General features: G+C 59.3%; 107 protein-coding genes (2 of these 107 only partly in view). 22 read left to right on the forward strand and 85 right to left on the reverse strand.

Annotated features, from left to right (window positions below; translation table 11 throughout):
* The 8 genes from rpsA to mtnA all read right to left on the reverse strand — a co-directional run.
* A protein-coding gene (rpsA, locus tag RMV17_RS21160; protein ID WP_122609279.1) for a 30S ribosomal protein S1 crosses the window boundary here: on the reverse strand, nt 1-1,082 show its 5' portion. It extends 607 nt beyond the left edge of the window; only the first 1,082 of its 1,689 coding nucleotides appear in the window; it begins with the start codon at nt 1,080-1,082; its stop codon lies off the left edge, out of view.
* Nucleotides 1,083-1,201: 119 nt separating this feature from the next.
* Complete coding sequence (gene cmk, locus RMV17_RS21165; protein ID WP_034155291.1) at nt 1,202-1,891, reverse strand: (d)CMP kinase; 690 nt, start codon at nt 1,889-1,891, stop codon at nt 1,202-1,204.
* Nucleotides 1,888-4,095: a bifunctional prephenate dehydrogenase/3-phosphoshikimate 1-carboxyvinyltransferase gene (locus tag RMV17_RS21170; protein WP_034155396.1), complete on the reverse strand. Its 2,208-nt coding sequence runs from the start codon at nt 4,093-4,095 to the stop codon at nt 1,888-1,890. The genes cmk and RMV17_RS21170 overlap by 4 nt, the downstream gene beginning before the upstream one ends.
* Before the next feature lie 28 nt (nt 4,096-4,123).
* Nucleotides 4,124-5,236 (reverse strand): histidinol-phosphate transaminase, encoded by a 1,113-nt coding sequence (gene hisC / locus RMV17_RS21175; RefSeq protein WP_311882321.1) that lies wholly within the window; start codon nt 5,234-5,236, stop codon nt 4,124-4,126.
* A gap of 13 nt (nt 5,237-5,249) precedes the next feature.
* Entirely contained in the window at nt 5,250-6,344 is a 1,095-nt protein-coding gene (pheA, locus tag RMV17_RS21180; protein ID WP_007908404.1) for a prephenate dehydratase, read from the reverse strand.
* Complete coding sequence (gene serC, locus RMV17_RS21185) at nt 6,344-7,429, reverse strand: 3-phosphoserine/phosphohydroxythreonine transaminase (RefSeq protein WP_311882323.1); 1,086 nt, start codon at nt 7,427-7,429, stop codon at nt 6,344-6,346. The genes pheA and serC overlap by 1 nt, the downstream gene beginning before the upstream one ends.
* 231 nt (nt 7,430-7,660) lie before the next feature.
* A complete protein-coding gene (gene gyrA, locus RMV17_RS21190) occupies nt 7,661-10,435 on the reverse strand; it encodes a DNA gyrase subunit A (RefSeq protein ID WP_311882325.1) in 2,775 nt (924 codons plus the stop codon).
* 423 nt (nt 10,436-10,858) lie between these two features.
* Nucleotides 10,859-11,935 carry an S-methyl-5-thioribose-1-phosphate isomerase gene (gene mtnA, locus RMV17_RS21195; protein ID WP_108225828.1) on the reverse strand — a complete coding sequence of 359 codons (1,077 nt, stop codon included), beginning with the start codon at nt 11,933-11,935 and terminating at the stop codon, nt 10,859-10,861.
* Between the two features lie 108 nt (nt 11,936-12,043).
* Here mtnA and RMV17_RS21200 point away from each other — a divergent pair, with 108 nt between their 5' ends.
* From RMV17_RS21200 to RMV17_RS21220, 5 genes are all read left to right on the forward strand, one after another.
* The gene (locus tag RMV17_RS21200; RefSeq protein ID WP_311882328.1) at nt 12,044-13,378 is read left to right on the forward strand and encodes a TRZ/ATZ family hydrolase; all 1,335 of its coding nucleotides are present in this window, start codon (nt 12,044-12,046) and stop codon (nt 13,376-13,378) included.
* Nucleotides 13,379-13,434: 56 nt separating this feature from the next.
* Nucleotides 13,435-14,133 (forward strand): bifunctional 2-polyprenyl-6-hydroxyphenol methylase/3-demethylubiquinol 3-O-methyltransferase UbiG, encoded by a 699-nt coding sequence (ubiG, locus tag RMV17_RS21205; protein WP_007908399.1) that lies wholly within the window; start codon nt 13,435-13,437, stop codon nt 14,131-14,133.
* A gap of 4 nt (nt 14,134-14,137) precedes the next feature.
* Nucleotides 14,138-14,809 carry an N-acetylmuramic acid 6-phosphate phosphatase MupP gene (mupP, locus tag RMV17_RS21210; protein ID WP_016986964.1) on the forward strand — a complete coding sequence of 224 codons (672 nt, stop codon included), beginning with the start codon at nt 14,138-14,140 and terminating at the stop codon, nt 14,807-14,809.
* 72 nt (nt 14,810-14,881) lie between these two features.
* Nucleotides 14,882-15,622 (forward strand): YciK family oxidoreductase, encoded by a 741-nt coding sequence (locus RMV17_RS21215; RefSeq protein ID WP_123534772.1) that lies wholly within the window; start codon nt 14,882-14,884, stop codon nt 15,620-15,622.
* Nucleotides 15,623-15,983: 361 nt separating this feature from the next.
* The gene (locus tag RMV17_RS21220) at nt 15,984-16,910 is read left to right on the forward strand and encodes a GGDEF domain-containing protein (RefSeq protein WP_034155298.1); all 927 of its coding nucleotides are present in this window, start codon (nt 15,984-15,986) and stop codon (nt 16,908-16,910) included.
* A 135-nt stretch (nt 16,911-17,045) separates the two neighbouring features.
* Here RMV17_RS21220 and RMV17_RS21225 read toward each other — a convergent pair whose 3' ends face one another.
* The 7 genes from RMV17_RS21225 to RMV17_RS21255 all read right to left on the reverse strand — a co-directional run bounded on the left by RMV17_RS21225 (nt 17,046) and on the right by RMV17_RS21255 (nt 24,881).
* Nucleotides 17,046-17,807 carry a TenA family transcriptional regulator gene (locus RMV17_RS21225; RefSeq protein WP_409373097.1) on the reverse strand — a complete coding sequence of 254 codons (762 nt, stop codon included), beginning with the start codon at nt 17,805-17,807 and terminating at the stop codon, nt 17,046-17,048.
* 79 nt (nt 17,808-17,886) lie between these two features.
* Complete coding sequence (locus RMV17_RS21230; RefSeq protein ID WP_311882337.1) at nt 17,887-20,346, reverse strand: EAL domain-containing protein; 2,460 nt, start codon at nt 20,344-20,346, stop codon at nt 17,887-17,889.
* 201 nt (nt 20,347-20,547) lie between these two features.
* Nucleotides 20,548-22,374, reverse strand: coding sequence for an ABC transporter ATP-binding protein (locus RMV17_RS21235; RefSeq protein ID WP_311882339.1), 1,827 nt, complete (start codon nt 22,372-22,374; stop codon nt 20,548-20,550).
* The gene (locus RMV17_RS21240; RefSeq protein WP_176091762.1) at nt 22,367-22,969 is read right to left on the reverse strand and encodes a DsbA family protein; all 603 of its coding nucleotides are present in this window, start codon (nt 22,967-22,969) and stop codon (nt 22,367-22,369) included. The genes RMV17_RS21235 and RMV17_RS21240 overlap by 8 nt, the downstream gene beginning before the upstream one ends.
* Before the next feature lie 35 nt (nt 22,970-23,004).
* Entirely contained in the window at nt 23,005-23,946 is a 942-nt protein-coding gene (locus RMV17_RS21245) for a rhodanese-related sulfurtransferase (RefSeq protein ID WP_116030484.1), read from the reverse strand.
* Between the two features lie 101 nt (nt 23,947-24,047).
* Entirely contained in the window at nt 24,048-24,347 is a 300-nt protein-coding gene (locus RMV17_RS21250; protein ID WP_007908388.1) for a BolA family protein, read from the reverse strand.
* A gap of 12 nt (nt 24,348-24,359) precedes the next feature.
* Nucleotides 24,360-24,881 carry a DUF2059 domain-containing protein gene (locus tag RMV17_RS21255; protein WP_034155305.1) on the reverse strand — a complete coding sequence of 174 codons (522 nt, stop codon included), beginning with the start codon at nt 24,879-24,881 and terminating at the stop codon, nt 24,360-24,362.
* A gap of 193 nt (nt 24,882-25,074) precedes the next feature.
* Here RMV17_RS21255 and RMV17_RS21260 point away from each other — a divergent pair, with 193 nt between their 5' ends.
* The gene (locus RMV17_RS21260) at nt 25,075-26,469 is read left to right on the forward strand and encodes a class II fumarate hydratase (protein ID WP_007908383.1); all 1,395 of its coding nucleotides are present in this window, start codon (nt 25,075-25,077) and stop codon (nt 26,467-26,469) included.
* Between the two features lie 153 nt (nt 26,470-26,622).
* Here the strand turns inward: RMV17_RS21260 and RMV17_RS21265 are convergent, their stop codons facing one another.
* Nucleotides 26,623-27,582 (reverse strand): DMT family transporter, encoded by a 960-nt coding sequence (locus tag RMV17_RS21265; RefSeq protein ID WP_311882346.1) that lies wholly within the window; start codon nt 27,580-27,582, stop codon nt 26,623-26,625.
* A 211-nt stretch (nt 27,583-27,793) separates the two neighbouring features.
* Here RMV17_RS21265 and RMV17_RS21270 point away from each other — a divergent pair, with 211 nt between their 5' ends.
* Nucleotides 27,794-27,988 (forward strand): DUF6316 family protein, encoded by a 195-nt coding sequence (locus tag RMV17_RS21270; RefSeq protein ID WP_034155308.1) that lies wholly within the window; start codon nt 27,794-27,796, stop codon nt 27,986-27,988.
* 135 nt (nt 27,989-28,123) lie between these two features.
* On the opposite strand, the gene RMV17_RS21275 is transcribed toward RMV17_RS21270, so the two are convergent.
* A complete protein-coding gene (locus tag RMV17_RS21275; RefSeq protein ID WP_311882350.1) occupies nt 28,124-29,308 on the reverse strand; it encodes a thiolase family protein in 1,185 nt (394 codons plus the stop codon).
* 102 nt (nt 29,309-29,410) lie between these two features.
* Entirely contained in the window at nt 29,411-30,925 is a 1,515-nt protein-coding gene (pap, locus tag RMV17_RS21280; protein ID WP_311882352.1) for a polyphosphate:AMP phosphotransferase, read from the reverse strand.
* A 172-nt stretch (nt 30,926-31,097) separates the two neighbouring features.
* On the opposite strand from pap, the gene mnmC reads away from it, so the two are divergent.
* Nucleotides 31,098-33,077 carry a bifunctional tRNA (5-methylaminomethyl-2-thiouridine)(34)-methyltransferase MnmD/FAD-dependent 5-carboxymethylaminomethyl-2-thiouridine(34) oxidoreductase MnmC gene (gene mnmC, locus RMV17_RS21285; protein ID WP_311882355.1) on the forward strand — a complete coding sequence of 660 codons (1,980 nt, stop codon included), beginning with the start codon at nt 31,098-31,100 and terminating at the stop codon, nt 33,075-33,077.
* Between the two features lie 3 nt (nt 33,078-33,080).
* Here the strand turns inward: mnmC and RMV17_RS21290 are convergent, their stop codons facing one another.
* Nucleotides 33,081-37,904: an NEL-type E3 ubiquitin ligase domain-containing protein gene (locus RMV17_RS21290; RefSeq protein WP_311882356.1), complete on the reverse strand. Its 4,824-nt coding sequence runs from the start codon at nt 37,902-37,904 to the stop codon at nt 33,081-33,083.
* Nucleotides 37,905-38,246: 342 nt separating this feature from the next.
* On the opposite strand from RMV17_RS21290, the gene RMV17_RS21295 reads away from it, so the two are divergent.
* From RMV17_RS21295 to RMV17_RS21315, 5 genes are all read left to right on the forward strand, one after another.
* On the forward strand, nt 38,247-40,040 hold the full coding sequence (locus RMV17_RS21295) for a dermonecrotic toxin domain-containing protein (RefSeq protein WP_311882358.1): 1,794 nt from the start codon (nt 38,247-38,249) through the stop codon (nt 40,038-40,040).
* Between the two features lie 142 nt (nt 40,041-40,182).
* Entirely contained in the window at nt 40,183-41,955 is a 1,773-nt protein-coding gene (locus RMV17_RS21300; RefSeq protein WP_311882360.1) for an N-acetylglutaminylglutamine amidotransferase, read from the forward strand.
* Between the two features lie 3 nt (nt 41,956-41,958).
* Nucleotides 41,959-43,707: an N-acetylglutaminylglutamine synthetase gene (gene ngg / locus RMV17_RS21305; protein ID WP_034155314.1), complete on the forward strand. Its 1,749-nt coding sequence runs from the start codon at nt 41,959-41,961 to the stop codon at nt 43,705-43,707.
* Nucleotides 43,708-43,873: 166 nt separating this feature from the next.
* Entirely contained in the window at nt 43,874-45,064 is a 1,191-nt protein-coding gene (locus tag RMV17_RS21310) for an osmoprotectant NAGGN system M42 family peptidase (protein WP_077574040.1), read from the forward strand.
* Nucleotides 45,065-45,263: 199 nt separating this feature from the next.
* On the forward strand, nt 45,264-45,491 hold the full coding sequence (locus RMV17_RS21315; protein WP_003192759.1) for a YheU family protein: 228 nt from the start codon (nt 45,264-45,266) through the stop codon (nt 45,489-45,491).
* A 5-nt stretch (nt 45,492-45,496) separates the two neighbouring features.
* On the opposite strand, the gene csrA is transcribed toward RMV17_RS21315, so the two are convergent.
* From csrA to RMV17_RS21330, 3 genes are all read right to left on the reverse strand, one after another.
* The gene (csrA, locus tag RMV17_RS21320) at nt 45,497-45,682 is read right to left on the reverse strand and encodes a carbon storage regulator CsrA (protein WP_034155316.1); all 186 of its coding nucleotides are present in this window, start codon (nt 45,680-45,682) and stop codon (nt 45,497-45,499) included.
* 135 nt (nt 45,683-45,817) lie between these two features.
* The gene (locus RMV17_RS21325) at nt 45,818-46,150 is read right to left on the reverse strand and encodes a YnfA family protein (protein WP_008088571.1); all 333 of its coding nucleotides are present in this window, start codon (nt 46,148-46,150) and stop codon (nt 45,818-45,820) included.
* Nucleotides 46,151-46,213: 63 nt separating this feature from the next.
* Nucleotides 46,214-47,029, reverse strand: a complete 816-nt coding sequence (locus RMV17_RS21330) for an SDR family oxidoreductase (protein ID WP_034155317.1) — start codon at nt 47,027-47,029, stop codon at nt 46,214-46,216.
* Nucleotides 47,030-47,352: 323 nt separating this feature from the next.
* On the opposite strand from RMV17_RS21330, the gene RMV17_RS21335 reads away from it, so the two are divergent.
* Nucleotides 47,353-47,511, forward strand: coding sequence for a DUF3309 family protein (locus tag RMV17_RS21335; RefSeq protein ID WP_169432680.1), 159 nt, complete (start codon nt 47,353-47,355; stop codon nt 47,509-47,511).
* A 76-nt stretch (nt 47,512-47,587) separates the two neighbouring features.
* Here RMV17_RS21335 and RMV17_RS21340 read toward each other — a convergent pair whose 3' ends face one another.
* The 10 genes from RMV17_RS21340 to RMV17_RS21385 form a co-directional block, all read right to left on the reverse strand.
* The gene (locus RMV17_RS21340) at nt 47,588-49,681 is read right to left on the reverse strand and encodes an LTA synthase family protein (protein ID WP_311882366.1); all 2,094 of its coding nucleotides are present in this window, start codon (nt 49,679-49,681) and stop codon (nt 47,588-47,590) included.
* Between the two features lie 316 nt (nt 49,682-49,997).
* On the reverse strand, nt 49,998-50,603 hold the full coding sequence (locus RMV17_RS21345) for an START domain-containing protein (RefSeq protein ID WP_034155319.1): 606 nt from the start codon (nt 50,601-50,603) through the stop codon (nt 49,998-50,000).
* Nucleotides 50,604-50,644: 41 nt separating this feature from the next.
* Nucleotides 50,645-50,899, reverse strand: a complete 255-nt coding sequence (locus RMV17_RS21350; RefSeq protein WP_007908349.1) for a YkgJ family cysteine cluster protein — start codon at nt 50,897-50,899, stop codon at nt 50,645-50,647.
* Nucleotides 50,900-51,064: 165 nt separating this feature from the next.
* Entirely contained in the window at nt 51,065-51,535 is a 471-nt protein-coding gene (locus tag RMV17_RS21355) for a translation initiation factor 2 (protein ID WP_311882370.1), read from the reverse strand.
* A gap of 78 nt (nt 51,536-51,613) precedes the next feature.
* Complete coding sequence (locus RMV17_RS21360) at nt 51,614-53,053, reverse strand: PLP-dependent aminotransferase family protein (RefSeq protein ID WP_016985994.1); 1,440 nt, start codon at nt 53,051-53,053, stop codon at nt 51,614-51,616.
* 202 nt (nt 53,054-53,255) lie between these two features.
* The gene (locus tag RMV17_RS21365) at nt 53,256-54,068 is read right to left on the reverse strand and encodes an OmpA family protein (protein ID WP_093435353.1); all 813 of its coding nucleotides are present in this window, start codon (nt 54,066-54,068) and stop codon (nt 53,256-53,258) included.
* Entirely contained in the window at nt 54,065-54,421 is a 357-nt protein-coding gene (locus RMV17_RS21370; RefSeq protein ID WP_034155322.1) for a DUF4398 domain-containing protein, read from the reverse strand. Before RMV17_RS21370 ends, RMV17_RS21365 begins: the two co-directional genes overlap by 4 nt.
* A gap of 9 nt (nt 54,422-54,430) precedes the next feature.
* On the reverse strand, nt 54,431-55,264 hold the full coding sequence (locus RMV17_RS21375) for an ABC transporter substrate-binding protein (RefSeq protein WP_034155323.1): 834 nt from the start codon (nt 55,262-55,264) through the stop codon (nt 54,431-54,433).
* A gap of 80 nt (nt 55,265-55,344) precedes the next feature.
* A complete protein-coding gene (locus RMV17_RS21380; RefSeq protein WP_007908340.1) occupies nt 55,345-56,274 on the reverse strand; it encodes an electron transfer flavoprotein subunit alpha/FixB family protein in 930 nt (309 codons plus the stop codon).
* Between the two features lie 2 nt (nt 56,275-56,276).
* Nucleotides 56,277-57,026, reverse strand: coding sequence for an electron transfer flavoprotein subunit beta/FixA family protein (locus tag RMV17_RS21385; protein WP_007908338.1), 750 nt, complete (start codon nt 57,024-57,026; stop codon nt 56,277-56,279).
* Between the two features lie 550 nt (nt 57,027-57,576).
* Between RMV17_RS21385 and RMV17_RS21390 the strand changes: the two genes are divergently transcribed.
* Nucleotides 57,577-59,241 (forward strand): electron transfer flavoprotein-ubiquinone oxidoreductase, encoded by a 1,665-nt coding sequence (locus tag RMV17_RS21390; RefSeq protein ID WP_095120550.1) that lies wholly within the window; start codon nt 57,577-57,579, stop codon nt 59,239-59,241.
* Between the two features lie 183 nt (nt 59,242-59,424).
* Here the strand turns inward: RMV17_RS21390 and RMV17_RS21395 are convergent, their stop codons facing one another.
* A complete protein-coding gene (locus RMV17_RS21395) occupies nt 59,425-60,315 on the reverse strand; it encodes an AraC family transcriptional regulator (RefSeq protein ID WP_099756894.1) in 891 nt (296 codons plus the stop codon).
* A gap of 192 nt (nt 60,316-60,507) precedes the next feature.
* Between RMV17_RS21395 and RMV17_RS21400 the strand changes: the two genes are divergently transcribed.
* Nucleotides 60,508-61,560: an NAD(P)-dependent alcohol dehydrogenase gene (locus tag RMV17_RS21400; RefSeq protein ID WP_311882382.1), complete on the forward strand. Its 1,053-nt coding sequence runs from the start codon at nt 60,508-60,510 to the stop codon at nt 61,558-61,560.
* Here the strand turns inward: RMV17_RS21400 and RMV17_RS21405 are convergent.
* From RMV17_RS21405 to RMV17_RS21455, 11 genes are all read right to left on the reverse strand, one after another.
* Nucleotides 61,557-62,360 (reverse strand): IclR family transcriptional regulator, encoded by an 804-nt coding sequence (locus RMV17_RS21405; protein ID WP_311882384.1) that lies wholly within the window; start codon nt 62,358-62,360, stop codon nt 61,557-61,559. The genes RMV17_RS21400 and RMV17_RS21405 overlap by 4 nt on opposite strands.
* 62 nt (nt 62,361-62,422) lie before the next feature.
* Nucleotides 62,423-63,733: an MFS transporter gene (locus RMV17_RS21410; RefSeq protein ID WP_034155327.1), complete on the reverse strand. Its 1,311-nt coding sequence runs from the start codon at nt 63,731-63,733 to the stop codon at nt 62,423-62,425.
* 171 nt (nt 63,734-63,904) lie between these two features.
* Nucleotides 63,905-65,053 carry a galactonate dehydratase gene (gene dgoD, locus RMV17_RS21415; protein ID WP_311882387.1) on the reverse strand — a complete coding sequence of 383 codons (1,149 nt, stop codon included), beginning with the start codon at nt 65,051-65,053 and terminating at the stop codon, nt 63,905-63,907.
* 61 nt (nt 65,054-65,114) lie between these two features.
* Nucleotides 65,115-65,735: a 2-dehydro-3-deoxy-6-phosphogalactonate aldolase gene (locus RMV17_RS21420; protein WP_034155328.1), complete on the reverse strand. Its 621-nt coding sequence runs from the start codon at nt 65,733-65,735 to the stop codon at nt 65,115-65,117.
* Between the two features lie 19 nt (nt 65,736-65,754).
* Nucleotides 65,755-66,744 carry a 2-dehydro-3-deoxygalactonokinase gene (locus tag RMV17_RS21425; RefSeq protein WP_311882389.1) on the reverse strand — a complete coding sequence of 330 codons (990 nt, stop codon included), beginning with the start codon at nt 66,742-66,744 and terminating at the stop codon, nt 65,755-65,757.
* A gap of 103 nt (nt 66,745-66,847) precedes the next feature.
* Nucleotides 66,848-67,729 (reverse strand): hypothetical protein, encoded by an 882-nt coding sequence (locus RMV17_RS21430; RefSeq protein WP_311882391.1) that lies wholly within the window; start codon nt 67,727-67,729, stop codon nt 66,848-66,850.
* A gap of 150 nt (nt 67,730-67,879) precedes the next feature.
* Entirely contained in the window at nt 67,880-68,383 is a 504-nt protein-coding gene (locus tag RMV17_RS21435) for a hypothetical protein (RefSeq protein WP_311882393.1), read from the reverse strand.
* Nucleotides 68,380-69,105: an alpha/beta hydrolase gene (locus RMV17_RS21440; RefSeq protein ID WP_311882395.1), complete on the reverse strand. Its 726-nt coding sequence runs from the start codon at nt 69,103-69,105 to the stop codon at nt 68,380-68,382. The genes RMV17_RS21435 and RMV17_RS21440 overlap by 4 nt, the downstream gene beginning before the upstream one ends.
* 5 nt (nt 69,106-69,110) lie before the next feature.
* The gene (locus RMV17_RS21445; RefSeq protein WP_311882397.1) at nt 69,111-69,605 is read right to left on the reverse strand and encodes a PAAR domain-containing protein; all 495 of its coding nucleotides are present in this window, start codon (nt 69,603-69,605) and stop codon (nt 69,111-69,113) included.
* Nucleotides 69,602-70,264: a hypothetical protein gene (locus RMV17_RS21450; protein ID WP_311882399.1), complete on the reverse strand. Its 663-nt coding sequence runs from the start codon at nt 70,262-70,264 to the stop codon at nt 69,602-69,604. Before RMV17_RS21450 ends, RMV17_RS21445 begins: the two co-directional genes overlap by 4 nt.
* A gap of 159 nt (nt 70,265-70,423) precedes the next feature.
* Complete coding sequence (locus tag RMV17_RS21455; RefSeq protein WP_034155335.1) at nt 70,424-70,903, reverse strand: GNAT family N-acetyltransferase; 480 nt, start codon at nt 70,901-70,903, stop codon at nt 70,424-70,426.
* A gap of 230 nt (nt 70,904-71,133) precedes the next feature.
* Between RMV17_RS21455 and RMV17_RS21460 the strand changes: the two genes are divergently transcribed.
* The 4 genes from RMV17_RS21460 (at nt 71,134) to RMV17_RS21475 (ending at nt 73,819) form a co-directional block, all read left to right on the forward strand.
* Nucleotides 71,134-71,787: an HD domain-containing protein gene (locus RMV17_RS21460; RefSeq protein WP_311882401.1), complete on the forward strand. Its 654-nt coding sequence runs from the start codon at nt 71,134-71,136 to the stop codon at nt 71,785-71,787.
* A gap of 109 nt (nt 71,788-71,896) precedes the next feature.
* Nucleotides 71,897-73,093: an MFS transporter gene (locus tag RMV17_RS21465; protein ID WP_311882403.1), complete on the forward strand. Its 1,197-nt coding sequence runs from the start codon at nt 71,897-71,899 to the stop codon at nt 73,091-73,093.
* An 82-nt stretch (nt 73,094-73,175) separates the two neighbouring features.
* A complete protein-coding gene (locus tag RMV17_RS21470) occupies nt 73,176-73,517 on the forward strand; it encodes a hypothetical protein (protein WP_008085503.1) in 342 nt (113 codons plus the stop codon).
* Nucleotides 73,518-73,561: 44 nt separating this feature from the next.
* Nucleotides 73,562-73,819 carry a hypothetical protein gene (locus tag RMV17_RS21475; RefSeq protein ID WP_016986009.1) on the forward strand — a complete coding sequence of 86 codons (258 nt, stop codon included), beginning with the start codon at nt 73,562-73,564 and terminating at the stop codon, nt 73,817-73,819.
* 166 nt (nt 73,820-73,985) lie between these two features.
* Here the strand turns inward: RMV17_RS21475 and RMV17_RS21480 are convergent, their stop codons facing one another.
* From RMV17_RS21480 to RMV17_RS21610, 27 genes are all read right to left on the reverse strand, one after another.
* Entirely contained in the window at nt 73,986-74,915 is a 930-nt protein-coding gene (locus tag RMV17_RS21480) for a PfkB family carbohydrate kinase (protein ID WP_311882406.1), read from the reverse strand.
* Complete coding sequence (locus tag RMV17_RS21485; RefSeq protein WP_311882408.1) at nt 74,908-76,374, reverse strand: cytosine permease; 1,467 nt, start codon at nt 76,372-76,374, stop codon at nt 74,908-74,910. The genes RMV17_RS21480 and RMV17_RS21485 overlap by 8 nt, the downstream gene beginning before the upstream one ends.
* Before the next feature lie 219 nt (nt 76,375-76,593).
* Entirely contained in the window at nt 76,594-77,592 is a 999-nt protein-coding gene (locus RMV17_RS21490) for an ADP-ribosylglycohydrolase family protein (protein WP_311882410.1), read from the reverse strand.
* A complete protein-coding gene (locus RMV17_RS21495) occupies nt 77,589-78,302 on the reverse strand; it encodes a GntR family transcriptional regulator (RefSeq protein ID WP_034155341.1) in 714 nt (237 codons plus the stop codon). Before RMV17_RS21495 ends, RMV17_RS21490 begins: the two co-directional genes overlap by 4 nt.
* 246 nt (nt 78,303-78,548) lie before the next feature.
* Nucleotides 78,549-79,517 carry an L-arabinose ABC transporter permease AraH gene (gene araH, locus RMV17_RS21500; RefSeq protein ID WP_034155398.1) on the reverse strand — a complete coding sequence of 323 codons (969 nt, stop codon included), beginning with the start codon at nt 79,515-79,517 and terminating at the stop codon, nt 78,549-78,551.
* A 12-nt stretch (nt 79,518-79,529) separates the two neighbouring features.
* On the reverse strand, nt 79,530-81,074 hold the full coding sequence (gene araG / locus RMV17_RS21505) for an L-arabinose ABC transporter ATP-binding protein AraG (protein WP_311882414.1): 1,545 nt from the start codon (nt 81,072-81,074) through the stop codon (nt 79,530-79,532).
* A gap of 53 nt (nt 81,075-81,127) precedes the next feature.
* Complete coding sequence (locus RMV17_RS21510) at nt 81,128-82,132, reverse strand: substrate-binding domain-containing protein (RefSeq protein WP_110720349.1); 1,005 nt, start codon at nt 82,130-82,132, stop codon at nt 81,128-81,130.
* Between the two features lie 136 nt (nt 82,133-82,268).
* Entirely contained in the window at nt 82,269-83,087 is an 819-nt protein-coding gene (locus RMV17_RS21515) for an SDR family oxidoreductase (protein WP_034155344.1), read from the reverse strand.
* Between the two features lie 271 nt (nt 83,088-83,358).
* Nucleotides 83,359-84,234, reverse strand: a complete 876-nt coding sequence (locus RMV17_RS21520; RefSeq protein ID WP_311882419.1) for an SMP-30/gluconolactonase/LRE family protein — start codon at nt 84,232-84,234, stop codon at nt 83,359-83,361.
* A gap of 131 nt (nt 84,235-84,365) precedes the next feature.
* Nucleotides 84,366-85,082, reverse strand: a complete 717-nt coding sequence (locus RMV17_RS21525; RefSeq protein ID WP_034155346.1) for a FadR/GntR family transcriptional regulator — start codon at nt 85,080-85,082, stop codon at nt 84,366-84,368.
* Nucleotides 85,083-85,218: 136 nt separating this feature from the next.
* Nucleotides 85,219-85,779 (reverse strand): DUF1285 domain-containing protein, encoded by a 561-nt coding sequence (locus RMV17_RS21530; RefSeq protein ID WP_008087248.1) that lies wholly within the window; start codon nt 85,777-85,779, stop codon nt 85,219-85,221.
* Between the two features lie 15 nt (nt 85,780-85,794).
* On the reverse strand, nt 85,795-86,400 hold the full coding sequence (locus RMV17_RS21535) for a DUF4823 domain-containing protein (RefSeq protein WP_007908280.1): 606 nt from the start codon (nt 86,398-86,400) through the stop codon (nt 85,795-85,797).
* Between the two features lie 168 nt (nt 86,401-86,568).
* Nucleotides 86,569-87,537 (reverse strand): GTP 3',8-cyclase MoaA, encoded by a 969-nt coding sequence (locus tag RMV17_RS21540; protein ID WP_034155348.1) that lies wholly within the window; start codon nt 87,535-87,537, stop codon nt 86,569-86,571.
* A gap of 137 nt (nt 87,538-87,674) precedes the next feature.
* Nucleotides 87,675-88,313 carry a TetR/AcrR family transcriptional regulator gene (locus tag RMV17_RS21545; RefSeq protein WP_007908276.1) on the reverse strand — a complete coding sequence of 213 codons (639 nt, stop codon included), beginning with the start codon at nt 88,311-88,313 and terminating at the stop codon, nt 87,675-87,677.
* 455 nt (nt 88,314-88,768) lie between these two features.
* Complete coding sequence (locus RMV17_RS21550; protein ID WP_034155349.1) at nt 88,769-89,560, reverse strand: TatD family hydrolase; 792 nt, start codon at nt 89,558-89,560, stop codon at nt 88,769-88,771.
* A 14-nt stretch (nt 89,561-89,574) separates the two neighbouring features.
* On the reverse strand, nt 89,575-89,931 hold the full coding sequence (locus RMV17_RS21555; protein ID WP_007908272.1) for a PilZ domain-containing protein: 357 nt from the start codon (nt 89,929-89,931) through the stop codon (nt 89,575-89,577).
* A 42-nt stretch (nt 89,932-89,973) separates the two neighbouring features.
* Complete coding sequence (locus tag RMV17_RS21560; RefSeq protein WP_108226318.1) at nt 89,974-90,957, reverse strand: DNA polymerase III subunit delta'; 984 nt, start codon at nt 90,955-90,957, stop codon at nt 89,974-89,976.
* On the reverse strand, nt 90,950-91,582 hold the full coding sequence (gene tmk, locus RMV17_RS21565; protein WP_007908268.1) for a dTMP kinase: 633 nt from the start codon (nt 91,580-91,582) through the stop codon (nt 90,950-90,952). Before tmk ends, RMV17_RS21560 begins: the two co-directional genes overlap by 8 nt.
* A 19-nt stretch (nt 91,583-91,601) precedes the next feature.
* The gene (gene mltG, locus RMV17_RS21570) at nt 91,602-92,777 is read right to left on the reverse strand and encodes an endolytic transglycosylase MltG (protein ID WP_311882431.1); all 1,176 of its coding nucleotides are present in this window, start codon (nt 92,775-92,777) and stop codon (nt 91,602-91,604) included.
* A gap of 3 nt (nt 92,778-92,780) precedes the next feature.
* Nucleotides 92,781-93,596 (reverse strand): aminodeoxychorismate lyase, encoded by an 816-nt coding sequence (pabC, locus tag RMV17_RS21575; RefSeq protein WP_311882433.1) that lies wholly within the window; start codon nt 93,594-93,596, stop codon nt 92,781-92,783.
* Nucleotides 93,596-94,840, reverse strand: a complete 1,245-nt coding sequence (fabF, locus tag RMV17_RS21580) for a beta-ketoacyl-ACP synthase II (protein WP_034155353.1) — start codon at nt 94,838-94,840, stop codon at nt 93,596-93,598. Before fabF ends, pabC begins: the two co-directional genes overlap by 1 nt.
* A 108-nt stretch (nt 94,841-94,948) precedes the next feature.
* Entirely contained in the window at nt 94,949-95,185 is a 237-nt protein-coding gene (acpP, locus tag RMV17_RS21585; RefSeq protein ID WP_003175607.1) for an acyl carrier protein, read from the reverse strand.
* Between the two features lie 196 nt (nt 95,186-95,381).
* Nucleotides 95,382-96,125: a 3-oxoacyl-ACP reductase FabG gene (gene fabG / locus RMV17_RS21590; RefSeq protein ID WP_034155354.1), complete on the reverse strand. Its 744-nt coding sequence runs from the start codon at nt 96,123-96,125 to the stop codon at nt 95,382-95,384.
* Between the two features lie 16 nt (nt 96,126-96,141).
* Nucleotides 96,142-97,080 (reverse strand): ACP S-malonyltransferase, encoded by a 939-nt coding sequence (gene fabD / locus RMV17_RS21595; protein ID WP_034155355.1) that lies wholly within the window; start codon nt 97,078-97,080, stop codon nt 96,142-96,144.
* 123 nt (nt 97,081-97,203) lie between these two features.
* Nucleotides 97,204-98,214 carry a phosphate acyltransferase PlsX gene (plsX, locus tag RMV17_RS21600; protein ID WP_108226320.1) on the reverse strand — a complete coding sequence of 337 codons (1,011 nt, stop codon included), beginning with the start codon at nt 98,212-98,214 and terminating at the stop codon, nt 97,204-97,206.
* A gap of 4 nt (nt 98,215-98,218) precedes the next feature.
* A complete protein-coding gene (rpmF, locus tag RMV17_RS21605) occupies nt 98,219-98,401 on the reverse strand; it encodes a 50S ribosomal protein L32 (RefSeq protein ID WP_003179396.1) in 183 nt (60 codons plus the stop codon).
* Nucleotides 98,402-98,414: 13 nt separating this feature from the next.
* Nucleotides 98,415-98,942: a YceD family protein gene (locus RMV17_RS21610; protein ID WP_008086273.1), complete on the reverse strand. Its 528-nt coding sequence runs from the start codon at nt 98,940-98,942 to the stop codon at nt 98,415-98,417.
* A gap of 105 nt (nt 98,943-99,047) precedes the next feature.
* Between RMV17_RS21610 and RMV17_RS21615 the strand changes: the two genes are divergently transcribed.
* Entirely contained in the window at nt 99,048-99,626 is a 579-nt protein-coding gene (locus tag RMV17_RS21615) for a Maf family protein (RefSeq protein WP_034155356.1), read from the forward strand.
* Between the two features lie 95 nt (nt 99,627-99,721).
* On the opposite strand, the gene sppA is transcribed toward RMV17_RS21615, so the two are convergent.
* From sppA to rluC, 3 genes are read right to left on the reverse strand one after another with little or no spacing between them, the layout of a single operon-like run.
* Nucleotides 99,722-100,711 (reverse strand): signal peptide peptidase SppA, encoded by a 990-nt coding sequence (sppA, locus tag RMV17_RS21620; RefSeq protein ID WP_102900052.1) that lies wholly within the window; start codon nt 100,709-100,711, stop codon nt 99,722-99,724.
* A 24-nt stretch (nt 100,712-100,735) separates the two neighbouring features.
* Nucleotides 100,736-101,398 (reverse strand): HAD-IA family hydrolase, encoded by a 663-nt coding sequence (locus RMV17_RS21625; RefSeq protein WP_311882443.1) that lies wholly within the window; start codon nt 101,396-101,398, stop codon nt 100,736-100,738.
* Nucleotides 101,385-102,344: a 23S rRNA pseudouridine(955/2504/2580) synthase RluC gene (gene rluC / locus RMV17_RS21630; RefSeq protein WP_034155359.1), complete on the reverse strand. Its 960-nt coding sequence runs from the start codon at nt 102,342-102,344 to the stop codon at nt 101,385-101,387. The genes RMV17_RS21625 and rluC overlap by 14 nt, the downstream gene beginning before the upstream one ends.
* 699 nt (nt 102,345-103,043) lie before the next feature.
* Between rluC and rne the strand changes: the two genes are divergently transcribed.
* Nucleotides 103,044-106,280 carry a ribonuclease E gene (gene rne / locus RMV17_RS21635; protein ID WP_311882446.1) on the forward strand — a complete coding sequence of 1,079 codons (3,237 nt, stop codon included), beginning with the start codon at nt 103,044-103,046 and terminating at the stop codon, nt 106,278-106,280.
* Nucleotides 106,281-106,547: 267 nt separating this feature from the next.
* Here the strand turns inward: rne and RMV17_RS21640 are convergent, their stop codons facing one another.
* The 11 genes from RMV17_RS21640 to RMV17_RS21690 all read right to left on the reverse strand — a co-directional run.
* Complete coding sequence (locus RMV17_RS21640; protein ID WP_311882448.1) at nt 106,548-107,144, reverse strand: nucleotidyltransferase family protein; 597 nt, start codon at nt 107,142-107,144, stop codon at nt 106,548-106,550.
* Entirely contained in the window at nt 107,141-108,121 is a 981-nt protein-coding gene (locus RMV17_RS21645; RefSeq protein WP_311882450.1) for an XdhC family protein, read from the reverse strand. Before RMV17_RS21645 ends, RMV17_RS21640 begins: the two co-directional genes overlap by 4 nt.
* Nucleotides 108,121-110,442 carry a xanthine dehydrogenase family protein molybdopterin-binding subunit gene (locus RMV17_RS21650; protein WP_311882452.1) on the reverse strand — a complete coding sequence of 774 codons (2,322 nt, stop codon included), beginning with the start codon at nt 110,440-110,442 and terminating at the stop codon, nt 108,121-108,123. The genes RMV17_RS21645 and RMV17_RS21650 overlap by 1 nt, the downstream gene beginning before the upstream one ends.
* Nucleotides 110,439-110,909, reverse strand: coding sequence for a 2Fe-2S iron-sulfur cluster-binding protein (locus tag RMV17_RS21655; protein WP_311882454.1), 471 nt, complete (start codon nt 110,907-110,909; stop codon nt 110,439-110,441). The genes RMV17_RS21650 and RMV17_RS21655 overlap by 4 nt, the downstream gene beginning before the upstream one ends.
* 312 nt (nt 110,910-111,221) lie before the next feature.
* Nucleotides 111,222-112,241 (reverse strand): UDP-N-acetylmuramate dehydrogenase, encoded by a 1,020-nt coding sequence (gene murB / locus RMV17_RS21660; RefSeq protein ID WP_311882456.1) that lies wholly within the window; start codon nt 112,239-112,241, stop codon nt 111,222-111,224.
* On the reverse strand, nt 112,238-112,702 hold the full coding sequence (locus tag RMV17_RS21665) for a low molecular weight protein-tyrosine-phosphatase (protein WP_311882458.1): 465 nt from the start codon (nt 112,700-112,702) through the stop codon (nt 112,238-112,240). Before RMV17_RS21665 ends, murB begins: the two co-directional genes overlap by 4 nt.
* Complete coding sequence (kdsB, locus tag RMV17_RS21670; protein WP_034155367.1) at nt 112,702-113,466, reverse strand: 3-deoxy-manno-octulosonate cytidylyltransferase; 765 nt, start codon at nt 113,464-113,466, stop codon at nt 112,702-112,704. The genes RMV17_RS21665 and kdsB overlap by 1 nt, the downstream gene beginning before the upstream one ends.
* Nucleotides 113,463-113,648 carry a Trm112 family protein gene (locus tag RMV17_RS21675; protein WP_003174668.1) on the reverse strand — a complete coding sequence of 62 codons (186 nt, stop codon included), beginning with the start codon at nt 113,646-113,648 and terminating at the stop codon, nt 113,463-113,465. Before RMV17_RS21675 ends, kdsB begins: the two co-directional genes overlap by 4 nt.
* Before the next feature lie 21 nt (nt 113,649-113,669).
* On the reverse strand, nt 113,670-114,680 hold the full coding sequence (lpxK, locus tag RMV17_RS21680) for a tetraacyldisaccharide 4'-kinase (protein ID WP_311882461.1): 1,011 nt from the start codon (nt 114,678-114,680) through the stop codon (nt 113,670-113,672).
* Nucleotides 114,680-115,108, reverse strand: coding sequence for an ExbD/TolR family protein (locus RMV17_RS21685; RefSeq protein WP_007908223.1), 429 nt, complete (start codon nt 115,106-115,108; stop codon nt 114,680-114,682). Before RMV17_RS21685 ends, lpxK begins: the two co-directional genes overlap by 1 nt.
* Nucleotides 115,105-115,343: the 3' portion of a MotA/TolQ/ExbB proton channel family protein gene (locus RMV17_RS21690; protein WP_007908216.1), read on the reverse strand. The gene runs 397 nt beyond the window's last position; the window shows 239 of its 636 coding nt (coding positions 398-636); the start codon falls outside the window, past its right edge — the gene reads right to left on this strand; the stop codon is at nt 115,105-115,107. Before RMV17_RS21690 ends, RMV17_RS21685 begins: the two co-directional genes overlap by 4 nt.

The raw sequence follows: 115,343 nt of genomic DNA on the forward strand, positions 1-115,343 counted from the left end.
CCAGAGAAATCTTCCCATGGGTTAGATTTGCACTGCTTGATGCCCAGGGAGATACGACGACGCTCTTCGTCGATGTCCAGAACCATAACTTCCACTTCGTCGCCGACTTGTACGACTTTCGAAGGGTGGATGTTCTTGTTGGTCCAGTCCATTTCCGAAACGTGTACCAGACCTTCAACGCCTTCTTCCAGCTCAGCGAAGCAGCCGTAGTCGGTCAGGTTGGTTACACGAGCGGTAACGCGAGTGCTTTCTGGGTAACGGGCTTTGATAGCAACCCATGGATCTTCGCCCAGTTGCTTCAGGCCCAGGGAAACACGGTTGCGTTCGCGATCGTATTTCAGAACCTTGACGTCGATTTCGTCACCAACGTTGACGATCTCGGAAGGATGCTTGATGCGCTTCCAGGCCATGTCGGTGATGTGCAGCAGGCCGTCCACGCCACCCAGATCGACGAATGCGCCGTAATCGGTGAGGTTTTTGACGATACCTTTGACTTGCTGGCCTTCCTGCAGGGATTCCAGCAGAGCTTCACGCTCGGCGGAGTTCTCGGCTTCCAGGACGCTGCGACGGGAAACGACAACGTTGTTGCGCTTCTGGTCCAGCTTGATGACCTTGAATTCCAGCTCTTTGCCTTCCAGGTGCGTGGTGTCGCGCACTGGACGGACGTCAACCAGGGAACCTGGCAGGAACGCACGGATGCCGTTAACGTCGACAGTGAAGCCGCCTTTAACCTTACCGTTGATAACGCCCTTGACCACTTCCTCAGCTGCGAAGGCTGCTTCCAGAACGATCCAGCATTCAGCGCGCTTGGCTTTTTCACGGGACAGCTTGGTTTCACCGAAACCGTCTTCAACCGAGTCCAGCGCAACGTGAACTTCGTCACCGACATTGATAGTCAGATCGCCAGCGTCGTTGTAGAACTGCTCAAGCGGGATGAGTGCTTCAGACTTCAGGCCAGCGTGAACGGTTACCCAGCGAGCCTGGTAATCGATATCAACGATAACACCGGTGATGATGGAGCCTGCCTGAAGGTTCAGGGTTTTTAGGCTTTCTTCAAAGAGTTCCGCAAAGCTTTCGCTCATTTTAATTCCTGTAAATGAGGGCGAAGGATACGCCCATCTCCACACCCCAGACGGTGTGGGTTAGTTTCATATAGAAGAAGCGCCGCAGGACTATGACTGGTCCCCTGTGGCCTTCTTGGTCACCCGGCGATATCGCGAATGGCGATCTCGCTCATGATGCGTTCAAGCACCTGATCGATGGACAACTCCGTGGAATCCAGCTGTATGGCGTCAGCCGCCGGCTTAAGCGGGGCTACCGCTCGCTGGGTGTCACGCTCGTCGCGTGCACGGATCTCATCTAGCAGACTCGACAGACTAACACCCTCGACTTTGCCCTTCAACTGCAAATATCGACGGCGCGCTCTCTCCTCGGCACTGGCGGTCAGGAAAATCTTCAGCGGTGCATCAGGAAAAACCACCGTGCCCATATCGCGACCGTCGGCCACCAGGCCCGGCGCTTCCTGAAAAGCACGCTGGCGCTGCAGCAGCGCCTCGCGTACGGCCGGCAATGCCGCCACTTGCGAAGCGCCGGAACCGATGCTTTCAGTGCGGATGACATCGCTGACTTCATCACCTTCCAGAATGATGCGCTGCAACTGACCTTCGGTCGCCGCGATGAACTGAACATCCAGATGAGCGGCGAGTTTTTTCAGCAACTCTTCATTGGTCAGGTCAACGCCATGATTGTGCGCGGCAAACGCCAGCAAACGGTACAGCGCACCGGAATCCAGCAGGTTCCAGCCCAGACGCTTGGCCAGAATCCCGGCTACGGTACCTTTGCCCGAGCCGCTTGGCCCATCAATGGTGATGACCGGTGCAATGTTCTTCACGACTGAGCCTCTTGTGCCACACGAATACCGACCTGCCCGCACAATGCGAGGAAGTTCGGGAACGACGTCGCGACGTTGGCGCAATCATGGATGCGGATCGGTGCATTAGCGCGCAGCGACGCCACACTGAATGCCATCGCGATACGGTGATCGCCATGACCATGCACCTCGCCGCCGCCAATCTGGCCGCCATCGATGATGATGCCGTCCGGGGTCGGCTCGCACTTGACGCCCAGCGCCAGCAAACCATCCGCCATGACCTGAATGCGATCCGACTCCTTGACTCGAAGCTCCTCAGCGCCGGTCAGCACAGTGCGCCCTTCGGCACAGGCTGCAGCGACGAACAGCACCGGGAATTCGTCAATGGCCAATGGAACCAGCTCTTCGGGAATCTCGATACCTTTGAGTTTAGCTGCTCGCACGCGCAGGTCAGCCACAGGCTCGCCGCCGACTTCACGCTGGTTTTCCAAAGTGATGTCCGCCCCCATTAGGCGCAGGATGTCGATAACGCCGGTACGGGTCGGGTTGATGCCGACGTGCTCGAGAACCAGCTCGGAACCTTCAGCGATCGAAGCTGCAACCAGAAAGAACGCCGACGACGAGATGTCGCCCGGCACTTCAATGTGGGTCGCGGTCAGTTTGCCGCCGGATTCAACCGACGCCGTGGCGCCATCAACGCTTACTGAGTAACCGAAACCACGCAGCATGCGCTCGGTGTGGTCGCGAGTCGGAGCCGGCTCGGTCACGGTGGTCTTGCCTTCAGCATACAGACCCGCTAGCAGCAGGCAGGATTTCACCTGAGCACTGGCCATCGGCATGGTGTAGGTCAGGCCTTTGAGCTTGTGCCCGCCACGAATGGTCATCGGCGGACGACCCTCGGCAGCAGTTTCGATTACGGCGCCCATTTCACGCAGCGGATTGGCCACGCGGTTCATCGGGCGCTTCGAAAGCGAGGCATCACCCGTCAAAACACTGTCGAAGTTCTGCGCCGCCAACAGGCCGGACAGCAGACGCATCGAAGTGCCGGAGTTGCCCAGATAGATCGGGCCCGGCGCAGGTTTCAGGCCGTGCAGGCCGACACCGTGGATGGTCACGCGACCGTGGTGCGGGCCCTCAATGACCACGCCCATGTCGCGGAACGCCTGCAAGGTCGCCAGGGCATCTTCGCCCTCAAGGAAGCCTTCGACTTCGGTGACGCCTTCGGCCAGCGAGCCGAGCATGATCGAACGGTGGGAAATGGATTTGTCACCCGGTACGCGAATCCGACCGGACAGGCGGCCACCAGGTTGAGCCAGGAAGATCAGATCGTTGGAATTCATAGCGTCCACATAGGCCCTGCGGGCCAGGATTTTACTGAAATGCTCGCGGGCAACCCGGGCGCGCGTGAAAACGCCCAACAATTGGTGCCCATCCCCTGCATCGACCGCGTCGCGCAAGGCGTCGAGGTCGCTGCGAAATGTATCGAGTGTGCGCAGGACAGCCTCGCGGTTGGCGAGGAAGATGTCGTGCCACATCACCGGGTCGCTTCCGGCGATTCTTGTGAAATCGCGGAAACCGCCCGCAGCGTAACGGAAGATCTCAAGATTTTCATTGCGCTTGGCCAACGAATCAACCAGGCCGAAGGCCAGCAAATGCGGCAAATGACTGGTCGCAGCCAGCACTTCATCGTGACGTTCGACCTGCATGTGCTCGACGTCAGCGCCCAATTCGCGCCACAGACGATCGACCACAGCCAATGCCGCCGGATCGGTTTGCTCAAGCGGCGTGAGGATCACTTTGTGACGTCGGAACAGCTCGGCATTGGAGGCTTCCACCCCGCTCTGCTCGGAACCGGCAATCGGATGGCCCGGCACGAATCGCGGCGGCATAGCGCCAAACGCTTCGGTGGCTGCGCGCACCACATTGCCTTTGGCGCTGCCGACATCGGTGAGAATCGCCGAACCCAGATCCATGCTTGCCAGACGCGCGAGCACTTTTTCCATGGCCAGAATCGGCACCGCCAACTGGATCACGTCAGCGCCCTGACAGGCTACAGCCAAGTCATCCTCACAACGATCGACCACACCCAGCTCGACCGCCAACTTGCGCGATTGCGGGTCGAGATCGACCCCGACCACTTCGCGACATACACCGCTTTCACGCAAGCCTTTGGCAAACGAACCACCGATCAACCCCAGACCGACCACCACAAGGCGCCCGATCATAGGTGCAGCAGATTGCAGTGCAGTGACATCACCCACGAGCCAGAACCTTGCGCAGGGCTTCGAGGAAGCGGCTGTTTTCCGCCGGCAGACCGATGGTCACCCGCAGGTGATTCGGCATGCCGTAGTTGGCCACCGGACGCACGATCACGCCTTCGCGCAGCAAGCCCTGAAACACCGGGACTGCGACTTGAGCGAGATCGACGCAGATGAAGTTGCCTTTGGATTCGATCCAGCTCAGCCCCAACTCACGGAAACCAGCCTGCAACTGCTGCATGCCCGACTCGTTGAGCTGGCGGCTTTGCGCCAGATATTCCTCATCCTTCAGCGCCGCACAGGCTGCCGCCAGCGCGAGGCTGTTGACGTTGAATGGCTGGCGAACACGGTTCAGCACGTCCGCCACCACCGGGGTGGACAGACCATAGCCGACGCGCAGTGCCGCCAGACCATAAGCCTTGGAGAAGGTGCGCGAAACCAGCAGGTTCGGGTAAGCGGCGAGGAAATCCAGGCCATCCGGCAGATCACTGCCTTCGGCATACTCGATGTACGCCTCGTCCAGCACCACCAGAACGTGCTCCGGAACATCCTGCAGGAACTCGTCCAGCGCTTCTGCGCCGAACCAGGTACCGGTCGGGTTGTTCGGGTTGGCGATAAATACGACGCGGGTATTGGCATCGATGGCCGCGAGCATCGCCGGCAGGTCGTGCCCCCAATCCTTCGCTGGCACCACTTTGGCTTGTGCGCCGACCGCCTGAGTGGCGATCGGATAAACCGCAAACGCGTGCTCACTGAACACCGCATTCAGGCCCGGCGCCAGATAGGCACGCGCGACCAGCTCAAGAATGTCGTTGGAACCGTTACCCAGCGTGACCTGGTTCAGGTCAACGCGGCATTGTTCGGCCAGCAGGGATTTGAGGGCGAAACCATTGCCATCCGGATAACGGGTCAGCTCGGCCAGCTCTTCGCGGATCGCCGCCAAAGCTTTTGGACTGGCGCCCAGCGGGTTTTCATTGCTGGCCAGTTTGACGATTTTCGCCGGATCCAGATCCAGCTCGCGCGCCAGTTCGTCCACAGGCTTGCCCGGAACGTACGGCGAAAGTTGTTGCACGCCCGGCTGTGCCAGAGCGAGGAAGTTGCCACTCATTTGCTACCGCCCCTTAGAGAACTGCTTTCGGGTAGGAACCCAGCACTTTGAGTGCTACTGCTTCCTGACTGATCTTTTCCAGCACACCTTTGATCAACGGATCACGGTGGTGGCCGACGAAGTCGATGAAGAACACGTAGGTCCATTTGCCGCTGCGCGACGGACGGGTTTCGATACGGGTCAGGTCGATCCCGTTGTCATGGAACGGCACCAGCAACTCATGGAGCGCGCCGGGCTTGTTGCTCATCGACACAATGATCGAGGTCTTGTCGTCGCCGGTCGGCGGCACTTCCTGGTTACCGATCATCAGGAAGCGCGTCGAGTTGTCCGGACGGTCTTCGATCTTCTCGGCCAGACGGGTCAGGCCATACAGCCCTGCCGCCATGTCACCAGCAATCGCCGCCGAGTTCCACTCGCCTTTAACCCGCTTGGCCGCTTCCGCATTGCTCGATACCGCAACGCGCTCGACATTCGGGTAATGCGCGTCCAGCCACTTGCGGCACTGAGCCAGCGACTGCGCGTGGGAATAGATACGGCTGATGCTGTCGGTCTTGGTGTTTTCACCAACCAACAGGTGATGGTGAATGCGCAACTCGACTTCGCCGCAAATCACCATGTCGTGTTCGAGGAAGCTGTCCAGCGTGTGGTTGACCGCGCCTTCGGTGGAGTTTTCCACCGGCACCACGCCAAAATTCACCGCACCGGCCGCCACTTCACGGAACACTTCGTCGATCGCCGCCATTGGCTTGCTGATCACCGCATGACCGAAGTGCTTCATCGCCGCTGCCTGGGTGAAAGTGCCTTCAGGGCCGAGGTAAGCCACTTTCAGCGGCTGCTCCAGCGCCAGGCACGACGACATGATTTCGCGGAACAACCGCGCCATCTCTTCGTTGCCCAGCGGCCCCTGATTGCGTTCCATCACGCGCTTGAGCACCTGAGCTTCGCGCTCAGGACGATAGAACACCGGCACTTCGCCTTCGGCCAGCGAGGCCATCTTTACTCGCGCGACTTCCTGGGCGCAACGCGCACGCTCACTGATCAACTCCATGACTTTAGTGTCCAGAGCGTCAATGCGAACGCGCAGTGCCTTGAGTTCTTGCTCGGACATCAGCCGTGTTCCTTCTCGAATTCAGCCATGTACACCACCAGCGCATTAACCGCGGTGATGTCGACAGCGTTATAGATGGAAGCGCGCATGCCACCCACGGAGCGGTGGCCCTTGAGGTTGAGCAAACCGCGCTCTTCGGCACCGACCAGGAACGGCTTGTCCAGACGATCGTCAGCCAGACGGAACGGCACGTTCATCCACGAGCGATCCGACTTGTTGATCGGGTTGCTGTAGAGGCCACTGGCGTCGATGAAGTCGTACAGCGTGCGCTGCTTGACGTCGTTGAGCTTGGCGATCGCTTCAACGCCACCCTGCTCTTTCAGCCACTGGAACACCAGACCGGACAGGTACCAGGCCAGAGTCGGCGGGGTGTTGTACATCGAGCCGTTATCGGCCGCGACTTTATAGTCGAGCATGGTCGGGCACAGCGCGCGCGCCTTGCCCAGCAAGTCTTCGCGGATGATGTTGACGACGATGCCGCTCGGGCCGATGTTTTTCTGCGCGCCAGCGTAGATCATGCCGAAACGCGAGATGTCGACTGGACGCGACAGAATGTCCGAAGACATGTCAGCTACCAGCGGCACGTCGCCGGTTTCCGGGATCCACTGGAATTCCAGACCACCGATGGTTTCATTCGGCGCGTAGTGAACGTAAGCGGCGTCTTTCGACAGCTTCCACTCGTTCTGGCCCGGGATAGCGAAATAGTCGTAAGGCTTGGCGGTGGCGGCAACGTTGACGTGACCGTAGCGCGAGGCTTCTTCAATGGCTTTCTGCGACCAGATACCGGTGTCGATATAGTCGGCCGAGCCGCCTTCAGGCAGCAGATTCAGTGGAATCTGCGCGAATTGCTGGCTGGCGCCACCTTGCAGAAACAGCACTTTATAGTTCGACGGGATATTCAGCAGGTCACGCAGATCCTGCTCGGCCTGGGTGGCAATGGACACGAACTCATCGCTGCGATGGCTCATTTCCATGACCGACAGACCCTTGCCATGCCAATCAAGGAGTTCACCCTGGGCACGTTGCAGGACAGCTTCAGGAAGCGCCGCAGGACCGGCGCAGAAGTTAAAGGCTCGCTTGCTCACATCCAATCTCGCTCTGATTTGGTGGTATCACGCAATAAATCACACTACCGATCAACACGGCCCTGTGGGAGCGAGCCTGCTCGCGAATGCATCACCGCGGTGCGTCAGAGGTACCGCAGCGCCTGCATTCGCGAGCAGGCTCGCTCCCACAGGGGATATCCATGATGTCGAAATTTCATACCGGACAAATAACAAGGGGGCGAATTCTCATCCGCCCCCTCGTTTGTCCGCTTATTCTTGCGGTTCTTCGTCTGCTGCGGCGTCGAGTTGCTGGTCTTCACCGGCATTGTCGTTGACGACAGTGCCTTCGAATTCCTCGCCCTCTTCACCTTCAAGCTCTTCACCTTCGACTTCCGAAGGCTCCTGAACCCGCTCCAGCCCGACCAGGGTTTCATCCTTGGCCAGTTTGATCAGCGTCACACCTTGAGTGTTACGACCCAGGCTCGACACTTCGTCGACACGGGTACGCACCAGAGTGCCCTGATCGGAGATCAGCATGATTTCTTCGCCATCCTGCACCTGAACCGCGCCGACCAGACGGCCATTACGTTCGTTGCTGACCATGGCGATTACGCCCTGACCGCCACGCTTGTATTCAGGGAACTCGGTGATCGCCGTACGCTTGCCGTAGCCGCGCTCGGAAGCCGTCAGGATTTCGCTGCCTTCTTCCGGAATCAGCATGGAGATCAGCTTCTGCCCTTCTGGCAGACGCATGCCACGCACACCGCGGGCGGTACGGCCCATGGCGCGAACTTCGGATTCCTTGAAGCGAGTCACTTTGCCGCCGTCGGAGAACAGCATGATTTCCTGCTCGCCATCGGTAATGGCGGCGGAGATCAGGATGTCGCCTTCGTCCAGTTCCAGCGCGATCAGACCAACGCTGCGCTGACGGCTGAAGGCCACCAGCGGGGTCTTCTTCACGGTACCGTTGGCGGTCGACATGAAGATGAACGGGGCTTTTTTGCGGTCGGCAGCCTTGATGCGAGCACGACGTTCTTCATCGGTCTCGTTGCTGTTTTCGATTTCTTCTACATCAGCCTCGGCGCCCTCGGCTTCTTCTTCATCGGCCTGACGCTTCATGGCTTCGAGATCGACCGGCAGCATGGTGGTGATGTATTCACCTTCGCTCAATGGCAGAAGGTTGACCAGCGGACGACCACGGGCGGCGCGGGACGCTTCCGGAATCTCGTAGGTCTTGAGCCAGTAAACCTTGCCTTTGCTGGAGAACAGCAGCAGCGTGGTGTGGCTGTTGGCAACCAGCAGGTGAGCGATGTAGTCCTCATCCTTGACGCCGGTGGCCGACTTGCCTTTACCGCCACGACGCTGAGCCTGGTACGCAGCCAATGGCTGGGTCTTGGCGTAGCCACCGTGGGAGATGGTCACGACACGCTCTTCTTCCGGGATCATGTCACCCAGGGTCAGGTCGAGACGGGCATCGAGAATTTCGGTGCGACGCACGTCGCCGTATTCGGCGCGGATCACTTCCAGCTCTTCGCGGATCACTTCCATCAGGCGCACAGCGCTGTTGAGGATGCGGATCAGCTCGCCGATCTGGTTGAGGATCTCTTGATACTCGGCCAGCAGTTTTTCGTGTTCCAGACCGGTCAGACGGTGCAGACGCAGTTCCAGAATGGCTTGCGCCTGTTCTGGCGACAGGAAGTACTTGCCTTCGCGCAGACCGTATTGCGGATCGAGGTTTTCCGGACGGCACGAGTCGGCACCGGCACGCTCAACCATCGCGACCACTGCCGAGGATTCCCACGGCGTGCTGATCAGCGCTTCTTTCGCTTCCGAAGGTGTCGGCGAGGCTTTGATCAGGGCGATAACCGGGTCGATGTTCGACAGGGCAACGGCCTGACCTTCGAGGATGTGACCACGCTCACGCGCCTTGCGCAGTTCGAACACGGTACGGCGGGTAACCACTTCGCGACGGTGACGGACGAAGGCTTCCAGCAGATCCTTGAGGTTCAGGATGCGTGGACGGCCATCGATCAGCGCAACGATGTTGATGCCGAAAACCGATTGCAGCTGGGTCTGGGCGTAGAGATTGTTGAGGATGACCTCAGGCACTTCGCCGCGACGCAGTTCGATCACGACGCGCATACCGTCCTTGTCGGACTCGTCGCGCAGTTCGGTGATGCCTTCGAGCTTCTTCTCTTTGACCAGCTCGGCGATCTTCTCGATCAGACGCGCCTTGTTCAGCTGGTACGGCAGCTCGGTGATGACGATCTGCTGACGGCCACCGACCTTGTCGATGTCTTCGATGATCGAACGGGCACGCATGTATATACGCCCGCGACCGGTGCGGTAGGCTTCGATGATGCCGGCGCGACCATTGATGATCGCCGCCGTCGGGAAGTCCGGACCGGGGATGTATTGCATCAGTTCATCGACGGTCAGCTCAGGGTTGTCGATGAGCGCCAGGCAACCGTCGATGACTTCACCGAGGTTGTGCGGCGGAATGTTGGTCGCCATGCCCACGGCGATACCGCTGGAGCCATTGACCAGCAGGTTGGGGATACGGGTCGGCATGACCGCCGGGATCATTTCGGTGCCGTCGTAGTTCGGCACCCAGTCCACGGTTTCCTTGTGCAGGTCAGCCAGCAGCTCGTGCGCCAGTTTGGTCATGCGCACTTCGGTGTATCGCATGGCCGCAGCGTTATCGCCGTCGACCGAACCGAAGTTGCCCTGACCGTCTACCAGCAGGTAGCGCAGGGAGAAAGGCTGAGCCATACGAACGATGGTGTCGTACACCGCAGTGTCACCGTGCGGGTGATACTTACCGATCACGTCGCCGACAACACGGGCAGATTTCTTGTACGGCTTGTTGAAGTCGTTGCCCAGCTCGCTCATCGCGAACAGTACGCGACGGTGCACGGGCTTGAGGCCATCGCGCGCATCCGGCAGTGCACGGCCGACGATCACGCTCATCGCGTAGTCGAGGTAGGACTGTTTCAGCTCGTCTTCGATATTGACCGGGAGGATTTCTTTGGCCAGTTCGCCCATGAGAAGCCTGATTCCTTTTTCTGGTGAAACTTCGTCATATCCATGTGGGAGCAACGAAGCTCGTCGGGGCCGGCCGAGTGCCATGCGCCGACTTACGACAAATCAACATTGGATCGCGGATTTGCGCAGTAAAGACAGCTCCGTGGAGCTGCCTCGGAAAACGCCGGATGTTATCACAAAGGCCGCCACGCACCTATCCCCCTGATGCGCATGGAGCATAGTTAGTTGACCGGTGACAGGCTTAACGGGGACGAGAGAGGCTCAGAGCTTCTTTGAATGCAGAATTGGGGCTTGGTTTGCAGGTGTTTATTGACTTTTAGGGCCTCATCGCTGGCAAGCCAGCTCCCACAGGATCAGTGGCGAACACAAAACCTGTGGGAGCTGGCTTGCCAGCGATGGCGTCCGAACAGACGCCAAAGCCAATCAGTGCAGGCGTTTACGGCACATCAACTGGGCCATTTTCGCGGTGTCCGGACGCTCGACGATGCCTTTTTCGGTGACGATCGCGTCGATGAGATCCGCCGGGGTCACGTCAAACACCGGGTTGAACGCTTCAACGTCCGCGCCGACACGCTTGCCGCCAACTTCCAGCAACTCGGCGCCGTCACGCTCTTCGATGGGGATGTCGTCACCACTGGCCAGATTCATGTCGATGGTCGAACTTGGCGCCACCACCATGAAACGCACGCCATGGTGCATGGCGTTGACCGCCAGTTGGTAGGTGCCGATCTTGTTCGCCACGTCGCCGTTGGCGGTGATGCGGTCAGCACCAACGATCACCCAGGTCACGCCTTTGGTTTTCATGATGTGTGCAGCGGCGGAATCGGCATTCAGCGTGACCGGGATGCCTTCGTTGGCCAGTTCCCACGCAGTCAGGCGTGAACCCTGCAACCATGGGCGGGTTTCGTCGGCGTAAACGCGCTCGACCATGCCTTCAATAAAGGCTGCGCGAATCACCCCCAACGCTGTCCCGAAACCGCCAGTAGCCAGCGCGCCGGTGTTGCAGTGGGTCAGAATGGCCTGAGCATTGCCCTGATGCTTGCGGATCAGATCAACGCCGAGCTGGGCCATGGTCAGGTTGGCTTCACGATCGCTTTCGTGGATGGCGATGGCTTCTGCTTCCAGTGCCGCCAGCGGATCGGCGTTCTTTTTCAAGCGATCGAGGCGATCGTGCATGCGACCGAGGGCCCAGAACAGATTGACCGCGGTCGGACGAGAATCGGCCAGCAAGGCAAAGTCTTCCTCCAGCGCCGCGTACCAGTCACCACCTGCAGCGATCCGCGTCCGGGCTGCGAGAACAATGCCATACGCGGCACTGATGCCGATGGCCGGCGCGCCACGTACCACCATCGAGCGAATCGCCTCAGCCACGCCGGCGGCGCTGGTGTAGGCAATCCAGGTTTCTTCGAACGGCAAAATACGCTGATCCAGCAGGTGGAGCGCGCCATCTCGCCAATCGATGGCCTTTACTTTCTCCGCAGCCAACAGTCGATCGCGCATCCCTCACCCCGCACTCATGAACAAAAGCCGTCGATTATAGCGATCCCCCCGCGAAGACGCTCGGGTATACTTCGCCATCCTTTACAAAAGCACTGGAACCGACCCTCGATGCCGAAACCTGCCATTGCGCTCGACTTATTATTGCTGCCGACCTGGCTGGTACCCGTCGAACCTGCAGGCGTTGTGCTCAAGGAACACGGCCTGGGCATCCGTGACGGTCGCATCGTGTTTATCGGCCCGCGCGCCGAAGCATTGAAGTGTAACGCCACTGAAATCCGCGAACTGCCGGATGTGCTGCTCGCTCCGGGCCTGATCAATGCGCACGGCCACGCAGCGATGACGCTGTTCCGTGGCCTGGCCGACGATCTGCCGCTGATGACCTGGCTGGAAAACCACATCTGGCCGGCGGAAGCCAAGTGGGTCGATGAAGATTTCGTTCGTGATGGCACTGATCTGGCCATCGCCGAGCAGATCAAGGGCGGCATCAGCTGTTTCTCGGACATGTATTTCTTCCCGAAAGTCGCCAGCGAGCGCGTGCACAACAGTGGCATTCGCGCGCAGATCGCCATTCCGATCCTTGATTTCCCGATTCCGGGCGCCAGCAGTGCCGACGAAGCCATTCGTCAGGGCGTCGAACTGTTCGGCGATCTCAAGCACCATGAACGGATCAAGATCACTTTCGGCCCCCATGCACCGTACACCGTCGGCGACGAGAATCTCGAGAAAATCCGCGTGATTGCCGAGGAACTGGACGCGGCGATCCACATGCATGTCCACGAAACGGCGTTCGAAGTCCAGCAAGCGCTGGAGCAACACGGTGAACGCCCGCTCGCCCGCCTCGGTCGTCTGGGCCTGCTCGGCCCGCGCTTCCAGGCCGTGCACATGACCCAGATCAGCGATGACGACCTGACGTTGCTGGTAGAAAGCAACACCAGCGTGATCCACTGCCCGGAATCGAACCTGAAACTCGCCAGCGGCTTCTGCCCGGTCGAGCGTTTGTGGCAGGCTGGCGTCAACGTGGCCGTTGGCACCGATGGCGCTGCCAGCAATAACGATCTGGACCTGCTCGGCGAAACCCGCACCGCGGCCCTGCTGGCCAAAGCCGTCGCCGGTTCGGCCACCGCACTGGACGCCCATCGGGCGCTGCGCATGGCCACATTAAATGGCGCGCGCGCACTGGGAATCGAAGCACAGGTTGGCTCCCTGGAAATCGGCAAAGCCGCCGACATCGTCGCTTTCGACCTGTCCGGCCTGGCGCAGCAACCGGTGTATGACCCGGTTTCGCAGCTTATCTATGCCACCGGTCGCGACTGCGTGAAACACCTGTGGGTTGCAGGCAAGCAACTGCTCGACGACCGGCGCCTGACCCGACTCGACGAAGAACAATTGGGCGCTACCGCCCGGGCCTGGGGCCAGCGCATCAGCGGCCACACCGAATCGTAAACACCCCGGCGCAAACGCCAGGGCTACAGCCTTTTTCAAGTTTCAGAGGATTTAACATGAGCAACGTCGACCACGCCGAAATCGCCAAATTCGAAGCCCTGGCCCATCGCTGGTGGGACCGCGAAAGCGAATTCAAACCGCTGCACGACATCAACCCGCTGCGGGTCAACTGGATTGACGAGCGGGTCAATCTGGCCGGCAAGAAAGTTCTCGACGTCGGTTGCGGCGGCGGCATTCTCAGCGAAGCCATGGCCCAGCGTGGCGCCACTGTGATGGGCATCGACATGGGCGAAGCGCCGCTGGCGGTCGCGCAACTGCATCAGCTGGAGTCCGGCGTCAGCGTCGAATACCGCCAGATCACCGCCGAAGCCCTGGCCGAAGAAATGCCCGAGCAGTTCGACGTGGTGACTTGCCTGGAGATGCTCGAGCACGTACCGGATCCATCGTCGGTCATCCGCGCCTGCTTCCGCATGGTCAAGCCGGGCGGCCAGGTGTTCTTCTCGACCATCAACCGCAACCCGAAGGCTTACCTGTTCGCCATCATCGGCGCTGAATACATCATGAAGCTGCTGCCGCGCGGCACCCACGACTTCAAGAAATTCATCCGCCCGTCCGAGCTCGGCGCCTGGAGCCGCATGGCCGGCCTGACCGTCAAGGACATCATCGGCCTGACTTACAACCCGCTGACCAAGCACTACAAACTGGCCAACGACGTTGACGTCAACTACATGATCCAGACCCTGCGCGAGGAGTAAGCCGATGGCCATCAGAGCAGTTCTCTTCGACATGGACGGCACCCTGCTCGACACGGCGCCGGACTTCATCGCCATCTGCCAGGCGATGCGCGCGGATCGCGGCTTGCCGCCGATCAACGACAAGCACATCCGCGACGAGATTTCCGGCGGCGCGAAAGCCATGGTCGCGGTGACGTTCTCGATGGATCCGGAATCGCCGGGCTTCGAGGAGCTGCGCCTGGAGTTCCTTGAGCGCTATCTGGTCGGCTGCGCGGTGCACAGCAAACTGTTCGACGGCATGGGCGAACTGCTCGCCGATATCGAGAAGGCCAACCTGATCTGGGGCGTGGTGACCAACAAGCCGTTGCGTTTTGCCGAGCCGATCATGCAGCAACTCGGGCTGGCCGAGCGTTCGGCACTGCTGATCTGCCCGGATCACGTGAAGAACAGCAAGCCGGATCCGGAGCCATTGATCCTTGCGTGCAAGATGCTTGATCTGGATCCGGCGACGGTGCTGTTTGTCGGCGATGATCTGCGTGATATCGAATCGGGGCGCGATGCCGGAACGAAAACCGCTGCGGTGACGTTTGGTTATATCCATCCGGACGACAACCCGCGCCACTGGGGAGCGGATGTCGTGGTGGATCATCCGTCGGAGTTGCGCAAGGTGCTCGATAGCGCGCTTTGCAGTTGCTGAGACCTGACGCAGAGCGTCATTGGTTGCATTCCCACGCAAAGCGTGGGAACGATCTGACTTGATGAGGTTTTTATGTTTGATTATTCCGCTCGTCCCGAATTGCTCAAGGATCGGGTCATTCTGGTCACCGGTGCCGGTCGTGGCATTGGTGCGGCTGCGGCGAAAACCTACGCCGCTCATGGCGCTACGGTATTGCTGCTGGGCAAGACCGAAGCGAACCTGACGCAGGTCTATGACGAAATCGAAGCGGCAGGCCACCCTCAACCGGCAGTGATTCCATTCAACCTCGAAACCGCCCTGCCCCATCAGTACGATGAGCTGGCCGCGATGATCGAAAGCGAGTTCGGCCACCTCGACGGCCTGCTGCACAATGCCTCGATCATCGGCCCACGCACGCCGATCGAGCAATTGTCCGGCGAAAACTTCATGCGCGTCATGCAGATCAACGTCAACGCCATGTTCATGCTGACCAGCACCCTGCTGCCGCTGCTCAAGCTGTCGCAGGATGCGTCAGTGGTGTTCACCTCCAGCAGCGTCGGCCGCAAGGGCCGTGCGTACTGGGGCGCCTATGGCGTGTCGAAGTTCGCCACTGAAGGCCTGATGCAAACTCTGGCCGATGAAGTCGACGGCGTCGCGCCAGTTCGCTCCAACAGCATCAACCCGGGCGGCACCCGCACCAGCATGCGCGCGCAAGCGTATCCGGGCGAAAATCCGCTGAACAATCCGACCCCGGAAGAAATCATGCCGGTCTACCTGTACCTGATGGGCCCGGACAGCACCGGCATCAATGGACAGGCGTTCAACGCGCAATAACTGCCATACGTCGCATTTGTTGCCGCGGCAGATTCCTGCCGCGGCATGCATTTGCCGTTGATGACTGTCATATTTCAGTCAATTTTCCAGCGCACCCATCCCCCAAAACCAGCCAACTCATTGATTGCAAACGGTTTAAATAAAACCGAACTGAATGGCACGACTTTCGCTCTAATTTCTCTCAAAGCAAGCCGCGTGAAGGCAATGGGGCGAAGCCGATTTCGATAGCTGACTAATCGTCATCCGGCAGACTAAACTTACGCCAAACGTCCTACGGGACTGATGGATCAGTATGACGCGCAGCCCATAGCCGCTCTCACCCAGCCTGTAAGACGGACTTACCGCTAAGGGTTCACGCCATATGAAATCACCCTCCCAGACCAATGCAATTGACTTTGACAGTGCCAAATTGCAACGCCTGGGCTTTGGTCAGTTGCCTCCCCTTCTGGAGCGACCGACCAGCCTGGCGCAATTGCGCCAGCAAATGAGCCTGCAACTGCAGACCAGCCTTGAGCCGCAACGCATCCTCGGTCTGTTTTTCCGCGAAGTTCAGCGCCTTGTGCCGCTGGACGCGCTCAGCTATGTGCACCAAGGCAGCGATTTGCGCCTGGAGTTTGGCAGCCGCGGCCACCACTCGATCAGCTATACCCTCAGCCACGAAGGCGAGCACATGGGTGAACTGATATTCCGCCGCAATCAGCGCTTCAACGAACAGGATCAGGGCAACCTTGAATCGCTGCTGTCGTCGCTGCTGTACCCGATGCGCAATGCCCTGCTCTACCGCGCCGCCACGCAGAGCGCCCTGCGTGATCCGTTGACCGGCGCCGGCAACCGCATCGCCATGGAGCAGACCTTGCAGCGCGAGATCGACATGTCGCGTCGGCATGTGCAGCCGCTCTCGGTGCTGATGCTCGACATCGATCACTTCAAACGGGTCAACGACAGCCATGGCCACAGCGCCGGCGATGACGTACTTAAAGCCATCGCGGCGACCATCAAGGCGCAGCTGCGCAACGTCGACATGGTATTTCGTTACGGTGGCGAAGAGTTTCTGGTGCTGCTGTCCAATACCAGCCGGGATGCGGCCGCAATGGTCGGCGAACGGCTGCGTTATGCGACGCAGGCAGCTGAATACTATGCGGATGGGCAGTTGATCGAATTGACTGTGAGCCTGGGATGTTCGACGTTGTTACCGGGCGAATCGGCTGACAGCTTGCTGCGCCGCGCTGACAGTGCGCTGTATGTGGCCAAGCGTGAAGGACGCAACCGGTTGGCCATGGCCGGCTAAATACTTTCAAACGATACAAGACAGTGTGGGAGCGAGCTTGCTCGCGAAAGCGGTGCATCAGTCAAAAAATGCTGACTGACACGCCCCCTTCGCGAGCAAGCTCGCTCCCACATTGGTTTTGCATTAAGCCGAAAGTCAGCTCTCGACTACCGCCCTGCGCTCCCGGTTGACCAGCAAGCGCTCGGAAGTCTCCAGCTGCATGCAGCGCTCCAGAAACAGATACATGTAGTCGTAGCTCTTGCAGATGGCTTGTCGCAACTCAGCCTGCAAGGCCTTGCTCGGGTTCATCCCGGCCAGGGTGCAGATGATTTCCAGCGCTTCCCACGGATGGGCGTCGTCATACTGGGCATGCATCTTCAGCCACTTCATCGCCCGCTTGCGGTCTTCTTCCGGAAACGCAGCCGCGTAAACACCGGTCGAACAGACGACCGCCGACCACTCCCCGGTCGCGCCTTCAATGGCATAGTTGGTGGCGGCGATGGCCACGATCAGCGAATCAGCAGAACTGGTGTGCCAGCACCAATGACTCAAGGCATGCAGTTCGGGCGGCACATGCTGGCCCTGAAGGTCTTCCAGACTGACGCCATGGGCACGACTCCAATGCACCCAGTAATCCGCGTGATTGAGTTCAACGCGGATATTGCGCATCAGCCAGCGCCGCGCCATGTCTTCGCCCGGGTGACGGGCAAACCTGGTTTTGGTGAGGTTCTGCGCCATGTACAACGCGAACTGCTCAACCACCGGCCAGCCCCCGATCAGGTACTGACGCATGGTTCTGGCGCTGAGCTTGTTATCACGCATGCGCAGGTAAAGTTCATGTTCGACAACCCGGCGCTTGCTCTCGCTGCAATCCTCAATGAGCTGTTGTGCCCAGGCTGGATAACTTGCAGCTTCCATGAGTGGTCCGGTTCGGTTGAATGTGTCGATCACTGTTCGGCTCCTTTTGACTTGTGATTGTAAGGATCGGCGAGAGACTTCAACGGAACGTGCCAGGCGCTTTGAATAACAGCGGTTGCGGTCTGGCGGGCCGACTTTGCAAACTGTCACAGGTAAACAACTGTGGGCGTTCTATAACATAACCCTGAGCGTAATCCACACCAATTTCAAGCAATGCCTGCTCGATCTGGGTTGTTTCAACAAACTCGGCAATTGTCTGCTTACCCATGACATGCCCGATGTGATTGATCACTTCGACCATTGCGCGGTTAATCGGGTCGTCCAGCATATCCTTTACGAAACTCCCGTCGATCTTCAGGAAGTCTACAGGCAAATGTTTCAGATAAGCGAATGAAGACATTCCGGCGCAAAAGTCATCTAACGAAAAGTAGCAACCTAAGCCTTTGAGTTCATTAATAAATCTTATTGCACTGCCAAGATTTGAAATTGCACTGGTTTCTGTAATTTCAAAACAAATCATTTCAGGCGGTATTGCGTAGTTAACAAACTGCTCTCGCAGAAAGTGCAAAAACGCGTCATCTCCTATAGTAATGCCTGACAGATTAATCGCACACATTGCTAATGGCTCTTGATGTTCTTGTGCAATACATTGAGCAATAACCTTGAACACGTTCTGAACTACCCAACGGTCCAGTTGACTCATCAAACCATAACGCTCGGCAGCGGGAATGAAACTGTCCGGCAGGATCATCCGCCCGGCTTCATCATGCAGACGCAGCAGAATCTCGATGTGCCCACCTTTGTTGTCACCCGGTTTGAGCGGGGCGATCTCCTGGGCGTACAGACAAAAACGGTTTTCTTCCAGCGCCATGTGCAGCCGTTGCACCCAGGCCATTTCGCCAAAGCGCAGCGACAGCTCGGAATCGTCGGCGTGGTAGACCTGCACCCGGTTGCGGCCCTTCTCCTTGGCCATGTAACAGGCCATGTCGGCAGCGCGCAATGAAGCTTCAAGGGTCGTCGGGGTCTGCGCGATATGCACCAGGCCGATGCTCACCGTGGTCAGGAACGGCCGCCCTTTCCAGACAAAATGCAGGTTCTGCACGGTCTGGCGCAGCGCCTCGGCAATTTTCTCCGCCGCGTCCGGCGCGCAGTTCTCCAGCAGAATGCCGAACTCATCACCGCCCAGGCGCGCCAGCGTATCGCCTTCGCGCAGCCCCGATTGCAGCAGCGTGCAAATGTGCCTTAACAGTTCATCGCCGGCAGCGTGACCACAGGTGTCGTTAACCAGTTTGAATTGATCGAGGTCGAGGAACATCAATGCATGCCGGCCGGAATGGCGCGTGAGGTTGTGCAGCGCCTGCTCCAGGCGATATTCGAACTCGCGACGGTTGGCCAGCCCGGTCAGCGCGTCATGGGTCGCCTGCCACGACAGATTGGCGATGTATTGCCGTTCCTGAGTCATGTCGTGCAACACCAGCACCGTGCCGCTGACCTTGCCGGAATTGCGGATCGGCGCGCCGACCAGCGTCACCGATAACGTCGTGCCATCCAGGCGCTGGATCAGTTTCGAGTGCTCGCTGCCGCCACTGAGCTTACCGCTGAGGATGTGCTCGATCAGAGTCAGCCCTTCGGCCTGGGCGTTGTCGTCGAGCAAATTGAACAACGCCGCCAGTGGCAGGCCGGCCGCCTGCTCGGCCTTCCAGTGGGTCATGGCTTCGGCGGCCGGATTCATGTAATCGATCGCACCGCTGACATCGGTGGTGATGACGCCATCACCGATCGAATGCAAGGTGACGTGCGCCCGATCCTTCTCCAGTTGCAGCGCCTCGGCGAAGGCGTGACGCTGCTTGAGCAGTTTGTGCGTACGCCACAAGGCCAGCACGATCAGCCCCAGTGCCGTGGCCAGGTTGGTGAACAGCAGCAGACGCATGATCATCCGCGAACCTTCGCCCAAAGCATCGCTGAACGCCTTGGCCGCTGGCGTCACGCTTTCGTTGATGGCGAGAATCTGCGCTTTCCAGCGCTGGATATCGGCGCTGTTGGCCGTGTTCTGGGAAATGCTGCGGTGCATCTCCTGGGCCACGTCATCCAGCTCGACCAGATAGGCGTCACCGACGGTCCAGCGGTCAATCGCGGTTTCCAGATAACTGAAATGACGGAAGTTGAGGTACAGCCAGATCAGGCTGGAGACGTCGTCCGGGTGGTTGCCGCCCTTGAGAATACCTTCGCGCGCTGCAGCCAGATCCGGTGGTTGATGATCCAGCGCCAGACGCAACTGATGTCCGCCTTGTGGCACGGCAATCGCGTTACGGTATTTGAGGAAAATCGCCTCGTCACGGCTGTCGGCGTAGAGGTTGAGGTAGTAGATCGCGTCTTTCTGGCCCTTGGACCAAAGGCTTTCACCGGCGACATAACCGCGAACGGCCGAGAGCACGTAAAGACTCACGCCGCCCAATAACGCTTGAAATAACACGACGGCAATAAATGGCCAGACGATGCCCAACAACCGTGGCGTTCCGAGAGTCCGCTTTTGCTTCATGAGATCCCTTGCGCAAGCACTGCCAGATGAACACCGGAAAATCCCGCTCCTGACAGCTCAGCCTAGGCTAATTTTCGACAAGTCAAAGGGACAGCTCTGCCGTCCTCCAGGTCGATTGTGCAAATGGCTGATCTGCTTGAGCATTCCGGTTGATTTTACTCAATGCAATTCAAGCACTAAGCACAGAAACCGGAACGAAACTCAAGGGCGCTGGATCTGCTGCAGGTGTCCATAGAGCTTGGCATACAGACCGCCATCGGCGATCAACTGCTGGTGATCGCCGTCTTCAGCGACCTGACCGCCATCGAACACCAGCACGCGATCAGCCTGTTTCACCGCCGACAGTCGGTGGGCAATGATCAGCGTGGTGCGGCCATTGAGGAAGCGCGCCATGGCCTGATGCAGGTTGTACTCGGTGGCCGCATCGAGGGCCGAAGTGGCTTCGTCGAGGATGACGACTTTCGGCTCGGCGAGGATCATTCGCGCGATGGCCAGACGTTGCCGCTGCCCACCCGACAAGCGCACGCCGGAACGGCCGACAATACTGTCCAGGCCATTGGGCAAGGCGCGGATGGTCGCTTCGAGCTGAGCGATTTCCAGTGCCTGCCAGCAGGCTTCGTCGCTGCGAGTGCGGCCCATGGTCAGGTTGGCGCGCACGGTATCGTTGAACAGCGCCGGGTGTTGCAGCACCACGGCAACGTTTTCCCGCACCGTTTCCAGGCCAATCTCCTGCTGGGTCGAGCCGCCGAAACGGATGGTGCCGGCCAGCGGCGTGTACAGCCCGAGGAGCAATTGCACCAGGGTACTTTTGCCGCCGCCACTGGCGCCGACAATCGCAACTTTTTCACCGGGAGCAATCGACAGATCCAGTTGATCCAGCACCAGTTCATCGCCGTAGCCGAAGCTCAGGCCCTGCACCTGAATGCCGACGGTGTCACGGCCCTTGAACGGATCGACACCGCCGGGGTATTGCGGCTCATCGGCACGCGCCAGCAGCTCGTTGATCCGCGTCAGCGCGCCGCCCGCCGCGTAGTAGGCGTATTGCAGGTTAAGCAGTTGCTCGACCGGGCCGATCATGAACCACAGGTAGCTGAACACTGCGAGCATCTGGCCGATCGACAGATCGGAGAACAACACCGTGAGCATCGCCGCCGCACGGAAGATGTCGATGCCGAACTGAAACAGTAACCCACTGGCGCGGTTCGAGGCGTCGGTTTTCCACTGCGAGTTGACCGCGTAATTACGCACTTCCTGCGCCCGCAGACCGAGCCGCCCGAGGAAGAAGCCCTGACGGTTGCCGGCGCGTATTTCCTGAATCGCATCGAGGGTTTCGCTCAACGCCTGAGTGAAGCGCGAGGTACTGTCGTTCTCGAGTTTCTTCAGGTGTTTGACCCGTTTGCCCAACTGCACCGTGGCGTAGATCACCAGCGGGTTGAACAGCAGAATCAGCAGCGCCAGCTTCCAGTGCATCCACATCAGGATGCTCGCGGTGCCGACCAGCGTCAGCATCGCCACCAGAAAACGACTGAGGGTTTCGCCGACAAATTTGTCGAGGGTATCGAGGTCCGTGACCAGGTGCGTGGTCACCGTGCCGCTACCGAGGCTTTCGTATTCACCGAGGGAAATGCGCTTGAGCCGTTCGATCAGGCGTACGCGAATGCGATAGACGATGTCTTTGGCCAGCCGTGCGAACAACCGCGACTGCAAAACGCCAAAGCACAGCGAGCCACATCGCAAGGTCAGGGTGACCAACAGCATCAGGCCGATGTAACCCGCCGCTTGCTGCCACATCGTCGGCAGTACATGGTTCATGACTTTCAGCGCGGCATCGCCGTGGCCGAGCAGGACTTCGTCCACCAGCAACGGCAACAGCAACGGAATCGGCACGCTGCACAGCGTCGCCAGAACGGCCACGCCGTTAGCGATCCACAGGGATTTTTTATGATGAAGTGCCAGTCGCCGGACTTCTGCCCAGCTCAGCCGGTCGACACGCTTTACGGCTGGCGTGTCATCGGCCCGATCAGACACAGGCCGCACGCTCCAGCCATCGGCCGAGCAATGGCGACAGCTCGCTGAGCGGTTGATAGCCGTTGGTCAGCAACGCCAGTTGGCCATTGCGCTCGGCGAGCAGGGTCGGGAAACCGGCGATGCCGAGATCCTGCACCCAACTGAAATCGGCCTGAGTGGCTTTGTGTTGGTCGGCATGATCGAACAACGCCGCGAATTCGATACGCGGTACACCGGCCTTCTCCGCCAACTCGACCAGCACACTGGCCTGGGTGACATCGCGACCTTCAGCATAAAACGCCTGCTGGATCAGCCCGACCAGTGTCCACGCGCAATCCGGTGCCAGGCTGCGCGCGGTGACGATCGCCCGGCAGGCCGGCTCAGTGTCATAGACAAAACCATCGGGCAACGCACCGTCGAACTTGAACGCCTGGCCGGTGGCCTCGGTGACCGCTTGCCAGTGTTCAAGAATGTAGCGACGCGTAGTCGGCTCCAGCGCCGAGCCACTGCCCGTGCGCAAACCACCCACCACCAGATGCAACTCGACCCCGGCTGCTTGCGCCTGCTCGACCAATGCCTTGGCCACCGGAGCAAACCCCCAGCACCACGAACACATCGGATCCATCACATAGAGCAGGCGCGCAGACATGGTTAAGCCTCGGTGGATGCTTGCTTGTAGTTGTAGCCGATCGGGTGCGGCATGTTGCGCGCCTTGGCCAATTCGATCTGCTTCTGCCGATCGATGGCGCTGCGGCGGGTCTTCTCGCTCAGTTTGTCCCAGCAATGCGGGCAACTGATGCCGGCGACGTAATGCTCGGAGGCGCGATCTTCAACACTGACCGGTGTGCGGCAGGCATGACATTGATCGTAGTCGCCTTCGCTGAGGTCGTGACGCACGGTCACGCGGTTGTCGAACACAAAGCAGTCGCCCTGCCACTTGGTTTCTTCCTGCGGCACCTCTTCAAGGTACTTCAGGATGCCACCCTTGAGGTGGTAAACCTCTTCGTAGCCTTCGCCGAGCATGTAGCTCGAGGCTTTTTCGCAGCGAATGCCACCGGTGCAGAACATCGCGACTTTCTTGTGCACGGCCGGGTTGAAGTGTTCTTTGATGTAGTCGGGGAATTCGCGAAAGCTGGTGGTTTTCGGATCGATGGCACCTTCGAAGGTGCCGATCGACACTTCGTAGTCGTTACGGGTGTCGATCAGCAGCACTTCCGGGTCGCTGATCAACGCGTTCCAGTCTTGCGGATCAACGTAAGTACCGACCTTCTTGTTCGGGTCGACGCCTTCGACACCGAGGGTGACGATCTCTTTCTTCAGTTTGACTTTGGTGCGATAGAACGGCTGCTCGTCGCAGTACGACTCTTTGTGATCGATATCGATCATGCGTGGGTCGTTCTTGAGCCAGGCGAGCAGGCCGTCGATGCCTTCGCGGCTGCCGGAGACCGTGCCATTGATGCCTTCTTCGGCGATCAGCAGAGTGCCTTTGATCTGGTTGTCGACCATCGCTTGCAGCAGGGGCTCGCGCAGGTCAACGTAATCTTCGAGGGTGACGAACTTATACAGTGCCGCCACGACAATCGGTTGTGTCATGGGTATTTCTCCAGGTGGCTACCCTCGCAAAGGGTGAACCGGATTCAAAAAAAACGCGCCGGGTGAGCGGCGCGTTGCGGATTCTAGCAAAAAACCGAAGCTTAATGCTTGCTGCCGCCAGCACAGGTCGGCGACGCCGGAGCGGCGCCGATCTCTGCCCATTCCTGCGGGGTGTAGGTGTGGAGCGCCAACGCATGGAACTCGCCCATCAGCTCGCCGAGCGTGCCGTAGACTTTCTGGTGGCGCTTGACCCGGTTCAGGCCGTCGAACTGCGCACTGACCACCACTGCCTTGAAGTGGGTCTGTAACCCGCGACTGTGCATATGGCTTTCATCCAGCACTTGCAGATGCTCGGGCTGAAGCAGGGCCAGCGTCGATTCGATGCGTTGTTGCATGGTCATCACGAACTCCGCTTACTTCTTCTTGGCCGGCGCAGCAGCGCCTTTCGGGTCCAGCTCTTTGGTCATGTCGTCGAGCAGCTTGTTGACGACCGGTACGGCGCTTTCCAGCTTGGCCTGGGTCATCTGGGCCGACTGCTGAGTCAGCTGCGGCATTTTTTCCAGGACTTTCTTGCCCAGTGGCGACTGGTAGAAGGCGACCAGGTCTTTCAGCTCGGATTCGCTGAAGTTGCTGGTGTAGAGCTTGACCATGTCCGGCTTCAGCTTGTTCCAGCCGATGGCCTGGTCCAGGGCGGCGTTGGCCTTGGCCTGGTAGGTTTCCAGCACGGCTTTCTTGGCTTCCGGGGCTTTGGTCTGTTCAAAACGCTGAGCGAACATTTGCTGCACTTGCATGTACACCGGAGTGCCCAGCTTGTCAGCGTGCGCCAGGGTCAGGAAAGCTTCAGCACTGGCGTTGTGGCTGGCGGTATCGGCAAGCACCTGGCCGCTGGCGCAAACCAGTGCAACCGCGGTGCAGATGGCACGAAGACGAGTCATCGAGTTTCCTTTTCAGCTAGGCGAGGTAAAACCCCAAGGGCGACCATTCTGCGCCTAAAAAACCTCGTGGCTCAACCCCCGAGCCTTGCCGCGCTTGATTGGCGGGGTTTTACCGGTCAACAATCGGATCGAGGGAACCACCTGGGCCCGACCGGGCCTAAACTGCGCAAACAGACCAACAGGAGTGTGCACGATGAGCCGTATCGAAACCGACAGCCTGGGCCAGATCGAAGTCCCGGACGACGCCTACTGGGGTGCTCAGACGCAACGCTCGCTGATCAACTTCGCCATTGGTCAGGAACGCATGCCGCTGCCGGTCCTGCATGCCCTGGCCCTGATCAAGAAAGCCGCTGCACGGGTCAACGACCGTAACGGCGATTTGCCCGCCGACATCGCCCGCCTGATCGAACAGGCTGCCGACGAAGTGCTCGACGGCCAGCACGACGACCAGTTTCCGCTGGTGGTCTGGCAGACCGGCAGCGGCACCCAGAGCAACATGAACGTCAATGAAGTGATCGCCGGTCGCGCCAACGAACTGGCCGGCAACCCGCGCGGCGGCAAGACGCCGGTGCACCCGAACGATCACGTCAACCGCTCGCAAAGCTCCAACGACTGCTTCCCCACCGCCATGAGCATTGCCACCGCGCAAGCGGTGCAGGAACAACTGCTGCCGGCGATTGCCGAGCTGTCCGGCGGCCTCGCCGAACTGGCGGCGCGGCACATGAAACTGGTGAAGACCGGGCGCACGCACATGATGGACGCGACGCCGATCACTTTTGGCCAGGAACTGTCCGGTTTTATCGCGCAGCTGGATTACGCCGAGCGCGCAATCCGCGCCGCGCTGCCAGCAGTGTGTGAACTGGCTCAGGGCGGCACCGCGGTCGGTACCGGGCTGAATTCGCCGCATGGTTTTGGTGAGGCGATTGCTGCAGAACTGGCAGCACTGTCCGGTCTGCCCTTCGTCACCGCGCCGAACAAGTTCGCCGCCCTCGCCGGCCACGAACCGCTGACCAGCCTGTCCGGTGCGCTGAAAACCCTCGCCGTGGCACTGATGAAAATCGCCAATGACCTGCGTCTGCTTGGCTCAGGTCCCCGCGCGGGTTTTGCCGAAGTGCGGCTGCCGGCGAATGAGCCGGGCAGCTCGATCATGCCGGGCAAGGTCAACCCGACCCAGTGCGAGGCATTGTCGATGCTCGCTTGTCAGGTGCTGGGCAATGACGTGACCATCGGCATTGCCGCCAGTCAGGGTCACTTGCAGTTGAACGTGTTCAAACCGGTGATCATCCACAACCTGCTGCAATCGATTCGCTTGCTTGCCGACGGTTGCAGTAACTTCCAGCAGCACTGCATCGCCGGGCTGGAGCCGGACGCTGAAGTCATGGCGCGACATCTGGAGCGTGGCCTGATGCTGGTGACAGCGTTGAATCCGCACATCGGTTACGACAAGTCGGCGGAGATCGCCAAGAAGGCTTACAGCGAAGGGCTGACCTTGCGTGAGGCGGCGTTGGCGTTGGGCTATCTGACCGATGAAGAGTTTGATGCGTGGGTGCGGCCGGAGAATATGATCGAGGCGGGTGCCAAGGGCTGAGATTTGTAGCACCTGAAAGTCCCTCTTCGCGAGCAGGTCGAATCGTCGCACCGTCGCTCCCACAGTGGACCGCATTCTCATTTTGGAAATGCGTTCAAATGTGGGAGCGACGGTGCGACGATTCGACCTGCTCGCGAATGGGAGTGACGCGGATTAACTGGCCGCCATCTTCAACCGCCGCGCCTTCAACCCGGCAATCAACGAAGGCCCCAACGCCACCAGCGCCGACCCCAGCACCACCAGCACCGCCCCGCCATAACCCAACCCGTTGATCTGCTCGGCATGCACATATTCGGGCCAGATCCCCGCCGCAATCGCCACGGCACCAAACGTCACCAACGGCGTGATCGCCAACGTCGCGCTGACCCGCGATGCCTCCCAATGCGCCAGCGCCTCGGCGAACGCGCCATAAGCAATCAACGTGTTCATGCAGCACGCCAGCAGCAGCCAACCCTGCAACGGACTCAGGTTCAGCGCTTCGAGCGGGTGTACCCACGGCGTCAGCAACAATGCGCAAAACAGATAGATCACCATCATCACCTGCAGCGAATTCCACACCGTCAGCAATTGCTTCTGGCCCAGCGCATAAAAGGTCCACACCGTCGACGCCAACAGCACCAGCAAAACCCCTGCGGTGTAATCCGACAGCGAGGTCAGCAGCTCGGCCAGGCGCTGATTGAAGAACAGCACAAAACCGATCAACAGCACCGCCAGACCAATCCCCTGGCCGATGCTGAAACGCTCCTTGAACACAAACAGGCTGGCGATCAGCAACATGATCGGGCCCATCTGCACCACCAGTTGCGCGGTGCCGGGGCTGAGCAGATTGAGGCCCATCAGATACAACACATAGTTGCCGACCAGCCCGAGCACCGCCATTAGCACCAGCCAGCCACCCTTGGGCCCGAGCACTTTGCGGCTCGGCAGGCGTTTCACCGCCGTCAGATAGATGAACAGGCAGCCGCCGGACACCAGCAGACGAAACCACGTCACCGTGATCGGGTCCATCACCACCAGCACCTGTTTGAGTTTGATCGGCAGGATGCCCCACAGAAACGCGGTCAACAGCGCCAGGAACAGACCGTAGACCCAGCGACCGGATGAAATGTGCATGGAAACCCCAAAGCCTGCTGACAAGAGCAGTCATTCTAGGCCTGCCACCGATCACGACACAGGGACAGTTTGTGGTCAGGCCGCGAATGAAACTGTGCAGGTCGCAGCATTAAATTGACGCGCAGCCGTTGATCGGCCGGGCGGGCGCGTTAAGTGCTTCAGGCATAAGCTCATTGGATCCCTTCCAGCACATCAGCCAAGGAGACCGATCATGTTAGCAATGCGCGCCCAGGACAGCGCCCCCGCCATGCGCTTTCGCTGCGAGCGGGTGTGCCGGGTCAACGGCAAACTGTATTTCAGCACTCGGGAAAATACCCTTGAAGGGCCGTTTGATAATGCCGAGAAGGCTGAGCAGGAAATACAGGCTTATATCGCGCGGATGCAGCTGCTGGATTCCAACCGCTAAGTGGTGGTGATCCAATCGCTGGCAAGCCAGCTCCCACAGGATTGGTGGCGTACACAGATTTTGCGAACGCTACGAAACTTGTGGGAGCTGGCTTGCCAGCGATAGCAATGGAACAGGCAACAAAAATGCTATGGCTTAGCGCACTGCCTCAAACAACCCCGTCGCGCCCATCCCGCCGCCCACACACATGGTGACGATGCCGTAACGCAGATTACGCCGCTGCAACTCACGCACCAGATGCCCGACCTGCCGCGACCCGGTCATGCCAAACGGGTGCCCAATCGAAATCGAACCACCGTTGACGTTGTACTTTTCATTGTCGATCTCCAGCCGATCACGGCTGTACAGGCACTGCGAAGCAAACGCCTCGTTCAGCTCCCACAGATCGATATCCGCCACCTGCAAACCTTTCGCCTTGAGCAGTTTCGGCACCGAGAACACCGGGCCGATGCCCATCTCGTCCGGCTCGCATCCGGCCACGGTGAAACCACGGAAAAACGCTTTCGGCTTGAGGCCCAGTTGCAGGGCTTTTTCCAGGCTCATCACCAGTGTCATCGACGCACCGTCGGACAGTTGCGACGAGTTGCCTGCCGTCACCGAACCGTCGTCCGCAAACACCGGTTTCAACCCGGCGAGGCTTTCATACGTGGTGTCCGGACGATTGCAGTCGTCGCGGTCCACAACGCCGTCGAGAATCTGAACTTCACCGCTGTTCTTGTCCTCGACACGATACTTGACCGCCATCGGCACGATTTCATCGTTGAACAGCCCGGCGGCCTGCGCCGCCGCAGTGCGAATCTGACTTTGCAGGGAGTAACGATCCTGCGCTTCACGGCTGACGCCATAACGTCGCGCGACCACTTCGGCGGTCTGGCCCATCGTGTAATAGATGCCCGGTGTCTGCTGCTTGAGCAGCGGGTTGATCAGGTGATCGGTGTTGACGCTTTTCATCGTCAGGCTGATCGACTCGACGCCGCCGGCAACGATGATGTCGCTGCAACCCGAGGCAATCTGGTTGGCGGCAATCGCAATCGCCTGCAAGCCCGACGAGCAGAAACGGTTGAGGGTCATGCCGGCGGTGCCAGTGCCCAAACGCGACAGCACCGCGACGTTACGGCCGATGTTGTAGCCCTGCGCGCCTTCGTTGGAGCCGGCGCCGACGATGCAATCCTCGACGCTGGCCGGGTCGATGTCGTTGCGCTCAAGCAGCGCGTTGACGCAATGGGCCGCCATGTCATCGGGACGGGTCTGGTTGAACTTGCCGCGAAAGGATTTGGCCAGGCCAGTCCGCACGCTGTCGACGATCACCACTTCACGCATGGCATACCTCATTGTTGTGGTCAGTTGAGAGTGGACCGAGCATAAGTCCACCGCATCAACCACCGCGACAATCATTCACCTCGCGTATGCGCGTCTATCGGCTCAGTCCTTGTGCTTCTTCGCGTGCTTGTCGGATTTCTCGAAGGCCTCTTCGAGTGCGCGGTTGATCGTGCGCAACACCTTGACCCGCGCCCAGCGCTTGTCATTGGCCTCGACCAGGGTCCATGGCGAGATTTCCGAGCTGGTGCGGTCGACCATATCGCCGACGGCGGCGCGGTAATCATCCCACTTGTCACGGTTGCGCCAGTCGTCTTCGGTGATCTTGAAGCGTTTGAACGGGATCTCCTCGCGCTGTTGAAAACGCTCCATCTGCGTGTCTTTATCAATGGCCAGCCAGAACTTGACCACGATGACTCCGGCGTCGGCCAGTTGCTCTTCGAAATCGTTGATCTCGCCATAGGCGCGCAGCCAGTCGGCCGGCGTGCAGAAGCCTTCGATGCGCTCCACCAGCACGCGGCCGTACCAGGAACGGTCGAACACGGTGAACTTGCCACGCGCCGGAATGTGCCGCCAGAAACGCCACAAGTACGGCTGCGCTCGTTCTTCTTCGGTCGGTGCGGCAATCGGCACGATGTTGTATTGACGTGGATCGAGCGCCGCTGCAACCCGACGGATCGCCCCGCCCTTGCCCGCCGCGTCGTTGCCTTCGAACACCGCGACCAGTGCGTGGCGGCGCATGCGTTTGTCGCGCATCAGCCCGGACAAGCGCGCCTGCTCGGTGATCAGTTGTTCTTCGTAGTCTTTCTTCTCCAGGCGCTGGGTCAGGTCGAGGCTGTCGAGCAGGTTCAACTGATCGACCGGGGTGCCCAGCGGCGCGGCGCTGACATCGTGCGGATGCACGTCCCGACGCTTCAGCGCATTTTGCAAACCTTCGAGGAGAATCTTGCCGACCGCCAGGCTGCGGTAGTTGGCGTCGGCGCCTTCGATCACATGCCACGGCGCGTAATCACGACTGGTACGGCGCAGCACGCGCTCGCCGTATTTGACGAACTTGTCGTAGGTTTCCGATTGCTGCCAGTCGAGCGGGCTGATGCGCCAGCTGTGCAACGGGTCATCGGCCAGTGCTTTGAGCCGGGCCTTCATCTGTTTCTTGGACAGGTGAAACCAGAACTTGAAGATCAGCGCGCCTTCATCGCAGAGCATCTTTTCCAGACGCTCGGCACCGGCAATCGCCTGATCCAGACGCGGATCCTTGAACAAGCCATGCACCCGCCCCTGCAGCATCTGGCTGTACCAGTTACCGAAAAAAATCCCCATGCGCCCTTTGGCCGGGAGCATCCGCCAGTAGCGCCACGCCGGAGGCCGAGACAATTCTTCATCGGTCTGCTGATCGAAAGTGCGCACTTCGATCAGGCGCGGGTCCATCCACTCGTTAAGCAACTTAACCGTCTCGCCCTTGCCCGCGCCTTCAATGCCGTTGATCAGGATGATCACCGGGAAACGCTTCTGCTGCTGCAATTCGAACTGAGCTTCGAGCAAGGCTTCACGCAATGCCGGGACGGCCGCATCAAAGGTTTCTTTGTCGATGGCGTGACCGATTTCAGCGGATTCAAACATGGGACGGCTCCTTCCAGGATTCAGCAAGACTAGCGGATTGGGCACAGCAGCGGCGCAGAAATTCCCGCAGGTGGCGGATTGTCCGTGAGTCAACGGCCGCAAGCCTTGCCATGGATCAAGCAGCCCCTGCGCGATCGGCTAGAATGGCGGCCTTGTCGTTGCCGAGCCTGCCATGAAACCTGTATTGCCCCACGCCCAACTCGACTGGGATGACCAGGGACGCCCGCGTTCGCGAGTGTTCGATGACGTGTATTTTTCCGACAAATCAGGTCTGGATGAAACCCGTTACGTGTTCCTCGAACAGAACCGCCTAACCGAACGTTTTGCCGCGCTGCCGGCGGATGGGCGACTGGTCATCGGCGAAACCGGTTTTGGCACCGGACTGAATTTTCTCTGCGCCTGGCAGTTGTTCGAGCAGCATGCGGTGGCCGGTGCGCGACTGCATTTCGTCAGCGTCGAAAAGTACCCGCTGAGCCCTGCTGATTTGCACCGGGCCCTGGCCTTGTGGCCAGAACTCAAGCCGTTGGCCGATCAGTTACTGCGGCATTACGTGGCGATCCATCAGGGTTTTCAGCGCATCACGTTGGCCAACGGCCGCGTGACGCTGACGCTGCTGATCGGCGATGCCCTGGAACAACTGCCGCAGCTCGACGCGCAGATCGACGCGTGGTTTCTCGACGGTTTCGCCCCGGCGAAAAACCCTGACATGTGGACCGCCGAACTGTTCGTCGAGCTGGCGCGACTGGCAGCCCCCGGTTCGACCATCAGCACCTTCACCAGCACCGGTTGGGTACGGCGTTTGCTCAACGCCGCCGGGTTCAAAATGAAGCGCACGCCGGGCATCGGCCACAAGTGGGAAATCCTCCGGGGCGAGTTCCTCGGCTGGCCGGCGGAGGTGACGCCGCCTGCTGCGCAAAAGCCGTGGTTCGCGCGCCCTGCCCCGATTGTCGGTGAGCGTCGAGCGCTGGTGATCGGCGCCGGTCTGGCCGGATGTGCCACGGCGTCCAGCCTGGCCGCACGCGGCTGGCAAGTGACGTTGCTCGAACGCCATGCAGCCGTGGCGCAGGAAGCCTCAGGCAATCCGCAGGGCGTGCTGTACCTGAAGTTGTCTGCCCACGGCACGGCGCTGTCGCAGCTGATTGTCAGCGGTTTCGGTTACACCCGGCGTCTGCTGGAAACCCTGCAACGCGGCACCGACTGGGACGCTTGCGGCGTGCTGCAACTGGCGTTCAATACCAAGGAAGCCGAGCGCCACGCACAACTGGCTGAAGCCTTTCCCGAAGACCTGTTGCAGTGGCTGGATCAGCCCGAGGCGCAGGCCCGTGCCGGGGTCGGTCTGGCTCATGGCGGCTTGTACTATCCCGAAGGGGGTTGGGTGCATCCGCCGGCGTTGTGTCAGGCCCAAGCGGCGCAGACGAACATCGAACTGCTCAACCATTGCCAAGCGCTGCAACTGCGCAAGGTCGATGATCAGTGGCAGGCTATGGACGGTGAGCGTTTGCTCGCCAGCGCGCCGGTCGTGGTGCTGGCCGGTGCCGCCGACATCAAATGTTTTGCGCAGAGCGCCGAATTGCCGCTCAAGCGCATTCGCGGGCAGATCACTCGTCTGGCCGAAACCGCAGAAAGCCAGGCGTTGGCCACGGTGGTCTGTGCCGAAGGCTACGTCGCCCCGGCCCGTCTGGGCGAACACACCCTTGGTGCCAGTTTCGATTTCCACAATGATGACCTGACCCCGACCACGGCTGAACACGTGGGCAATCTGGCGATGCTCGAAGAGATTTCCAGCGACCTGGTCGCGCGTCTGCACATCGGCGAACAGCCGGTCGAAAACCTGCAGGGCCGCGCAGCCTTTCGCTGCACCAGCCCTGACTATTTACCGATTGTCGGTCCCCTCGCCGACCGCGAAGCGTTCCTCGATGCTTACTCGGTGCTGAGCAAAGACGCCCGTCAGGTTCCGGACATCGTCTGCCCTTGGCTGGAAGGTTTGTACGTCAACAGCGGCCACGGCTCACGAGGCTTGATTACCGCGCCGCTGTCCGGCGAGCTGCTTGCCGCGTGGCTGGACAACGAGCCGCTGCCACTGCCACGCAGCGTAGCCGAAGCCTGTCACCCTAACCGCTTCGCCCTGCGGCAGTTGATTCGCGGCAAGTGAATCTCACATGTCGGGCATCACGCACAGGCCCATGTCCATCAGGCGGATAGACTCTTGCGTCAGGCGCTTGAATTCTGCCTCTTGCGCCTGCTCCTTTTGAAGCTTGAGGGCACGCCCCTGACTCACATAGTCAGCACTGGGCAATGTGTCCACCTGCTCATCCAGGGCACTCATCCGCGGGTCGAACGACTCATCAATCAGCGAGAACTTGCGCGTAAACGTGCGTTTCAGATAGTCACGCCAGAACGTCTGCTGCTGCATGAATTCGAGCCATTTGGGCGAGAGTTCGTCTGTAGTGATCCGGTGTTGCGCCTTTTCCAGATCAGCGGCGGTCACGCCGCTCTCAAGTCCCAGCAGCATGTTCTGCGGCTGGCCGGGCAGGTCCAGTGTCTTCGCCAGCCTGATGCGATAAGCCAGGTTCACCTCGACTTCATCCAGTTTCCCGACCTTGACCGCATGTTCGTGGGCAATCTCGTTGAGTCGATGCAGCCGGAACAGTCGGCGGCCGAGTTCGAGTAGCGGTTTGGCAGTGACCTTGCCGCCGGCTCCCTTGGTTACACGATCGACGTGAACAGCAACTTCGAGATGACTGAAAATGATTGCCGCAGTGTCATCGCAATTGATCCGGTTGGCGGCCAGATCAAGCAACTCATCGCAGAGAGGGCCATCAGCCTCTGCTGCCTTCAATACCGCCCAGATCCGTCGCTGCATGTCAGCCCTGCCCTTCGTCCCGTCGGCGGTATCGCCCAGTCGCGCCAGCAGCTGGAGCAAGCCTTCGGCACTGGTATCGCCGCGGAACGCCTCCCAGATCCGCACCTGCGTCAGCCATTCCTCACCGGCCGTCTTGGTGAGCCATAATGAGCGCGCGGTTTGTTCGGGGAGCCGGATAATGTCGTCTGCGTCGTAACCCATTCCTATCCCGTAATTATTGCGATAGTTATCCAGATACGTTTTGCTGGTTTCAGTAAAGGGATTGAGCGCCAGGTTGAGCGCCTGGGTAAATCGTCGCGGTTTTTGAAACAGCCAGTCGGGCAACTCCTCGATCTTGTTTTTGCTCAGATCCATCCATTCGATATGGATGCGATTTTGCAGACCTTGAGGCAGTTCGGTAATCCCCGTATCGCGCAGCAACAATAGACGCAGGTTGGTCATTTGACTGACATCCGGGGTGGCGCCCAACGGGTTGTTGTTCAGATTGAGATACGTCAGCGTGTGCAGCCGGTTCAGCTTCGTCAATGTATACTCCGTCAGCTTTACCTGATTGCCCTCCAGGCTCAATCGCTTGAGCTTGGGCATATGCGACAGCACTTCGGGGAGCCGGGTGATTTTATTGTTGTCGAGTTCCAGCGACTCAAGCTGTTTGAAGGATTTGAGGAAGTAGGTGACATCATCATTCTGCGCCATGTCTTTCATCGACAAATGCTGGATATGGTCAAAGCTCAATCCCGCAGGCATGCTCGGCAGCTTGCCAATGCGCATTCGATCAAGCTTGAGGGCACAGACCGGTTTGCCCTGTTCACCCTCGGTCCAGTCAAACCGCCGAAAGGCCTTCTCGATCAGCTCGGCCGCCATCTTGCGGCTGTGCCGCGTTTCGGCCAGATCCCCGCCCATCGCCTTCAGGGCGGCGCTATCCTCACTCCAGATAAAGAGAACGTCACGCAGGGTTTTCAGATCCTGACGCAGGGCTTTGATCCGAATCGCCCGGCTCAGCGGATCGTCGCCCAGCTCATCAAGCAATTGATTGGCCTGCGCGTCATCCAGGCGGGGATAGAGTTTGCGCACTTTGCGCAGCAACTTGCGTGAGTGCTTCGTCGCGGGGGCCTGATCGCCTTGCACGCAGGCCGGCTCGACGCCCGGCGGTTCGTACTTGCCGTTGACCAGGGTTCGCCCGGTGGCTTCGCGCTCTTCGAGCCCTGCGTCGAGCAACTGGCTGCGCAAGCGCTGTCTGCCGGTCAGCCCGGCATCGATCAATCCGCTCGCCTCACGCTGACGTGACGGGAGCGCCTTCAGGATGGCGGTATACAAGGCGTCGGGCCCCGACGCCACCTTGCCAAGGGATTTTTTGTTGCCGTCAAATGCTTCATAACCGTCAGCGGATTTCACCAGGTAACAGGTATCGTCGGCGGTCGCGGCCGCATCGCCGATGGCTTCCAGCACGGGCCCGGTCAAGGCCTTGTCGCGCACCTCCAGGCGCAGTTTTTTATTCCAGCCGCTAAGGCGTGGCAGCAACTGAATGGCCAGTTTGTCGGTATCGGCATTCGCCAGGCGTGGCCAGTGAAATCCCGTCAGCCCGCGGTCGAGCCGCACCTTGGCGGCAGCGGCCCGGGCCCGCTGCCCCAATCGCAATGGCACCCGTGCGGTGGTGCGCAGGTGCTGGCGCTCGACGCTGGGTGCGCGGTCGATCAGCCGTTGTCCATAGCGTGCCGGAATGTCGGCGAAAACCTTGCGCAAATTGCGCAGCTCCTCCGCCTGACTCTCGTCGTAGCGTTGATACAGACGCTCGAACACCGCGCGATAATCGGATTTGAGCGCCGCACCGAGCTTTTTCGCCAGTGCGCTTTCCTCAGTGCTTTTTGCGACTTTGCCGCCAAGCAACGCATCAACCTCGCTTTGGTACAGACCATCGATAACCGTTTGCAACAATTGGCCTCGGGACAATTGGTCGCGGGTAACGACCACACCCAGCGTTTCGTCAATCGTGCTGTTCGCAGGATAGGTCGCTTCGACGGCCTCTTCTTCTCCGATCACCTCGATATAGCGGTCGGTGGGCCAGCCCGGCAGTTTCGGCAAGGCATGCATCAGCGTCTCGCCAGATTGCCCGGAATGGGTCTCGCCTTTTTCCAGCTCCACGGTCAGTTCCCGTAACTGGCGCCCGATACGTACACGCTCGACGATATCGCGCAGGCGCACAGGCAGGCTCAGATTATCGTTGAAGGTGTCGAGCACGGTCTGATGCGAGGTGTCGCTGAGTCGACGCATCAGGTCCAGATCGCTGTCGACGAATTCGCGCAAGTGCGGATCGATGCGTTTGAGCGCGTACGCGGAACTGCTCCACTCCTCCGGCTCCTCAGCCGGTAGCCGCCAGCCGCCTTCGACGTGCCGGACCAGTTCCGGGGTATAGGCTTGCGCTCGTGTGGCGTGTTCCAGGCGCCAAAGGTTGGCGTCGATATCGTAGCTGCCGGCGAACACACGATGGTCAACATTGCCAAGGGTTTTCGCGCCAATCTGATAAAACTCCTTGGAGCCGGGATCGATGGTGAACCCTGCCGGGAGAGAATGCTCGTAAGGCGCCAAATCGGGCTTCCACAGGCGCGCTTTACCGGCGTGATTGAGAATGGCGGTGAATTCCCCAAAGAACTGCGGGTGCGCGCGCAGCAGTTTACGACCCAGTGCCCCCACCAATTTTTGCCCACCGGCGAAGACGCCCATCATCGCGATGTTCTCGACCACGCTGAGCAGATGCGACAGGGCCTGCTGATGATCACCGCGCTGCCAGTCTTCGACACCTTCGTAAACTTCGCCAAGCAATTGCCCCACCGCGACGCCCATCATCAATTGCCCGAGCACCGGCACGAAGAGCCCGGCCACAGAGGCAATGTTCATCCCGCGCTGAACGAAATCGAGCAGGCGCTTGCGGCGCGTCTCTTCATCGATATCAGCAGTCGGCACTGCCAGTTTGCGTGCGTCGATCTGCAACTTGCCGACATGGCTTTGCACCATGAAATCGAAGAGCGGAACGCTGATCGGCCATTGTTTGACCCTGCCCAGATCGCCTTTTTCAGCGAACGTCTTGAAGAAATCCGCCTTGTCATCTTCATCGAGGCTGCGGGCAAAGTAGTCCTGATAATCCGCGGTTTTCAGTTGTTGCACCAGGTAGCGCTTGAATGCATTGAAACTCGGGTATTCGTACACGGCCCGCTCGGGTTCGCCGGGCATATACACCATGCACCCGTCCTCAGGGTGTTGTTCGATGGAACGTTTGGAGAAAACGACGACGCCCCACACGCAGCTGTCGAGTATCTTGATGCCCTGCATGATCAGCGGTTCTTTGCCGTACCGCAGGGTTTGCGCCGACGCCACGCCCTCGGCCAGCATCAGGTCCTGCAACATGCGCAAGCCTGCCGCGGTGATATTGCCCTTGAGCACGGCCAGGTGCGCATCGAGTTCCAATAGCGACTGTTTCAATGCGGCGATATCACGGGTCATGGCACTGGTCGCCACGATTTTCCCGCTTTCATCACGCAGGCCGAACACTTGCTGCAGATGCTCCTGGTATTTCTGGCCCAGATCCAGTTGGCGGCAAAACGCGGCAAACGCCGCCGGGGTCAAGCCGCTCACACCCTTCGGCGCGCTTTTCAGGCGCACCTGACTGCCATCGGGAAACGCGTCAGCCTGCTCCTCGTCTTCGCTGAAGTTCTGCATGGCAGCCTGCAAGAGCGTTTGCGAGGCATGTCTGACGAGGTCGATCCCGGCCTCATCGGTCGCGGTCGTCTCGCAGCCACAATCAACACCCGGCAGACTGACCACATCCACACCTGCGTCATAAAGCGCCGGCCATTTTTGGTTCAGTGCCGCGTTGAGTTCGCTGATACAGAAGTCAGCCAACGGTTTTAGCCGGATCAGATCCTTATTGACCTTGAGTTGCCGGGCGTACAGTTCACGGTTGATTTCATCCAGCCTGGCCAGGCTGGTGACCGACGCCTGGAGCAAATACGCCGGGAGCGTTTTTTCCAGAGTTTCGGCGGTGTCGAGATCGTCGGTAGCCTCCAGTAATGCGCTCAAGATCGAGACTTGAGGCGGCGTTTGTTGGTTTTTCCGGGTTGTCATCAGCAATAGTCCTTTATTGCGGTTTTGGACTTTAGACTTTATCGATATCGAACGCAGATTAAAAACATGAAAAACCTATTGAAAAATCAAACAACCCATCAACTTTTATCACTGATAAAAATAGCCCGGCAGCACCCGGAACGAGCAAACTTATGAAACTTGTAATCCGCTATTTCCCAGAATCAGCCTGAGGCATATTCCTGCCTCGCAGCGGCGGTATATACCTATATCGCTCAATCAAAATGTTGTTTGCCTGGTGCTCCCAACCATCAACTAATCGCGTTATTTTCCTGCACTGAAACACCCTAGGATAAAGACTCCTTTTCAAAACGAGACTTCCCCATGAATACACCAATGGAAAAACAACCCATTGCTGCAACAGTCGAAATACAACTGGACGTATCAACTGAGCAGCTGAGCAAGTCGGACGTGCCACGCCTTTTGGAACGTTTCTCCCAATTCTTCAACAAAGTCGATCCCCCGCAACTCGCTAAATTTCGCGAGGCAATAGATAAAGCGGTCCCCTTTCATAATCACTTCGAGAAGCTGGCGAGCCTGCTGGAAACTGTGGAAAATTTCTGCAGACGCACACTTTTGCAAGCGCTGAAGCAAAAGTATGGAATGCGCTTCAGCGTCGATGACCTTATCAAGCTCGCACCTGCGAACGCGCAAGGCCAGACGGCACATACCCTCACGCTGCTACAGGCGGCGATGCTGAACTTCACCGATAAGGAAGCGGCGGCGGGATACTTTTCAAGTGACAGCGGGACACTGCCCGAACCACGCAAAACGCCTGGGCGCGACTCATCGCAGATGAGGATTACCGCACAGGAGTTTGCAGCACTCAGTCGCGAGCTCGATCTCGGTGGCGCCTACGTTACCTATATCTCCCGAATATTGAAGGATGCACGTGTCAAAAGGCTTGGCGCACAACTTCACAGGCATAATATGAAACTCTTTGTCTATGAAAAGTACTTCACCAAACCTATTGGCCATGACGAGTATTCTCCATGTGGAGAGTTTCGTGCCCATCAGTTGACTGCCCTGGAGCGACTCATAGATAGCAAAGAAGATATTACTACTGGCGACTCATTCGACAAGGGAATAATCCAGCTGCACGCTTTGCAACTGTTTGGCAAGTACTCCACAGACGTCACATTGATCACACTTCGCCAATCGTCAGAATCAAACATAGACAGCTTTATCCTGTATGTGCCGAATGATCCCACCGACGGCTTTTACAAAGCCCATGACACGGGCAACAACATAGTCTGTCTTGCTTACCAGCTCCTCACAAAAGCGGAGTTTCGGGAATCTATCAAGTCACAGTTGCCCATTGCCGAACAGCATGAGTTTTCGCTGAAGACAATAAACGACACTGCTTCGGAAATAACACTGATCCCTCTTCAGAAAGGCTTGTTTCAACATCTATTTGATCGTTACGTCGACAAATTCATCGCTGATGCCAAGGAATTCGCAGTGCCCGTCGTCAATATCAATGAACCGGCCCATGCCCAACGGCGAAAAAAAATGGCCTTGGGCGACTATTTCACACGTCTCAAAAGTCCGACCAATGACTTCATCAACCGCTTGCGAACTCATCCAACAGATCGACTGCTGCGCACCGTATTCAACAGCGTGGAGAACTGGCCGGTGCCCGAAAGACACCAAGCCCTGATTCGGTTGCTGGATCTGAAAAAAACACCGTCACCCGCCGATGGCAATGACGAAAAACCACAGGCTGACCAAGCCACCGTCACTGATTATTTCGAGCAATTCGAATTGACGGGCGCATCAAGCGGGCAACCGGTCTACCTACAGAAAAAATCTGCGGGGTCTGAATATGAAGTAAAGGCCTACATCGCCAGTCTGGTGTTCGCGCAGGCGAGTCTGGATCACTATGAACACAAAATATACGAATGGAACGACCGTCACTTCATCAAAGTCGCCGACAGCGTTTTTGAAGTGGAACCCGACCCTCTTGCCTGGCGCGTCTGCCATCCGCTGGATCCGGGCGCTTACCGTCCACCGGCCGTGTATTCCCCCAGTCATGGCTGGAGCGTGCAACACGACGCGATCGTAAAGCAAAGCACACAGGCTGATGTAGACATCGATCACAAAGCACTTGAGGGCTGAAGGCCAGAAACGGACTCAACGCCTCGCTTATAACTTATCGTTCTAAAACTCCATTTACCGGGGCGGGTCAGTTTCTGAGTACCCGCCCTTTTGGCGAGGTAGCGATTGACCCCTCCCCAACGGAAAAACCGGTAAGGATTTTATGTGTGGATTAGCTGGCGAGTTACGTTTTGATCAACAACCTGCAGACCTTGCAGCGATCGAGAGAATCACCCATCACCTGGCCCCTCGCGGCCCCGACGCGTGGGGCTTCCATGCCCAAGGGCCGATTGCCCTCGGTCACCGTCGCCTGAAAATCATGGACCTGTCGGACGGCTCGGCGCAGCCGATGATCGACAGCCAGTTGGGCTTGTCCCTGGCCTTCAACGGTGCGATCTACAACTTCCCGGAACTGCGCGCCGAGCTTGAAGCGCTGGGTTATGCCTTCTATTCCGGTGGCGACACCGAAGTGCTGCTCAAGGGCTATCACGCTTGGGGCGAAGCCCTGCTGCCCAAGCTCAACGGCATGTTCGCCTTTGCCATTTGGGAACGCGACGCCAAACGCCTGTTCATCGCTCGCGACCGTCTCGGCGTCAAGCCGCTGTACCTGTCGCGCACCGGCCAGCGCCTGCGTTTTGCCTCGGCATTGCCGGCACTGCTCAAGGGCGGCGACATCAACCCGATTCTCGACCCGGTGGCGCTCAATCACTACCTGAATTTCCATGCGGTCGTCCCGGCGCCGCGCACCCTGCTGGCCGGCATTGAAAAACTGCCACCAGCGACCTGGATGCGCGTTGAAGCCGATGGCACCACCGAGCAGAAAACCTGGTGGACCCTGCCCTACGGCCCACACGACGACGAGAAAAACCTGACGCTGGAAGACTGGGTCGACCGCGTCCTCGACAGCACCCGCGAAGCGGTGGCGATTCGTCAACGCGCCGCTGTGGACGTCGGTGTGCTGCTCTCCGGCGGTGTCGATTCGAGCATGCTCGTCGGCCTGTTGCGTGAAGTCGGCGTGGAGAACCTGTCGACCTTCTCTATCGGTTTCCAGGATGCCGGTGGTGAGCGCGGTGACGAGTTTCAGTATTCCGATCTGATCGCCAAACACTACGGCACCCAACACCATCAATTGCGCATCGACGAGAAAGAGATCATCGAGCAACTGCCCGCCGCATTCCGTGCGATGAGCGAACCGATGGTCAGCCATGACTGCATCGCTTTCTACCTGTTGTCGCGCGAAGTGGCCAAACACTGCAAGGTGGTGCAGAGCGGCCAAGGCGCGGATGAACTGTTCGCGGGTTATCACTGGTACCCGCAAGTCGACGGCGCGGCCGATCCGTATGCGGCTTACCGCAACGCATTTTTCGACCGCAGCTATGACGACTACGCCGCCACTGTGCAGCCGAAATGGCTGACCGCGAACGATGCCGCAGGCGACTTCGTGAAAGAACATTTCGCCCAGCCCGGCGCTGATGCGGCCGTCGACAAAGCCCTGCGTCTGGACAGCACGGTGATGCTGGTCGACGACCCGGTCAAACGCGTCGACAACATGACCATGGCCTGGGGCCTGGAAGCGCGTACGCCGTTTCTCGACTATCGACTGGTCGAACTCTCGGCCCGCGTACCGGGCCAATTCAAGCTGCCGGATGGCGGCAAACAGGTCTTGAAAGAAGCCGCGCGTCGAGTGATTCCAAGTGAAGTGATCGACCGTAAAAAAGGTTACTTCCCGGTGCCGGGCCTCAAGCATTTGCAGGGCGATACCCTGAACTGGGTGCGCGAACTGCTGCTCGATCCAAGTCAGGATCGCGGCCTGTTCAACCCGGCCATGCTCGACAAATTGCTGACCGATCCGCAAGGCCAATTGACGCCGTTGCGCGGTTCGAAGTTGTGGCAACTGGCAGCCCTGAACCTGTGGCTCAGTGAACAAGGAATCTGATCGATGAAACCCCACGCCACGGCCATCAGCCAACGGCTGCTACGCGGTCAGACACCGTCCTATGAACGCTTGCAGGCACGTCTGGCCGAAGACGGCAGCACGCTGGCCGCCGACCCGATCGCGCTGCATTGCGGCTGGGGCCGGTTGCTGATCGGCCACACCTTTCCCGACCCGGCATCGCTGGCGCAGGAACTGCTCAAAGAGCAGCCCGGCGAGCGCGATATCGCTTTGTACGTTGCAGCACCGCAGCAGATTCTCGGCCTCGAGCCGACGCAATTGTTCCTTGATCCATCCGACACCTTGCGCCTGTGGTTCAGCGATTATCGGCAGGCGACTCGAGTGTTTCGCGGCTTTCGTATCCGCCGCGCGCAGAGTGAGGCGGACTGGCAGGCGATCAACCTGTTGTATCAGGCACGCGGCATGCTGCCGATCGATGCCACGCGGTTGACCCCGCATCATCAGGGCGGCCCGGTGTATTGGCTCGCCGAGGATGAAGACAGCGGCGCGGTGATCGGTAGCGTCATGGGCCTGAACCATCAAAAAGCCTTTAACGACCCGGAAAACGGCAGCAGCCTGTGGTGCCTGGCGGTGGATCCACAATGCTCGCGTCCAGGTGTCGGTGAAGTGCTGGTGCGACACCTGATTGAGCACTTCATGAGTCGCGGTTTGAGCTATCTGGATCTGTCGGTGTTGCACGACAACCGCCAGGCGAAAAACCTCTACGCCAAGCTCGGTTTCCGCAACCTGTCGACCTTCGCCATCAAGCGCAAGAACGGCATCAATCAACCGCTGTTTCTCGGCCCGGGGCCGGAGGCGCAGTTCAACCCGTACGCGCGGATCATCGTAGAAGAAGCCCATCGACGCGGCATCGACGTGCAAGTGGATGACGCCGATGCCGGGCTGTTCACCCTCAGCCACGGCGGGCGCCGCGTGCGTTGCCGCGAATCGTTGAGCGACCTGACCAGCGCGATCAGCATGAGCCTGTGTCAGGACAAGAGCCTGACGCACAAAGTGCTCAAAGGCGCCGGTCTGAACCTGCCTTCGCAGCAACTGGCGGGCAATGCCGACGATAACCTGGCCTTCCTCGACGAGCATCAACGGGTGGTGGTCAAGCCGCTCGACGGTGAACAGGGGCAAGGCGTGGCGGTGGATTTGCAGAGCATCGAAGAGGTGCAGCAAGCCATCGAAACAGCGAAGCAATTTGATAGCCGCGTGCTGCTGGAAAGCTTCCACGAAGGGCTTGATCTGCGGATTCTGGTGATCGGTTTTGAAGTGGTCGCGGCGGCAATTCGCAAACCGGCGGAAGTGGTCGGCGATGGCCAGCATTCGGTGGGCGCGTTGATCGAGGCGCAAAGTCGGCGTCGGCAAGCGGCCACCAGCGGCGAAAGCAAGATCCCGCTGGACCACGAAACCCAACGCACCCTGCATGCGGCGGGTTATGACTACAGCAGCATTCTGCCGGCCGGCGAGCACCTGTTTGTGCGGCGTACGGCGAATCTGCACACCGGCGGCACGCTGGAAGATGTCACCGCGATTCTGCATCCGACCCTGGTCGATGCCGCCGTGCGAGCAGCGCGGGCACTGGATATTCCGATGGTCGGCCTCGACTTGATGGTGCCGGCGGCGGATCAGCCCGAGTACGTGTTTATCGAGGCCAACGAACGCGCCGGTCTGGCCAACCATGAGCCGCAGCCGACGGCGGAGCGGTTTGTCGATTTGTTGTTTCCGCACAGTCAGCCGGCTGTCTCTTGATTCTCTAGTGACTGAACCGACGCCATCGCTGGCAAGCCAGCTCCCACAAGTTTTGCGGTACACACAAAAACTGTGGGAGCTGGCTTGCCAGCGATGAGGCCCGATCAAGCAACACAAAACTTTCCTCATCGAAACCATCGGTGTGCTCAACCCATCAGGAGTTTCCATGACCACGCAAATCCCCGAACCGGATCTCAACTACCTGCAAAAAGTACTGCTGGAAATGCTCGCCATTCCCAGCCCCACCGGGTTCACCGACACCATCGTGCGCTACGTCGCCGAGCGTCTGGAAGAACTCGGCATCCCGTTCGAAATGACCCGGCGCGGCACCATTCGCGCCACGCTCAAGGGCAAGAAGAACAGCCCCGACCGCGCCGTTTCCGCCCACCTGGACACCATCGGCGCCGCCGTTCGTGCGATCAAGGACAACGGGCGCCTGACCCTCGCCCCGGTCGGCTGCTGGTCGAGCCGCTTTGCCGAGGGCAGCCGCGTCAGCCTGTTTACCGACAACGGCGTGATTCGCGGCAGTGTCTTGCCGCTGATGGCCTCCGGACACGCATTCAACACCGCCGTCGATGAAATGCCGATCAGTTGGGATCACGTCGAACTGCGCCTGGACGCCTACTGCGCGACCAAGGCTGACTGCGACTCACTGGGCATCAGCATCGGTGACGTGGTCGCATTCGACCCGCTGCCGGAATTCACCGAAAGCGGCCACATCAGCGCCCGTCACCTCGATGACAAGGCCGGCGTCGCGGCGCTGCTCGCGGCACTCAAAGCCATCGTCGACAGTGGTCAGGAATTGATGATCGACTGCCACCCACTGTTCACCATCACCGAGGAAACCGGCAGCGGTGCGGCGGCGGCATTGCCGTGGGACGTCAGCGAATTCGTCGGCATCGACATCGCACCAGTCGCTCCAGGGCAGCACTCCAGCGAACACGCGGTGAGCGTCGCGATGCAGGATTCCGGCGGACCTTACGACTATCACTTGTCGCGACATTTGCTGCGTCTGGCCGGTGAAAACGAACTGCCGGTGCGCCGCGACCTGTTCCGCTATTACTTCAGTGATGCGCATTCGGCGGTGACGGCCGGGCACGATATCCGCACTGCCCTGCTCGCGTTTGGTTGTGATGCGACCCATGGGTATGAGCGTACGCACATCGACAGTCTGGCGGCCCTGAGTCGTTTGCTCGGGGCGTACATTTTGAGCCCGCCAGTGTTTGCCAGTGATGCAGCGCCGGCGAATGCCTCGCTGGATCGCTTCAGTCACCAGATTGAACATGACACCCAGATGGAGAGCGATACGCGGGTGCCGTCGGTGGATAGTTTGGTAGGGCAGCGTTCCGATAGTTGATCCGGCTTTGTGATGACAGGACTGGCCCCATCGCTGGCAAGCCAGCTCCCACAGGTATCGGAGGTGTACACAAATATTGTGTTGCCCCAATTACCGTGGGAGCTGGCTTGCCAGCGATGAGGTCGGTACAGGCAACACAAAACTGGCAGGCAAACAGCAATCGCCGTAGCATCCCGCCATTGATTCAGCCGAGGTGCCCATGCTCATTCCTTACGACGCTCTTGAAGTCGACACCCTCACCCGCCTCATTGAAGATTTCGTCACCCGCGACGGCACCGACAACGGCGATGACACGCCGCTGGAAACCCGCGTGCTGCGCGTACGTCAGGCCTTGACCAAAGGCCAGGCGCTGATCGTCTTCGACCCGGAAAGCGAGCAGTGCCAGTTGATGCTCAAGCACGACGTGCCCAAGCACCTGTTCGATTGAACCCTTCAGCGCAGCTTTTCGGCGGCCTGTTTGCGCTTGATCCGGTCATAGACCTCCGCGCGATGCACATTGACCTTTTGCGGGGCCTCGACACCAAAACGCACGCTGGAGCCGTTAACCGACAGCACGCGCAGGGAAATGTCGTCGCCGATTGAAATCAACTCACCAACAACACGGCTGAGTACAAGCATGAGATTCGTCCTTCAGGGTTAGCGAACCCTGAAGATGCGCGGCTTGCAGCGGCTCTACAATGCGCGGCGAGCAAATCAGTTTTGCCTTACACCCATGCTCGCCTCTGGCCGTCAGACGTTTCCCACAGATTGCCGTCAGGCAGCGGAAAATCGCGGACCGAACAGAATCACGCTGGCGCCGATCACGCACAACGCCACACCGATCCAGTCCGAACCCAATGGACGCACGCGCTCGACCACCATCAGCCAGCCAATCGACGCGACGATGTAGATACCGCCATAAGCGGCGTAGGCACGACCGGCATAGTTGGCTTCAACACGGGTCAGCAACAGTGCGAACAGGGTCAGGCTGAGCAGCGCAGGGATCACCCACAACGCACTTTTGCCCTGCCGCAGCCACATGAAGAAGGCGAAACAACCGGCGATTTCAAACAGCGCCGCGAGGAAGAACCACAGGTAATTAAGCATTGATGCGTCTCGACAGGGTGACCATTGCGGCCACCCTAACGACGCTGTCTGTTACGGGCAAGCTCAGCCGTTGTTCTGTTTGGCTTTGGCGCGCATTTTCTCGGCCATGGAGGTCATTTCGTTGTAAAGCAGTTGCGGGTTCTTCTGCTTGATCGCCCACGCCATGCGGCCTTGTTCGTGTGGCAGGATCATGAACTCACCGGCCGCCACTTGCTGGTAGATATAGTCAGCAATGTCCGCCGCCGTAATCGGCGAACTTTCCAGCAACTTGCCGACCTGCGCTTTCATCGCCGGGGTCGGGCCACGGAACGAATCGAGCAAGTTGGTCTGGAAGAACGACGGGCACACCACATGCACGCCGACTTCCTGCTGCGCCAGTTCAATCAACAGGCTCTCCGAAAGTGCGACCACGCCGGCCTTGGCCACGTTGTAATTGCTCATCGCCGGGCCTTGCATCAGTGCCGCCATGGAGGCGATGTTGATGATCTTGCCTTTGCTTTGCTCAAGCAGCGGCAGGAACGCCTTGCAGCCCTTGACCACGCCCATCAGGTTGATCGCGATCTGCCAGTCCCAGTCTTCCAGCGATAGCTCGCTGAAGAAACCGCCCGACGCAACACCGGCGTTGTTGACGATGATGTCGATGCCACCGAGTTTCTCTTCGCAGGCTTGGGCGAATGCGGTGAGCTGACTGTAATCACGCACATCGCAGCGCTGAGTGAAACCGTCACCGCCCGCCTCGCGGACCAATTTCAGGGTTTCCTGCAGGCCGGGTTCGCTGACGTCGGACAAGGCCAGTTGCCAGCCTTCACGCGCCCAGCGCAGCGCGATTTCGCGACCCAGGCCCGAGCCCGCACCAGTGATCATCATGCGATTTTGCATAGCACACAGCCTTGTTGTTCCGGGGAAGATGCGCGGAGTGTAGCGAAGGATCGGCGCGCGCCCACGCTCCATCAGATTGCTGAATGGAGGATCAAAAGATCGCAGCCTTCGGCAGCTCCTACATGGATTCGTGTAGGAGCTGTCGAGTGAAACGAGGCTGCGATCTTTTCGCTGCAAAGGAAATAAACGAGCAATCCAAATACATTAAAAAAACATTGAATTTTCTTTCATGCGCACCGGTCGGAATTTGTAAGCCGTCTGGAATTACTTAGTCTCCAGTCGCCCTTGAATACCAAGACTTCTCGAACACTATCAACAAGGAAATCGACATGGGCACAATTCTAATCATTATCCTGATCCTGTTGCTGATCGGTGGTCTGCCGGTCTTCCCGCACTCCAGAAGTTGGGGTTATGGTCCATCGGGCATTATCGGCGTGGTGTTGGTGGTGCTGTTGGTCCTGCTGTTACTTGGTCGGATATAACGATTCAAGCGTAAAAAAAAAGAGGCCCTGTTCAGGGCCTCTTTTTTATTGCACGGATTTTATGATCGCTGCGCGATCAGTCCGGCTTGCCGTTGATTACACCGGCAGTGTTGTCCATCAGGCTCTTGGTCGCCGTTTGCAGGAACGCCTCGAGTTTGAGTTTCAACTCGGCCGTGCGCGGTGCATTCGGAACGATCTCGGCATGTGGATTGGCACCCAACTGGTATTGCCAGATCTTCGGACCCATTTCCTTGTCTTTCGGCAGGACCAGAATCTGGTCGGCAGTGACGATGGCGGTGGTCTGCTCGCTGCCCGACGGCTTGATCACACCGAAACCGGTGTCGCCTTCCGGCAGGTTGAGCAAGTCACGGCCCCAGCACTGATTTCGCACTTCGCCACCCAGACGACCCATGATGGTCGGCACGATGTCGATCTGCGTGCCCACGGTGTGGTCACGGGTACCAAACTTCTCCTGGATGCCCGGCGCGATCATCAGCATCGGCACGTTGAAGCGACCCAGGTCCATTTCGGTGATCTGGCGCTCGTTGCCGAAACCGTGGTCACCGACGATGACGAACAGGGTTTCCTTGAAGTACGGCTCTTTGCGCGCCTTCTCGAAGAATTGACCCAGTGCCCAGTCGGCGTAACGCATGGCGGTCAAGTGTTCGTTGAGGCTGCCACGGTCAGTCACACGCTCAACCGGCAATGGCGTCGGCAAGGCGTATGGCGTGTGGTTGGACAGGGTTTGCAGCAGCGCGTAGAACGGCTTGCCGTTTTCCCGCGCCTTGAGCTCCTGCAGGCCACGGTCGAACATGTCCTGATCGGACACGCCCCAGGTCGGATCGGAGAACACCGGGTTGACGAAGTCGTTACGGCCAACGAAGTTGGTCATGCCCTGGTTGCTGAAAAAGCCCGACTGGTTGTCCCAGGCGAAATCGCCGTTGTAGACGTACACGTCGTCGTAATTGCGGGCGCTGAGCAGCTGCGGCAGGCCGGACAGTTTGTGGCTGCCTTCCGGGGTCTGCATCAGGTATTCGAAACCCGGCAGGTTGGGGAAGCAGGCCATGGTCGCGAACATGCCCTGGTGGGTGTGCGTACCGTTGGAGAAGAAGCGATCGAACAGCAGGCCTTCCTTCGACAGTTTGTCCAGATAAGGCGTGATGTTGCCCGGCGCGCCCAACGCACCGACCGAGTGACCGGCCATGCTTTCCATCAGGATCACGACGACGTTCTTGATCGGCAGGGTCTTGTCGGCCGGCGGCGTGTATTCACGGCGCACGGCGGCGATATCGGCATCGACCAGTTTGTCATCCGGCATCAGCAACATATCGCGCACGACTTTCTGCGCTTGTTCTTGCGGCAGCGTGCCTTTCCAGATGTTGTCGCGGTCTTCGCCCATGCGGTCCTTGGCGGCTGCGATCAGCGACAGCGTGCCGTTGAGGCCGAGCTGGTTGGCGAAGTTGGAGTCGGTGGTGTACACGTCACCCCAACGCATTGGCGGGCCTTGACGCAGAGTGCCACGAGCGGCAACCACGCAGATCAGCAAGCAGACCACGAACACCGCAAGACGGGTGTACCACGGTGCGACTTGACGGCTGCTGACACTACCGCCGCTGAACGGTCCGCGCGGACGGGTGGCACGGTCGGCGCCTTTGAACGCCAGGGTCAGAATGACGGTGCCGATGACCCACGCCAGCAGATAACGCACCACCGGGAAGCCGTACCAGAGCATGCTCATTACGGTTTTCGGGTCTTCTTTCACATACTGGAACACCAGACCGTTGAGGCGCTGGTGAAACTCGCGATAAAAGTCCATCTCCATCAGGCCGAGGAACAGCGCGATGCTCGAGGCGATCGTCAGCCACAGACGGAAGAAGCCGCGTGCGGCCATGGCGCGCGCACTGAACAGTGCCAGCACCAGCGGAATGCACACGTAAACCACCAGGCGCAGGTCGAAACGCAGGCCGTTGGCGAAGGCTTCGAGGAAAGTCGAAGCCGGGGTGTCGAGGATCATCTCGCGGTTGTAGACCAGCAGCGCGAGGCGCAGCACGGAAAACATCACCATCATGACCAGCGCGCAAAGCAGCGTGTAGGCCAGATGCGATTTGACGGTCGGTTGCAGCAGGCGAGCAGAAGATCGCTGCTGATTCAGGGCGTCCGGGTTTGCCATGTCGTTTTAGGACCCATTGGAAGTTGAAGTTGCAAAAATACAGCGGCGCCATGCCCTCTATTGGTCATTCCAGACCCCGGGGCTTGCGCGGTGCGCAAATGTTGCACGATCACCCGCACCATTGCCATTGATTACTGCCCCGCCGCCAGACACTTTCATTCAGCGCAGCGCCAAACCGGGACAGCGTGCAAACAGCGCGGGCGAATTGTCTTGAACACTTTGTGAAAATTTCGTGCAACGCATATCTGGAAACACAATATAGATACAAAACAAAACGCCCCGAATCGGTCGGGGCGTTTCGTTGAACGCGGGCCGATTACTTCTCGGCGCGTTCTTTCAGAGCTTTCAAGGTGTTGAACGGCGCATCGACGACAAACTTGTTGGCAATCATCGACGGCACGCTACCACCCGGCTCGGTGTGCACCTGATAGGTCACTTCAACCTGATCACCTTTGGGTACGAACTTCCAGTAGCCTTTGACCTGCGCTACACGGACGAAGCCTTTCTCTTCCGGAAGGTACTTGGGCAGACCTTCGAGGTTACGGGTCAGGCTGCCATCGGCGCCTTCAACGGTGGTGATGTGCAACACCGAATCACGCGGAGTCACCGGCCAAGGCGTGTTGAACTGGGTGTAGGTCCAGCTCTGATCGCCCTCGTGCTTGAGCAGTTTCTGGGTCTTGCATTCGTGAATCCAGGCGCACGCGCCGGAGACGTCTTCCTGCAGTGCGCGCAGTTTGGCGACGGTGGTCTTCATCAGCGCAACGCCCTGGTAGGACTTGTAGTCCGAACCCGGCACTTCACTCAGGGACACCTTGATGCCGTCCTCATTCTTGGCGACTTTCCAGTCTTCAGCCTGAGCGACGGAGGTGGCCAGCACAGCGGTCAAACCACACAACACAGCGATACGATGCAGCGAACCCATAGTCTTATTCCTTATTGTTGAAGTTCCGTTCGTTTGACACATCACGCCGCCGTCATTTGCTCCCACCAGCCAATCAGCCTGATCGCTTCTTCCGAGCTGCTGCCACAGACTTCGACATCAGCCGCGAAGCCGGAGCAGACTGCCGGGCGCTCCGGGCGGCCGAAAATGCTGCACAGGTTTTCGACCGAGAGTTGCACGCAACGTTCGCCGGCAGGTTTGCCATCAGGCATGCCGGGAATCGGCGAACTGATGGAAGGGGCAATGCAGCAAGCGCCACAGCCTTCACGGCATTTCATGACGAACGTTTCCTCGCGACGGGCGATGTGTAAAAGGGACGCGGAACAGAGTAACCGCTAAAACGGCTGTTTTAAATTGCCGGAACCGGGTTTTTAGCGATAACTCAATATGACTGACCAGTCTCCGACAAAGCGTCTGGTCTGCGGGTCACAGATGGGCTGGTTTTACTGTTTGAATTCGAAATCCAGCGCCGCACCTTCGATTTCCCGGCGGTCTTCATTGCGCAGTTGCAACTGCATTTCGTTATTGAGCAAGCGGCCGTTGAGCTGGAATCCGTTGTTTTTCTCGCCAAACATCTGCGGCAGGATCGGCTCGCGCTTGGGCAACTCAACCGTGCCTTTGGGCTTCAGCTCCTGGACCATGTCCTTGGGCAGACTCAAATCGAGTCTGGCCGGCGGCAATTTGGTTTTCACCACTTCGCTGGCGGGTTTCGATTTGGAGGCGATTGGCTTGCGCTTCTTGATGATTTTTTGCTGGGGTTTCTTCGCGGAAGCGGCCTTTGGCGCAGGCGTGGTTTTTTTAACGGGACTCGTTGCGGCCGGTTTGTCCTGAACCGCAGCGGCCACGGCTCCAGGCGCATGACCGATCATCAGCAAACCCAACAAAACCCAAGCGGCAGGAAAAATCGCTTTCATGGACCCAACGACACTAACGGCAGAGGGCCATATGCTCGCTTGTTGGACGCCACAAGACAAGCATCAGCCACCGCCCGTTCAGAATCCGCCAGCGGTTTCCTGACACAGTTGAGTCGCCAACAGCCCCAGCGTCATCAACGCCCGCTCCGCCTCGCGGTTCCACGGAATCCCGCAGTTCAGGCGGATACAGTGGTTGAACTGCTCGGTATTACTGAAAATCAGACCCGGCGCAATACTGATGCCCTGCTGCAAGGCGCGGACATGCAATTCCTGGGTATTCACCCTCCCCGGCAAGCTCACCCAGAGGATGAAACCACCCGTGGGCCGGGTCATCTGCGTACCTTCGGGGAAGTACTGCTGCACCGCCAACTGGAACGCGCTGAGGTTTTTCCGGTATTCCTGGCGGATGTACCGTAAATGCCGGTCATAGCCGCCGTTTTCCAGATAAGCGGCAATCGCCATCTGCGTCACGCTGCACGCCGAATGGGTGCTGAAGGTCTGCAGGCGCTGGATTTCCTGCTGGTACTTGCCAGCGATCATCCAACCGATGCGCACACCGGGTGACAAGGTTTTGGAGAAGCTCGAACAGTAGATCACCCGATCCAGTCGGTCATAAGCCTTGAGCGCTTTGGTTTTGCCTTGCTCGAACATCAGTTCGCCATAGATGTCGTCTTCGACGATCTGGATATCGAAATCCGAGGCCAGCCGCAGCAACTGTTTCTGCCGTTCTTCGGGCATGGTGCCACCCAGGGGATTGCTCAGGCGCGTAGTCAGCACCAGCGCTTTGATCGACCACTGGTTGGCCGCCAGTTGCAGGGCTTCGAGGCTCATGCCGGTGGCGGGATCGCTGGGGATTTCGATGACCTTCAAGCCGAGAAGATCGGCCAGTTGCAGCAGACCGTAATAAGTCGGCGACTCAGCGGCAATCAGATCACCCGGCCGGGTCAGCACACGCAACGACATCTGCAAGGCATCGACACAACCGTGGGTGATCACCACTTCCGACGGGTCGACCACCACACCGGCATCGCGCATACGGATCGCCACTTGCCGGCGCAGCGGTTCGAAACCGGGGCTGAACATGTAGCTGAAGGCACGCGGGCTATGGAAGCGGGTGACCTTGGCCAGTTGCTGATGCAGTGCGCGCACCGGCAAGTAATCGACACTTGGCACAGCCGCGCCCAGCGGAAACACGCCTTCGCGGCGTGATTCGACCAGAACCTGTTGAATGATGCTGCTGCGGGTGACCAGCCCCGGCCGTTCGACCCGGGCAATGTCTGGCGTCGGCGCCGTCAGTGCCGGCGTCTGGTGCACGTAATAACCGGACTGCGGTCGGGCGCGAATCAAGCCCTGATCTTCAAGATTGGCGTAAGCCTGCAACACCGTCGCATGGCTGACATTGAGCTGCGAACTCATCTTGCGCACCGAAGGCACGCGCTCCCCCGGTTGATAGACCCCACGGCGGATGTCTTCGGCCAGTTGCTGAGCAATACGTTGGTAGAGCAAGAGATTGGTCATGACGCAGCACTCGATTTCACGGGCATTTTATTCTTGTGTGAAACAATACCGGAACAGTTTAGAAGTGTACTGGGACAGTTGCCACATTACTCGACCATACAGTGCGGTGTCTGCCCCTGACTGTACTGATTTGCGAGCCATTCGACAGACGTAAAAAAGCCCGGTGCTGCATGACAGCCCGGGCTTTCCAGAGACGCAACCCTTAACGGGCGGCGCCGAGCTGGCCTTTTTCGTCGGAGAAGACAATTTCCACGCGACGGTTCTGTGCCCGCCCGCGCTCGGAAGCGTTAGCGTCCACCGGGTATTCGTCGCCGTAGCCTTCGACCTGAATGCGTTTGTCGTCGATGCCCAGGTCCATCAGCACGTCCGCGACCGATTGTGCGCGGTCACGGGACAGCTTGAGGTTTTCCTGTTTGCCGCCGGTGCTGTCGGTGTAGCCCTCAATGCGCACCACGCGTTTCGGGTTCAGTTGCAGGAACTGCACGATCTTCAGCACCACGCGGTTGGCCGAGTTTTTCAGCTCCGCTTCACCGGTGTCGAACAGCACATCGCCCAGGGTCATCACCAGACCTCGGTCGGTCTGCGTGGTCGCCAGTGCAACGATCTGTTCTTCCAGCCATTTACCCTGCTGCTGCACGCTGAGCAACTTGGATTCACGCAGGGCCAGTTGCAAGCGCTGGCGGTCCAGTTCGAGCTTGGCCGCGCGCTCTTCGTTGAGCACTTGATTGGTGTGCTCGCGGGCGATCTCGCTGTAGCGCTGGCTCAGGTAGGCGTAATGCACCACGTCGGAACCGCTGCCCCAATAGGTCGACAGGCGATCGGCACGGGCCAGCGACTCACCAGCGCGGATCACGTCTTTCGGCGCGATGCGCAGCACGTTGGAGTCTTCCTTGACCTTCTGGAAGTCGGCGCTGGCTTCTTGCAGCGCGGATTCGCTGTGTTGACCGGCGCAGCCGTACAGGCTGACACACCCGGCGAGGATCAGGCCGCCGACAACTTTCGACTTGAGGCTCATTGGGCATCTCCCAGTTGCTTGCGCAGACGGACGATGCGGGTGTTAAGCACATTCACCTGTTCTTCACTTTTTTGCGTCAGCACTTTGGCTTCGGCCAGACGCGCATCCAGTTCGGCCTGTTCGGCGCGCATCCGCGCATTGCGGTAGGACTCGTCCGCCATGTTGCCTTTGGCGCGGTTGTACTTGGTTTCGGCCAGTTTCATTTCCGGCACTTCGTCGGCGGTGGCGCCAACAGCTTTGGCCTGGGTGATGGCTTGCTCGGTCAGGCGCATTTGTTCATTGGGTGCCGGATCGGTTGCGCAACCGGCCAGAGCCAGAACGGCCACAGCCGCGAAAAGAGGTCGAATACTCACTAAGAATCCCTACTGTTTTGGGGCACTGACAGGTTGTTGCGGCTGTTGCTGCTGCGCCTTCCAGCGCTCGATATTGCGTTGCAGCGCGGCTTCCGTCAGTCCGGACGCGGGCAATTCTGTCATCTTTTTGGCTAGCTGTCCGCGCAACCACGGATCGTTGCAGGCCGAGTTATGCGAAACCGCGAGGAACAGGCCCGGGCGGTCGATGGGTTGCTCGAACGCCAGCAGGTCATTGGCCATGCCCAATGCCTGCGCGGCGGCCATGCCTGAGTAACGACCGGCGAGTACATATTCCACTTCGCCGAGGAGCAATTTCTGCAGGGCCTGGGTGAGGTTGGCTGTCTTGGTCAGGGTCAGATTCTGCTCGGCGAAAGTGCCAAATGCCTGGGTGATTCGAGACTTTTCCGACAGCGCACCCGTGTGGCCGTGCAGGTCTTTGGCTTCGCCGTAGACCAGCGTCGAGCCTTTGCGTGTCCACACCAGATAGTCGTTTTCCAGCAATGGCGGATAGATGTAGTCGAGGTTTTCCAGCTCAGTAAATGTCAACGGCGCGTCGGCGAGCATGTCCATGCGCCCGCTGCGTACTTCGTCGAGGGCTTGCGAGCGTTTGCCGGCGTAGAGCAACTCGACTTTGATGCCGAGATCCTTGGCCACTTGCTGCAACAGGTCGGCGCTGGCGCCGATCAACTGTTTGGGATTCTGCGGGTCCTGCCACAGATACGGCGGTGCATCCGGGCTACCGGTGACGACGAGGCGCTCGCATTTGCCAGCGGCCATGGCCAAACCTGGCAGCAGGGCCAATCCCAGCAATACCGAGTAACGCAATCCGCAGCGCAGATCCATGGCAAAACGCTCCCACTCAAATCCGAGACAAAAAAAAGCCCGACCAAAAGGTCGGGCTCTTTATAAGTGAAGCCGCTGGATTAGACCAGCTTCTCCAACTCAGGGACGGCTTCGAACAGATCCGCCACGAGACCGTAATCGGCCACCTGGAAGATCGGCGCTTCTTCGTCCTTGTTGATCGCAACGATCACTTTGGAGTCTTTCATACCGGCCAAATGCTGGATCGCGCCGGAGATACCGACGGCGATGTACAGCTGTGGCGCAACGATCTTGCCGGTCTGACCGACCTGCATGTCGTTCGGTACGAAACCTGCGTCGACCGCAGCACGCGAAGCACCGACAGCAGCGCCCAGCTTGTCGGCCAGAGCGTACAGGTGTTTGAAGTTGTCGCCGTTCTGCATGCCGCGGCCGCCGGAAACGACGATCTTGGCAGCGGTCAGCTCTGGACGATCGGACTTGGCCAGTTCTTCGCCAACGAAGCTCGAAGTGCCCGCGTCGTGTGCAGCGCCGACTGCTTCGACAGCAGCCGAACCACCTTCAGCAGCCACCGGGTCGAAACCGGTGGCACGCACGGTGATCACTTTGATTGCAGCGGTGGACTGTACGGTAGCGATGGCGTTACCGGCGTAGATCGGACGCTTGAACGTGTCAGCGCTTTCGACCGAGATAATTTCGGAGATCTGGTCAACGTCCAGCTGAGCGGCAACGCGCGGCAGGATATTTTTGCCGTTGGAGGTAGCGGCAGCCAGGATGTGGCTGTAGCCAGCGCCCAGCTCTGCAACCAATGGCGCAACGTTTTCCGGCAGCTGATGCGCGTAAGCGGCATTGTCAGCGTTGAGGACTTTGCTCACGCCTGCGATTTTCGCAGCGGCTTCAGCCACGGCGCCAGCGCCTTGACCTGCAACCAGAACGTGGATGTCGCCGCCGATTTTGGCAGCAGCAGCCACGGTGTTCAGTGTGGCCGGGGCCAGCACTTTGTTGTCGTGTTCAGCGATTACCAAGATAGTCATTTTTAGATTACCTTCGCTTCGTTTTTCAGTTTCTCGACCAGTTCAGCCACCGACTTGACCTTGATGCCTGCGCTGCGTGCAGCCGGCGCTTCAACTTTCAGGGTCTTGTTGGTGGAGGCGGTGGAAACGCCCAAAGCGTCCGGAGTCAGCACTTCGAGAGGCTTCTTCTTGGCTTTCATGATGTTTGGCAGGGACGCATAACGCGGCTCGTTCAAGCGCAGGTCAGTGGTGACGATTGCCGGCAGTTTCAGCGAAACAGTCTGCGCGCCGCCGTCGATTTCGCGAGTTACGGCAACGCTGTCGCCCGAGACTTCGACTTTCGAGGCGAACGTGCCCTGACCGTAGCCGCTCAGTGCAGCGAGCATCTGGCCGGTCTGGTTGTTGTCGCTGTCGATGGCCTGTTTGCCAAGGATCACCAGCTGCGGCTGTTCCTTGTCGACCACAGCTTTGAGCAGCTTGGCCACGGCGAGCGAGGTCAGATCTTCAGCGGATTCGACGAGGATGGCACGGTCGGCACCCAGAGCCAGTGCGGTACGCAGCTGCTCCTGAGCGGTGGTCGGGCCGATGGAGACGACGACGATTTCAGTCGCAACACCTTTCTCTTTCAGGCGTACGGCTTCTTCCACTGCGATTTCGCAGAACGGGTTCATCGACATCTTGACGTTGGCGAGATCGACGCCGGAATTGTCCGCCTTGACGCGAACCTTGACGTTGTAATCCACAACGCGTTTGACAGCTACAAGAACCTTCATGGATTCCTCGTTACTCTCCGGTGAAAAGAAAGTCGCCTAGGCGAACCTGGCGGTTGATGCTCATCAGGCTAAAAGGGCACCTCTAAAAACGCCGACTCGGGTGTCTGGTGGCTGCACAGTGCAAAGACCTGCGACCGTTCGTCAGGGGTGACCGACGAGTCATTGATCTTCACGCTGTGTAAACTGCGCGCCGGACTGCGCTGCGCATCACCTTCTACTGCCTGTGCCCTGTCTTTAGACGTGCTCTTGAAACCGCCAGTCTGCCTACGACGAGCGCAAAACCGCCCGTATCTTGACCGGAACGCCTATTCCGGTCAATACAGCAAAATGACCATTCATAAGCCGCGCTTCTTTGATTTCTCTGGGCTGGAGCCGATTCAAACAAACGTTTGTATTGGACGCTAGGAGTGGTGTAGATATAATGCGCCGCCTAGAGAGAAAGGTCAGTTCTCCAATATTCCCCTTGACGTTAACGTAAAGGAATAGCGGATGCGACATCAAACCTCCAAATTAGAAAAAAAACTGTTGAGCCTTGAGTAGGAGATAGCCTGTGGAACGCGAATACATGGAATTCGACGTGGTCATCGTCGGTGCCGGCCCCGCTGGCCTGTCCGCCGCCTGCCGTCTGAAGCAGAAGGCCGCCGAAGCCGGTAAGGAAATCAGCGTCTGCGTGGTCGAAAAAGGCTCCGAAGTCGGCGCACACATCCTCTCCGGTGCCGTGTTCGAACCACGCGCTCTGAACGAACTGTTCCCGGACTGGAAAGAACTTGGCGCCCCGCTGAACACGCCAGTCACCCGCGACGATATTTTCGTGCTGAAAAACGCCGAAAACGCGCAAAAAATTCCAGACTTCTTTGTGCCCAAGACCATGCACAACGAAGGCAACTACATCATCTCCCTCGGCAACCTGTGCCGCTGGCTCGCCCAGCAGGCCGAGAACCTTGGCGTAGAAATCTACCCGGGGTTCGCTGCTCAGGAAGCGCTGATCGACGAGCAAGGCGTGGTGCGCGGGATCATCACCGGTGATCTGGGCGTCGACCGCGAAGGCAACCCGAAAGAAGGCCTGTACACCCCGGGCATGGAACTGCGCGGCAAATACACGCTGTTCGCCGAAGGCTGCCGTGGCCACATCGGCAAGCAACTGATCAAGCGCTACAACCTCGACAGCGATGCCGACGCCCAGCACTACGGCATCGGCCTGAAAGAAATCTGGGAGATCGACCCGGCCAAACATCAGCCAGGCTTGGTGGTGCACACCGCTGGTTGGCCGCTGGACATCATGGGCACCGAAAACACCGGTGGCTCGTTCCTCTATCACCTGGAAAACAACCAGGTGGTGGTTGGTCTGATCGTTGACCTTTCCTACAGCAACACCTACCTGTCACCGTTCGACGAGTTCCAGCGCCTCAAGCATCACCCGGTGCTGGCGCAGTACCTGGAAGGCGGCAAGCGCATCAGCTACGGCGCGCGTGCGATCTGCAAAGGTGGCCTGAACTCGCTGCCGAAAATGGTCTTCAAGGGCGGCGCGCTGATCGGTTGCGACCTCGGCACCCTGAACTTCGCCAAGATCAAGGGCAGCCACACTGCGATGAAGTCCGGCATGCTCGCCGCTGAGTCAGTGGCTGATGCGCTGTTCGCAGAAAAGGACGGCACCGAAGAGCTGACCACTTACGTCGATGCGTTCAAGAAGAGCTGGCTCTACGACGAACTGTTCGCCAGCCGCAACTTCGGCCCGGCGATCCACAAGTTCGGCGCCATCGTCGGCGGCGGTTTCAACTGGCTGGACCAGAACATCTTCGCCGGCAAACTGCCATTCACCCTGCACGACACCAAGCCGGACTACGCCTGCCTCAAGCTCGCGGCCGACTGCAAGAAGATCGACTATCCGAAGCCGGACGGCAAACTCAGCTTCGACAAGCTCAGCTCGGTGTTCATCTCCGGTACCAACCACGAAGAAGAACAGCCTTGCCACCTGAAGCTGACCGACCCGAGCATCCCGATCAGCAAGAACCTGCCGCTGTACGACGAACCGGCGCAGCGCTACTGCCCGGCCGGCGTCTACGAAGTGATCACCAAGGAAGACGGCGAGAAACGCTTCCAGATCAACGCCCAGAACTGCGTGCACTGCAAGACCTGTGACATCAAGGACCCTTCGCAGAACATCACCTGGGTCACGCCGGAAGGCGCTGGCGGCCCGACTTATCCGAACATGTAAGTCGAACCGCTGAACAACAAGGCTCCCGAAATGGGGGCCTTTTTGTTGCCCAAAATACTTCTAACACCACAAAAACCTGTGGGAGCTGGCTTGCCAGCGATGGGGCCGTGTCAAACGACATCATGGCAAATTGAACCACCGCTATCGCTGGCAAGCCAGCTCCCACAGGGATTGTGAAAATCCTCAGGCAGCGCGTTCGTCCCCCGGACTACGCTCAAAGTAGCGCTTATATTCGCGACTGAACTGCGAAGTACTCTGGTACCCCACCCGATGCGCGACCTGCGCCACACCCAGCCCTTCCGCCACCAACAGCGTCTGCGCCTTCAACAACCGCAGACGCTTCAGATACTGCACCGGCGACAACAACGTGCTGCGTTTGAAATGCTCATGAAAGGTCGACACGCTCATGTTCGCGCAACCGGCCAGGGTCTCGACATTCAACGGCTCGGTGTAATGCGCATGCAGATGACTGATCGACGCCGCCACCCGCGCGAACTGCCCCTGTTGTTCCACCAGCGCCCGCAACACATCCGCCTGCGGCCCGCGCAATGCAACGAACAACAACTCGCGCACCCGCGCCGGCCCGAGAATCTGGCATTCCAGCGGATCGTGCAGGCAACTGAGCAAACGCTCGACGCATCCGCGCATGGCATCGTCGAGTACCACTGAGGTCATCGACTCCGGCGTCTGCGCCGGAATATGCCGGCCCGGCGCCAGCCCCATCGCCAACACCAGTTCACCGAGCAACACCCGATCAATCGCCACCGACACTCCGAGCAATGGCGCATCCGGCAAGGCAAACGTCTCGCACTCGAATGGCACCGGCAGCGCCTGAATCAGATAATGCCCGGCGCCGTACTCCATGGTGCGCGGTCCGAGAAACGCCAGTTTGCTGCCTTGGGCGATGATCATCAGGCTCGGCTCATAAATATGCGGGCCACGGGCGACGTCGCAACTGGCGCGCAACACCTGCACGCCGGGCAGCCCGGTCTGACTGTAACCATCGCGCAACGCCAACGGTTCGATCAGCGAAACCAGCCGCGCATTGGCATCAAGATGACGGGTCAATTGCATCGAATTGCTCTTCACAAAAAATCACGGAAATAAGGGATGAAAGCATCATCGCAGATCCTTTTGCCAATGCGACCGATCAAACCCGCATGCCGGAGGATTAGGCATGAGACCCGGAGGAATCGTCATGGCCGGACCGACAGTCGACGCCCAGAATGCGCCGCCTCACCTGTTCCTGCTTTTGCGAGGTTTCACATGTACACCGCCATCGGTTATGCCGCCCAATCGGCCACCACCCCCCTCGCCCCGATGAAGTTCGAACGTCGCAGCCCGCGCGCCGACGACGTTGCCATCGAGATTCTCTACTGTGGCGTCTGCCACTCCGACATCCACCAGGCGCGCAACGAATGGGGCATTGCCGTTTACCCGTTGATGCCCGGCCACGAGATCGTCGGAAAAGTCACCGCGATCGGTGCGAATGTCACCCAACACAAAGTAGGCGATCTGGTCGGGGTTGGCTGCATGGTCGACTCGTGCCGCACTTGCGAAGCGTGCCAGTCGAACCTTGAGCAATATTGCCTCGAAGGCCCGACCATGACCTACGCCACCCCGGATCGGGTCGATGGCAGCAACACCATGGGCGGTTATTCGGACAGCATCGTCGTCAGCGAACACTTCGTCGTGCGCATCCCGGAAAAACTGGCACTCGCCAGCGCCGCGCCGATCCTCTGCGCCGGCATCACCACCTACTCGCCGCTCAAGCACTACGGCGTCAAGGCTGGCGACAAGGTCGGGATTCTCGGCATGGGTGGTCTGGGCCACATGGGCATCAAGTTCGCCAAGGCCATGGGCGCTGAAGTCACGCTGTTCACCCGCTCGGCGAGCAAGGCAGAAGAAGGTCGTCGTCAAGGCGCCGATCACGTGATCGTTTCCACCGACGCCGAGCAGATGAAAGCCGCTGCCGGTTACTTCGACTTCCTGCTCGACACCATTCCGGTGCAGCACGATCTCAACCCGTACCTCGACACCCTGCGTTTTGACGGTGTGCACATTCTGGTCGGCCTGATCGAACCGATTGATCCGCCGGTACACGCTGGCAAACTGGTGATGAGCCGTCGCGTGCTGGCCGGTTCGTTGATCGGCGGCATCGCTGAGACCCAGGAAGTGCTGGATTTCTGCGCCGAGCACAACATCACCTGCGACATCGAGATGCTCGACATCCGCCAGATCAACGAAGCTTACGCCCGGATGATTGCCGGTGACGTGAAGTACCGTTTCGTGATCGACATGGCAACGCTCAAGGTTTAAACCTTCAGGCCTAGCTCTGCCGACAGCCGGGCTGTGACCCCTTTGATCAGGGGAATCAGCTCGGCCATTTTTTCCAGCGGCATATACGGCACGGTGCTGGCGATACTGATCGCCGCCACGATGCCCTTGCTCGCATCGCGAATCGGCGCCGCCACGCAGCGGATCGACGGTTCGTTGTCCTCCAGATCGAAGGCGTAGCCACCGGCAACGTACTCGGTCATGCGCTGCTCAAGCTGTTCCCACGACTGCTGGGGATGCTGCGGCCAGAACTGACTTTTCCCACCGGCCGGCAAGCTGATGTCGTACAGCCGCTGCCAATCCTGCGGCGAGTCATCGAGCATCAGCGCCTTGCCAATCCCGGTGCGCGCCAACGGCATGCGATGGCCGACCCGCGAACGCATTTCCGGACCATTGCGTCCCGGGTTCTTCAGCAGATACAGCACCTCGTCGCCTTCACGAATGCCCAAATGCACGGTGTCGCCGGTCAACGCCGACAACTCGTCCAGATACGGCCCGGCCAAGGTCACCAGCGGCAACTCTTCGCGGGCCTGAAAACCCAGTTCGATCAACTTCGGCCCGAGCAGATAACCGACTTGCGGCACCACGCGCAGGTAGCGCTCATCAACCAGACAACTGGCCAGACGATGGGTGGTGCTGCGCGTGGTGCCGATCAGCCGGGCAATCTCCTTGAGATCGCGGGCGCCACTGGCCACCGCTTGCACCACACCCAAGCCACGCAACAGCGTCTGCGTGCCGGTGGGCGCGGCGTCCTTGGTTTTTTCCGGGGCGTCTTCCTGCATATCCAGCCTTTTACCGTTTGAGCGAGGGAACGGGCGGCATTATGGTCGCCCGACGCAGACCACTACAACTCGATACGCTCGACCTTGCCGACCAGCAGCACGTAGGACAAAGCACCAATCAATGCGAGAACCGCGATATAGGTGATCGCCGGCGCGAACGAATCGCCGCTGGCAAGGAAGCCAATCACGATCGGTGTAGCAATCGCCGACAGGTTGCCGATGAAGTTGAACACTCCGCCGGTCAACCCCAACAACCGCGCTGGCGCCAGCGTCGACACCAGCGACCAGGTGATCGACGCCAGACCGTTACCGAAAAATGCCAACGCCAGAAAGGCAATCACCAGCGGCGTCGACTCAACGAAATTGGCGCCGATGATCGAGGTGGAAATCAGCAGCCCGCCGATGATCGGCAACTTGCGCGCAAAACCCACAGTACAACCGCGTCGGATCAGGAAATCGGAAAAGAACCCTGAACACAGCACGCCAATAAACGCGGCGAGAAACGGCAGCGACGCCAACAGGCCGGACTTGATGAAGTCCATGCCGCGATACTTCACCAGATAAGTCGGGAACCACGTGAGGAAAAACCACAGCGTCGAGTTCAGGCAGAACTGGCCGAGGTAGATGCCCCATAACTTGCGCTTGGTCAGGACGATGCCGAGATCGGTCCAGCTGAATTTGGCTTTGACCTTGGCGGACTCTTGCTGAATATCGACCAGACCACCGCCCTCGCGGATCAGGTCGATTTCAGCTTCGTTGGCGCCTTTGAAATCCCGCGGCTCGCGATACACCGCGTACCAGATCGCCGCCCAAATGATGCCTACCGCGCCTGTGGCGACGAAGACCATGTGCCAGCCGAATTCGTGTTGCAGCCAGGCCAGCACCGGGGTCAGGAATGCCAGGCCGACGAACTGCCCTGAGGTGTAGAAACCGATCGCCGTGGCGCGCTCACGTTCGGGAAACCACGTCGTGACCACGCGGCTGTTGATCGGATACGCCGGCGCTTCCAGCGCGCCGACCGCCATGCGCAGCACGAACAGCGCAATGAAACTGGCCGCGAAACCAAGCATCACCGTGGCCAGCGACCACAGCAGCAACGCCACGCTGTAAAGAATCCGCGGCGGCACGCGATCGACCAGCCAGCCGCCGGGGATCTGCATGGCGGCGTAGGTCCAGCCGAATGCGGAGAAAATCAGGCCGACGTGAATCGGATCAATGCCCAGCTCACTGGTCAGCGCCGGCGCGGCAATCGACAGGTTGCTGCGGTCGAGGTAGTTGATGACCACGGTGATAAACAGCAACACCATGATGAAGAACCGCTTGCGGCTGGGCGTGACTAAAGACGCCTGCCCGGTGAGGGTTTGCGGTTGCATGGGGAGAGCCTCTTTTTATGTTTATTGAGGTCGGCCTGAGGCCTTGCACAAATCCCTGTAGGAGTGAGCCTGCTCGCGATAGCGTCTTGTCTGTAACATCAATGCTGGATGTCATATCGAATCGCGAGCAGGCTCACTCCTACATTTGAACTGTGGTGAATCAGAAGGGAATCACCACTCGGCAAAGCTGCCATCGGCGTGGCGCCAGATCGGGTTGCGCCAGCGGTGGCCGACGGCCGCACGTTCGATCACGTATTCCTCGTTGATCTCGATGCCCAACCCCGGCCCGTTCGGAATCTTCACGAAGCCTTTGTCATAATCGAAGACGCGCGGATCCCTGACGTAATCGAGCAAATCGTTGCTCTCGTTGTAATGGATACCGAGGCTTTGCTCCTGGATAAACGCGTTGTAACAAGCCGCGTCCAATTGCAAACACGCCGCCAGCGCAATCGGCCCCAGCGGGCAGTGCAGCGCCAGAGCCACGTCGTAGGCTTCGGCCATGTTGGCGATCTTGCGGGTTTCGGTGATGCCGCCAGCGTGGGAAGCATCCGGCTGGATGATGTCGACGTAGCCTTCGCTCAACACCCGTTTAAAGTCCCAACGCGAGAACAGTCGTTCGCCAAGGGCAATCGGTGTGCTGGTCAGCGGCGCCAGTTCTTTCAACGCTTCGTAGTTTTCGCTGAGCACCGGCTCTTCGATGAACATCAGTTTGTACGGATCAAGTTCCTTCATCAGCACCTTGGCCATCGGCTTGTGCACGCGGCCATGGAAGTCGACGCCGATGCCGACGTTCGGCCCGACGGCATCACGCACAGCGGCAACGTTGGCCAGCGCCAGATCGACTTTTTCGAAGGTGTCGAGAAATTGCAGCTCTTCGGTGCCGTTCATTTTCACCGCAGTGAAACCACGGCTCACCGCCTCTTTCGCCGCACGCGCGGTGTCGGCCGGACGATCGCCGCCAATCCACGAATACACACGAATCTTGTCACGTACCTGACCACCGAGCAGATCACTCACCGACACACCGAGGGCCTTGCCCTTGATGTCCCACAGCGCCTGATCAATACCGGCCAGTGCGCTCATATGAATCGCACCGCCACGGTAGAAGCCGCCGCGATACAGCACGGTCCAGATGTCTTCGATATTGCGTGGGTCTTTGCCGATCAGGTAGTCGGACAATTCTTCAACGGCAGCCGCCACGGTATGCGCGCGCCCTTCAACCACGGGTTCGCCCCAACCGGTTACGCCCTCGTCGGTTTCGACCTTGAGGAAACACCAGCGCGGCGGGACGATGAAGGTGGTGAGTTTGGTGATTTTCATCTCTGCTCTCTTTTTGTAAATGCAGCTCTTATAGATGCAGCGCACGCAGCGCCAGAAAGTCTTAACGAAGCGCCTTCCACGCGGCCACGTAGGCCTTGGCATTCACCGCCACTTGCTCCGGCGTCATGCCCGGTTTGAACAGACCGGAGCCGAGGCCGAAACCTTTCACGCCAGCGTCGATAAACGCCTGCATGTTGTCCGGAGTAATGCCACCGACCGGTGCCAGTACCGTCCCGGCCGGCAACACCGCGAGCCAGGCTTTGACGACCGCCGGGCCCATCTGCTCGGCCGGGAACAACTTGAGAATGTCCGCACCCTCCGCCAACGCCGCGAAGGCTTCGGTTGGCGTCGCAACACCCGGCGACAGAAACAGCCCCGCCGCTTTTGCTGCGCGTAATACCTTGGCGTCGCTGTGCGGCATGACGATCACTTGGCCGCCAGCCTCTTTCACCAACTCGACCTGTTCCGGGGTCAACACCGTACCGGCACCGATCAGGCAATCGGCGGGCAAGGTCTTGCGCAGGATGCGGATACTTTCGTACGGCGAAGGGGAATTGAGCGGTACTTCGATGACGCGAAATCCGGCTGCATACAGGACTTCTCCGACAGCGACAGCTTCCTGCGGATGCAGGCCACGCAGAATCGCGATCAGACCGTTTTGTGCCAGTGCTTGCTTGAGCATGTCAGGCCTCCAGTCAGGGTTAACGGGATGAGGTGTCGATCAGTCCGGCGGCCAGCGCCAGTTGCCACAGACCACGCTCGGTGGCCTGCTCGGCCAGGGTCACGTTGGCGAACCCGCAGGCATCGAGGGCACGGCTATAGCGCGCACAGAGTTGAGCGTTGCCGATGAGGATGATCGAAGGGAGATTCGAGTTGTTGCGACGACGTCGCTGAACCGTGGCGAGCGCCGCCAGTTCATGGCCGATCATCAAGCCGGACAGATAATCCGCCTGCGCCGTCGGGCTGAGTTCGCCGGTCAGGCCCAAGGTACGGGCGCTGAATAAGGTCGACAGCACGCCAAGCTCACCGTCCGCCGATTGCGCAACCTGCACGCCTCGGTCAAACGCCAGAGCATCGAACGTCGCGCCTTGCTTCAGGGTCCGGCCGAGGATGCTGTGTTCACTGAGCACGGCGAACACTTCGCCGGTCATAAACGTGTCGAAGTGAATGATGCAGCCATCGACCACGTCGACCCATTTCGAGTGGCTGCCCGGCAGGCCGATCAACAGATCAGCGCCTGCCTCAATCGGCAAATTCTGCAGCACGCCGAGCACTTGGGTTTCTTCGCCGCGCATCACGTTCGGCAGACGCGAACGTTGGATCACGCCCGGCACGATATGCACAACGGTGCCGCGCAGACTGATCACTGTTTGTAGGGATTTTCCGAGATTGGCGACGTTCGCCGGCGTCTCGCAGTAGGCCGCTTCACGCCAGCCCTGTGCGCTGCCAACCATGCCGCAGGCAATCACCGGCAGATGAGGCTGAGCATCGAGCCAGTCGCCGCACGCCTCGTCGAAGGCCAGTTCGAAACCGTCGGCGCATTCGCGACCGTTGATGACTCGCGGAGTCTTCGGCAGTTGCATGATCCCGGACGACAGCGCGCGCTGCTCCAGCACCACGCCGCCCGCCGCGAGTTTGTAAGCACGTAATGAGGTCGTCCCCCAATCGAGCGCGATCAATTGCGCCAGCATCGCTTCACCTGTTTTGTTTTTGGCAGTGAGTGCGACGGACTATAGACCTCTCAGGCGCTAAATCTCAATATGTAATTTCACATCCCATATTATGGGATATCATCTATATCGCCAACGATCCCAGCCCCTCCTCAAACAGAAACAGCTTAAAAGTTTCAGAATGATCCGAGCCAAACACATGAGTATCCCCCTGAGCGTCGCTCAGGCCTTCCTCTTCGCGGCCATCCGGTCGCTTGATCATGTACCTGACACCCTCCTTGGGATATTGGGTGCGAGTATCGAAAATGCGGAATTTTCCATTCAGAGGTGCAAAAGAGCTCAACAACCCGCTGTAGGGCATGCTGCTGCACGCTCCGCCATGAACAATAATGTCCCCGCCGTGATAGCGTTTATCTGTAATGCATATCTGTTCAAACATCAACCACGATAATGGCTGTACTTCTGGCGGTAGAATTACATATTCCGGCGCGGTAATTTCATGCTGAACTTCTTTTATGACCCGAGAGGTCGGGACATACATAATCTTTGAATAGTAAGCATTGTAGAACGCAGCAGTAGTTGTCGTCCGGCAAGGTATATAGTCCTGCACCCTCAACATTGAAAGCAGTGTTTCCTTTCTGATGGACAAAGAACTAGTACCTTGATCAACATCCTCCTCAAATCTGACTTGCACGTTAAACTCATAACGGCGGTCACCTTCAACGGTGCGAACTTCATCAACGACACCATTAACGGTATAATGAATGTGATGCAGAATTGAAAAATCGACATCACCATCAAGTGAACAGATCAGCCACGTACCGACCTGCGCACTTATCCCGTGCGCGTCGTACAAGTTGACCAAGTCTCTGTCGGACCTAAAGCGCAGATTGTATCGACCCGCGTCATATTCGATTGATGTAAATTCAATCCTTGGTGCTGGCACATGCAACTGCATACAAGAGGAACACAAAACAAATAAAACAACCAACAGCAACCTAGCCATTACCGCTCCCAAAAACACGAACAACGCACCAACTAAAAATTGGCGTAAGACACTTACTCCAAATAACATCCAAGCGATACATGCAAAACACCAGAGAAACACATATTGCAAATAACGCACACTTCAAACACAGCATCTTTTACATTCAACTCAACGATCACTCACTGCCTGAAGAATTTCCACCACCGGCACATACATCACATTGGAAAAATAAGTGTCCATCATCGTAACACTGGCCATAAACTTGCACGGGATTTCAGCCTTGTACTGCAGAATACGTTTGATCTCTACAGGCGTTAAATCTGTCTCACTAGAGCCATTGGCATCGGACTCACTAAAAGTAAGCCGCGAAATGAAATCAAGATCTGAGCCTGCCCGATTTCGCGAAACCGAGCCATTAACAAACCACTTCATTCTGTGACCCACTTCAAAATTAAAGTCGTCCCCCAACGCACAAATAAACCTAACGCCAACCAATGACTTGTAGGGGCCAAGAATATTGATATCCGACGAAAAATAAAGATCGTACAACACCGTTTCACCCACTCTCTCAATCTTTGAAAATTCAAGATTAGCGGGCGGTTTATCCTGCTTTAGAGTACAGCCCGCAAGCATCACTCCCAGAACCAGCAAAAACACTCTAAAGCCACTCATATTTCGCCTCGATAGTATTTATTCAGCGAATTTATCATGTAATGCAAGGCAGACTTTCCATCAGCCAAAACGGTAGTAAACATCACCGCAGCCTTGTCGTGATTGACATCCATTATGCTGTTTACGTTAGGCCCACTTTCCAACACCCACTGTTCACCAACACCCGCAACCCAGTCGGACACATTGGATTCTGACGACTTGGCCAAGATATTTATCCACAGCCCGGCTTTGGGTCTAGGTGTATCCGGGTAAATATTAGAGATACTTCCCACCAAGGCCCCTTTGCCGACAGGATCGAGCGTCACCAACATCTTCACGGTGTATCCCAAGTCACTCAAAATTGCTGACAAATGCGCTCCATTCCAACCACCGAGACTATGCCCAACGATATAAACAGCATCATTTTTGCACAATTCCCCTAACACATTGGCCTGTATATTTTGCTCGCCAATGACCTCGTTATATCCAAGATGATGTGACTTCACGCCCGGAGCGTAGTCGGCCTTCTTTACCGATTCATCAAAAGGCAATCTTGCATAATTGACATTATTTTCCGGCCCAAAACCATAATAACTTTCTTTATCGCCTGCTCCCCCGACAAAGAAAGCTACAGCACGCCGCCTGTACTTGAACTTTTTAACTTCCTCGTCTGTTGGACACGTTAACGCATGGGTCCCAAGGCTCTTTTTGCTGTCATCCGGCGTTGAATTATCCGCTCCCACTTCAATCACTCCGCAAACAATTCGATGGTTTCAGCAAGATGAGAGCTGACGGCATGTGTAAAGCCTGCTGCATCCGTAACGCCGTGTTCTTCGCTGCCATCTCCACGTTTGATCGTGTAGGGATGATTCGCGACAGGTTCTCCTGAGAACTCATCGACCAGTTGCATCTTGTCCGTAAAATGCACCGGCATCGGCAGCAATCCGCTAAACGCCGCCCCGCCGCCGCTCTGGCCAATGATCACCGTCCCCGAACCACCGACCACGACATTGCCGTGACCTCCAGTGCTGTCGAGCGTGGCGGCATTTAAACCGTTGATGAATACCGTGCCGGAAACGGCTCCGGTAATGGGACTGCCGCACGCCGATTTATCGGTCATGCGCGCAGCGGCGAGGCCGTCGAAGAAGACGTTCGGCGAGCCGGAAACAATCGGGTTGGTGCCATGGCCCGGTAATGGGCAAGCGGTAGGGTCGGTGACGCGTGCAGCGGGTTTACCACTCAATTCAAAGCTCCTTGCTTCAGAGGTTCCGGGTGCGGCTGATGAATATCGATGTCGGTCGCGGCGAAGCGCCAGCGGTTGTCGACGGGGTCGAACAGGGCGTGGCAATGCTTATGGCTGTCGGGTGATACGGCGGTTTGCAGGTGTCGCCAGGCTTCGTCGGTTTGCCAGGCCAGTTCGGCCGGCGAGGCGTCGTCGAGTTCGTTGAGCCAGGTGTTGTAGTTGCGCAGGTGATTGCGCTCGTAAGTCGATTGCAGCAGTTCGGCCATTTGTGCGCCGAGGTCGAGATGATGCTGGGCGGTCCACTGGCCGATCTCGGAATAGGCGTACCAGCCCACCGGCATCAACCCGCCGTCCTTGAGCAGCGAATGCTCGGCAGGAGCGACGAAACCACAACAGATGTGCAGCGTCAGCCAGCCTTGATGGGCGTCGATAAACGCCGTCGGATCGAAGGTGCGCAGCGGTATCACGCGGTACTCGGCGAGCCCGGCGCTGCGGGTCATCAACTCGGCATCAAGGCGTGACACGAACGCACGAATGGCGCTGCCGCCCGTACGATTTGTCATGCACAGAATGTCGACCGGTTGGCGCTGGGGGTTGTCGCTCAAGCCTGAGTTTTTCAACAGGCCATACAGACGCATTGACGCCCGTAGTCCGCTCATCGCCGGTCACTCGTTGACGCAGCGAAGGCTCCACGGGCGTGGAGAAGTTGTGCCAAAGGCATTGCAGGTGTCGTCCGTGAGCGCGCAAAAATGGCGCGTAGAATGCCGGACTAGAGCGCTGGCTACAATCGAATTACTGCCGGTTTGCCATCATTGTGATCAGCCCTCGGCAAACTCACGCAGGACCTTGCCATCCATGCGGTAGCGCACCCACTCTTCCTGCGGTTGCGCGCCGAGGGATTTGTAGAAATCGATGGCCGGCGTATTCCAGTCCAGCACACTCCATTCGAAGCGGCCGCAGTCATTGTCGCAAGCGATTTTCGCCAAGTGACGCAACAAGGTTTTGCCAGCACCGCCGCCGCGTTGTTCGGGGGTAATGTAGAGGTCTTCGAGGTACAGGCAGTTGCTGCCGAGCCAGGTCGAATAACTGAAGAAGAACACCGCGAAACCGATCGGCACGCCGTCGCGCAGGCAGATCAGGCCATGGGCGGTGGCGCCTTCGCCGAACAGGCTGCGTTCGATGTCGGCGACGCTGGCGATGACTTCGTGGCGGGCCTTTTCGAAATCGGCGAGTTCAGTGATGAAGGCGAGGATTTGCGGGGCATCGCTGGGGGTCGCCGGGCGGATGTCGATCGTCATGGACGGGCCTTGTCGGAAAAGGAAAACGCCATACTAAGGCCGTGCGCCGCGCTCGTCACATGGCAAAACACACACTACCCTGCGCAATGTTGCAAACACTGCAGTTCCCTGTGGGAGCGAGCCTGCTCGCGAATGCGTCCTTTCAGTCATCTGCGTTGTTGATTGACAGACAGCATTCGCGAGCAGGCTCGCTCCCACACAGGGGACTTCGACAATCTGAAAGGATGCTTATGAACCTGGATAGTTTTACACCCGTGGCGGCACTGGCAGCAGAGTTACTGCCGCATGCGCTGGAGCCGTCCGACGACGGCGCTCACGACCTCGCCCACCTGCAGCGGGTCTGGCACAACGTGCGTACGCTGCATGAAGAAGAAGGTGGAGATCTTGAGGTGCTGTTGGCCGCCGTGCTCTTGCACGATTGCGTGGCCGTCGAGAAGAATTCGCCACTGCGTTCGCAGGCTTCGCGGCTGGCGGCAGATAAAGCATCGGCAGTGCTCGCGGAGATGAACTGGCCGGAAGAAAAAATCATGGCCGTCGCCCACGCCATCGAAGCCCACAGTTTCTCGGCCAACATCACCCCGCTCACCCTCGAAGCCAAGATCGTCCAGGACGCCGACCGCCTCGATTCACTGGGCATGCTTGGCGTCGCCCGCACGTTCTACGTCGCCGGACGCATGGGCTCGGCGCTCTATGACCAGCAGGATCCCGAAGCGAAACAACGCGACTACGACGACAAGCGGTTTTGCCTCGATCATTTCCAGACCAAACTGCTGCACCTCGCCGACGGTTTCCAGACCGTCGCCGGCCAGCGTCTGGCGCAGATCCGTCATCAACGCTTGAAGGGGTTCATGGAGCAGTTCAAGGAAGAAATCGGCATCGTTTGACCACTTACTCCGGCGTGCGCTGAACCTGACTTCGCCAAGCTCAGACCTAATCCGCCAGCCTGCCGTGTTAAACAGATGACGCTGAATTTTCCGCTCAAGGAACCGCGTCATGTCGCCAGCAACACCCAAGGTTTCAGGCAAGCTGTTCGGCCTGTTCTGTCTCGCCAGTTATCTGCTGTCGCTGTCCTATGGCTCGACGTTTTTGTTGTCGCTGCTGATCGCTTCTCGCGGTGGCAATGAGCACGACGCCGGCAGTGTGATTTCGGCGGCGATGCTCAGTACATTTGTCGCGGTACTGGTGTCCGGGCATCTCTCGGACTGGCTCGGCGCAGCGCGCTCGATTGCAGTGTTCGGGCTGTTGCTGGTGGCGGCGAGTCTGGGCTTTGCGCTGACGCCGGGGTTCGGTCATCTGCTGTTGTTTTTTGGTTTGTTGTTGGGCTTGGGTTGGGGCGTTTTCTACACCTTGGGGCCGATCATCGTCGCCAGTCTGGTGACGCCGGCGCAGCGGGCGAAATATTTCGCCTTGCTGTCCGGGAGCATGATGACCGGGATCGGCAGCGGTCCGTTGCTCGGGCGTGCGGCGAGTGCGCAGGGCCTGTCGGTGACCTCGGCGTTCTATCTGGCAGCGTTGGCGAGTCTGGTCGGTGTGCTGCTGTTCTGGCGGCTCGGCGCTCGATTGAAAAGCACACAAGCCGCCTCAGCGGCGAGAATCACCTGGCAAGCGACCACTCAAGTGCTCGGCTCGCGAGCGCTGTTTCCGATCATCATGGTCGGCCTTGGCGGTTGCGTATTTGGCGGTCTGTCGAGTTTCCAGACCAGTTACGCCGCTGCGCGATCGCTGGATTATTCGCTGTTCTTTCTCGGTTTCATGAGTGCGGCAATCAGCAGCCGCATGCTGATCGCAGGATTTGTCGTCAAGCGTGATCCGCTTCGTGCTTCTTGCTTGTTGTCGGGGCTGATGCTCGGCTCGATCGTGCTGTTCGCCTTCGGCGTGCACAGTGGATTCACCTATTTGCTGGCGGCGTTGATGCTCGGCGTCGGGTATGGGCTGACGTATTCGGTGATCAACGGGCTTGCGGCTAACGAAGCGCCGACCGGCACCACTTCGCAGGCGTTGCTGCTGTTCAGCCTCTCGTATTTTATCGGCGTGTTCGGCTTTCCGTTGCTGGCCGGGAAAATCATCGTTGAGCAGGGCATGAGCACGCTGCTTTTGACGGTTTTGATCGTCGCGTTGGCCAACTGGCTGATTACCCTTGGCCGCTTGCTCTGGCGGCGGATCAGTCTGAAAGCCGCACAGGCAACTTAGACCGTTCGTCGCTGATCAGGCACCAATCCGATCACTGGGCAGACCAACGACAGGTAAGGATTCCAATCACTGGAGAAGCCCTATGATCCCGTCAAGGTTGACCGCTTTCGTATTCAGCGCCCTGCTCTGCCCTGCGGTTTTCGCCGCATCCGCCACCGCTGCGGGCACTGGCCCTACCGATCCGACCCCGCCACGCGCCCCCGCCATCAACAGTGCTCCCGGTATGAATACCGATGGCTCCGGCGTGCCCTTGATCAATCAGCCGCCCGCCACTGGTACTGATCCGCGCACTCAGGGCAGTGATCCGGGCCGTCAGGGCGGGATGAACACCCCCGATGCCCCCGCAACGCCAGACAATGCGGGCCCCGGCATCGGCTCGAAAACCACCACCGGTGGCTCCGGTTCCGAAGGCTCCGGTCAGTAGTTCGCCGACGCGAGCGTCCTATTCAATCCAATGAAGAGGTAACCATGAACGTCGATAAAAACCTGGAAAAAGAAGTCCTCACCCGCTTGCTGCACGCCCACCCGAGTGGTCTGGGCAAGGAGGTGCTGGACAATTACCGGGGCGAGAAGGTCGTGGCCAGCGCCCTCGCCGCTTTGCAGGATCGTGGACTGATTCACCACGGGCATGTGACCTGCAACGAGGCTGGCGAACATTCGTTGAACCTGCCGATCAAGCTCAGTGCCGCTGGCGTTGAGGCGGCGCGCAAGCTGGATCTGCAGTAGGGATGAAGCCGCTCGCTGTTGATGCGGCGGGCGGCCAACTCAAGTTTTGACTTGAGGCTGATGGCCTCATCGCTGGCAAGCCAGCTCCCACAGGAACCGGGGTGTACACAAATGTGTGTTCACCACAAAAACTTGTGGGAGCTGGCTTGCCAGCGATGGCGGTAGATCAGGCGTCGCTGGACTCGCGGATAAACGCGTCCACTTCAGTCGCACCCGGCGAAGTCGCCGGCCCCCAGCGCGTCACCGCCAAAGCTGCCGCCGCGTTCGCCCGCCGCGCTGCTTCATGCGCGGTCAAACCCTGCGCCAGTCCCGCGACAAAGACGCCGGCATGGGCATCGCCAGCGCCATTGCTGTCCACCGCTTTCACAGCAAACCCCGGGACATGCCGACGCTCATCGCGCTGATGAATCCAGCACCCTTGCGGCCCGTCACGGACCACGATCAGCACTTCATTGGGCAGATGCTCAGCGAGACGATCCAGCGCCCCCCCAATATCCTCAGCCCCGGTACAGCGCAGCGCTTCAACACTGTTGCTGGTCCACACATCGATGCGCGGCAGCAACGCCCGCATCATCGGCGAATCCGGCGATTCAACCAAAGGGCCCGGATCGAACACCACGTTGATCGCCTCCGGTAACGCCAATGTCCAGTCGAGCAACGCTAGGGCTTTACCCTCGTGCAACAGGCTGTAGCCACTGAGGTAAACGTAATCGCCCGCCTCAACTGGCACGCTGTTCAGATCCGCCTCAGTCACCTCACCTTCAGCGCCGATATAGGAAATGAAACTGCGCTCGGCCGACGCATCGGTCAGCGCCACACACAAACCGGTGTCTTTCTGTGCGGGTTCGGTGATGCCGATGTGAATCCCCTCGGCGTTCATCGCCTGACGCGCGAGATCACCGAAACGCCCAGTGCCATGACGACCGAGATACACCACCGGCAGCCCATTACGCACCGCCGCCGCCATCACATTGAACCCGCCACCGGCTTCGAAACCGGCCGACTGCGCCAGTACGTCACCGCCAATTTGCGGCAGTTTATCCACGGCCATGACCAGGTCGATGATGACCTGGCCGGTGTGCAACATCTTAGGCATGTGCATTCTCGGTTTGCGCGGCGCGGCGATCTTTCGCCCCACCGAGGACGAAGTAAATGCCACCGGCGACGACGAAGGTCACGATCCAGCCGAGGCCGTTGTGGCCCAGCCACGAGTCGGACAGGAAGCCTTTGAACCAGACGTTCTCGGCAGTGGTGCCGATGGTGGTGAAACTGAAGCCAAGGACGATGGCAATCGCCCATGCACCGAACGCACGCCACTCGATGCCGCCGCGATACCAGTAGGCGCTGCTCGGGCTGACGTCGAGCAGGTCTTTCGGGCTGTAGTAGTGACGGTGAATAAGGTCGACGACGAAGATCCCGACCCACGCAGTGATCGGCACCGCCAGCAAGGAAATGAAGGTGATGAACGGGCCGTAGAAGCTGTCGGCGATCAGCATGAAGTAGATCGAACCGGCGAAGATCGCGACGATATCGACCACTACCGCGTAGACGCGTTTGACCTTCAAGCCAAGGGTCAGCGTGGTCAAACCGGCGGAGTACACCGACAGGTTGTTCGACAGCAGCAGGCCACCGAATGCAGTGATCAGGTATGGCACCGCCATCCACGTTGGCAGCATGTCGCGGATCGCCACGATCGGGTCAGTCGCCGACGCCAGGTCGTTGTTGCCCACCGACAGCAAGCCACCAAGAGTGATCAGCAGCACCAGCGGAATGCCCGCACCGAACGCGGCAGACGCGACCAGACGTACAGCCTTGACGCTGCGATGCTGATAGCGCGACATGTCGGCGCCAGCGTTGGCCCAACCGATACCGGTGCCGGCGGCCATGGTGCCGATACCGATGATCATTGCGCTCATCGGCGCTGGCGTAGCGTTGAACACGGCGCTCCAGTCGATGGTCGCGCAGAGGAAACCACCGACGAGAATGTTCAGCGCGCCGAACACGTAGGTCGCCCACTTCTGGATCACCAGCAAGGTCGCGTGGCCGAGGCCGGACACCGACAGGGTCAGCAGGACGAAAATCGCGATGAAGATCAGCGTCAGTACCGGTGCGCTTTTCGCCTCAACCGGTGAGCCGAACAGGATCGAGCACAGCGACAGCAGCACGAAAGCGGCGGTTGTGGTGTTGACGGTTTCCCAACCGAGACGCGACATCAGCGAGACCAGTGTCGGGCCGATGTTGCCGCGTACGCCGAAGATCGCTCGCGACAAGGTCAGGCTCGGTGCACGGCCACGACGGCCGGCAATCGAGATGATCCCGACCACGGCAAACGAACCGGCGGCACCGATAATCGCGACGATGATCGCCTGCCAGATCGCCAGCCCGCGAAACGCCACCAGCGTGGCGCCCAACGGCAGGCCGAGGATGGAGATGTTGGCGGCGAACCAGACCCAGAACAGCTGCAGCGGATGGCCGTTGCACTCGGCTTCCGGAACCGGTTCGATGCCGCGGGTTTCCAGTTGCCCGGCGCTTTGCCCGGTGTTTGATGAACTCATGAAGGTGCTCCTGTTTGCCTTTTTTGTGGTTGTGGCAATGATGCAAAACGACAAGACATCGCGGCCGTCCTCGGCCTGTCTGCGCGATCCATTGCGGGTGAGTATTCGAATATGCGGTGCGCCTATCGCTGGCAAGCCAGCTCCCACAGGTACAGAGTGAACCTCAAGGTGTGCACTTTCCCTGTGGGAGCTGGCTTGCCAGCGATGGCGCCAGTTCACTCAGCGCAAAGCCAACAGCCCCTGCACTAATGGCTCAAGCTCCAGATGATTAACGGCCTTAACCGTCTCGATCATCTCGACAGGCCAACTCTCAAGACCCAGGCAGGCCCCCAGCATCGCGCCAAGAATCGCCGCGATGGTGTCAGTGTCACCGCCAAGACTGGCGGCCATGCACAGCGCATCAAACGCGCTCATCTCACCGACGGCCACCTGCTGCGCCAAGGCGAACGAAACCACCACCGATTCCTGCGACGCCACCGAAGTGCCGATCACGTCGTAGAGCAGATCCGCGAGCAGTGCCTTGTCGCTATCGACACTGATGGTACGCGCCCAACTGATGCGCGAGGCGATACGCCCACCGGCGACCCAGTGCCCGTGCGCCTCGGCTTGCTGAGCGATTTGCTGGCCGAGGTTCAACGCCTCACCGAGGTCAATGCCATTGATGCCAGCGGATACCACCGCCGCCACCGCCGCCGCGCTGGAAATCCCCAGCGTGGTGTTGTGCGTGACCTGACAGGCCTGCACCACCGCCGCAATAAACCGTTGAGGGTCGGCAACATCCGCCGCGATCCCGACGGGTGTGATGCGCATCGCCGCGCCGTTGGTGGTGCCGTAGCGCCCGGCCTCTTCCGGCGAGTGGCCGGCGAGGATCATCTCGATCGCGCGTTTGGTCGATGGCCCGAGCAAGTCCTGCGAGCCCTTGGCCTGCATCTCGGCTTCCCACTCGATCAAGCGCTGCGCGAGGATGGCCGGCTCGATGCGGCCCTTGCCTTCGACCAGCAACTCGCCGACCAGAATCGCCTGCTCGGTGTCGTCGGTGATCGAGCCTTTGGGCATGTTTGCGGCGATCGGTTGCAAGGGGCCGGCGTCCTGCAGATCGGTGATCTGGCCGAAACGGGTCTTGATGGTTTCGCGGTTCAGCGATTGCGTCGGCATGCCCAGCGCATCACCGAGGGCCAGGCCATAAAAAGCGCCGAGGGCACGGTTGAGCGCGGTCATTTCGATTCTCCAAATTGCAGGTGCAGACGGAAATGCACCGGGTCGAGCAGGCTTTCGACCAGCTCCATGAAACGGTTCTGGCGGTCGTAGGTGGTGCGCAGGGCTTTGAGGAACACCGTGCCCTCAGGGCGGCCAAGCAGTGCGGCGTCTTCGGCATTCAGCGGTTCGGCGCCGATCCATTGATCGCCGCGTTCGCCGATGTAACCGTAGGCAGCCAGGGTGATGGTCAGGGAGTTGTCTATCAGACCGACGCGCGGCAGGCTTTCCAGGCCGCCGGTGGCCGGCATCAAAGAGCGTTCGAGGGAGACCAGCGTGCCTTCGTTGGAGCGGCGGCGACGGTCGAGGGTGATGAATTGGTCAGTGCCGAACCGCGAAAGCAGGTCTGGCCGGGTCACGGCTTCCAGACGCAGCACTTCGGTATTGATCATCGCCCCGCTATCGGCCAAGGCCTGCGCCCAGCCGCTGCGCTGATCGAGGGCGACACCGTCGAAGGTGACGATCGAGCCGACGCCGCTTTGCGTGGCGATGTAATTGCGCCGTTTCAGTTCGGCCAGCGCTTCGCGCAGCGTGCCTCGGCTGACTTGGAATTCTTGAGCCAACTGATGTTCGCCGGGCAACAGAAAGCCGTCCTCCATGAGGCCGCTTTCGATGCGTCGGACGAGTTCGTCGACCACCCGTTGTTTCTTGTCAAATCGTACCTGTCTAATCATGTACAAATTGATAACCGAAACGGGCATCGGCGAGCAAGGAAAATTTGGGGGGTAGTGACGAAAGGCGGGAGAATCAAAAGCCCCTCACCCTAGCCCTCTCCCGGAGGGAGAGGGGACTGATCGAGGTGTTTATTCGAATTACATCGACCTGAAATATCCAGTCGAACTCAGGTTTGAAAAGCTAGGAGATCTGCTCCCTTTCCCCCTCTCCCTCTGGGAGAGGGCTGGGGTGAGGGGCTCTTGATCTTAGCGCTGCTTCAGACGGTCAATCACGACGGCCAACAGCAGGATCGAACCACGGATAACGTATTGGTAGAAGGTATCAATATTCTTCAGGTTCATCGCATTCTCAATGATCGCCAAAATCAACACCCCGGCAATCACATGCCGGATCATGCCGATCCCGCCGCTCAGCGACACCCCGCCCAACACGCAAGCCGAGATCACCGTCAGCTCAAAACCCTGGCCAATCATCGGCTGCCCCGACGTCATCCGCGACGCCAGAATCACCCCGGCCAACGCACCAATCACGCCATGCACGGCAAAGATAATGATCTTGGTCCGGTCAACGTTCACGCCCGCCAGCAACGCCGCTTCCTGGTTGCCACCGATGGCCATGGTGTTGCGCCCGTAGGTGGTGTAATTCAGCAGCCAGCCAAAAAACAGAAAGCAGACGATGGTGATCAGAATGGGCACCGGCACGCCGAACAACTGGCCATTGCCGAAAACGAAGAACGATTCCTGCGACACGCCCACCGCTTTGCCATTGGCAAAAATGTACGCCAGACCGCGGACGATCTGCATGGTCGCCAACGTCGTGATCAAGGCATTGACGCGCAACTTGGCAATCACGATGCCGTTGATCAACCCGACAATCAGGCCCATCACCAACGCCGCGCTGACACCGAGAAACACGCTATTGGTGTCGCGCATCACCACCGCCGCAACCACCCCGGCGCAGGCAATCACCGAGCCCACCGACAAGTCGAAATGCCCCGACGCCAGGCAGTACAACATCGTGCACGCGGCAATCCCGGTGGTGGAAATCGCCAGGCCCAGGCCACGCATGTTCAGCGGCGAGAGGAAGTTGTCGATCAGCAGCGTACAAGCGATGAAAATGCCGATCGCCGCCAGCAGCATGACCCAGTCATCGAGGAAGCGGCGCATGTCCAACGGTTTGCGCGCGGTCGGCAGGGTTTCGTTTTGGGTTGTCATCATAGTCACCTCTCAGTTCGCCACGCCGTCAGCGCGGTGGCGCGGCAAAGCCAGTTGCAGCAGGTTGGATTCATTGGCCTGGTCGCGGCTGATTTCGCCGCGCAGGGCGCCTTCGCAGAGCACCAGAATGCGGTCGGAAATGCCCATCACTTCCATCAGATCGCTGGACACCACGATCACCGAAATGCCGTCGGCGGCGAGGTTATGGATGATCTGGTAGATCTCCGCTTTCGCACCGATGTCGATGCCGCGTGTCGGCTCGTCGAGCAGCAGCACCTTCATCGGCATCGACAGCCAGCGGCCGAGAATGGCCTTCTGCTGGTTGCCGCCGGAAAGGAACTTGATCTGCTGACCGGCGTGCGGGGTTTTCACTTTCAGTGCCTTGATCTGTTTGTCGGCGTTGCCCTTTTCCCACAAGCCGCGAATCAGGCAACCGAGGCCGGAGTTGGCACCGCGCGCACTGATGTTGATGTTCTCGGCAACGCTGGCGAGCGGGATGATGCCTTCCTTCTTGCGATCCTCCGGACAGAGCAAAATGCCCGCCGCAATCGCGTCGCGCGGTGAGCGCAGTTTCAATTCATGACCGCGCAATTCGAGGCGTCCAGCGGTGTTGCGTTCCAGCCCGCTGAGCAGGCGAAACAGCTCGGTGCGCCCTGCCCCGACCAGTCCGAACAGGCCGAGAATTTCGCCTTTGTGCGCCTCGAAACTGACCGGTTCACGCAGGCCCGGGCCAAGCAGCCCAGATACCTTCAACGCGACGGCGCCGCGTGGACGATGGCGGTAATCGTAGATGTCCTGAATGTCGCGCCCGACCATGCAGGTCACCAGTTGATCGTGGCTCAACTGACTCATGTCCTCGAAGGTGCGCACATAACGACCGTCCTTGAACACCGTCACCGCGTCGCAGATGCGGAACACTTCTTCCATGCGATGCGAGACATAGAGCACCACTTTGCCCTCGTCACGCAGACGGCCGATGATCGCCATCAAGCGGTCGATCTCGCGCGCCGAGAGGCTGCTGGTCGGTTCGTCGAAAGCGATGACGTGGGCGCCGCGCGACAGCGCCTTGGCGATTTCCACCAATTGCCGCTGACCGAGGGACAGGCGTCCGACTTTGGTCTGCGGGTCGATTTCATCGGCCAGGCCTTTGAGGCAGTTCAACGCTTGCTGACGCAGGACACCGCGATTGATCAAACCGAAACTGGCCGGCAGATGGCCGAGGAACAGGTTTTCGGCGACGGTCATTTCCGGCACCAGATGCAGCTCTTGGTGAATCACTGCGACGCCGCTGCCAATGCTGTCGGCGGTCGATTTGAACGCCATGGTCTGCTCGCCGATCTGCAACTCGCCGCTGCTCGGGATGTAAGCGCCGCCAAGGATTTTCAGCAGGGTCGATTTGCCGGCACCGTTCTCGCCCATCAAGGCGTGAACCTGGCCGGGATGGGCGACGAAGCTGATCGCGTCCAGCGCTTTCACGCCGGGAAAGGTTTTGCCGATCCCGTTGAAGCGCAGGCTGCCGCCGGAGCTGTGTTGTTGTGTCTGTACTTGCGCGTGCATAAAGCCACCTCTTCACACCGAAACACGGCCCGGCTGCCCGGGCCGTCGCGGCATCAGTTCCACAGGCCGATTTTTTCCAGCTCTTGCTTGAAGTTCTCGCGCGTGATCAGGGTGACATCGTCCATCGCGGTGTACTTCGGCGGTTCTTTGCCGGTGGTGACCCACTCGTACATCATCTCTGCGGTCTTGTAGCCTTCGATGTGCGGGCTTGGCAGCATCGAGCCGAAGAAGCCGCTGTTGGGCTTTTTCAGTTCGCCGATGGCGTCAGTGCCGTTGATGCCGATGCCGATCACGTTGGCCGCCGCAAAACCGGCGGCTTCGGTAGCGCGTACGCCGCCAAGCACGGTGTTGTCGTTCATACCGCCAATGATCAGGTTTTTTGCGCCGCTCGGCAGTTTCACCAGTGCCGAGTTGGTCGCGTCCATGCTGCCCGGTACGTCGAGGGTTTTCAGCGCGGCGAACAGAATGTGATCCTTCGGCATGCCGGCGTCTTCGAGGGACTTCACCGAGCCGTCGGTGCGTTTCTTGCCGGTGTCGAGCTCGTTGTAGGTGTTGACCACCGCGTAGGTGTCTTTCCAGTCCCAGTTGCGTTTTTTCGCTTCGGCGACCATGGCGTTGCCCTGCTTCTGGCCGACTTCGAACGCGGCCATGCCGAGGTACGGCACGTCTTCCATGAACTTGCCGTTGGCGTCGACGAAACGGTCATCGACGGCAATCACTTTCAGGTCATTGAGTTTGGCTTTGGCCATGATCGCCGGGCCGAGCGAGACGTCCGGCGGGCAGATCACAAAGCCCTTGGCGCCGTTGGCGGCAAGGCTGTCGATGGCCGAGAGGGTTTTCTCGCCATCCGGCACGGCGATCTTGATCAGTTCGAAGCCCTTGTCCTTGGCGGCTTTCTCGGCGAAAGCCCACTCGGTCTGGAACCACGGTTCTTCCGCCTGCTTGACCAGAAAACCGATTTTCACGGTGTCGGCAGCGAGCAGCGCACTGCTCAGGCTGAACGCGGTAACCGCCAGGGCGGCACTGCACAGGGTACGAATCCCGAAACGACGTTTCATAAGCTGACTCCTTGTTATTTTTTTTGAGCAATGTTTGAAAAGCGTTGAAGCATGTTCCTGCAAAGCCTGTTGAAAATAGTCATATCGTATGATGATTGGATTTCACACGGATCTCTCCCTGTGAAAGCCACTGCACTCAGTCGTGGTACATCACCGAGCGCCCACCATCGATGGTGATGCATGAAGCATTGATGAACGGCGCTTCGTCGCTGGCCAGAAATACCGCTGTCATTGCCACTTCGAGCGGCTGACCGATGCGTTTCGGCGGGTGCAGATCGAAAGCGCGCTGACGCTCGGCGTGCGGGTCGGCGAATCCGTTCCAGTAGTCGACGTTCAGTTGCGTTTCAATGTAGCCCGGCGCGATGGCGTTAACGCGAATGCCCTTCGCGGCGTACTCGATGCCGAGCGCGCGGGTCAGGCCGAGCAAACCGTGTTTGGCCACCGGGTACGGGAAGCAACCGGGAATAATATGGCTGGAATGAGTCGAGGCAATGTTGATAATGCTGCCGACGCGCTGCTCGATCATCTGCGGCAGCACCGCTTTGCAGCCGAACCAGGCGCCATCGAGGTCAATGGCGAAGCAGCGATGCCAGTCCTCTTCGGTCATTTGCAGCGGATCACGGAACACGTTGACCCCGGCGCAGTTGACCAACACATCAATGCGCCCGTGCAGTTCAACGGCACGTTTGGCCATGGCGTGCAGATCGTGCTGACGCGAGACATCGGCCTTGAGCGCCCGCACGTCATAGCCCTGCTCGCGCCAGTGGGCGGCTACCTTCTCAACCTTTTCGGCCTGAATATCGCTGATCAGCAGTTTCGCTTGCTGCGAGGCAAACGCAGCAACGATGGCTTCACCGATGCCTTGGGCGGCGCCGGTCAGCAAGACCACTTTGTCTTTCAGACGCTCGCCCTTCGGCGGTGCAGGCACCGGCGGCAGGGAAAGGGGTTCAGCCATGGATCTCGACTCCTGTTTCGCAAGCGCAAAAAAACCGGGCATCTGCCGATGTCCGGTCTGGAAGGCGGTTGGAACGAAACAGGCAGGCGCGGCCGACAGCTTGGGGCCGTTGCGAGACGCGGACTCCACACGGGAGTGCGATAGACATTCGCTGCATCACTTCACCTGTTTTGTTCTTTTTAAGTGTGAGTGCGTGTTACTGCTGGAGCCGACTATAAACCCGACCGCCAAATAATCTCAATATATAATTTTGCATCCCATATTCTGGGATTTAATCTGCAAAGCGCGTACAGAGTTTTCCTGCGACATCCACACGCATCGACAGCACTGCGCCATCCAATGGATGCTTGTGCGGGCTCTGGGCGCTGGTGATGAACAGGGTTTTCAGGTCTTCACCACCGAACACACAACTGGTCGGGCGGCTGACGGGCAGATCGATCCTGCGGTCGACCTTGCCGTCAGGCGTCAGCCGCAGCAGGCAGCTGCCGTCCCAGCGCGCATTCCACACATAGCCTTCGGCATCCATTGCTGAACCGTCCGGACCGCCCTGCTGATCGGGGCCGTACCAGACTTGCGCAGCACCGAGATTGCCATCGGTGTGAATGAAATAGCGGTGCAGCGTGCTGTCGAGGCTGTCACCGAACAGCAGTGTGGTGCCGTCGTCACTCCACAGCAGCGTGTTGGGTATGCCCAGGCCACGCAGCAAAGGCGTGACGCGGTTATCCGGATCGACGCGGAACAGGCCACCGGAGCGACGGGTGATCGGTAGATCTTCGCCCTGCTCGCCGATGTTGTTTTGCATGGTGCCGAGCCATAGACGACCCTGAGCATCGCAACGCGCTTCGTTGGGGCGATTGCCCGGTTGCGGGTCGGCGACGCAGAACAGCGTCAGACGTGGTTCGAGGCCCGGAGAGTCGAGATCGAGACGGTAGACGCCGCTGCTCAGGGTCACCAGCGCATCGCCGCTGGCGCAGGGGATGAACGCGGAAACGTGCTCGGGCATCTGCCAGATCTGTACGTTCTGGCCGATCAGGCGCAGGGCCTGTTTGCCGGCAATGTCGACCCAGTACAACGCCTGGGTTGGCGCGTCCCAGAACGGGCCTTCGCCGAGTTGGGCGCGGTGTTGGGTCAGGGCGGTCCACGTCATGACAACTCCTTGGATCTTGTTGTTTTTAATGTGGGAGCGAGCCTGCTCGCGAAAGCGTCGTGTCAGTCGATGCATGAGTTGCCTGATACACCGCCTTCGCGAGCAGGCTCGCTCCCACAGGGAAATTTGTGTTAGCTGGCTTTTCTGTCGGCCATGACTTTCGGGTAAAAGCGTTTGATCGCCAGATCCGCGTTATCGATCAGGGTCATGCACGCCCACACCCCGCGCGCAGAATCTCGCGCCGCGATCGCATCGGCCATGTCCTTGTGGATCGGCAAAGTGCGACGCAGTTCATCCGGGTCGGCAGCGGAGACTTCAAACGACACCGCAAGCAACGCGCCGAGGGCCGGGACCATTTGTTCAATGAATTGATTGTGGCTGGCGGCGAGGATGCATTCGTGAAAGGACTGGTCGGCGCGGTTGTAATCGATGCCGCTGTCGACCGCGCGCTCAAGGGCGTTGTAAGCCAGTTGCACCGCTTCTATCTGCTCCAGGGTCGCCCGCTCGCAAGCCCAGCGCACGGCCATCGGTTCAATGGTGCGGCGCAGGTCGAGCAAGTCATCGACGAAGTTTTCCGGCAAGCCGTTGCGCGACAGCCAACCGACCACTTGCGGATCGAACAGATTCCAGCGCCGCACCGGCAGCACGCGTGTGCCGACTTTCGGCCCGACTTCGAGCAGGCCTTTGGCGACGAGGGTCTTGATTGCTTCGCGGATGACTGTGCGACTGACGCCGAGCTGTTCACCGAGCTCGGCCTCGACCTTGATGGTCTGCCCCGGTTTGACCTGGCCAGCGGCAATCCAGCTGCCCAGCCAGTCGACCGTGGATGCGTGAAAGCTGCTGGACATGAACACCTCAAAGCGGATCGCGATGGGTGATCAAGCTAATCATCATACGATTAGCTGTCAACGACAAAAAAGATCGCAGCCTCCGGCAGCTCCTACAGGTGTACGCCATGTAGGAGCTGCCGAAGGCTGCGATCTTTCAGGGTTCCAGGCCGATGCGGAAGAACTCGCCGCCGCTCCACACCCCCAGCCAGCGCTGACCATCGATTTCACGGCTCACCGCCAGCTCCACCAGTTGATAGAACACGTTGCGATGAATCAGCGCTTCAAGGTTGGTGCGCACATGCACGTAAGGCGCAGGCTCCTGCGTCGCCGGATCGATCTCGACGCGGATCGGATGCTCAGGCCCGGCCTCGGCGGTTTCATCAACGTTAGTAGTGAAGCGCAACAGTTGCGCCTCCCCCTCGCCTTCCACCTCGACCGCAATCGCCACAAACGGCGCATCGTCGACCTTGATCCCGACCTTCTCGACCGGGGTGATCAGGAAATAATCATCGCCATCGCGGCGCATGATCGTGGAGAACAACTTGACCATCGGCTTGCGCCCGATCGGCGTGCCCAGGTAATACCAGGTGCCGTCGCGGGCGATGCGCATGTCGATGTCGCCGCAGAAGTCCGGGTTCCACAAGTGCACCGGCGGCAGGCCTTTGGTTTTCGGGATCTGTCCCAACAGGTCATTGGCTTTTTGCGGGCCACTCATGGCGTTCTCCTTGAATTATTGGTCGCCGACTCCCAACAGGCTGCGCGCGTACTGGGCCAGCGGCGGGCCGATCAGGTCTTCGGGTTTGCTGTCGTGGAACGTCAGTAAACCGCCACGACTCTTGATTCGTGCAGTATCAATCAAATACTGGGTGCTGGTCTCGATCAACATGATCTGAATCACGCCACCGTCGATGCCGAGGCGATCAACCGCCTCTTCATCAAGCCATTCATCGGAGTTGCCGATGCGGTCGTCAGCCTTGGCGAAACGCGTGTACAGCAGATAATGAGCACCGGCGTCGCGGGCTTCACCCATTGCCTGATCAAGGCCTTCCGGCGCGCGGGCACGGCGGACCATCGGGAAGTATTCGACGAAACCTTTGAAGGCTTCTTCGGCCACCACGTTCGGGCGCGGATAAGAACCACCCGGCGGTGCGAACGCGCCTTGAGCGATGTAGATGAACGAGTCCGGCTGAATGCGGAAGTTGTTCACGCGACGGCTGTCGCTGTGATCCAGCAAGCCCGCGTCGCTCATCTGATAGCGAGTGCCTTCGGCCATATCGCTGACAGTCATACAGCCGCCAAGCGCCAAAACGGCCAGCAGCAAAACCAGGCTACGCATCCTATTCCTCCAGAGGCCGGTGACGGAAAACCGGCGAATGGCCGTTGGATGCAGCTTTTGCGCCAGCTCAAGAAATTTGTTGAGGGTTAAATCGTATTCGCGAGCAGGCTCGCTCCCACAGGATTGCGAAAACCCTGTGGGAGCGAGCCTGCTCGCGAAAAAGAGGTATCAGCCGCCGATAATCTTCATGACTGTTGCGCCGCCAGAGAACGCCACTTCCTGCTTGTCGCCCAACGCCTTGACCAGCAAACGCTGGAGCGCCGGCAATGCCTGATGGCGCGGCTTGTCGAGCAGATCGCCGACATAGTGGCGGTTGCTCGACGACAGACAGCCATGCAGCCAACCGGTCGACGACAGGCGCAAGCGCGAACACGTCCGGCAGAACGGTACGCTCTCGTTGGCGATCACACCAAAGTTGCCGAGACCGGGAATTGCGTAACGCACGGCGGTGGCGTCTACGGGGGCATCGGTTTGCGCGTACTCGTAGCGTTCGCCAATCAGCTCCAGCAATTGCTGCAGGCTGACGAACTGTTGCAGGAACGCATTGTTGTCCTTGGCCAGGTGGCCCATGCGCATCAGCTCGATGAAGCGCAGTTCGTATCCGCGTTCCAGGCAGTAATCGAGCAGCGGCATGACTTGATCAAGGTTCTGTCCGCGCAACGGCACCATGTTGACCTTGATCTTCATCCCCGCCGCTTTCGCCTGATCCATGCCATCCAGCACGGTGGCCAGATCTCCGCCACGAGCGATGCTGCGGAAGGCGCCGGCGTCGAGGGTATCGAGAGACACGTTGATCCGGCGCAGACCGGCATCCACCAGCAGTGGCAGTTTTTTCGCGAGGAGTTGACCGTTGGTGGTCAGGCTGATGTCGTCCAGGCCCATTTTGCCGACGGCGGTCATGAACGATTCGAGTTTGGGGCTGACCAGCGGCTCACCGCCAGTAATGCGCAAGCGCTCAATGCCGGCGGCTTCGATCAGATACGCCACGCCACGGGCCATGGCTTCAGCCGACAGTTCATCCTGCGCAGCCACCAACCGCTTGCCGTTGGGCACGCAGTAGGTACACGCGTAATTGCAGGCTGAAGTCAGACTGATCCGCAAATTGCGAAAACGCCTGCCTTGACGGTCAACGATCATGATCACTCCGGCGAAAGGATTTCGAGCCGCTAAAACTTGACTCACAAATCAAGTTTTAGCAAGCCCTATGCCTGAGTATATTCCTGCGGTACTGCGTCATGTAGCGAAATCATGGCGCAATAAGGCAGCTGAATGGCTCAGCTGCTCGGAGTTTCCGGATCGCGCTTGCGCTTGTTGCCCATGCGCACGCCAATGTCCATGAGGAACTGGAAGAAACCTTCCTGATCTTCCAGCACATTGCTCCAGAACGGCGAGTGATACAGCGCAACAGCGCCATGCACCAGCGCCCAGGACGCGCAGTAGTGGAAGTACGGCGGCACGTCTTCAAGCTTGCCTTCGCTGATGCGGCCCTTGATCAGCAGGGTCAGGCGTTCGAAGTTCGAGGCACGGATCTTGTGCAGCTCCTCGACCATTTCCGGCACCTGATTGCCTTTTACGACCTTCTCTTCGAGGCGGTCGAACAGGCGATAGCGCTGCGGGTCGCGCATGCGGAATTCGAAGTAGGCGCGGGACAGCGCTTCCTTGTCCTTGTCGACATCAGCCGAATGCAGCAGCTCGTTCAAATCGCGCTCGTAGTCGAGCATCAGGCGCAGATAGATCTCGGCCTTGGATTTGAAGTGCTTGTAGATCGTGCCTTTGCCGATACCCACGGCATCAGCAATCATCTCGACGGTGACACTGTCTTCACCTTGGTCGAGGAACAGCTTGAGCGCGGTATCGAGAATTTCTTGCTCGCGGCGACGAAACTCACGGACCTTACGAGGTTCTTTGTGCATAAGAAAAAGGTCTGAAGGGTCAAAATTCGAAGCCGCGTATTATGCCTAACTTGCACAGAATTGCACGGATCATCCGACCATATCTGTGTTTCTTGTTCGTTTTGAGAACGTTTTGGGCGCAATGAGAACTCAACTGAAGCGAACGTATTCCAAATTTGTTTAAAAACCCCGACCGGCTAACTGGACTGCACGCCAGACTGATCAATACTTGAACTGTCGGGCGACATCTCCCCCAAGTGTCGCGCCGATAAAGGTACCAAGGGACCGCGTGCCTTTGTTTTACTCCTAATGGTCTTAACCCGGATTCACCCCCCAGAACCCGGGTTTTTTTTGCCTGCGATTTAACGCTTGGCCCAGCTACCTGGACATCACAACTGTAGGAGCTGCCGCAGGCTGCGATCTTTTGCCTTTGCCTGTCAAAATCAAGATCAAAAGATCGCAGCCTTCGGCAGCTCCTACACGGCAGATTTAACGGAGGCCAGCGGGAACAGGCGCTTGAAGTTCTCGGTGGTCTGCTCGGCAAAGCGCTCGTAGTTTTCCCCGCGCAACATCGCCAGGAACTCCGCTACTTCGCGTACGTACTGCGGCAGGTTCGGCTTGCCGCGATAAGGAATCGGCGCCAGATACGGTGAATCGGTTTCCACCAGCAAGCGATCCGCCGGCACCTTGCTCGCGACGTCGCGCAGCGCATCGGCATTGCGGAACGTGACAATGCCCGACAGGGAAATGTAATAGCCCATGTCCAGCGCAGCCTTGGCCATGTCCCAGTCTTCGGTGAAACAATGCAGCACACCGGCCTGAGGCAACGCCGCTTCGCGCAACAATTCGAGGGTATCGGCCCGCGCGCCACGGGTGTGGATGATCACCGGTTTACCGGTCTGCTGCGCCGCTTGCAGGTGCAGACGAAACGACTCCTGCTGCAGCTCGGCGGCTTCCGGTTCGTAGTGATAGTCGAGGCCGGTCTCACCGATCGCCACCACTTTCGGGTGATTGAGTTCGTGCAACAGCCAATCCAGCGCCGGAGCCGCGCCGGGTTGTACATCCAGCGGATGCACACCGACCGAACAGTCGACATCGTCATAACGCTCAGCCAAGGCTTTGACGTCGGCGGCGTTGTCAGCACTCACGCCGATGCACAGGAAGTGCCCTACTCCGCGCCCACGGGCCGCATCCAGTGCAGCATCCAGCGAGCCGTCATGGGCGGCGAGGTCGAGGCGATCAAGGTGACAATGGGAATCTACAAGCATAAAAAGACGGCTACTTACATCGTATGAGTGGGACGGTCGGATTTAAGCGCTCCGGCCAGATGGGTTTCGATGCGACTGCGCGCCGTGTTGTCGCCATCGTTGAACTGTACGCCGACACCGGCAGCGCGATTGCCTTGCGCCCCTTTGGGGGTGATCCAGGCAACCTTGCCGGCCACCGGAATCTTCTCGGCCTCATCCATCAGGTTGAGCAGCATGAACACCTCGTCGCCCAACCTGTAACTTTTGTTGGTCGGGATGAACAGGCCACCGTTCTTGATGAACGGCATGTAGGCGGCGTAGAGCACCGACTTGTCCTTGATGGTCAGGGACAAAATGCCGTTGCGCGGCCCCGGGCTGACAGGTTCATTCATGTTGACCTCCACTGCTGATGTTCAGAGTCTAGGTACACATTCTTATCTTTGACCAGGCAATCCCGCCCATTGCACCAACAACGCTTCCAGCAGCAAGGCCGGATTGAGGTTGGCCTTGCTCAGGACTTTCTGTCGCTGGGCGAGAATCCAGTCCTGAATCTCCAGGACTTTGCCTTGCGCACTTTTCTGCGCCAGGTACTGCACGACTTTGCGCATGTCGGTCAGGCCGAGGCCGGCTTCATCCTGTGTCAATTGATAACGCAGGACCAGGCTCGACCAATCGCAAAACCAGTCAAACAGACGCAGCATCGGAATGCTTTTCCACTCCTCAGCCAGTTGCGTCGGCGATTGCTGCTGCTTGAGCAGCTTCTTCACGCCTTCGACCACTTGCGCACGCTGCTCGCGCACGCCCTGCGATTGCAGACTGACCGCCATCAACGGCGATCCGGCTGCCAGCGTCAGCAATTCGATGCGCTCCTCTTCCGAGCAATCGGGCAATGCTTGCGCCAGCCATTGCAAACTCATCGCCTCGCCCGGTAACGGACAGGCCTGCTGCACGCAACGGCTCTTGATCGTCGGCAGCAAGCGGCTGGTCTGGTGGCTGACCAACAGCAAAACGGTATCGCCGGACGGTTCTTCAAGGCTCTTGAGCAAGGCGTTAGCGGCGTTGATGTTCATAGACTCGACCGGCTCGATCAGCACCACCTTGCGCCCGCCGAGCTGCGCGGTCTGCACCACGAAGCTGACCAGATCACGCACCTGATCGACCTTGATCGCCTTGTCGGCTTCTTCCGGTTCGAGGATGTAATTATCAGGATGGCTGCCAGCCTTGAGCAGCAGGCAGGATTTGCATTCGCCGCACGCGTCCGGCGTCGGCCGCTGGCACAACAGACTGGCCATCAGGCGTTCGGCCAACGCGCGTTTGCCGATCCCGGCCGGCCCATGCAGCAGATAGGCGTGCGCGTGCTGCTTACGCCCGGCCAGTTGCTGCCAGAGGCTGTCCTGCCATGGATAGGCCTCAGCCACGAGCCAGCTCCAGCAAGTTCGGAATCAGGGTATCCAGCGATTGCTGAACCTTGGCCAATGGCTGGCCGGCATCGATGCGCACATAGCGCGCGGGATCGGCTTCGGCGCGTTTGAGGAACGCGCTACGCACGGCCTCGAAAAATGCCCGGCCTTCCAGTTCAAAACGATCCAGGCGACCACGGGCACTGGCGCGGGCCAGGCCTATTTCCACCGGCAGATCGAAAATCAGCGTCAGATCCGGGCGCAGATCGCCTTGCACGAAGGTTTCCAGCGCGGCGATGCGCTCCAGCGACAGACCGCGACCACCACCCTGATAGGCATAAGTGGAGTCGGTAAAGCGATCACACAGCACCACCGCGCCTCGGGCCATGGCCGGACGAATCACTTCGGCCAGATGCTGGGCACGCGCGGCGAATACCAGCAACAGCTCGGCATCCGGATTCATGACTTCGTCGGCCGGCGCCAGCAGCACTTCGCGGATCCGCTCGGCCAGCGGCGTACCACCGGGCTCGCGGGTCAGCACCACTTCGATACCGGCGGCGCGCAGGCGCTCGGCGAGGTATTCGCGGTTGGTGCTTTTGCCGGCACCTTCCGGGCCCTCCAGCGTAATAAACAAGCCAGTCACAGGCAGTCCTTAATCAAAGTCATTGCGTGTTTTGTGGGGCGGCGGCTTCCGGAGCCGGCGCAGGTTCCTGAGGCGCAACTTGTGGCAACGATTCCGGCGCTGTATCAGGAGAGGCCGCGGGAATCGCCTCTTCGGCAGCGGGAGCGGTTTCAGGCGTTGTCGCCGGCGCAGGGCTGGAGCGGTAATCGGCACGGCGCTTGAGCTGGTACTCACGCACCGCATTATTGTGCGCATCCAGGTCGTCGGAGAACACATGGCTGCCATCGCCACGTGCGACGAAGTACAGGCTGGTGCCATCCACGGGATTCAGTGCCGCGTGAATCGCTTCACGCCCGACCATCGCAATCGGCGTCGGCGGCAGGCCGGGAATTACGTAGGTGTTGTAAGGCGTCGGTTCTTTCAAATGGGCACGGGTCAACTTGCCGGTGTAGCGATCACCGAGGCCATAGATGACGGTAGGATCAGTCTGCAACTGCATGCCCAACGCCATTCGACGCACGAAGACGCCGGCAATCTGCCCACGCTCCTGCGGCACACCGGTTTCCTTCTCGACCAGCGACGCCATGATCAGCGCTTGATAGGGTTCGGTATACGGCACATCGGCAGAACGACTTTCCCACTCTTTCGCCAGCACTTCATCGAGGCGATCAAAGGCCTTTTTCAGCAACTCGGCATCAGACATGCCACGCACGAAGCGGTAGGTATCGGGGAAGAAACGGCCTTCCGGGAACAACCCTTTATGACCTATCTTCGCCATGACGTCGCTGTCGCTCAAACCGTTCAGGGTCTGCTCGACCTTGTCATCCTTGGCCAACGCCGCGCGCACTTGATGGAAATTCCAGCCCTCGACCAGCGTCAGGCTGTACTGCACCACTTCACCACGCTTCCACAAATCGATCAGGCCGTTGACGGTCATGCCCGGCTGCATGCGGTATTCACCGCTGTGGATCGGCGTACCGGCGAGATTGAAGCGCCAATAGACTCGCAGCCAGAACGCGTCCTTGATGACGCCATCGGTTTCGAGGGAAAGGAACGTACGGGTCGGAGTGGAGCCTTTCGGCACATCCAGCAGTTCTTCCTGCGTGATGTTCAGAGGCTGTTCCAGTGCGCTGTGAATCTTCCAGGCGCTGGCGCCCATCAACAGCCCTGCCAGAACCAGTCCGGTTTCCAGCAGCAGCAAAAGTTTACGTCTCACAAATCAGGCATCCAGTAGGGCGCGGGCAATGGTTTGCAGTTTACGGGTGAGCGGGCCAACCGGCCAGCTTAGTGCAGCGTAGGCGCGTACCGGCCAGACGCCATATACGCTGTTGCAGACAAACACTTCATCGGCCCATTGCAGCTGTTCGAGGCTGATGTCGGCGATTTGCGTGGGAATGGCCAAAGACTCGGCCTGAAACAATATTTCGGCGCGCATCACACCGGCGACACCACAACGCTTCAGATCCGGCGTGATCAACACACCGTCGCGCACCAGAAACAGATTACTGAACACAGCCTCGATCACTCGACCGGCCTGATCGAGCATCAAGCCTTCGGCGTGTTCGCTGTCCTGCCATTCGGCACGGGCGAGAACCTGCTCCAGGCGATTGAGGTGTTTGAGTCCGGCGAGAAACGGCTGTTTGGACAGTCGCGTGTTGCATGGAAACAGGCGAACGCCTTGTTCAGCATGCACAGCGGGATAAGCCGCTGGAGGATTGCCTTGCAGAATACGGCGGCCCGGCGCCGTCGGGTCGGGCGCATAACCGCGCAAACCGTCGCCACGGGTGAGGATGAACTTGAGCACGCCCTCGCCCATCGCGGCGGCGTAGCTCAGCAGCTCGTGGCGAATCAGCTCGATATCGGCGGCGATGGCCAGACGCGAGCAGCCATCGGCCAGACGTGTCAGGTGCCGATCCAGCAGGATCGGCTGGCCGCTACGCACAGCGATGGTCTCGAACAGACCGTCGCCGTATGCCAGGCCGCGATCTTTCAGCGACAGAGTGTCAGCCGGTTGACCGTCGACCCAGCTGTCCATCAGCCTGCGAACCGGCGGAACGCCAAGGTGCCGTTGGTGCCGCCAAAACCGAAGGAGTTGGACAGCACGACATCGATGTCCATGTTGCGCGCGGTGTGCGCGACGAAATCAAGGTCGCAGCCTTCGTCCGGCTCATCGAGGTTGATGGTCGGCGGGGCTACCTGGCTGTTGATCGCCAGCACGCTGAAGATCGCTTCAACCGCGCCCGCCGCACCCAACAGGTGACCGGTCATCGATTTGGTCGAGCTCACTGCCAGTTTGTAGGCGTGATCACCGAACACGGTCTTGATCGCATTGGCTTCGGCGAGGTCGCCGGCCGAAGTCGAAGTACCGTGAGCGTTGATGTATTGCACTTGATCGGCGTTGATCTTCGCATCGCGCAGCGCGTTGGTGATGCAGCGTGCTGCACCGGCGCCGTCGGCAGGTGGCGAGGTCATGTGGAACGCGTCGCCACTGGTGCCAAAGCCGATGAGTTCGGCATAGATGGTCGCGCCGCGCGCCTTGGCGTGCTCCAGTTCTTCGAGAACCAGTGCACCGGCACCGTCGGACAGGACGAAGCCATCACGGCCCTTGTCCCATGGACGACTGGCGCGGGTCGGTTCGTCATTGCGGGTCGACAGCGCACGGGACGCGCCGAAGCCACCCATGCCCAGGCCGCACGCGGCCATTTCGGCACCGCCGGCAATCATCACGTCGGCTTCGTCGTACATGATGTTGCGCGCCGCCATGCCGATGCAGTGCGTACCGGTGGTACATGCAGTGGCGATGGCGTAGTTAGGTCCCTGTGCCCCCAGGTGGATGGACAGGAAACCGGAAATCATATTGATGATCGAGCCTGGCACGAAGAATGGCGAGATTCGACGCGGGCCCGTCTCATGCAGGGTACGGCTGGTTTCTTCGATGTTGGTCAGACCGCCGATTCCTGAACCCATGGCTACGCCAATGCGTTCACGGTTGGCGTCAGTGACTTCCAGCCCGGCGTTGCGCACGGCTTGAAAGCCTGCGGCGAGGCCGTACTGAATGAACAGGTCGAGCTTGCGCGCTTCCTTGACCGACAGGTATTCCTCGACATTGAAGCCCTTTACCGAGCCGCCAAAGCGGGTGGAGTAGGCAGAAAGGTCGGTGTGTTCGATCAGACCAATGCCACTGCGGCCAGCCAGAATGCCCTGCCAACTGCTCGGCACATCCGTGCCCAGTGGCGACAACATACCCATACCGGTGACTACGACGCGTCTACGCGACACAGCACTCTCCTTTTTCAAATGACGATTTTGCATCAGGCCTAAAGAAAAAACCGCACGCCATGATGGCAGTGCGGTTTTTCCATGACAGCAAACAACGATTACAAACTATTACGCCTGGTGGCTAGTAACGTAGTCGATTGCAGCTTGTACAGTAGTGATCTTCTCAGCTTCTTCGTCAGGGATTTCGGTCTCGAATTCCTCTTCCAGAGCCATCACCAGCTCAACGGTGTCAAGGGAGTCGGCACCCAGGTCTTCTACGAAGGAAGCGGTGTTGACCACTTCTTCTTCTTTAACACCCAGTTGCTCGGCAACGATTTTCTTGACGCGCTCTTCGATGGTGCTCATACCTTGTTTTCACTCCTAATGGACAAATTCAGGCAGCTGGCCAGTGGGTAAGTGTATAGAAAGACTTTTCAGTTTTTCAACTGAAAGCTTCACTCCTCAAACCCTGCAGCCCTCTGCCTATAAATAGATTGCAGCTTTATAACGGATTTTAGACAGCTCGTATGACATTTTTTTGAAGCAATCCGTCACATTTTACTTACATGTACATCCCACCGTTCACCGGGATTGTAGCCCCAGTGACGTATGCCGCACCGTCGGATGCAAGAAAAGCGACCACAGACGCGATCTCTTGAGCTTGTCCCAAACGACCCAGCGGAATCTGCGTCTGCAAGGCTTCACGCTGTGCTTCAGGCAGCTCGCGCGTCATATCGGTGTCGATAAACCCTGGGGTTACCGAGTTGACCGTAATCGAACGCGAACCGACTTCACGCGCCATTGCACGGCTGAAACCTTCCAGACCGGCCTTGGCGGCTGCATAGTTTACTTGGCCTGCGTTGCCCATGGCACCCACCACCGAGCCAATACTGATAATTCGCCCCCAACGCGCCTTGGTCATGCCGCGCAGAACGCCCTTGGACAGGCGATACAGACTGTTCAGATTGGTATCGATCACGTCGTACCACTCGTCGTCTTTCATGCGCATCATTAGGTTATCGCGGGTGATGCCGGCATTATTGACCAGGATCGCCACCGGCGCACCAAACTGCTCCTGAATGCCCGCCAGCACAGCACTGACCGATTCATCGCTGGTAACGTTGAGCTCAAAACCTGCGCCCTGAATACCGTTTTCCTTCAGGGTTGCGGCGATACGCTCAGCGCCCGAAGCGGAAGTCGCGGTGCCAATGACGATGGCGCCCTGACGACCCAGCTCCAGTGCGATAGCCTGGCCGATACCGCGGCTTGCACCGGTGACCAGTGCAACTTTACCTTGCAGACTCATGCAAGTTTCTCCTGATTCAGGCTTGCGCTGCGCGAGCGGCAGCGAAAGCGTCTGGGGTATTGAGGTTGGAAGTCGCCACGCCTTCGGCGCAACGCTTGTTCAGACCGGCCAGGACCTTGCCCGGGCCGCATTCGACCAGATTGGTCGCGCCTTTGGCGGCGAGAGTCTGTACCGACTCGACCCAGCGCACCGGCTTGTACAGTTGTTCGAGCAGATCACGCTTGAGGGTTTCCAGATCGGCCGGCACTTGCGCGCTGACGTTCTGTACCACCGGGATCTGCGGCGCCTGCCAGTCGATGGCGGCAATGGATTCGGCAAAGCGCTCGGCGGCCGGACGCATCAGCTCGCAGTGCGACGGCACGCTCACCGGCAGCGGCATGGCACGCTTGGCGCCACGCGCCTTGCAGCCTTCGATGGCACGCTCGACAGCAGCCTTGGCACCAGCAATCACCACTTGGCCCGGCGAGTTGAAATTGACCGCGCTGACCACTTCACCTTGCGCCGCTTCGGCGCAGGCAGCCAGTACATCGGCATCTTCCAGACCGAGGATGGCAGCCATGCCGCCCTGCCCGGCCGGAACCGCTTCCTGCATCAGTTGACCACGGCGCTCAACGAGCTTTACCGCGTCAGCCAGTGTCAGGCTGCCAGCAGCGACTAGCGCGCTGTATTCACCCAGGCTGTGCCCGGCAACAAAGGCCGGACGCGCACCGCCTTCAGCCAGCCACAGACGCCACAGGGCGATCGAAGCGGTCAAAATGGCCGGTTGGGTTTTATCGGTTTGATTGAGCAACTCTTCGGGGCCCTGCTGGGTCAGCGCCCACAGGTCATAGCCCAGAGCCTCAGAGGCTTCTTTGAATGTTTCGAGGATCAACGGATATTCCGCGCCCAGCTCGGCCAGCATGCCGAGGGACTGCGAACCCTGTCCTGGAAAGACGAATGCGAGGGAAGCAGACATGTAACAAGCCCCTAATGATCTTGTCGTCGGAAAATGACGCCCCGCTGGGGGACGCAAGAAACTGACAGTTGGATGGCCCTTTGAACCGGGCGGTCACATTTAAGCATTGTCCGACGAAAACGCCTAAGACAACAAATCCTCCAGACGACCGTGGAGGCGCTCGGGAAGATTTTCCTGGATCTCGATCAGCGCACGCGAAATAGCACTCTGAAAGCCCTGAACCCCGGCTGAGCCGTGGCTTTTCACCACGATACCCTGCAAGCCGAGAAAGCTTGCACCGTTATGTCGCGCCGGTGCCAGATCGGCCTGCAAGCGCTTCATCAACGGTAACGCCAAAGCCCCAACGGCACGGGAGGCGAGATTTCTTTTGAACAGCGCCTCGATGCGCGCCGCGATCATCGTTGCCAGACCTTCGCTGGACTTGAGCAGGATGTTGCCGACAAAACCATCACACACCACAACATCGGCCTCGCCACGATACAAGCCGTCGCCTTCGATAAAGCCGATGTAGTTGATGCCACGAGCAGCCTGCAACAGTGTTGCGGCCAGTTTGACCTGCTGATTGCCCTTGATGTCTTCAGTGCCGATATTCAGCAGCGCCACGCGCGGGCGATTGATCCCCAGCGTCTGCGCCGCCACCGAACCCATCACCGCAAACTGCAGCAGATGTTCGGCACTGCAGTCGACATTGGCGCCCAGATCGAGCAACTGGCAATAGCCCTTCTGCGTTGGAATCGCCGCCACCATCGCCGGCCGATCAATACCCGGCAGCGTCTTCAGCACAAACCGCGACAACGCCATCAATGCACCGGTATTGCCAGCACTGACACAGGCCTGAGCCTTGCCATCACGCACCAGCTCAAGGGCGACACGCATCGACGAATCCGGCTTGCCACGCAAGGCCTGGGTCGGCTTTTCGTCCATGGTGATGACTTCGCTGGCCGGGACAATCGTCAGGCGCGCGCGATCAGCAGCCGATTGGCCGTGGATCAATTCTTCAAGAAGGGAGGGTTGACCGACGAGGGTCAGGTGCAGCGAGGGCGTAGCAGACAGACAAGCAAGGCTGGCCTGAACAATGCTGCGGGGACCGAAGTCCCCGCCCATTGCGTCAATCGCGATGACTTGAGCGGACAAGTGATTACTCGTCAGCGCCCTTGTCGATCACTTTACGGCCACGGTATACGCCTTCTGGCGATACGTGGTGACGCAGGTGAACTTCACCAGTGGTTTTTTCTACAGACAGGGTGCTAGCCTCGAGAGCGTCGTGCGAACGGCGCATGTCACGGGCAGAGCGGGATTTTTTGTTCTGCTGAACAGCCATAATTGATTAACTCCTAAACGTTTGGGTCACGCTTTAACTGCGCCAATACACTGAACGGGTTGGACCGCGTTGACTCGTCCTCGCTCGGTTCGGGCTCATCGAGACCCGCCGGCTGCTGGCATTCTTCCGGATGATGAGCAGGCACAATGGGCAAGGCGAGCAGAAGCTCCTCCTCGATCAGTGACTGCAGATCCAATGGATCTTCGCCCAGTTCCAGCACGTCATAACCTTTCGGCAACGACTGGGTATTCGCACCCTCTTTCACCACAGCATAACTGCATTCGCTGTGGATCGGCAGGGTGACCAGCTCAAGACAACGCTGGCAAACCATTTTGACCTCGGTGTCGATAAAGCTGTGGATCACCACAGATTTACGTTCATCTCGTTCAAAAACGAATTTCGCCTGCACCGTACCGACATCGTCGGAAAGCGGGTCGCAGAGTCTCTTCAAATCGGCCAGCAGCAGTTCACCTTGAAGGGTGGTGCCACGATCAGCCAATTTGCGCGGGTCAACGTGAGGTGGAATCGGGTCATTCAACATAGGCGCAGCATTATAGGGATGCACCCACCCATGTCAAAGGAAATTGTGCCCTGTCCGTCACTTGCGTGCCTCCGCTAGAATTCGCACCTGCCCCAGGAGACGCAAATGCCGCCTTTATTACTTGCTTCAAGCTCGACCTATCGTCGGGAATTGCTCGCCCGCCTGCACCTGCCGTTCGTCTGCAGCTCGCCGGATATCGATGAAAGTCACCGCCCAGGTGAGTCAGCCATCGAACTGGTCAAGCGCCTCGCCGAACAAAAGGCCCGGGCATTGGCTGATAGCCATCCCGCCCATCTGATTATCGGCTCGGATCAGGTCGCCGTGCTCGGCGAGCAGATCATCGGCAAGCCGCACACCTTCGAGAAGGCCCGTGAACAGTTAATGGCCGCCAGCGGCGCCAGCGTGACCTTCCTGACCGGCCTGGCCCTGCTTAACAGCCAGACCGGCCGATGCCAGGTCGACTGCGTGCCGTTTACCGTACACATGCGCCAGCTCGATCAGGCGCGCGTCGAGCGCTATCTGCGTATCGAGCAGCCGTATGACTGCGCTGGCAGCTTCAAGGCGGAAGGGTTGGGGGTGAGCCTGTTTCAGTCCACTGAAGGGCCTGACGCCACCAGCCTGATCGGTTTGCCGCTGATTCGGCTGATCGACATGTTGCTGGTTGAGGGCGTGCAGATTCCTTAAAAGCAAAAGATCGCAGCCTTCGGCAGCTCCTACATGGGAATGTAAAACCCTGTAGGAGCTGCCGAAGGCTGCGATCTTTTGATCGTTACAACGAATCAGCGCAACGAAGGCCCGTGGAAACCCATCCACATCGCCAACTGCTCAGCCACACTGGCACCGAGCTTCTTCGAGAAGCGATCGAACGGTGACTCCTGCACAGTGAAGTCGACCAGCTCTTTCTCGCCAATCACATCACGTGCCACCGAACTGGCATTGCCCAGGCCATCAATCAAACCCAGCGGCAGCGCCTGCTCACCCGACCAGACCAACCCGGAGAACAACTCTGGATGATCCTTGTCTTTCAAGCGATCGCCACGCCCCTGCTTGACGCTGTTGATGAACTGCTTGTGCGTCGTATCGAGCACGCTCTGCCAGAATGCCGTCTCTTCAGGCTTCTGCGGCTGGAACGGATCGAGGAACGATTTGTGTTCACCCGAGGTGTACGTACGACGCTCGACACCCAGTTTTTCCATGGTGCCGACAAAACCGTAACCGGCCGCCGTCACGCCAATCGAACCGACCAGACTGGCCTTGTCGGCGTAGATCTGATCCGCCGCACTGGCGATGTAATAAGCGCCGGACGCACCGAGATCGGAAATCACCGCATACACTTTGATCTCCGGATGCAGACCGCGCAGACGCTTGATCTCGTCATACACATAACCTGACTGCACCGGACTGCCGCCAGGACTGTTGATCCGCAGGATCACACCCTTGACCTTCTTGTCCTCGAACGCCGCCCGCAGGCTGCCGACGATGTTATCGGCACTGGCCGGTTCCTTGTCGGCGATCATGCCGGTGACGTCGATCAACGCGGTGTAGTTCGAGCCGCGTGTGGCGCTCTTTTCCATGTCCATCAACGGCGTGAACAGGATCAGTGCCACAAACAGATAAACAAAGGTCAGCAGCTTGAAAAAAATCCCCCAACGCCGCGAACGACGCTGTTCCTGCACGCCGGCGAGCAGCGTCTTCTCCAACAGCTTCCAGCTTTTCTGGTCACCGTCGTCGGCACTTGCCTTGGCCGGTGCTTTCCATTCGTCGGTCATGCCATCCACCCCAGCAAAAACGTATTAAGCCTGCTGCCCCAGCCAGGCATGCAATTCACAAAAACGGTCAATCGACAGGCGCGGCTCGAACTGCTGCAGCGATTCGATCGATTGCGCGCCATAGCTGACCGCTACAGAATCCATCCCGGCATTACGCGCCATCAGCAGATCGAAGGACGAGTCGCCGACCATCAATGCCTGCTCCGGGCGCACACCACAATGCGCAAGGATCTGTTCCAGCATCAGAGGGTGCGGCTTGCTCGCAGTTTCATCGGCAGCGCGGGTGATATCGAAATAATCTTCCCAGCCATTGGCCTTGAGCACTCGGTCCAGTCCGCGACGATTTTTGCCGGTCGCGACGGCGAGGTGATAACCCTGCCCGCGAAAGGACGCCATCGACTCGACGACACCGTCGAACAGTGGCGAAGGCACCGCTTCTGCGGCAATGTAGTGGTCAGCGTAATACTCGCGAAACAAGGTCATTTCGGCATCGCTGATTTCCGGGTACAGCGTGCGAATCGCCTCGGGCAAGCCCAGACCGATGATGCCTTTGACGGCAAAATCATCACGCAACTCGAAACCGGAGCGCCCGGACGCCGAGTGCATGGCCTCGACGATCCGGTGAATGGAATCGGCCAGCGTGCCGTCCCAATCGAAAATCAGCAGCTTGTAATCAGATGGGCGCACTCAATCGCTCCACGGTCTTGGCCCACATTTCATCGACCGGCGCCTGCAAGGTCAGCTTGCCGCCATCGGGCAGCGGCACGGTCAGCATGTAGGCGTGCAGGAACAGCCGCTTGCCGCCCAGATCGCGGATCTCCTTGGTGAAATCCTCATCGCCGTACTTGCTGTCGCCAGCAATGCAATGGCCAGCATGCAGGGTGTGCACGCGAATCTGGTGGGTACGACCGGTAACCGGTTTAGCCTCGACCATGGTGGCAAAGTCACCGAAGCGGCGCAGCACCTTGAACATGGTCAGCGCTTCTTTGCCCTCGTCATTGACTTCGACCATGCGCTCGCCGGAACGCAGATTGCTCTTGAGCAATGGCGCGCTGACTTTCTTGATCGAGGTCGCCCAGTTACCACGCACCAGCGCCATATAGCGCTTGTCGACGCCGTCACCACGCAATTGCTCATGCAAGTGGCGCAACATGCTGCGCTTTTTGGCGATCATCAGCAGGCCGGAGGTGTCGCGGTCGAGACGGTGAACCAGTTCCAGCTCTTTGGCATCGGGACGCAACTGACGAAAGGCTTCGATTACGCCGAAGTTCAAGCCGCTGCCGCCGTGAACCGCAATGCCGGCAGGCTTGTTGATCACGATCAGAGCTTTGTCTTCGAAGACAATCGAGGCTTCCAGGCGCTGCAACAGGCCTTGGGCCAGTGGCACCGGCTCATCGCGCTCAGGCACGCGAACCGGCGGCACGCGCACGATATCGCCGGCCTGCAGCTTGTATTCGGGCTTGATCCGACCTTTGTTAACACGCACTTCGCCTTTACGCAAAATGCGGTAAATCAAGGTCTTGGGCACGCCTTTGAGCCGGGCGAGGAGAAAGTTGTCGATTCGTTGGCCGGCATACTCCGGCGAGACTTCAAGCAATTGAACGCCTGGAGTCGAAGGTGCAGTAGTTGTCATGCCGGCGATGATAACAATTTTTATGGAATTGAAGCACTTAATCATTGCTGCTATAGTCGCGAACGCCGCCAAAAGCGGCCTGGACAGAGGAACCACGGTCAAAAACCGGCCCTGACCAACGCAATTCACCAGGACGCGAGGCCGTCCTACGGGGCTTTTGCTACGTAACGGTGGAGTTTGCAGTTGTAACAAGCGCAGGTGACATGAGGCCTGAATTACACCGTCGAGCAGAGTTTTTACTCGCCTGACAGGCACACATTCAAGGCCAGTTCACAAAGTGCAGTCAGCTGCAGATGACCCCGAGCGAATGCTTCGGAAACAACGCCTGAATTAGCCATGATGCGTGACCTCCCCTTTCGGAGCTCACGGTAAATGCCAACCCGCTGCGGATTCTGCGCGCGGCAGCACCCGAATTATCAGGGATACGTGTAGGGTGGAGATGCACAACCGCTGGACTGTGTAGCAATAGGCTTTATCAAGACGCTTCATCTCGTCCACAGCCGCTGGTTGATTCCTCCTCCTGACTGAGTGCTTAAGTAGCCACAGCAAGCAGGACGCGTACGTCGCTATATCGGCCCAATTGGCCGCATATCGCTGGACACGGGAATGGCCAACCACTCCCGACGCACCTGACACCGACCGTGAGAAGTCGTGTGTGCCGAACGCCGTTTCCGGCAGCCCGGAAACCGACGGTACTACATGAAAAGAATGCTGATTAACGCAACTCAACCCGAAGAGTTGCGTGTTGCACTGGTAGATGGCCAACGCCTCTACGACCTGGACATCGAATCCGGTGCACGCGAGCAGAAGAAGGCCAACATCTATAAAGGCCGTATCACTCGCATCGAACCAAGCCTTGAGGCTGCCTTTGTCGATTTCGGCTCTGAGCGCCACGGCTTCCTGCCCCTCAAAGAAATCTCCCGCGAATACTTCAAGAAAGCCCCTGAAGGCCGCGTCAACATCAAGGACGTCCTGAGCGAAGGCCAGGAAGTCATCGTTCAGGTCGAAAAAGAAGAACGTGGCAACAAGGGCGCAGCCCTGACCACCTTCATCAGCCTGGCCGGTCGTTACCTCGTGCTGATGCCGAACAACCCGCGTGCCGGCGGTATTTCCCGTCGCATCGAAGGCGAAGAGCGCAACGAGCTGCGTGAAGCGCTGAACGGCCTGGTTGCACCGGCCGACATGGGTCTGATCGTGCGCACTGCCGGCCTTGGCCGCAGCAGCGAAGAAATGCAGTGGGACCTCGACTACCTGCTGCAACTGTGGACTGCTATTAAAGAAGCCTCGCTGGATCGCTCCGCGCCATTCCTGATCTACCAGGAAAGCAACGTGATCATCCGCGCCATCCGCGATTACCTGCGCCAGGACATCGGCGAAGTGCTGATCGACAGCGTTGAAGCCCAGGACGAAGCCCTGACCTTCATCCGTCAGGTGATGCCGCAGTACGCCAGCAAGATCAAGCTTTACGAAGACAGCGTTCCGCTGTTCAACCGTTTCCAGATCGAAAGCCAGATCGAGACCGCTTTCCAGCGCGTCGTTGAACTGCCTTCCGGCGGCTCCATCGTTATCGATCCGACCGAAGCCCTGGTGTCCATCGACATCAACTCGGCGCGCGCCACCAAAGGCAGCGACATCGAAGAAACCGCCCTGCAGACCAATCTTGAAGCCGCCGAAGAAATCGCCCGTCAGTTGCGCCTGCGCGACATCGGCGGCCTGATCGTCATCGACTTCATCGACATGACCCCAGCCAAGAACCAGCGCGCCGTGGAAGAGAAAGTCCGCGAATGCCTGGAAGCCGACCGCGCTCGCGTGCAGATCGGCCGCATCTCGCGCTTCGGTCTGCTGGAAATGTCCCGTCAGCGCCTGCGTCCATCGCTGGGCGAAAGCAGCGGCATCGTCTGCCCGCGTTGCAACGGCACCGGCATCATCCGTGACGTTGAATCGCTGTCGCTGGCGATCCTGCGCCTGATCGAAGAAGAAGCCCTGAAAGACCGCACTGCCGAAGTGCGCGCTCAGGTGCCGATTCCGGTCGCTGCGTTCCTGCTCAACGAAAAACGCAACTCGATCACCAAGATCGAACTGCGCACCCGTGCTCGCATCGTCATTCTGCCGAACGATCACCTTGAAACGCCGCACTTCGAAGTTCAGCGTCTGCGTGACGACAGCCCGGAAGCCGCGACCAACCAGTCCAGCTACGAAATCGCTGCTGCCGCTGCCGAAGTCGAAGAAGTCCAGCCAGCCGCTGCGACCCGCACCCTGGTTCGCCAGGAAGCAGCCGTTAAAACTGCACCGGCCCGTGCCAACGCTCCGGTTCCGACCGAAGCCGCCGCACCTGTCGCCGCTGCACCAGCTCCGGTTGCCGCGCCAGAGCCAAGCCTGTTCAAAGGCCTGGTGAAATCGCTGGTCAGCCTGTTCGCCACCAAAGAAGAGCCAGCCGCTCCGGCTGTGGTTGAAAAACCTGCCAGCGAACGTCCGGCCCGTAACGAAGAACGTCGCAACGGTCGCCAGCAGAGCCGCAACCGTAACGGTCGTCGCGATGAAGAGCGCAAGCCGCGCGAAGAACGTGCTCCACGTGAAGAACGTGCCCCACGCGAGCCGCGTGAAGAGCGCGCGCCACGCGAAGCCCGTGAAGTCCGCGAACCGCGTGAAGCCCGCACCGAAACGCCGGTAGCCCGCGAAGAGCGCGCACCTCGTGCTCCGCGTGAAGAGCGTGCACCACGTGCTCCGCGCGAAGATCGCAAGCCACGTGGCGAACGTGAAGAGCGCGTGCGTGAACTGCGTGAGCCGCTGGACGCCGTTCCGGCAGTTGCTGCAGCCGCAGCCGTAACCGCTGAAGAGCGTCCAGCCCGTCAGCCACGTGAAGAGCGCGCACCGCGTCCACCGCGTGAAGAGCGTCAACCGCGTGCCGAACAGGCTGCTGCTGCCGTCGCTGAAGAAGAAGTGAACAGCAACGAAGAGCAACTGCCGGAAGACGGTTCGGAGAATGCCGAAGGCGATCGTCCACGTCGTCGTTCGCGCGGTCAGCGTCGTCGCAGCAACCGTCGTGAGCGTCAGCGTGATGCCAACGGCAACGTGATCGAAGGTTCGGAAGAGTCCGAGTCCGGCGAAAACGCTGAAGAGCCAAGCACTGCCGATCTGGCTGCTGGTCTGGCTGTCACCGCCGCCGTTGCCAGCACCGTGATCAGCGCTCCGGCCGAAGCCCAAGCTCACGAGCAAGCCGAACGCGCCACCGCTGCTGTTCAGGAAACCGCTGCAGTGGAAGCGCCGGCTGTTGAAGCGACCACTCCGGTAGAAGTGGTTGCTGCTCCGGAAGTCGAAGTGGCTCCGGTTCAGGAAACCCTGCCGCAGGTCGAGCCAGCGCCATTTGTGGCTGCCGAGCCGGCGGTTGAAACCGTCGCTGAAACCGTGACCGAAACCGTGCGTGAAGTTCGTGAAGAGCAGACCGCTTTCAACTGGATCGCCGAGCCGGCTGTTGTTGAAACACCAGCGCCAGTGGTTGAAGCACCGGTTGTTGAAAAGCCAGTGTTCGAAGCGCCTGTGGTTGAAGCTCCCGTGGTTGAAGAGACCAAAGTAGCCGAGCCAGTGGTCGTTGCTCAACCAGCCCCGGCTGTCGAAGCACCTGTCGTTGCCGAAGCGCCAGCCCCGGTGGTTGAAGCGCCAGCTCCAGTCAGCGCCCTGACGCCAAGCGGCCGCGCGCCAAACGACCCACGTGAAGTGCGTCGTCGCAAGCGTGAAGAAGAGCGTCTGCAGAAGGAAGCCGAACTGGCTGCCGCTGCTGCTCCGGTAGCTGAAGTGGTTGAGGCAACTCCTGCCCCGGTCGCTGAAGAAGCGGTTGTCGAAGCGGTGATTGCTGAAGCACCACGCTCCGTTCAGGACGCGGTCGAGCAGCACCAAGAGGCTGAGGAAAAAGAACACGAGCCTAAACCACTCGTGTAATTCCCAAAGCCGTTAAAAAGCCCCGCCCGGTGAAAACCTGGCGGGGCTTTTTTATGCCTCGATTTTTTGTGGTGGACTCTAGATCCCCCCCTCACCCCAGCCCTCTCCCCACGGGGCGAGGGGGAAAGGGAGCCGATCTCCGTGTGCGTCAAAGCCGGAGTTCGACTCGAAGTTTCAGGTTGGTGTACCTCGAAAGAACACCTCGGTCAGTCCCCTCTCCCGCTGGGAGAGGGCTAGGGTGAGGGCTCTAAGGAATTCACACAAACCTCAAGACGAAGTAAAAACCAAAGCCTCAGGCACATCGATATCCCACAGAACGCCTGGATCATCGACGGCGATCTCCACCACCCTGCCCTGCTTGAACAAAGGCCTGGCCCCACGATCACCACTCAACGCCTGCAACCCCAAACCAAACGACCGCCCAAACCCCACCGGATGACCAAACTCGCCACCCTGCACCGGCACGCTCACCGCATCGTCAGCAATCGCCGCAACCACCCGCTCAATACTCGACGGCAAGATAAACGGCATATCCCCCAGCACAATCAACCAGCCATCGGCATCCGGACAAGCCGCAACGCCGGCGGCAATGCTGTCACCCATTCCGGTCGAATCGATCGACACAACCTCACAGCCATAAGCCTGCGCCATGCGCATTGCCTGCGGCCGCGCCTCAGTCGTCACCATGACGCGCTTATCAAGACCGGCCGGCAGATTCACCAACACCTGCTCGATCACCGAACGCACCGCGCCATCACGCCCGGTGCAGTCCGCCAGCAACTTGTCCTTGTCCGCACCCGCCACTTGGCGAAAGCGATTGCCCTCGCCCGCTGCCAGCACAATCACTGCAATGGATCGACTCATGCGTCCTCCAGTGTTTTCTTCTGCTTCAACTCGACACCGTTCTTGATCGCGACGATCTCTGCCAGCAAGGACAAGGCAATTTCCGCCGGTGAATGACTGCCGATGTGCAGACCGATCGGCCCGTGCAGTCGATCGATCGCCTGTACCGACAAGCCTAGCTGAGCCAGATTCTCCCGACGTTTCTGACTGTTGACCCGAGAGCCGAGCGCACCAACATAGAAGGCTGGCGAATCCAGCGCCGTCAGCAACGCCATATCATCCAGACGCGGGTCGTGAGTCAGCGCGACAATCGCCGTGCGCTCATCGGTCTGGATACTCAGCACCGCGTCATCCGGCATACCCGGGACGAAACGCCCGTGGTGCTCTTCCCAACCGTAGACAAACTCGGTACGCGGATCGCAGATCAGCACTTCGAAATCCAGCAGCCGTGCCATGTCCGCGACGTAGCGCGACAACTGGCCGGCACCGATCAACAGCAGCCGCCAACGCGGACCGTAGATCGCACGCAGGGTTTTACCGTCGAATTCCAGCGCATCGCTTTTGCTCGCCGGTGACAGAAGCACTTCGCCGGTTTCGATGTTCAATTCGCGAGCAACGATCTCGTGAGCCTCACAACGAGCCAGTAATTCGGCAACCCACGCAGGGTCGCCGACGCGCTCTTCAGTCAGGCGCAACGTACCGCCACAAGGCAAGCCAAACCGCGCCGCCTCCTCTCGCGTGACGCCATAAGTGATCAACTGCACCGGCGGCCCATCGGTGGCGATGCGTCCGTCGTGCAGGCGGGCGATCAAGTCATCCTCGACGCACCCGCCCGACACCGAACCGATCACCACGCCATCCTCACGCAACGCCAACATGGCGCCTGGAGCGCGGGGCGCGGTGCCCCAGGTCTGCACCACGCTGAACAGCACCACCCGCTGTCCGCCGCGGCGCCATTCAAGGACGCTGCGCAAGACGTTGAGGTCAACGCTGTCCATTACGCCTCTGCCTTCTGCCAGCCCTGCAACTGATAACGCACCGGCAGATTGCGAATGCGCTTGCCGGTGGCGGCGAAGATCGCGTTACACAAGGCCGGAGCAATCGGTGGCACGCCCGGTTCGCCGACACCGCCCAACGGCACATCGCCCGGCGGTGTAACCAAATGCACCGCGACTTCCTTCGGTGCCAGCGACATGCGCGCTACTTCATACATATGGAAGTTGTCCTGCTGAACCATGCCGTCCTTGAAGCTGATTTCCCCCAGCACGGCATTACCGAGGCCCATCACACAAGCGCCTTCGAACTGCGAGCGAATGCGCTCAGGGTTGATCTGCGGCCCGCAATCCACGGCGATATCGGCCTTATGCACGATCAGCGTGCCGTCGTCTTTGACCTCGACTTCGATCACCGCCGCCACATAAGTGACGAAGCTGTAATGCACCGCCAACCCCAGACCACGGCCCTTGGGCAATTTTCGCCCCCAACCGGCGGCCTTCGCGGCAGTTTCCAGCACGGTGCGCATGCGCCCGGTATCGATCGGGTAACGCTCGGGCGATTCGCCGTAGTTCCACTCTTCGCTCAGCGTGCGCGGGTCGATCTGCCGGTCAGGGCCGAGCAGTTTGACTTGGTACTTGAGCGGATCCTCGCCAGCCTTGTGCGCCAGTTCATCGACAAAGCTCTGAATCGCGAAACCATGGGGAATGTTCGACACCGAGCGATACCAGCCGACCCGCGTGTGCACGGTCGCTTCGGGGTTTTCCAGGCGCACGTTGGGAATCGCATAGGCCATGTTGGTGAAACCCATGCCCAGCTCGAATGCCGCTTCATGGTTCATGCCCGGCGCGAACAACGCAGTGATGCTCGGCGCCACGGTGCGATGCAACCAGCCGGAGGGCATGCCGTCCTTGCCCACGCCCGCCTTGAGGTATTCGGCGGACACAGTATGGAAATACGAGTTGTGGATGTCATCTTCACGCGTCCACTGCACCCGCACGGCTTTGCCGGGGAATTCTTTGGCGAGGATCGCCGCTTCGACGACGAAATCCGGCTTGGATTTGCGCCCAAAACCACCGCCGAGCAGCGTGACATTAAAGGTGACGTTGTCGAACGGCAAACCAAGGCGCTCGCCGATTCGTTCGCGGGTGACTTGTGGTGCCTGACTCGGTGCCCAGGCTTCGCAAACGCCGTCCTTGTAACGGGCGATGGCGACCATTGGCTCCATGGGGGCCTGGGCGAGATGCGGTAAATAGTAGGAAGCTTCGAGCGTACTCGCGGCGCCGTTCAGGGCCTTGTCGATATCGCCGGTGTTGCGCACCACTTTGCCGGGCTTGAGCGAGGCGGCTTCCAGCTCCTTGCGATAGGCGATCGAGTCGTAACTGGCGTTAGGGCCGTCATCCCATTCGATTTTCAACGCCTCGCGACCCTTGATCGCTGCCCAGGTATTGCTGGCGACGACTGCCACGCCACCCAACGGCTGAAACTCCGAAGGCAGCGGACGACTTTCGATCTGCAGCACTTTGAGCACGCCGGGGACTTTCAGCGCGGCGCTGTCATCCACCGATTTGACCTTGCCGCCGTACACCGCCGGACGGGCAATGGTGGCGTACAGCATGCCGTCGAAATGCACGTCCGCGCCGTATACCGCGCGACCGTTGACGATGTCGTCGCCATCGATGGCTTTGGTACCTTCCTTGCCGATGTAGCGGAATTCCGACGGCTGCTTGAGGCGCAGGCTGTCCCGTGCCGGCACCGCCAACGCACTCGCGGCAGCGGCCAGTTCGCCATAACCCAGCTCACGGCCGGACGATTTATGGATGACTTTGTGCAACTGCGCCTGGCATTCGCCGACCGGCACTTTCCACTGCGCAGCGGCGGCTTGTTCAAGCATGGTCCGCGCCGCCGCACCGCAACGCCGCATCGGCTCATACCAATGGCGCATGCTGCGCGAACCGTCGGTGTCCTGGTTACCGAAACGCACTTCATCGCCCGGCGCCTGTTGCACTTTGACGTGGGCCCAATCGGCCTCCAGCTCATCGGCGACGACCATGGTCAGACTGGTGCGCACGCCCTGGCCCATCTCGGAGCGGTTGCACACCACGGTCACCGTGCCATCAGCGGCGATGCTGACGTAGACCTTCGGATCATCGATCCAGCCGTTAGGCATGCCATCGGCGCCGAATTGCTTAGGTTTGTCTTCAGCCAACGCATCCTGCCAACCCCAACTGGCGGCCAGTACCAGCGCACCGGTGGCGCCGACGCCTTTGAGGAAACCGCGACGGCTGAGATTGCTCAGGGCGAAATCATTCGGAAGGCGACTCATGCCTTGGCCTCCTTCAAGTGAGTGGAAGCCTGACGAATAGCGATTTTGATTCGGTTGTAGGTGCCGCAGCGACAAATGTTGCCGACCATGGCTTCTTCGATTTGCTCGTCGCTCGGATTCGGGTTGGTCTTGAGCAACGCGGTGGCCGACATGATCTGCCCGCCCTGACAGAACCCGCATTGCGCTACAGCACTGTCCAGCCAGGCTTGCTGGACCACCTGACCCACCGGGTCGGCGTGCAGGTTGTCGATGGTGGTGACGTTCTGGCCAACCACCGAACCGATCGGCGTGATGCAACTGCGCGCCGGCAAACCGTCAATGTGAATGGTGCAGGCGCCGCACAGGCCCATGCCGCAACCGAATTTAGTGCCGTTGTAACCGGCGACATCACGAATCGCCCACAACAGCGGCATGTCTTCAGTGACATCGAGGGGATGGTCTTGACCGTTGAGTTTCAGGGTAATCATGGGCACGCCCGCATATTTTTAGTGGTTATGGGGTCGAGCAATCTGCCGCCGTTGAATCGGCGGTGGTTCACGCAGATCGACTCAGGCTAATCAGGCTCTCTTGTGCCGACGCGAAGGTCTGCACCGGGCCTTTGGTGGAGCAAATGACGGTTATCGTTAGCTCGCTAAGTTAACCCAACATTAACGAAAAAGCCCTGCTGAGACAGGGCTTTTCAATTACGAGCTTTTAGCTACAAGCTGCAAGTAAAAGCAGTAGCTGGCTCACGCTCAAGATTGTAGCTTGCCGCTAGAAGTTTGAAGCTCGCCGCTGCTTCAATACCGATTGGGCTCCATTTCCAGCTCGACATTGAAACGTTCGGCAATGTCTTTCTGGATGCGTTGCGCCAGATCGAGCAGTTGCAGCCCGGTTGCCGCGCCGTAGTTGACCAGCACCAGCGCCTGCAATTTATGTACGCCGGCATCGGCCTCGCGGAAGCCTTTCCAGCCGGCACGCTCGATCAGCCAACCCGCCGCCAGTTTCATCTGCCCGTCCGGTTGCGCATAGGCCACCACATCCGGGTGCTGTTCTTTGATCTGCGCGACGATGGCCGCCGACACCAGCGGATTTTTGAAGAAGCTGCCGGCATTGCCAAGCACCGCAGGGTCCGGCAGTTTTTCACTGCGGATGCTGCAAATCGCGCGACTGACATCGGTCGGCGTCGGCTGCTCGATGCCCTGCTCGGTCAGGCGCTGACGCACCGGGCCGTATTCCAGATGCAGATGCGCGACGCGGTCGAGGGTAAAACGCACGCGCAGAATCAACCAACGCCCAGGCTGCTGCTTGAACAGGCTGTCGCGGTAGGCGAAGTTGCATTCATCGAGTGTGAAGTCGCGCAGCTCACCAGTCTGGCAATCCAGCGCGGTGAGCCCGGCAAATACATCCTTGATCTCGACACCGTAGGCACCGATGTTCTGCATTGGCGCAGCGCCTACGGTGCCGGGAATCAGGCTGAGGTTTTCCAGTCCGGAAAAACCCAGCGCCAGCGTGTGCTGAACAAACGGATGCCAAGGCTCGCCGGCTTCAGCTTCGATCACCACACGGTCGCCGTCATCGCTGATCACGCGGATGCCACGGGTGGCCATGCGCAGCACCAACGCCGCAATGTCGGCAGTCAACAGCAAATTGCTGCCACCACCGATCACCAGCAACGGCACGTCGTGCGCGGAGGCATACGCCAGCGCTTCACGGACATCGGCATCGCTGTGGGCTTCGGCGAACAGTTGCGCGCGCACATCTACGCCAAAACTGTTGAACGGTTTCAGGGAAACCTGCGGTTGCACCTGCAAACTCATAACCGGCCCTTCACTTCGATCAACAATTTTTCACAAGCGGCTTCGATCAGATCCAGCACCTGCTCGAAACCCTGATCGCCGTCGTAATACGGATCCGGCACTTCATCAACCACCCCGGCATAACGACGCAGAAACAGATCCAGCTCGGCTTTGCCGGTGGACGGCTGCAATGCCTTGAGATTGCGCAGGTTGCTGTTGTCCATGGCCAGAATCAGGTCATAACTGGCGAAGTCGGCGCGGCTGACCTGCTGCGCGCGTTGCGCCGACAGGTCATAACCGCGCACCTTGGCGGCGGCCTGACTGCGCTTGTCCGGCGGATTGCCGACGTGCCAGTCACCGGTGCCGGCGGAAGCCACTTCGACCTGATCCGCCAGCCCCGCTTCACGCAGTTTGTGGCGCAATACGCCTTCGGCCGTGGGCGAACGGCAAATGTTGCCCAAGCACACAAACAAAACGCGCATCAGGCCCCCAGCAGGCGACGAACGCGCTCAAGGTCTTCGGCAGTGTCGACGCCCGTTGGCGGTGCGATCAGCGCATCGGCGACATGAATCCGCACGCCGTGCCACAGGGCACGCAGTTGCTCGAGGGATTCAGTGTTTTCCAGCCAGCACGGGCCCCAGCTCACGAAGTCATGGAGGAAACCGGCGCGGTAGGCATAAATGCCGATGTGACGACGGTACGGCACGCCTTCGGGCAATTGCTCGCGGCTTTTGGCAAAGGCATCACGCGCCCAAGGCAAAGTGGCACGGCTGAAGGTCAGCGCCAGACCGTTGAGGTCGCTGACGACCTTGACCACGTTCGGATTGAACAGGGTATCTACGTCTTCGATCGGCTCCGCCAGAGTGGCCATGCGCGCTTCGGTGTGGGCAGCCAGATTGGCGGCGACCTGATCGATCACGCTCGGCGGAATCAGCGGCTCGTCGCCCTGCACGTTGACCACGATCGCGTCGGGCTCAAGGCCCAGTTTTGCTGCGACTTCAGCCAGACGGTCAGTACCGGAATTGTGGTCTTCACGGGTCAGCACGACTTCGGCGCCAAAGGCCTGGCAGGCCTCGACGATGCGCGCATCGTCCGTCGCGACGACCACACGGCTGGCGCTGCTTTTGCTCGCCTGTTCCCAGACGTGCTGGATCATCGGCTTGCCGGCGATATCCAGCAGCGGTTTGCCCGGCAAACGGGTCGAGGCGAAACGCGACGGGATGACAACGGTGAAGGCGGTGGTCATTTATCCAGACGCTCGTCAGTGGTCAAGGTACGGGCTTCGCTTTCGAGCATCACCGGGATGCCGTCGCGGATCGGGTACGCCAGACCGGCGCCCTTGCTGATCAACTCGGTCTTGTCGGCGCTGAGCTTGAGCGGGCCTTTGCAGATCGGGCACGCGAGGATGTCGAGCAATTTGGTGTCCATGAACATTCCCTGAGTAAAGAGTTAAGGCAAAAGACGATCCGGCAACAGGCGCATCAACTGCGTGTCGAACCAGGCCACAAAGGCCGGCGACGGCAGCGCATCAACAGCCAGATACCACCAGTCGGCAGCTGCGAAGGCACGGCACTTCACCGCGTCCTTTTCGGTCATCACCAATGGCAATGACGGTGTGAAATTCAAGGCCTGCACGCTGTATTCGGCGTGGTCGGCAAACGCGTGCGGCACTGCTCGCCAGTCTAGCGCTTCGAGGGTATTGAAGAAACGTTGCGGATTGCCGATCCCGGCGACGGCGTGCACGGCCTGGCCAGCGGGAAAGTGATCAAGGGGTTTACGCTCGCCGCTGCGCAGATTGACCAGTGCCGTCGGTTGCAGACGGAAAGCGAAACCGTCATCACGGTCTTCAGTCGCGCCATTGAACAGGATGCCGTCGACACTTTGCAGACGTTCGATCGGCTCACGCAACGGCCCCGCCGGCAAGCAGCGTTTGTTACCGAGACCGCGAGCGGCGTCGATCAGCACCAGCTCCAGATCCCGCGCCAGACGGTAATGCTGCATACCGTCATCGGAGAGGATCAGATCCAGCGGTTCGCTGGCGAGCAAGGCTTTGACGGCGGCGCTGCGATCCGGATCGATCATCAGCGGCACACCGGTGCGCTGGACGATCAGCAACGGTTCGTCACCGGCAATGTCAGCGGTTTGCTCGGCCTCAACACGCCATGGCAGTTGCGGCGGTTTGGCACCGTAACCACGACTGACCACGCCGACGCGCAAGCCGCTGCGCCGGCAATGTTCGATCAGCCAGAGAATCATCGGCGTCTTGCCGGTGCCCCCCACGGTGATGTTGCCGACCACGATCAACGGCACCGACGGCTGATAGATATCGCCTTCACCGTCGAGAAAACGTTGGCGTTTGTTGATCACCACGCGGCGGTACAACAACTCCAGCGGCCGCAGCAGCGTCAGGGCCGGATGCCCCTGATACCACGCGGTGAGCAAGCGATCGGACAGGCTCATCAGGATTTGGGCGCCGCCTCGACCGTGGTCATTCGCAGATGGCTGAAACCGAGCTTGCCGGCCGCGTCCATGGCGGTGATCACGGATTGATGCTGCGTCTTGCCGTCAGCACTGATCGACAACGGCATGTTGGTATCACCGTTGGACTCTTTCTGCATGGCTTCCATCAGGGTCGCCAGGTCGTTCTTCGGCAGAATCTTGTTGTTCACCGAAAATACGCCTTCAGCGCTGATGGCCACGTCGATCTGCTTGAGCTGCTGGTCTTCGGCGGGTGAGCCACTGACCGCTTCCGGCAAATCGACGCGCAGCTGGGTTTCGCGAGTGAACGTGGTGGTCACGACGAAAAACAGCAGCAGAATAAACACCACGTCGATCAGCGACGCGAGGTTGATGTCGATGGTTTCCCGAGGCTTGCGACGGAATTTCACGCGCGGCCCTCGGCCAGGTCGACGTCACGATCGCCCTGCACCACTTCAACCAGTTTGATCGCTTCCTGCTCCATGCCCACCACCAATTCATCGATGCGGCGTTGCAGGAAGCGGTGGAAGAACACCGCCGGAATACCGACCATCAGGCCCGCAGCGGTGGTGATCAGCGCTTTGGAAATACCACCGGCCAATACCGAGGCGTTGGTGGTCATGCCTGAGCCAGTGAAGGCGCTGA

Source organism: Pseudomonas sp. VD-NE ins, assembly GCF_031882575.1.
In the GTDB taxonomy this organism is placed as follows: domain Bacteria; phylum Pseudomonadota; class Gammaproteobacteria; order Pseudomonadales; family Pseudomonadaceae; genus Aquipseudomonas; species Aquipseudomonas fluorescens_BZ.

Coding starts and splice junctions, on each gene's coding strand:
- RMV17_RS21615 (WP_034155356.1), top strand. CDS start 99,048: ATGCCGCCTTTATTACTTGCTTCAAGCTCGACCTATCGTCGGGAATTG.
- RMV17_RS21230 (WP_311882337.1), bottom strand. CDS start 20,346: ATGAAGCAAAAGCGGACTCTCGGAACGCCACGGTTGTTGGGCATCGTC.
- fabD (WP_034155355.1), bottom strand. CDS start 97,080: ATGTCTGCTTCCCTCGCATTCGTCTTTCCAGGACAGGGTTCGCAGTCC.
- pabC (WP_311882433.1), bottom strand. CDS start 93,596: ATGGACAGCTGGGTCGACGGTCAACCGGCTGACACTCTGTCGCTGAAA.
- RMV17_RS21255 (WP_034155305.1), bottom strand. CDS start 24,881: ATGACTCGTCTTCGTGCCATCTGCACCGCGGTTGCACTGGTTTGCGCC.
- fabG (WP_034155354.1), bottom strand. CDS start 96,125: ATGAGTCTGCAAGGTAAAGTTGCACTGGTCACCGGTGCAAGCCGCGGT.
- RMV17_RS21270 (WP_034155308.1), top strand. CDS start 27,794: ATGTTAGCAATGCGCGCCCAGGACAGCGCCCCCGCCATGCGCTTTCGC.
- RMV17_RS21645 (WP_311882450.1), bottom strand. CDS start 108,121: ATGGACAGCGTTGACCTCAACGTCTTGCGCAGCGTCCTTGAATGGCGC.
- RMV17_RS21250 (WP_007908388.1), bottom strand. CDS start 24,347: ATGACCATGCAACAACGCATCGAATCGACGCTGGCCCTGCTTCAGCCC.
- RMV17_RS21525 (WP_034155346.1), bottom strand. CDS start 85,082: ATGTCCAGCAGCTTTCACGCATCCACGGTCGACTGGCTGGGCAGCTGG.
- araG (WP_311882414.1), bottom strand. CDS start 81,074: ATGCACGCGCAAGTACAGACACAACAACACAGCTCCGGCGGCAGCCTG.
- RMV17_RS21325 (WP_008088571.1), bottom strand. CDS start 46,150: ATGCTTAATTACCTGTGGTTCTTCCTCGCGGCGCTGTTTGAAATCGCC.
- RMV17_RS21555 (WP_007908272.1), bottom strand. CDS start 89,931: ATGAATGAACCTGTCAGCCCGGGGCCGCGCAACGGCATTTTGTCCCTG.
- RMV17_RS21460 (WP_311882401.1), top strand. CDS start 71,134: ATGAACCTGGATAGTTTTACACCCGTGGCGGCACTGGCAGCAGAGTTA.
- RMV17_RS21545 (WP_007908276.1), bottom strand. CDS start 88,313: ATGCACAAAGAACCTCGTAAGGTCCGTGAGTTTCGTCGCCGCGAGCAA.
- RMV17_RS21350 (WP_007908349.1), bottom strand. CDS start 50,899: ATGAAATGCCGTGAAGGCTGTGGCGCTTGCTGCATTGCCCCTTCCATC.
- RMV17_RS21430 (WP_311882391.1), bottom strand. CDS start 67,729: ATGGCTAGGTTGCTGTTGGTTGTTTTATTTGTTTTGTGTTCCTCTTGT.
- RMV17_RS21490 (WP_311882410.1), bottom strand. CDS start 77,592: ATGACCGCGCTCAACCGTGCCCTCGGCGCTTTTTATGGCCTGGCCCTC.
- RMV17_RS21405 (WP_311882384.1), bottom strand. CDS start 62,360: ATGCAGGAAGACGCCCCGGAAAAAACCAAGGACGCCGCGCCCACCGGC.
- acpP (WP_003175607.1), bottom strand. CDS start 95,185: ATGAGCACCATCGAAGAGCGCGTCAAGAAAATCGTTGCCGAGCAACTG.
- RMV17_RS21475 (WP_016986009.1), top strand. CDS start 73,562: ATGAACGTCGATAAAAACCTGGAAAAAGAAGTCCTCACCCGCTTGCTG.
- RMV17_RS21495 (WP_034155341.1), bottom strand. CDS start 78,302: ATGATTAGACAGGTACGATTTGACAAGAAACAACGGGTGGTCGACGAA.
- RMV17_RS21315 (WP_003192759.1), top strand. CDS start 45,264: ATGCTCATTCCTTACGACGCTCTTGAAGTCGACACCCTCACCCGCCTC.
- RMV17_RS21330 (WP_034155317.1), bottom strand. CDS start 47,029: ATGCAAAATCGCATGATGATCACTGGTGCGGGCTCGGGCCTGGGTCGC.
- pheA (WP_007908404.1), bottom strand. CDS start 6,344: ATGTCCGAGCAAGAACTCAAGGCACTGCGCGTTCGCATTGACGCTCTG.
- RMV17_RS21485 (WP_311882408.1), bottom strand. CDS start 76,374: ATGAGTTCATCAAACACCGGGCAAAGCGCCGGGCAACTGGAAACCCGC.
- RMV17_RS21395 (WP_099756894.1), bottom strand. CDS start 60,315: ATGCAATTGACCCGTCATCTTGATGCCAATGCGCGGCTGGTTTCGCTG.
- rne (WP_311882446.1), top strand. CDS start 103,044: ATGAAAAGAATGCTGATTAACGCAACTCAACCCGAAGAGTTGCGTGTT.
- RMV17_RS21675 (WP_003174668.1), bottom strand. CDS start 113,648: ATGGACACCAAATTGCTCGACATCCTCGCGTGCCCGATCTGCAAAGGC.
- RMV17_RS21260 (WP_007908383.1), top strand. CDS start 25,075: ATGAGCCGTATCGAAACCGACAGCCTGGGCCAGATCGAAGTCCCGGAC.
- RMV17_RS21385 (WP_007908338.1), bottom strand. CDS start 57,026: ATGAAGGTTCTTGTAGCTGTCAAACGCGTTGTGGATTACAACGTCAAG.
- RMV17_RS21300 (WP_311882360.1), top strand. CDS start 40,183: ATGTGTGGATTAGCTGGCGAGTTACGTTTTGATCAACAACCTGCAGAC.
- RMV17_RS21275 (WP_311882350.1), bottom strand. CDS start 29,308: ATGCGTGAAGTGGTGATCGTCGACAGCGTGCGGACTGGCCTGGCCAAA.
- RMV17_RS21665 (WP_311882458.1), bottom strand. CDS start 112,702: ATGCGCGTTTTGTTTGTGTGCTTGGGCAACATTTGCCGTTCGCCCACG.
- RMV17_RS21265 (WP_311882346.1), bottom strand. CDS start 27,582: ATGCACATTTCATCCGGTCGCTGGGTCTACGGTCTGTTCCTGGCGCTG.
- RMV17_RS21410 (WP_034155327.1), bottom strand. CDS start 63,733: ATGCAACCGCAAACCCTCACCGGGCAGGCGTCTTTAGTCACGCCCAGC.
- RMV17_RS21240 (WP_176091762.1), bottom strand. CDS start 22,969: ATGTGTTCGTGGTGCTGGGGGTTTGCTCCGGTGGCCAAGGCATTGGTC.
- RMV17_RS21510 (WP_110720349.1), bottom strand. CDS start 82,132: ATGAAACGTCGTTTCGGGATTCGTACCCTGTGCAGTGCCGCCCTGGCG.
- rluC (WP_034155359.1), bottom strand. CDS start 102,344: ATGACAACTACTGCACCTTCGACTCCAGGCGTTCAATTGCTTGAAGTC.
- RMV17_RS21400 (WP_311882382.1), top strand. CDS start 60,508: ATGTACACCGCCATCGGTTATGCCGCCCAATCGGCCACCACCCCCCTC.
- RMV17_RS21380 (WP_007908340.1), bottom strand. CDS start 56,274: ATGACTATCTTGGTAATCGCTGAACACGACAACAAAGTGCTGGCCCCG.
- RMV17_RS21220 (WP_034155298.1), top strand. CDS start 15,984: ATGAAATCACCCTCCCAGACCAATGCAATTGACTTTGACAGTGCCAAA.
- RMV17_RS21530 (WP_008087248.1), bottom strand. CDS start 85,779: ATGAGTGGCCCGCAAAAAGCCAATGACCTGTTGGGACAGATCCCGAAA.
- gyrA (WP_311882325.1), bottom strand. CDS start 10,435: ATGGGCGAACTGGCCAAAGAAATCCTCCCGGTCAATATCGAAGACGAG.
- sppA (WP_102900052.1), bottom strand. CDS start 100,711: ATGACCGACGAATGGAAAGCACCGGCCAAGGCAAGTGCCGACGACGGT.
- RMV17_RS21170 (WP_034155396.1), bottom strand. CDS start 4,095: ATGATCGGGCGCCTTGTGGTGGTCGGTCTGGGGTTGATCGGTGGTTCG.
- mupP (WP_016986964.1), top strand. CDS start 14,138: ATGGCCATCAGAGCAGTTCTCTTCGACATGGACGGCACCCTGCTCGAC.
- RMV17_RS21375 (WP_034155323.1), bottom strand. CDS start 55,264: ATGGATCTGCGCTGCGGATTGCGTTACTCGGTATTGCTGGGATTGGCC.
- RMV17_RS21290 (WP_311882356.1), bottom strand. CDS start 37,904: ATGACAACCCGGAAAAACCAACAAACGCCGCCTCAAGTCTCGATCTTG.
- RMV17_RS21470 (WP_008085503.1), top strand. CDS start 73,176: ATGATCCCGTCAAGGTTGACCGCTTTCGTATTCAGCGCCCTGCTCTGC.
- RMV17_RS21245 (WP_116030484.1), bottom strand. CDS start 23,946: ATGACACAACCGATTGTCGTGGCGGCACTGTATAAGTTCGTCACCCTC.
- RMV17_RS21425 (WP_311882389.1), bottom strand. CDS start 66,744: ATGCTGGCGCAATTGATCGCGCTCGATTGGGGGACGACCTCATTACGT.
- pap (WP_311882352.1), bottom strand. CDS start 30,925: ATGTTTGAATCCGCTGAAATCGGTCACGCCATCGACAAAGAAACCTTT.
- araH (WP_034155398.1), bottom strand. CDS start 79,517: ATGACAACCCAAAACGAAACCCTGCCGACCGCGCGCAAACCGTTGGAC.
- RMV17_RS21420 (WP_034155328.1), bottom strand. CDS start 65,735: ATGCTCAAGCAAGCACTGGCACAAAACGGTCTGATCGCGATTCTGCGT.
- RMV17_RS21540 (WP_034155348.1), bottom strand. CDS start 87,537: ATGATCGTTGACCGTCAAGGCAGGCGTTTTCGCAATTTGCGGATCAGT.
- RMV17_RS21480 (WP_311882406.1), bottom strand. CDS start 74,915: ATGCCTAAGATGTTGCACACCGGCCAGGTCATCATCGACCTGGTCATG.
- ngg (WP_034155314.1), top strand. CDS start 41,959: ATGAAACCCCACGCCACGGCCATCAGCCAACGGCTGCTACGCGGTCAG.
- RMV17_RS21655 (WP_311882454.1), bottom strand. CDS start 110,909: ATGATTACCCTGAAACTCAACGGTCAAGACCATCCCCTCGATGTCACT.
- ubiG (WP_007908399.1), top strand. CDS start 13,435: ATGAGCAACGTCGACCACGCCGAAATCGCCAAATTCGAAGCCCTGGCC.
- RMV17_RS21650 (WP_311882452.1), bottom strand. CDS start 110,442: ATGAGTCGCCTTCCGAATGATTTCGCCCTGAGCAATCTCAGCCGTCGC.
- RMV17_RS21295 (WP_311882358.1), top strand. CDS start 38,247: ATGAATACACCAATGGAAAAACAACCCATTGCTGCAACAGTCGAAATA.
- RMV17_RS21640 (WP_311882448.1), bottom strand. CDS start 107,144: ATGAGTCGATCCATTGCAGTGATTGTGCTGGCAGCGGGCGAGGGCAAT.
- RMV17_RS21355 (WP_311882370.1), bottom strand. CDS start 51,535: ATGAAAGCGATTTTTCCTGCCGCTTGGGTTTTGTTGGGTTTGCTGATG.
- RMV17_RS21435 (WP_311882393.1), bottom strand. CDS start 68,383: ATGAGTGGCTTTAGAGTGTTTTTGCTGGTTCTGGGAGTGATGCTTGCG.
- RMV17_RS21225 (WP_409373097.1), bottom strand. CDS start 17,807: ATGGAAGCTGCAAGTTATCCAGCCTGGGCACAACAGCTCATTGAGGAT.
- RMV17_RS21465 (WP_311882403.1), top strand. CDS start 71,897: ATGTCGCCAGCAACACCCAAGGTTTCAGGCAAGCTGTTCGGCCTGTTC.
- dgoD (WP_311882387.1), bottom strand. CDS start 65,053: ATGAAAATCACCAAACTCACCACCTTCATCGTCCCGCCGCGCTGGTGT.
- RMV17_RS21360 (WP_016985994.1), bottom strand. CDS start 53,053: ATGACCAATCTCTTGCTCTACCAACGTATTGCTCAGCAACTGGCCGAA.
- hisC (WP_311882321.1), bottom strand. CDS start 5,236: ATGAGTGGCAACTTCCTCGCTCTGGCACAGCCGGGCGTGCAACAACTT.
- RMV17_RS21515 (WP_034155344.1), bottom strand. CDS start 83,087: ATGGCTGAACCCCTTTCCCTGCCGCCGGTGCCTGCACCGCCGAAGGGC.
- rpmF (WP_003179396.1), bottom strand. CDS start 98,401: ATGGCTGTTCAGCAGAACAAAAAATCCCGCTCTGCCCGTGACATGCGC.
- RMV17_RS21610 (WP_008086273.1), bottom strand. CDS start 98,942: ATGTTGAATGACCCGATTCCACCTCACGTTGACCCGCGCAAATTGGCT.
- murB (WP_311882456.1), bottom strand. CDS start 112,241: ATGAGTTTGCAGGTGCAACCGCAGGTTTCCCTGAAACCGTTCAACAGT.
- RMV17_RS21535 (WP_007908280.1), bottom strand. CDS start 86,400: ATGCGTAGCCTGGTTTTGCTGCTGGCCGTTTTGGCGCTTGGCGGCTGT.
- RMV17_RS21550 (WP_034155349.1), bottom strand. CDS start 89,560: ATGCTTGTAGATTCCCATTGTCACCTTGATCGCCTCGACCTCGCCGCC.
- RMV17_RS21310 (WP_077574040.1), top strand. CDS start 43,874: ATGACCACGCAAATCCCCGAACCGGATCTCAACTACCTGCAAAAAGTA.
- csrA (WP_034155316.1), bottom strand. CDS start 45,682: ATGCTTGTACTCAGCCGTGTTGTTGGTGAGTTGATTTCAATCGGCGAC.
- mnmC (WP_311882355.1), top strand. CDS start 31,098: ATGAAACCTGTATTGCCCCACGCCCAACTCGACTGGGATGACCAGGGA.
- lpxK (WP_311882461.1), bottom strand. CDS start 114,680: ATGAGCCTGTCCGATCGCTTGCTCACCGCGTGGTATCAGGGGCATCCG.
- kdsB (WP_034155367.1), bottom strand. CDS start 113,466: ATGACCACCGCCTTCACCGTTGTCATCCCGTCGCGTTTCGCCTCGACC.
- RMV17_RS21215 (WP_123534772.1), top strand. CDS start 14,882: ATGTTTGATTATTCCGCTCGTCCCGAATTGCTCAAGGATCGGGTCATT.
- RMV17_RS21365 (WP_093435353.1), bottom strand. CDS start 54,068: ATGAGCCTCAAGTCGAAAGTTGTCGGCGGCCTGATCCTCGCCGGGTGT.
- RMV17_RS21520 (WP_311882419.1), bottom strand. CDS start 84,234: ATGACGTGGACCGCCCTGACCCAACACCGCGCCCAACTCGGCGAAGGC.
- RMV17_RS21450 (WP_311882399.1), bottom strand. CDS start 70,264: ATGAGCGGACTACGGGCGTCAATGCGTCTGTATGGCCTGTTGAAAAAC.
- RMV17_RS21200 (WP_311882328.1), top strand. CDS start 12,044: ATGCCGAAACCTGCCATTGCGCTCGACTTATTATTGCTGCCGACCTGG.
- RMV17_RS21340 (WP_311882366.1), bottom strand. CDS start 49,681: ATGGCAAACCCGGACGCCCTGAATCAGCAGCGATCTTCTGCTCGCCTG.
- mtnA (WP_108225828.1), bottom strand. CDS start 11,935: ATGCGCGATCGACTGTTGGCTGCGGAGAAAGTAAAGGCCATCGATTGG.
- RMV17_RS21345 (WP_034155319.1), bottom strand. CDS start 50,603: ATGGGTTCGCTGCATCGTATCGCTGTGTTGTGTGGTTTGACCGCTGTG.
- RMV17_RS21455 (WP_034155335.1), bottom strand. CDS start 70,903: ATGACGATCGACATCCGCCCGGCGACCCCCAGCGATGCCCCGCAAATC.